The 103732-nt window shown below is 28.9% G+C and carries 85 protein-coding genes, 2 rRNA genes, 2 pseudogenes and 1 other annotated feature; of the genes and pseudogenes, 6 read left to right on the top strand and 83 right to left on the bottom strand.

What is annotated here, in order from left to right; genetic code table 11:
- Positions 1–148: 148 nt before the first annotated feature.
- From BUA19_RS11855 to BUA19_RS05380, 24 genes and pseudogenes are all read right to left on the bottom strand, one after another.
- Entirely contained in the window at positions 149–1348 is a 1200-nt protein-coding gene (locus tag BUA19_RS11855) for an HNH endonuclease (protein ID WP_072724497.1), read from the bottom strand.
- Between the two features lie 31 nt (positions 1349–1379).
- Entirely contained in the window at positions 1380–1685 is a 306-nt protein-coding gene (locus BUA19_RS05490; protein WP_072724495.1) for a YjcQ family protein, read from the bottom strand.
- Between the two features lie 135 nt (positions 1686–1820).
- Positions 1821–3179 carry a 23S rRNA (uracil(1939)-C(5))-methyltransferase RlmD gene (rlmD, locus tag BUA19_RS05485; protein ID WP_072724492.1) on the bottom strand — a complete coding sequence of 453 codons (1359 nt, stop codon included), beginning with the start codon at positions 3177–3179 and terminating at the stop codon, positions 1821–1823.
- A gap of 66 nt (positions 3180–3245) precedes the next feature.
- Positions 3246–3941 carry a hypothetical protein gene (locus tag BUA19_RS05480; RefSeq protein WP_143145378.1) on the bottom strand — a complete coding sequence of 232 codons (696 nt, stop codon included), beginning with the start codon at positions 3939–3941 and terminating at the stop codon, positions 3246–3248.
- Positions 3942–4173: 232 nt separating this feature from the next.
- Positions 4174–5754 carry a sodium-dependent transporter gene (locus tag BUA19_RS05475; RefSeq protein WP_072724490.1) on the bottom strand — a complete coding sequence of 527 codons (1581 nt, stop codon included), beginning with the start codon at positions 5752–5754 and terminating at the stop codon, positions 4174–4176.
- 211 nt (positions 5755–5965) lie between these two features.
- Complete coding sequence (locus BUA19_RS05470) at positions 5966–7972, bottom strand: methyl-accepting chemotaxis protein (protein ID WP_072724488.1); 2007 nt, start codon at positions 7970–7972, stop codon at positions 5966–5968.
- Positions 7973–7989: 17 nt separating this feature from the next.
- The gene (locus BUA19_RS05465; RefSeq protein WP_072724486.1) at positions 7990–8595 is read right to left on the bottom strand and encodes a TetR/AcrR family transcriptional regulator; all 606 of its coding nucleotides are present in this window, start codon (positions 8593–8595) and stop codon (positions 7990–7992) included.
- A 146-nt stretch (positions 8596–8741) separates the two neighbouring features.
- Positions 8742–10499 carry a pyruvate kinase gene (gene pyk / locus BUA19_RS05460; RefSeq protein WP_072724484.1) on the bottom strand — a complete coding sequence of 586 codons (1758 nt, stop codon included), beginning with the start codon at positions 10497–10499 and terminating at the stop codon, positions 8742–8744.
- Between the two features lie 40 nt (positions 10500–10539).
- On the bottom strand, positions 10540–11499 hold the full coding sequence (gene pfkA, locus BUA19_RS05455) for a 6-phosphofructokinase (RefSeq protein WP_072724483.1): 960 nt from the start codon (positions 11497–11499) through the stop codon (positions 10540–10542).
- A gap of 132 nt (positions 11500–11631) precedes the next feature.
- Positions 11632–13914, bottom strand: a pseudogene (gene dnaE / locus BUA19_RS05450) (DNA polymerase III subunit alpha); the annotation flags it as partial.
- Between the two features lie 337 nt (positions 13915–14251).
- Positions 14252–15445 (bottom strand): annotated as a pseudogene (gene dnaE, locus BUA19_RS05445) (DNA polymerase III subunit alpha); the annotation flags it as partial.
- Positions 15446–15626: 181 nt separating this feature from the next.
- The gene (bioA, locus tag BUA19_RS05440) at positions 15627–16976 is read right to left on the bottom strand and encodes an adenosylmethionine--8-amino-7-oxononanoate transaminase (RefSeq protein WP_072724479.1); all 1350 of its coding nucleotides are present in this window, start codon (positions 16974–16976) and stop codon (positions 15627–15629) included.
- A 13-nt stretch (positions 16977–16989) separates the two neighbouring features.
- Positions 16990–17670: a dethiobiotin synthase gene (gene bioD / locus BUA19_RS05435; RefSeq protein ID WP_072724477.1), complete on the bottom strand. Its 681-nt coding sequence runs from the start codon at positions 17668–17670 to the stop codon at positions 16990–16992.
- Positions 17671–17682: 12 nt separating this feature from the next.
- Positions 17683–18660 carry a biotin synthase BioB gene (bioB, locus tag BUA19_RS05430; protein ID WP_072724475.1) on the bottom strand — a complete coding sequence of 326 codons (978 nt, stop codon included), beginning with the start codon at positions 18658–18660 and terminating at the stop codon, positions 17683–17685.
- Positions 18661–18674: 14 nt separating this feature from the next.
- Positions 18675–19244: a biotin transporter BioY gene (locus tag BUA19_RS05425; RefSeq protein WP_072724473.1), complete on the bottom strand. Its 570-nt coding sequence runs from the start codon at positions 19242–19244 to the stop codon at positions 18675–18677.
- A gap of 154 nt (positions 19245–19398) precedes the next feature.
- A complete protein-coding gene (locus BUA19_RS05420; protein ID WP_072724471.1) occupies positions 19399–19665 on the bottom strand; it encodes an HPr family phosphocarrier protein in 267 nt (88 codons plus the stop codon).
- Positions 19646–20620 (bottom strand): DNA-binding protein WhiA, encoded by a 975-nt coding sequence (gene whiA, locus BUA19_RS05415; RefSeq protein WP_072724469.1) that lies wholly within the window; start codon positions 20618–20620, stop codon positions 19646–19648. The genes BUA19_RS05420 and whiA overlap by 20 nt, the downstream gene beginning before the upstream one ends.
- A 116-nt stretch (positions 20621–20736) precedes the next feature.
- The gene (locus tag BUA19_RS05410; RefSeq protein ID WP_072724468.1) at positions 20737–21159 is read right to left on the bottom strand and encodes an NUDIX hydrolase; all 423 of its coding nucleotides are present in this window, start codon (positions 21157–21159) and stop codon (positions 20737–20739) included.
- Positions 21160–21259: 100 nt separating this feature from the next.
- Entirely contained in the window at positions 21260–22357 is a 1098-nt protein-coding gene (locus tag BUA19_RS05405; RefSeq protein ID WP_072724467.1) for a gluconeogenesis factor YvcK family protein, read from the bottom strand.
- 12 nt (positions 22358–22369) lie between these two features.
- Positions 22370–23227, bottom strand: a complete 858-nt coding sequence (rapZ, locus tag BUA19_RS05400; RefSeq protein WP_072724465.1) for an RNase adapter RapZ — start codon at positions 23225–23227, stop codon at positions 22370–22372.
- 5 nt (positions 23228–23232) lie between these two features.
- Positions 23233–23955, bottom strand: a complete 723-nt coding sequence (locus BUA19_RS05395; RefSeq protein WP_072724463.1) for a PHP domain-containing protein — start codon at positions 23953–23955, stop codon at positions 23233–23235.
- A 15-nt stretch (positions 23956–23970) separates the two neighbouring features.
- Entirely contained in the window at positions 23971–24885 is a 915-nt protein-coding gene (murB, locus tag BUA19_RS05390; protein WP_072724461.1) for a UDP-N-acetylmuramate dehydrogenase, read from the bottom strand.
- A 200-nt stretch (positions 24886–25085) separates the two neighbouring features.
- On the bottom strand, positions 25086–27182 hold the full coding sequence (locus tag BUA19_RS05385) for a methyl-accepting chemotaxis protein (protein ID WP_072724459.1): 2097 nt from the start codon (positions 27180–27182) through the stop codon (positions 25086–25088).
- Positions 27183–27421: 239 nt separating this feature from the next.
- Positions 27422–28222, bottom strand: coding sequence for a formate/nitrite transporter family protein (locus tag BUA19_RS05380; protein ID WP_072724458.1), 801 nt, complete (start codon positions 28220–28222; stop codon positions 27422–27424).
- 244 nt (positions 28223–28466) lie between these two features.
- Here BUA19_RS05380 and BUA19_RS05375 point away from each other — a divergent pair, with 244 nt between their 5' ends.
- Complete coding sequence (locus BUA19_RS05375; protein ID WP_072724456.1) at positions 28467–29327, top strand: formate/nitrite transporter family protein; 861 nt, start codon at positions 28467–28469, stop codon at positions 29325–29327.
- A 58-nt stretch (positions 29328–29385) separates the two neighbouring features.
- Here the strand turns inward: BUA19_RS05375 and BUA19_RS05370 are convergent, their stop codons facing one another.
- Both BUA19_RS05370 and BUA19_RS05365 read right to left on the bottom strand, forming a co-directional pair.
- Positions 29386–30849, bottom strand: a complete 1464-nt coding sequence (locus BUA19_RS05370; protein ID WP_072724455.1) for an HlyD family efflux transporter periplasmic adaptor subunit — start codon at positions 30847–30849, stop codon at positions 29386–29388.
- Positions 30849–33071: a peptidase domain-containing ABC transporter gene (locus tag BUA19_RS05365; RefSeq protein WP_072724510.1), complete on the bottom strand. Its 2223-nt coding sequence runs from the start codon at positions 33069–33071 to the stop codon at positions 30849–30851. Before BUA19_RS05365 ends, BUA19_RS05370 begins: the two co-directional genes overlap by 1 nt.
- Before the next feature lie 209 nt (positions 33072–33280).
- On the opposite strand from BUA19_RS05365, the gene BUA19_RS05360 reads away from it, so the two are divergent.
- The 3 genes from BUA19_RS05360 to BUA19_RS05350 all read left to right on the top strand — a co-directional run bounded on the left by BUA19_RS05360 (position 33281) and on the right by BUA19_RS05350 (position 34421).
- Positions 33281–33757: a DUF5085 family protein gene (locus BUA19_RS05360; protein WP_072724453.1), complete on the top strand. Its 477-nt coding sequence runs from the start codon at positions 33281–33283 to the stop codon at positions 33755–33757.
- 72 nt (positions 33758–33829) lie between these two features.
- Positions 33830–34084, top strand: a complete 255-nt coding sequence (locus BUA19_RS05355; RefSeq protein WP_072724451.1) for a ComC/BlpC family leader-containing pheromone/bacteriocin — start codon at positions 33830–33832, stop codon at positions 34082–34084.
- A 91-nt stretch (positions 34085–34175) separates the two neighbouring features.
- The gene (locus BUA19_RS05350) at positions 34176–34421 is read left to right on the top strand and encodes a Blp family class II bacteriocin (RefSeq protein ID WP_072724449.1); all 246 of its coding nucleotides are present in this window, start codon (positions 34176–34178) and stop codon (positions 34419–34421) included.
- Positions 34422–34456: 35 nt separating this feature from the next.
- Here the strand turns inward: BUA19_RS05350 and hpdA are convergent, their stop codons facing one another.
- The 4 genes from hpdA to hpdB form a co-directional block, all read right to left on the bottom strand.
- Positions 34457–35398 carry a 4-hydroxyphenylacetate decarboxylase activase gene (hpdA, locus tag BUA19_RS05345; RefSeq protein ID WP_072724447.1) on the bottom strand — a complete coding sequence of 314 codons (942 nt, stop codon included), beginning with the start codon at positions 35396–35398 and terminating at the stop codon, positions 34457–34459.
- Positions 35399–35426: 28 nt separating this feature from the next.
- On the bottom strand, positions 35427–36704 hold the full coding sequence (locus BUA19_RS05340) for an MFS transporter (protein WP_072724445.1): 1278 nt from the start codon (positions 36702–36704) through the stop codon (positions 35427–35429).
- Between the two features lie 76 nt (positions 36705–36780).
- Positions 36781–37041, bottom strand: a complete 261-nt coding sequence (gene hpdC / locus BUA19_RS05335) for a 4-hydroxyphenylacetate decarboxylase small subunit (RefSeq protein ID WP_072724443.1) — start codon at positions 37039–37041, stop codon at positions 36781–36783.
- A gap of 5 nt (positions 37042–37046) precedes the next feature.
- Positions 37047–39770: a 4-hydroxyphenylacetate decarboxylase large subunit gene (hpdB, locus tag BUA19_RS05330; RefSeq protein WP_072724441.1), complete on the bottom strand. Its 2724-nt coding sequence runs from the start codon at positions 39768–39770 to the stop codon at positions 37047–37049.
- A gap of 133 nt (positions 39771–39903) precedes the next feature.
- On the opposite strand from hpdB, the gene BUA19_RS05325 reads away from it, so the two are divergent.
- On the top strand, positions 39904–40998 hold the full coding sequence (locus BUA19_RS05325) for a GerAB/ArcD/ProY family transporter (RefSeq protein WP_072724440.1): 1095 nt from the start codon (positions 39904–39906) through the stop codon (positions 40996–40998).
- Between the two features lie 21 nt (positions 40999–41019).
- Here the strand turns inward: BUA19_RS05325 and BUA19_RS05320 are convergent, their stop codons facing one another.
- From BUA19_RS05320 to BUA19_RS05235, 18 genes are all read right to left on the bottom strand, one after another.
- The gene (locus BUA19_RS05320) at positions 41020–41712 is read right to left on the bottom strand and encodes a hypothetical protein (RefSeq protein WP_072724437.1); all 693 of its coding nucleotides are present in this window, start codon (positions 41710–41712) and stop codon (positions 41020–41022) included.
- A gap of 74 nt (positions 41713–41786) precedes the next feature.
- Complete coding sequence (locus tag BUA19_RS05315; RefSeq protein WP_072724509.1) at positions 41787–43169, bottom strand: sensor histidine kinase; 1383 nt, start codon at positions 43167–43169, stop codon at positions 41787–41789.
- Positions 43162–43851 (bottom strand): response regulator transcription factor, encoded by a 690-nt coding sequence (locus BUA19_RS05310; protein ID WP_072724435.1) that lies wholly within the window; start codon positions 43849–43851, stop codon positions 43162–43164. The genes BUA19_RS05315 and BUA19_RS05310 overlap by 8 nt, the downstream gene beginning before the upstream one ends.
- A gap of 8 nt (positions 43852–43859) precedes the next feature.
- The gene (locus BUA19_RS05305) at positions 43860–44666 is read right to left on the bottom strand and encodes a hypothetical protein (RefSeq protein WP_072724432.1); all 807 of its coding nucleotides are present in this window, start codon (positions 44664–44666) and stop codon (positions 43860–43862) included.
- A 128-nt stretch (positions 44667–44794) separates the two neighbouring features.
- Positions 44795–46447, bottom strand: coding sequence for a biosynthetic-type acetolactate synthase large subunit (gene ilvB / locus BUA19_RS05300; RefSeq protein WP_072724507.1), 1653 nt, complete (start codon positions 46445–46447; stop codon positions 44795–44797).
- 23 nt (positions 46448–46470) lie between these two features.
- The gene (gene ilvD / locus BUA19_RS05295) at positions 46471–48126 is read right to left on the bottom strand and encodes a dihydroxy-acid dehydratase (RefSeq protein ID WP_072724429.1); all 1656 of its coding nucleotides are present in this window, start codon (positions 48124–48126) and stop codon (positions 46471–46473) included.
- Between the two features lie 10 nt (positions 48127–48136).
- The gene (gene ilvC, locus BUA19_RS05290) at positions 48137–49129 is read right to left on the bottom strand and encodes a ketol-acid reductoisomerase (protein WP_072724426.1); all 993 of its coding nucleotides are present in this window, start codon (positions 49127–49129) and stop codon (positions 48137–48139) included.
- A 14-nt stretch (positions 49130–49143) separates the two neighbouring features.
- A complete protein-coding gene (locus BUA19_RS05285) occupies positions 49144–49374 on the bottom strand; it encodes an ACT domain-containing protein (protein ID WP_084601958.1) in 231 nt (76 codons plus the stop codon).
- An 85-nt stretch (positions 49375–49459) separates the two neighbouring features.
- Positions 49460–49713, bottom strand: a binding site (T-box leader).
- A 114-nt stretch (positions 49714–49827) separates the two neighbouring features.
- Complete coding sequence (locus BUA19_RS05280; protein WP_072724424.1) at positions 49828–51210, bottom strand: MATE family efflux transporter; 1383 nt, start codon at positions 51208–51210, stop codon at positions 49828–49830.
- A gap of 34 nt (positions 51211–51244) precedes the next feature.
- Entirely contained in the window at positions 51245–51814 is a 570-nt protein-coding gene (locus tag BUA19_RS05275; RefSeq protein WP_072724422.1) for a TetR/AcrR family transcriptional regulator, read from the bottom strand.
- 132 nt (positions 51815–51946) lie between these two features.
- Complete coding sequence (locus BUA19_RS05270) at positions 51947–53305, bottom strand: MATE family efflux transporter (RefSeq protein WP_072724419.1); 1359 nt, start codon at positions 53303–53305, stop codon at positions 51947–51949.
- Positions 53306–53452: 147 nt separating this feature from the next.
- Entirely contained in the window at positions 53453–54037 is a 585-nt protein-coding gene (locus tag BUA19_RS05265) for a hypothetical protein (protein WP_072724417.1), read from the bottom strand.
- 117 nt (positions 54038–54154) lie between these two features.
- On the bottom strand, positions 54155–54745 hold the full coding sequence (locus BUA19_RS05260) for a hypothetical protein (protein ID WP_072724415.1): 591 nt from the start codon (positions 54743–54745) through the stop codon (positions 54155–54157).
- A gap of 148 nt (positions 54746–54893) precedes the next feature.
- Positions 54894–55481 carry an indolepyruvate oxidoreductase subunit beta gene (locus BUA19_RS05255; protein WP_072724413.1) on the bottom strand — a complete coding sequence of 196 codons (588 nt, stop codon included), beginning with the start codon at positions 55479–55481 and terminating at the stop codon, positions 54894–54896.
- 2 nt (positions 55482–55483) lie between these two features.
- Positions 55484–57262 (bottom strand): indolepyruvate ferredoxin oxidoreductase subunit alpha, encoded by a 1779-nt coding sequence (gene iorA, locus BUA19_RS05250; RefSeq protein WP_072724411.1) that lies wholly within the window; start codon positions 57260–57262, stop codon positions 55484–55486.
- The gene (gene hisC, locus BUA19_RS05245; RefSeq protein ID WP_072724409.1) at positions 57263–58381 is read right to left on the bottom strand and encodes a histidinol-phosphate transaminase; all 1119 of its coding nucleotides are present in this window, start codon (positions 58379–58381) and stop codon (positions 57263–57265) included.
- A gap of 57 nt (positions 58382–58438) precedes the next feature.
- Entirely contained in the window at positions 58439–60280 is a 1842-nt protein-coding gene (locus BUA19_RS05240; protein WP_072724407.1) for a hypothetical protein, read from the bottom strand.
- Positions 60281–60295: 15 nt separating this feature from the next.
- Positions 60296–61369: a trypsin-like peptidase domain-containing protein gene (locus BUA19_RS05235; protein WP_072724405.1), complete on the bottom strand. Its 1074-nt coding sequence runs from the start codon at positions 61367–61369 to the stop codon at positions 60296–60298.
- Positions 61370–61543: 174 nt separating this feature from the next.
- Between BUA19_RS05235 and BUA19_RS05230 the strand changes: the two genes are divergently transcribed.
- Entirely contained in the window at positions 61544–62218 is a 675-nt protein-coding gene (locus tag BUA19_RS05230; RefSeq protein ID WP_072724403.1) for a uracil-DNA glycosylase, read from the top strand.
- A 3-nt stretch (positions 62219–62221) separates the two neighbouring features.
- On the opposite strand, the gene BUA19_RS05225 is transcribed toward BUA19_RS05230, so the two are convergent.
- The 35 genes from BUA19_RS05225 to BUA19_RS05050 all read right to left on the bottom strand — a co-directional run.
- Complete coding sequence (locus tag BUA19_RS05225) at positions 62222–62668, bottom strand: MOSC domain-containing protein (RefSeq protein ID WP_072724503.1); 447 nt, start codon at positions 62666–62668, stop codon at positions 62222–62224.
- 19 nt (positions 62669–62687) lie between these two features.
- Positions 62688–63152 carry a cyclic pyranopterin monophosphate synthase MoaC gene (moaC, locus tag BUA19_RS05220; protein WP_072724401.1) on the bottom strand — a complete coding sequence of 155 codons (465 nt, stop codon included), beginning with the start codon at positions 63150–63152 and terminating at the stop codon, positions 62688–62690.
- Positions 63153–63154: 2 nt separating this feature from the next.
- A complete protein-coding gene (moaA, locus tag BUA19_RS05215) occupies positions 63155–64111 on the bottom strand; it encodes a GTP 3',8-cyclase MoaA (RefSeq protein WP_072724399.1) in 957 nt (318 codons plus the stop codon).
- Positions 64108–66015: a molybdopterin biosynthesis protein gene (locus BUA19_RS05210; RefSeq protein ID WP_072724398.1), complete on the bottom strand. Its 1908-nt coding sequence runs from the start codon at positions 66013–66015 to the stop codon at positions 64108–64110. Before BUA19_RS05210 ends, moaA begins: the two co-directional genes overlap by 4 nt.
- Before the next feature lie 11 nt (positions 66016–66026).
- Entirely contained in the window at positions 66027–67253 is a 1227-nt protein-coding gene (locus tag BUA19_RS05205) for a molybdopterin molybdotransferase MoeA (protein ID WP_072724397.1), read from the bottom strand.
- Positions 67240–67887 (bottom strand): ATP-binding cassette domain-containing protein, encoded by a 648-nt coding sequence (locus BUA19_RS05200; RefSeq protein WP_072724395.1) that lies wholly within the window; start codon positions 67885–67887, stop codon positions 67240–67242. The genes BUA19_RS05205 and BUA19_RS05200 overlap by 14 nt, the downstream gene beginning before the upstream one ends.
- Position 67888: 1 nt before the next feature.
- Positions 67889–68578 carry an ABC transporter permease gene (locus BUA19_RS05195; protein WP_072724393.1) on the bottom strand — a complete coding sequence of 230 codons (690 nt, stop codon included), beginning with the start codon at positions 68576–68578 and terminating at the stop codon, positions 67889–67891.
- 44 nt (positions 68579–68622) lie between these two features.
- Positions 68623–69474, bottom strand: coding sequence for a substrate-binding domain-containing protein (locus BUA19_RS05190; RefSeq protein WP_072724391.1), 852 nt, complete (start codon positions 69472–69474; stop codon positions 68623–68625).
- A 19-nt stretch (positions 69475–69493) separates the two neighbouring features.
- Entirely contained in the window at positions 69494–70258 is a 765-nt protein-coding gene (gene fdhD / locus BUA19_RS05185) for a formate dehydrogenase accessory sulfurtransferase FdhD (protein ID WP_072724389.1), read from the bottom strand.
- Positions 70251–70862, bottom strand: coding sequence for a molybdenum cofactor guanylyltransferase (gene mobA / locus BUA19_RS05180; RefSeq protein ID WP_072724388.1), 612 nt, complete (start codon positions 70860–70862; stop codon positions 70251–70253). Before mobA ends, fdhD begins: the two co-directional genes overlap by 8 nt.
- Before the next feature lie 8 nt (positions 70863–70870).
- Positions 70871–71359, bottom strand: a complete 489-nt coding sequence (locus tag BUA19_RS05175; protein WP_072724386.1) for a MogA/MoaB family molybdenum cofactor biosynthesis protein — start codon at positions 71357–71359, stop codon at positions 70871–70873.
- Entirely contained in the window at positions 71352–74054 is a 2703-nt protein-coding gene (gene fdhF, locus BUA19_RS11430; RefSeq protein WP_084601957.1) for a formate dehydrogenase subunit alpha, read from the bottom strand. Before fdhF ends, BUA19_RS05175 begins: the two co-directional genes overlap by 8 nt.
- 116 nt (positions 74055–74170) lie before the next feature.
- Positions 74171–75001, bottom strand: a complete 831-nt coding sequence (locus BUA19_RS05160) for a hypothetical protein (RefSeq protein WP_072724380.1) — start codon at positions 74999–75001, stop codon at positions 74171–74173.
- Between the two features lie 83 nt (positions 75002–75084).
- Complete coding sequence (locus tag BUA19_RS05155) at positions 75085–76200, bottom strand: GerAB/ArcD/ProY family transporter (protein ID WP_072724375.1); 1116 nt, start codon at positions 76198–76200, stop codon at positions 75085–75087.
- A 114-nt stretch (positions 76201–76314) separates the two neighbouring features.
- The gene (locus tag BUA19_RS05150) at positions 76315–77523 is read right to left on the bottom strand and encodes a cation:proton antiporter (RefSeq protein WP_072724373.1); all 1209 of its coding nucleotides are present in this window, start codon (positions 77521–77523) and stop codon (positions 76315–76317) included.
- A 165-nt stretch (positions 77524–77688) separates the two neighbouring features.
- The gene (gene hydF / locus BUA19_RS05145; protein WP_330389004.1) at positions 77689–78921 is read right to left on the bottom strand and encodes a [FeFe] hydrogenase H-cluster maturation GTPase HydF; all 1233 of its coding nucleotides are present in this window, start codon (positions 78919–78921) and stop codon (positions 77689–77691) included.
- Positions 78896–80227 carry a [FeFe] hydrogenase H-cluster radical SAM maturase HydE gene (hydE, locus tag BUA19_RS05140; protein WP_178137457.1) on the bottom strand — a complete coding sequence of 444 codons (1332 nt, stop codon included), beginning with the start codon at positions 80225–80227 and terminating at the stop codon, positions 78896–78898. Before hydE ends, hydF begins: the two co-directional genes overlap by 26 nt.
- A 9-nt stretch (positions 80228–80236) precedes the next feature.
- Entirely contained in the window at positions 80237–81610 is a 1374-nt protein-coding gene (gene hydG / locus BUA19_RS05135) for a [FeFe] hydrogenase H-cluster radical SAM maturase HydG (protein ID WP_072724371.1), read from the bottom strand.
- Between the two features lie 20 nt (positions 81611–81630).
- Positions 81631–81876: a TM1266 family iron-only hydrogenase system putative regulator gene (locus BUA19_RS05130; protein ID WP_072724370.1), complete on the bottom strand. Its 246-nt coding sequence runs from the start codon at positions 81874–81876 to the stop codon at positions 81631–81633.
- Between the two features lie 264 nt (positions 81877–82140).
- Positions 82141–83913: an NADH-dependent [FeFe] hydrogenase, group A6 gene (locus BUA19_RS05125; RefSeq protein ID WP_330389003.1), complete on the bottom strand. Its 1773-nt coding sequence runs from the start codon at positions 83911–83913 to the stop codon at positions 82141–82143.
- A 19-nt stretch (positions 83914–83932) separates the two neighbouring features.
- The gene (gene nuoF, locus BUA19_RS05120; protein WP_072724365.1) at positions 83933–85726 is read right to left on the bottom strand and encodes an NADH-quinone oxidoreductase subunit NuoF; all 1794 of its coding nucleotides are present in this window, start codon (positions 85724–85726) and stop codon (positions 83933–83935) included.
- Positions 85727–85774: 48 nt separating this feature from the next.
- The gene (gene nuoE / locus BUA19_RS05115; protein ID WP_072724363.1) at positions 85775–86251 is read right to left on the bottom strand and encodes an NADH-quinone oxidoreductase subunit NuoE; all 477 of its coding nucleotides are present in this window, start codon (positions 86249–86251) and stop codon (positions 85775–85777) included.
- A 612-nt stretch (positions 86252–86863) separates the two neighbouring features.
- The gene (locus BUA19_RS05110) at positions 86864–88888 is read right to left on the bottom strand and encodes a sensor domain-containing protein (RefSeq protein WP_072724361.1); all 2025 of its coding nucleotides are present in this window, start codon (positions 88886–88888) and stop codon (positions 86864–86866) included.
- A gap of 96 nt (positions 88889–88984) precedes the next feature.
- Entirely contained in the window at positions 88985–89908 is a 924-nt protein-coding gene (gene hprK, locus BUA19_RS05105; protein ID WP_072724359.1) for an HPr(Ser) kinase/phosphatase, read from the bottom strand.
- Complete coding sequence (gene uvrC / locus BUA19_RS05100; RefSeq protein WP_072724356.1) at positions 89908–91725, bottom strand: excinuclease ABC subunit UvrC; 1818 nt, start codon at positions 91723–91725, stop codon at positions 89908–89910. The genes hprK and uvrC overlap by 1 nt, the downstream gene beginning before the upstream one ends.
- 103 nt (positions 91726–91828) lie before the next feature.
- On the bottom strand, positions 91829–92695 hold the full coding sequence (locus BUA19_RS05095) for a DMT family transporter (RefSeq protein WP_072724354.1): 867 nt from the start codon (positions 92693–92695) through the stop codon (positions 91829–91831).
- Positions 92692–94035, bottom strand: coding sequence for an opine metallophore biosynthesis dehydrogenase (locus BUA19_RS05090; RefSeq protein ID WP_072724351.1), 1344 nt, complete (start codon positions 94033–94035; stop codon positions 92692–92694). The genes BUA19_RS05095 and BUA19_RS05090 overlap by 4 nt, the downstream gene beginning before the upstream one ends.
- Positions 94022–94822 (bottom strand): nicotianamine synthase family protein, encoded by an 801-nt coding sequence (locus BUA19_RS05085; RefSeq protein ID WP_072724349.1) that lies wholly within the window; start codon positions 94820–94822, stop codon positions 94022–94024. The genes BUA19_RS05090 and BUA19_RS05085 overlap by 14 nt, the downstream gene beginning before the upstream one ends.
- Before the next feature lie 96 nt (positions 94823–94918).
- Positions 94919–95704, bottom strand: a complete 786-nt coding sequence (locus BUA19_RS05080; protein WP_072724348.1) for an ABC transporter ATP-binding protein — start codon at positions 95702–95704, stop codon at positions 94919–94921.
- Positions 95701–96774: a FecCD family ABC transporter permease gene (locus BUA19_RS05075; protein WP_072724347.1), complete on the bottom strand. Its 1074-nt coding sequence runs from the start codon at positions 96772–96774 to the stop codon at positions 95701–95703. The genes BUA19_RS05080 and BUA19_RS05075 overlap by 4 nt, the downstream gene beginning before the upstream one ends.
- A complete protein-coding gene (locus BUA19_RS05070) occupies positions 96767–97930 on the bottom strand; it encodes an ABC transporter substrate-binding protein (RefSeq protein WP_072724346.1) in 1164 nt (387 codons plus the stop codon). The genes BUA19_RS05075 and BUA19_RS05070 overlap by 8 nt, the downstream gene beginning before the upstream one ends.
- Positions 97931–98405: 475 nt before the next feature.
- The gene (uvrA, locus tag BUA19_RS05065; RefSeq protein ID WP_072724345.1) at positions 98406–101237 is read right to left on the bottom strand and encodes an excinuclease ABC subunit UvrA; all 2832 of its coding nucleotides are present in this window, start codon (positions 101235–101237) and stop codon (positions 98406–98408) included.
- Positions 101237–103207: an excinuclease ABC subunit UvrB gene (uvrB, locus tag BUA19_RS05060; RefSeq protein ID WP_072724344.1), complete on the bottom strand. Its 1971-nt coding sequence runs from the start codon at positions 103205–103207 to the stop codon at positions 101237–101239. The genes uvrA and uvrB overlap by 1 nt, the downstream gene beginning before the upstream one ends.
- Before the next feature lie 216 nt (positions 103208–103423).
- A 5S ribosomal RNA gene (rrf, locus tag BUA19_RS05055) occupies positions 103424–103540 on the bottom strand.
- 41 nt (positions 103541–103581) lie between these two features.
- Positions 103582–103732 (bottom strand): 23S ribosomal RNA (locus BUA19_RS05050); the annotation flags it as partial.

Raw genomic sequence — 103732 nt, 5'->3', positions numbered from 1 at the left:
TTTTTATTATAACAAGTATAATATTCTTTTCTTTGAGCTAAATAAGTGATATTACCCATGTTTTACCCATTTTCAGTAATAATTTTTTAACATTTATAACAATAAAAAAAGAGCCTTTAGTTAGGCTCTAATTTATTAGTTTATACACTTATTTACTTTTATTTTTCTCAATCAAACATCTCATTTCCTCTATACTTAAAACGTTATCTTTTTCTCTATGAATCATTCTATGACAATTAGCACAAACAGGAATCAAATCAGTTTTTGGGTCAATTTTAGTTTCACTCTCTAAACTACTTAGAGGCTTTATATGATGTATCTCAATATAACCTCTACCTCTCTTTCCATAAAACTTTTCAAAATCAAAGTTACATATCTTACATTTAGTACCATGATACTCAATAGCTTTTCTCCTATTCTCAGGGTTTCGTTCATACTTTTTACCATAATAGTATTTTACTTTACCTTCTGTATTATTTTCTTCATTATATTCTTTAGTACCTGTATTATCTTCAGTTTCTTCTGAATCTAAATCTTTATATATGTTATCTGGAATAATAAAATCAACAATATATATATCTTTTTTATATTTTTCAAATCTAATCTTTGGTAAGTTAATACCCATTATATCCTGTTGGGTACTAAACAAATCATAATATTCAGGTAATGTATTTTTTATCAAATCTCTAAAATCAGCTTTCCATATAATTCTTGACCTTGGATCTTCTAAGTTATCTAATTGAAAATTAGCTAAATACTCTTTATCCTTATGTACTAACTTAATTAGTTTTTGTTCTCCCCTACCTAACGAATTATCAAAAAAACTTCTTATGTTCATGGGTACACCTGTTCCATTGTAAAGAAAAACTGATTTATCTACAGTTTTTAATAGTATATCCTCACTTAATAATTCCCATGAATTAAACACTTTATTTTGTACTCGGACTATTTTAACATTATTTTGTTGTAAAATTTTTATTGCTCTTTCATTTCCTAAATCTGTATTACGCCATCTTCCTCTTCCTACTCTAATCCATAATTTATTCTCTTGTCGTAATTTACCTTTTTTTACATTCTCAGTTTCTCTATCAAATTGACCTCTTATTACTGATGCTTGAAAAGATGCATAATCTTTTGGTAAATAATTTGTAGAAATAATTGGGGGAAATATCTTTCTTAAATTATCTTCAATATTATTAAGAGTGGTTAAATCATCATCTAATTCTGACATAAAATATAAACACACTAATAACCTTTCTTCATTATTACATTTTTCCATAATTGGATAAAGCACTTCTATGTATTCATCTTTTATACCTTTTAGATATTCAACTTCTAAAATTTTCATTTTATCTCCCTCATTCTGTTAATAATATTTATTATAATGGCAACCATTCTCTAACTTCTTTTAATCCTTTATATGTCTTTTTCCATATACTATTTTCTTCAAGATAATCTAAACCTTTCATAGTAATTTTAGCGTCCTTAATAAATATGGCATGTGCCTTGTTACCAATGCCCCCTCTAACAACTGATGAATTCTTAATAAGTCCTTCATCCTCCATCATTTCAATTATATTTGCAAACTCTTCTTTTTCAATACCATAGTCTTTCCAATGTGGTCTATTTTCCCCCTTTTGAATTTCTGTTAATATACTATAGATTATCTTTCTTGTTTTACTCATATCCAATCCCCCTTTATATTCTTTTAATTTAATTATATTCCAATCATTGTAAAATTTAAAGAAAAAGAGCCTCTTTTATGGCTCTTTGATAAGTGATTTATATTCAATTATTTGTATTATAGATATAGTCGCCTCTTATTTTTTCACTATCTGTGAAATACACTCAACATGCATTGTATGAGGAAACATATCAACTGGTTGAATTTCCTCACATTTATATCCTCTTTCATCTAAATATGCTAAATCTCTAGCAAGAGTAGACGGATTACAAGATACATAAACAACTCTCTTAGGCTCCATATTTACAATAGTTTCAAGCACCTTTTCATCACAACCTTTACGAGGTGGATCAACTACAACTACATCAGCTCTTTTTCCTTCACTATATAATTTTGGAACTACTTCTTCTGCTTTTCCAACATAAAACTCTGTATTATCTAAATTATTCATCTTAGAATTTATTTTTGCATCTTTTATTGCATCTTCTACTATTTCAATTCCATATACTTTTTTAGCTTTTTTAGCCAAAAACAACGATATAGTTCCTATTCCGCAATATATATCAAATACCACTTCATTTCCAGTAAGTTGTGCATATTCCAAAGCTCTATTATACAAAACTTCTGTTTGAATAGGATTTACTTGAAAAAACGAAAGAGAAGATATATTAAATTTAAGGTCTTCTATATAATCTTGTATTTTCCCATCTCCATATAATATTTTGTTTTCCTTTCCTAAAATAACATTAGTTTTATTTTTATTTATATTTAACACTAATGTTTTAAATCCAGGTATATTCTCTTTTAAAACATGTATTAATTCTTTGCTATGCGGAAGTTTTTTTCCGTTAGCTACAAGTACTACCATAACTTCTTTAGTTTTAAATCCTACTTTAGTAACTAAATGTCTTAATAACCCTTGATGAGTTTTTTCATTATATACACTTATTTTAAATGTATTTATATATGTTTTTATTATTTCTACTATTTTATCATTAATCTCATGTTGTATTATGCATTTTTGCGTAGGTATTATTTCATGACTTTTCTTTTTATAAAAACCAAGTACAGCTTTATTATCTACTTTCCCTATCGGGAACTGTGCTTTATTTCTATATCTAAAAGGACTATCCATTCCTATAGTATCGTGAATTTTTATATCATCTAATTTACCTATTCTCTTTATAGTTTCTCTAACTAAATTAGTCTTAAGTTCTAATTGTTTTTTATAATCAAGATGCATTACTTGACATCCACCACAATCGCCTAATTCATCAGGACATTTTTTACTTATTCTAAAAGGAGATTTTTCTATAAATTCTACTATTTTACCCTCAGCATAATTTTTCTTCGATTTTATTATATTAACCTTTATTTTATCTTGTATAAGACCTCCTTCAACAAATACCGTAAATCCTTCATATTTTCCTATTCCAACTCCGCCATGGCCAATATCTACTATATCAACAATATAATTTTTTCCTTTTTCTAACATACTCGCTCTCCTTACTTTGATATTTTCTTTAACTAATATACCAAAAAATAAAAGGGCTATAAAGCCCTACACAAATAAATCTTTACTTTTATATCCTCTATATCCTTGAATTATTGCAAATGTTAAAAGTATAAATGCAAGTATTGGCGGTACTATAACCAATGTCTTAGCTACTGAAATTGACTTTCCTGTAGCTTGTATAACTTGAGAAATTGCCTCTTGATAATTAGAAAATACATAAATTCCGTATCTTATCCATATAAAAGAAGTCATAAGTGCAACTGGAATTACTGATAAACTCATATAAAGCCCTGTTATTGATCTATTTCTCACTCCTCTTATACCTAAAAATATTGGAACAAAAAATACAGCCGGAAGAATAAATCCAAAATATTGAGGAGATAAAGCTAAGAAAAGAACTGCTGTAAACAAAAAACTTCTAAAATACTTATTAATATAATTTGAATTCCCTTGAAAATCTGCTTTTGCTGCTTTTAAATATCTTATGTATGCTTCAATTTTATCTGAATTTTCCTTTGAATTTTTGTTTTCTTTAATTTCTCTTACAAGATCTTTTCCTTTCTTGCAAAGCGAATCATAAATATTACTCAAATTTGTAGGTATATCTAAATTTTCATATTGATTTAAAATACTAGATATTTGTTCTAAATATTTTTCACGTTTAAAATCTTTAATGCTCTTTAAATTTTTTATCATATCAAGCAATTGTTTCAATGTAATTGTTAATGTTAAAGCTTTCAACTAATTCACCTCCAATAACTCGGTAAAAATTCAGAAAATAACTTCAATTCATTTTACCACATTTTATATATATTTAAAACCCCACCGTTATCGGCGGGGTGTATATTTAATTATTTATTTTTTTCATGTTTCAAAAGAGGTCTTAATGTAACAGCAATTGCTATAAATATAATAGTCCATGCTGTCCCCAAAAATCCCATTGCTGCTCCAGTCATAATATCCCTCCTCAAAATTATAAACGTATAGAAACTTTATTTTCATCAAGTTCTTTACCGTATTTATTACTTATAGATTTATATGATTGAACAAATCCAAATAACAATACTCCAACTACAACTATTCTAGCTGCATTAACCCATGGAATTAATACAGGTGTTTTAGCAACAAAGTCTGGAATTGCCTTAAAATATCCTGCTTTAATATAATCCAAAGTAGAGAAGAATAATAAAGTAATAGCAACAACCGGAGTTAAAAATCTGTGGAATATATTGAAAAACCATTCTGGTATTTGCCATATTCCTCCTTTGTTCATTTCTTCTAATGCCTTATGTCCCATCAACCAAGCTGCGGCAATAACTTCTATCACTCCTAATACTACTAGCAAATACACACCTACCCAGTTATCTACTTCTGTCAAATAAGCAAGATCTGCTGTTTTAGTCAATATTGGCTCAAGTCCAACAGGAAGACCAACTATTATATAACCAAAGAATACATACCAAGCAGCTTTACTTCTTTGAACTCCTAAATCTTCTTCCATTAACGCAACTAAGTAGTTATACATCGCTATAGCAGAAGTAAATCCTGCAAAGAATAACAATAAGAACCAAAGAGATCCAAATATTTGACCTCCAGCCATTGTTCTAAATACATTAGGAAGTGCTATAAATGCAAGACCAACACCTTGACCAACTCCATCTGGTCCCATAAATGCATAAGCTATTGGAATAACGGCAGTTCCTCCAAGTATAACTTCAGCAAATTCATTTAATGAAACTGTTGCAAGTGATGATACAACAACATCATCATCTGGTTTTAAATAAGAAGCATAATTACATATGATACCCATTCCTATAGATAACGTAAAAAATACTTGACCTGCAGCAGCAATTGCTGACTTCCAACTAAAAGAAGTAAAATCTGGGTTCCATATATAATTAAGTCCTTTAAGAGATGACCAATCTGGATTTACTGGACTCCCTATTGTTAAAGATCTTATTGCAAGAAGTATTCCAAAAGTATAAAGTACAGGCATCATAAGTTTTGCCCAAGCTTCTATACCTTTTTGAACTCCACGCATAACAGCAAATGCAAGTCCTGTTAGCGCAATTATCCAAAAAGTAAATACCATTGTCGGATTTTGAACATAATTGACAAATACTTCACCAGTAGATTTAGCTGTATCCATATACCCACCAGTAATTGATAAAAATCCATATCCCAATGTCCATCCTATAATATGATTATAGTATGAATTGACAAGTAATGTTACTCCAAATGCAATAGCTCCTGCTATCGCTCCTATTATTGCAGCATTTTTAGGTTTTGTTCCTTCCCTAGCTTGTAAATAAACCATTGGACCAAGTGTTCCATGGCCATACTTACCACCATAGCGTCCAAGATTCCATTCAATAAGCATAACAGGTATACCAATTATAATAAGTGCAGCAAAATATGGAATCATGAAAGCTCCGCCACCATTACTAGCGGCTTGATACGGGAATCTCCAAAAGTTACCAAGACCTATAGCATTCCCTGCCATGGCCAATATAAGTCCTATCTTGGATCCCCAATTTTCTCTTGAACTTGACATATAAATATCCCTCCTTTTATTTTATAAAATATGTTTTATATATATGTATATGTGTTTTTTGTAGTTTTTATACACACTACATATATTTAGTTATTATTATACTATTGCCAATTGTATTAATCAAATGATTTTTAAAATTTTTCTGAAATTTAATTTTTAACAATCAAAAAATCCCAATTTAAATAAAACTGGGATTTTTTATGAATATATATTATATTTTAAATTTACTTATTTCACTACTTAATTTAACAGCAAGTTGACTTAACATATCTGATGCGCTTGCAACTTCTTCTACAGCACTTACCTGCTGTTGCATTGATGCACTAACTTCCTGAGATCCTGCAGCTGTTTCTTCAGATACAGCTGAAATACTTTCAATTGATTTAACTATATTTTCTTTATCATTATTTATATCATTAACATATTCTCCAATCAATTTAATTTTTTGTGTAATTTTATCGATCGAATTTCTAATTATCTCAAAAGAATTATTGACATTAACTACTGCATTTGATTGTTTAGTATTACTTTCTTTAACTTCATTCATAATATCTACAGTTTTACTAGTATCATTTTGAATATCAGTAATAATATTTTTAATTTCATTTGCTGCATTACTCGAACTTTCTGCAAGTTTTCTTATTTCATCTGCAACCACAGCAAAACCTTTTCCAGCTTCTCCTGCACGTGCTGCTTCAATCGATGCATTAAGTGCTAATAAATTAGTTTGTTCAGCTATAGAACTTATTGTATCTAATATCTTAACTATATTTTCAACTTTACCATTAAGTTCAAATATTGCATTTTGAGCTTTTTGTGTACTTTCATTGTTTAATTTTGTCGTTTCTTTTAATTCTTTTACAACTTGAGCACCTCTTAAATTGACATCATTTACTTCATTAACATTATCTAACATATCATTTGTATTTTCTGAAAGCTCATTTAATTTATTTGCAAGATTAGAAGTTAATATCGCTCCCGTTTCAGCTTCACTTGCTTGTTCTAATGCTCCTTTTGATATCTCACTAATAGTTCTTGATACCTCTTCAACTGAAGCACTAGTCTGTTGTGCATTTGTTGCCAGATTTTGCGCAGATAGACTCACTTCCTCCGATACCTGCTTTACATTATTTACAAGTCTACCTATCTCATCAAGCATTTCATTAAAACCTTTTCCTATTTGTCCTATTTCATCTTTATCATCTAAATTACACCTAACTGTAAAATCTCCTTCTTTTGCTTTTTTCATATTATATAAAAGAACATTTATAGATTTTGTTAAATTTGCAGCAAATTTTACAGCTATAAAAACAGCTACCACTACTGAAACTAATCCTACAAGCAATGTATTATTAAATAAAACCTTAGTATTATCTTTTATTTCATCAGAATAAATACTTACTAAAACAACCCATCCCATTTTATTTATCTTTGTGAATAAACCAATTTTTTCTTGAATAATTCCTTTTTCATTTATCTCATATTCTACTGTTCCTTCTTTAGATTCTTGTATTTTTTTTCTAAGTTTTTCTACTTTTACAGGACTTCCTATAAGAGATTTATTTTTGTGCGTAACAATATTTAAATTTTTATCTAACAAAACAGCATAACCATTTTTCCCAACTTTAAGTCTATTTACTTTGTTTGAAAGAGAATTTAATGATATATCTATAGATAGTACCCCTACAAATTCATTTGCCCCTAAAAGATTATATACAGGAATTGAAACTGTAGTAACCATTTTCCCTGAAATTGAACTTTTATGAGGATTTGACCAAACTATACCATCTTTATCTACAGCATCTTTATACCACTGCATTTGAGTTGGATCATACTCTACAGATAATTCATTTTCGGGATACACATACATATTTTTATTATTTGTACCTAAATATATACATTCAACAGATGGATGCGCATATTTAAAACTCTCAAAACTCTTCATCATATAATCTTTAGCTGTTGGAGTACTCAATATTCTTTGAACATTTGGATCTCGAGATATTTGAATAATATTATATTCATTTTCTTCTATAAAAGTTACAATATTTTCCTTTATTTGTTTAACCATTTCAAAAGAATCTTCTTTTAATTGATTCTCTAAAATAGAAGTAGATTTTAAATATGTATTTACCCCCAAAACACCTAACGGTATACTTATTAGCAAAGTAAATGTTATAACTAACTTAAATATTAATCCTCGATTAAATTTCAGCATATCAAACAACTCCTTTCTTAAAAATTATAATTTACTAAACTAGATAATTTATTTTCTATTCCAATTAAATACGTTTCCCAAATATATTCAATATGCTTAATATCAAATTTTTTATCATATATGAGCATAGCAAAACTTCCTTTAAGAATACATATATATGAATATATGATATTATCTAAATCTTCCTCTGAAATATCTTCAATTTTAATTTCCTTACATATAATTTCTAAAATACTATTGTAAATCAATTTATCAATATTTTTGAGTTTAATCTTTATTTTTTCTCTCAATTCAAATGGAGGAAAAAATACAATAGAACTCCAAAATCCTATTCTTACAGAATTTTTATAAAAATACTCTATAAACTCTTTCAAAAATTCAAAAAGATTGCTTTTTATATCCTTATTTTTCATATTTAATAATATCTGATTAATATAAGCTTCAAATTTAATTATTTCTTCATTTAACACTGAAAAAAATATTTCTTCTTTACTTGTAAAATGACCGTATATGGAAGGTTTTTTTATTCCAACTTTATATGCAATTTCAGATAAACTTGTCCCTTCATACCCTTTTTGAGCTAAAAGCTCTAGAGTTACTATCTTTATTTTTTGTGCTGTCATTTAAAGCCCCCTCAATTATTAAACTTTAATTTTATTGGTTTAATATATATATCGTTCATCCTTCCAAATAGTTTAATTATTTTATTGCTGTTGAAATATTTTCCTCATTAAACAAAAAGAGTAAGCATCAGCTTACTCTTTTTTTATTATAATACTCTTGTATTTCCTTTATATACCACTCCACTTACAGAATCTACAGTAACAACATCTCCATCTTTTAATATTTTCGTAACATTTTTAGCTGAAACTATTACTGGTTTTTCTAAATTTAATCCAACTATAGCAGCATGACTTGTTATTCCACCTTCTTCAGTAATAACAGCTCCTGCTTTTTCAATATACTCATTCATATCAGTATCTGTTAATACAGTAACTAATACATCTCCTTCGTTAAATTTACCCTCTAATTCTTTAGCATTTCTTACAACACAAACCTTTCCTGTAACTGACTTTTTACCAACACCTATACCTTTAGTTAACATTTCACTAACAACATGAACTTTAATTAAGTTAGTTGTTCCTGCTACTCCTACTGGAACTCCAGCTGTTACTACAACTAATTCTCCAGCTTTTATATATCCAGCTTCAAGCGATGCTTTTATAGCATTATCTACAACTTCATCAGTTGATTCTCCTGCTGTAGTTAAAACAGGATATACACCCCAACTAAGCGCAAGTCTTCTCATTACTTTTTCACAATGTGTAGCTGCTATTATCGGAGCTTCTGGTCTAAATTTAGATACCATTCTAGCAGTATGTCCAGAAGATGTAGATGTAACTATTGCTGAAGCTTTTAAGTCAATTGCAGTTGTGCATGTAGCATGACTTATAGCATTTGTAACATTAACTTCATTTAATCCCTTGCTCTTTAATATTTCGTTATAGTTAAGTGACTCTTCTGTTCTTTTTGCTATTGTCGCCATTGTTTTAACAGCCTCAACTGGATATTTTCCTGCTGCTGTTTCTCCAGAAAGCATTATTGCATCTGTTCCATCGTAAATTGCATTAGCAACGTCTGTAACTTCAGCTCTAGTAGGTCTTGGATTTCTTATCATAGAATCAAGCATTTGAGTTGCAGTTATAACCGGCTTTCCTAATTGGTTACATTTTTTAATCATCATTTTTTGAGCTATAGGTATTTCTTGTGTTGGTATTTCAACACCTAAATCTCCTCTAGCTACCATAAGTCCGTCTGAAACCTCAAGAATTTCATCTATATTGTCAACACCTTCTTGATTTTCAATTTTAGATATTATTTGAATATCTGTTGCATTATTAGCTTCAAGTATTTCTCTTATAGCAAGAACATCAGAAGCTTTTCTGACAAAAGATGCAGCTATAAAATCTATTCCTTGTTCTATCCCAAATTCTATATCTTTTCTATCTTTTTCAGTAATAGCAGGAAGATTTATTTTTACACCTGGAACATTTACGCCTTTATTATTTTTAACTATTCCTGCATTTTCAACTATACAAACTATATCTTGATCTTTTATTTCTTTTACTTTAAGTCCAACAAGTCCATCATCTATAAGTATAGTGTCTCCTACTTTTACATCATCTATAAGTCCCTTATAACTTACTGTACACTTTTCTTTAGTTCCAATAACATCTTCCATTGTAATAGTAAATGTTTGTCCTTCTTCTAATAAAACTTCTGGTTCTGCAAATTTTCCAGTTCTTATTTCTGGTCCTTTTGTATCTAAAAGTATTGCTACAGATTTTTTTAATTCTTCTCTTAATTCTTTTATTGTTTTAATTCTTGCTCCATGTTCTTCATAATCACCATGAGAGAAATTAAGTCTACATACATTAAGCCCATTATTTATAAGCTCTTTTAAAACTTCTTTCTTCTCACTTGCAGGTCCTATTGTACAAACAATTTTAGTTTTTTTTCCTATCATCAATTCATCCTCCTTAAAATTTTTATGGCTTAAAATACTTTTATATAGATAATATATCAACTAACTTATATATTTCAGTATTTAATTTTCTTTCCATGGCTAAAGCCTCATGTATATCTACATCTATTATTTCATTGTTTTTTATACCTACAACTCTTGAAGATTTTCCTTCAAGTAAAAGTTCAACAGCTTTAGCTCCCATTTGACTTGCTATTATTCTGTCAAATGCACTTGGACTTCCTCCTCTTTGTATATGTCCAAGAATTGTAGCTCTAGATTCAATTCCAGTCTTTTCTTTTATCTTATCAGCTAATTTTTGAGCTCCTCCAACTCCTTCTGCAAGCATAATAATACTGTGTTTTTTTCCTCTATTTTTGCTTTGAATTAATTTTTTGCATATTTCATCTTCATTATACCCAGCTTCTGGAATTATTATAACTTCAGCCCCACCTGCAAGTCCTGCGTATAAAGCTATATCTCCACAATGTCTTCCCATAACTTCAATTATACTTACTCTTTCATGTGAAGATGACGTATCTCTTATTTTACTTATTGCATCTATTACAGTATTAAGTGCTGTATCAAATCCTATTGTATAGTCAGTATAAGCTAAATCATTATCTATAGTTCCAGGAATCCCTATAGCTGGAAATCCCATTTCACTTAATTTCTGAGCTCCTTGAAAAGAGCCATCTCCTCCTACTACAACAAGTCCATCTATCCCAAATACTTTAAGTACATTTAGAGCTTTTTCTCTTCCTTCTTCTGTTTTAAATTCTAAACATCTAGCAGATTTAAGTACTGTTCCACCTCTATGTATTATGTCTCCAACAGAAGATAAATCCATTTCAAATAAATCTCCATCTATTAATCCTCTATACCCTCTGTTTACTCCAAAAACTTTACAGCCATTGTATATTGCCGATCTTACTACAGCTCTTACTGCAGCATTCATTCCTGGAGCATCTCCACCACTAGTTAAAACAGCTATTGTCTTCATACATTTACCTCCTATTTCCCTAGGGACATTAAATGTCCCTGTATGTTATTTTTTATCCCAGTATATTTAAAAAAATATAATAAACTACTTTTTTCAACTACATTCTTCAGTAAAATATATTATAACATAATTTTAAATATTTTTTAAACTTATATTTTTGATTTTAACATTTTCTTCTCCTAGTAAATTTTGAAGCTCATCTAGCAAATTTTCATTTATCTGTACCATCAAGTTTTTTTCACCTTTAAAGGCTCTTTTACTCTTTTCACAATACAAATAAGTCAATGAGTTCCCTTTATATTTACTTAATATATTTTTTACATCAATTAAAACATTCTTATCTGATATATCTTTTATTTTTATCCAAAGAGCTCTGTCTTCTATTTTTATAATTTCTTCAAATTCATTAGCTATAATTTTTGCATTTTCATCTTCTTTTATACTAAGTTTTCCTTTCACATAAACAATAGCATCTTCTTTTATTAAATCAGAATACCTTTGTAAAACCCTAGGGAATACTATTATTTCAATACTTCCATATAGATCTTCAAGTTCTATAAAAGCCATTATATCATTTCTCTTTGTAGTTTTTATAGTCTTATTTATTATTATTCCACCAATTGTTACATCTTTATTATCATATTTAAAAAACTCTTCGTAGTTTTCTTTAACTTGTGATAATACATTAATATTTATACTACTATTTAGTTTAAGTTCTCTTTCATATTGTGACAATGGATGTCCACTTATATACATTCCTAAAACTTCCTTCTCTAAAGAAAGTTTTTCTTTTTCTTTAAATTCTGATACTTTAGGTAAAATATAAATATTTTCTTCTTCATTTGCCATATCAAATAAAGATACTTGTCCAACTAAATTTTTCTTTCTATCCATTGCTATACTTTCAAGTATTTTTTCAAATCCAGCCATAAGTTGTGCTCTGTTGGGATTTATACTATCAAATGCACCGCATTTTATAAGAGATTCTATAACCCTTTTATTTAAATCTTTAGAATCAACTCTTTTACAAAATTGAATAAAATCACTGAATTCACCATTTTGTTCTCTCTCAACTATTATATCCTTTATAACATTCACCCCTACATTTTTAACAGCTTCAAGCCCAAATCTTATGTTATTTCCTTCTACTGAAAACTTTCCAAAGCTTTTATTTATATCAGGCTTTAAGACATCAATTCCAAGAGTATTACACTCTCTTATATATTCAACCACTTTATCTGTATTGCCCATTACACTGGTAATTAAAGCCGCCATAAATTCCACTGGATAATAAGCCTTTAGGTATGCTGTTTGATAACCTAAAACTCCATAAGCTGCAGCATGAGATTTGTTAAAAGCATACTTTGCAAAATCTATCATATCATCATATATTTTATTAGCTATACTTTCATCTACTCCATTTCTCACACAACCAGGAATTTCTATATTGCCATCTTCATCTAATTTCCCATATATAAAGTACTGCCTTTCTTGCTCCATTATATCCATTTTTTTCTTACCCATGGCACGTCTAACAAGATCACTTCTTCCATAAGAATAACCTGCTAGTTCTCTAACTACCTGCATAACTTGTTCTTGATAAACTAAACACCCATAAGTTACATTAAGTATCGGCTCAAGCTTTGGATGAATATATTTTATATCCTGAGGATTATTCTTGTTTTTAATATATGCAGGAATTGAATCCATAGGTCCTGGTCTGTATAACGATATTCCAGCTATTATATCTTCAAAATTATCTGGCTTTAATTCTTTCATAAACTGCCTCATGCCAGCACTTTCTAATTGAAATACACCAAGAGTATTACCCGAACTTAAAAGTTCATACACTTTAGGATCATCATAATCTATTTTAGAAAAATCTATTTTTATACCATGATTTTTATATATCAACTCTATAGCATTCCTTATCACAGTCAACGTTCTAAGTCCTAAAAAGTCCATTTTTAAAAGACCTAATTCTTCTAAAATAGTCATTGTAAATTGAGTTGTTATTGAATTTTCATGCATATAAAGAGGTACATAACTATCTACTGATTCTTTAGATATAACAACGCCTGCTGCATGAGTTGAGGCATGTCTTGGCATCCCTTCAAGTTCTCTTGATATATCTATAATTTCTCTTACAACTTTATCTTCGTCATACATTCTCTTTAAATTTTTATTAACTTCAAGAGCTTTGTCTATTGTCATACCTAAAGCAAATGGAATTTCCTTTGCTATTTTATCTACATCAGCATAACTTACATCAAGTACTCTTCCAACATCTCTTATTGCAGCTTTTGCACCCATTGTTCCAAATGTTATAATTTGAGCAACATGATCTTCGCCGTATTTTCTTTTTACATAATCTATTACTTCTTCTCTTCTCTCATAACAGAAATCAATATCAATCCTTTATACCCTTCTCTTTCAAGAGGGAGTAGACCATATCTTTCCCCTCAGCATAACCTGTTAGGGGATGCCCCGCTTCGAACTCTTTATGAGCCCTACGTCCCTTTGGACTGGTCGTTGAACTTTCTCCTATTCGGAGCTTAGCTGCTGATTATCCAATTCAACCAATTTTTAAGCATTCACGCCTAGGCTTGTTTCATCCTTACGTTGTAGCTTGGTTGACTCTAAGGACTTCCCAGCAATTCAAGGCACTTTAACTATAATGTTTCCATTATAGACGACTGTGTATTATATTGCATAATTCTTTATATCTATTACATTATGCAATATATTTACAATCTGGCATGGATACTCTTTCTGGGTTTAAGAACCTTTCAAATATAAGACCGTATTTTATAGGATCTATATCTGTTATTTTAAGTACATAAGCAACTATAGAACCTGCTGCACTACCTCTTCCCGGTCCTACCATTATATTGTTTTCTTTAGCAAAATTTATAAAATCCCAAACAATCAAAAAATACTCAACATACCCCATATTTTCTATTACATTCAACTCATAATTAAGTCTTTCTATTATTTCATTTGATGGATTTTCAAACCTCTCTTTTAGTCCATCCATACAAAGCTTTCTCAAATAACTGCTTGGGGTAAATCCATCTGGAACTTTATATTTTGGAAGATGTATTTGATTAAAATCAAATTCTAAATTACATCTATTCGCTATCTTAACTGTATTTTCCAAAGCGTCTGGTACATAAGAAAATAAATCATACATTTCCTCTTTTGATTTTAAATAAAATTCATCAGTTTCAAATTTCATTCTATTTTCATCTTTAAATGTCTTTCCAGTTTGAATACAAAGAAGTATATCGTGTATTTTCGAATCTTCTTTACTTACATAATGAACATCATTTGTAACAACAAGAGGTATTCCTGTTTCTTCTGATAATTTAATAAGACTCAAATTAACTTCTCTTTGCTCTTTCAATCCATGATCTTGAAGTTCTAAATAAAAATTATCTTGCCCAAATATGTCATTTAACTTAAGAGCTATTTTTTTCGCCTTTTCATAATTTCTATTTAACAAACTTTGCTGAACATCTCCTCCAAGACAAGCTGAAAGAGCAATAATTCCTTCACTATGCTTTTGAAGCTCCTCAAAATCAATTCTAGGCTTATAATAAAAACCTTCTACATATGCAGTTGATACTAATTTTATTAAATTTTTATATCCAGTCATATCTTTTGCAAGAAGTACTAAATGCCCTTGATATTTATCAAAATTAGGGTCTTTATCTCTTAACGAACGTGAAGCTGTATATACCTCACATCCTATAATAGGTTTTATCCCCTCTTTTTTTGCTTTTTTATAAAATTCTATAACCCCAAACATTGAGCCATGGTCAGTTATAGCAACTGCTTTCATATTTAGTTCCTTAGCCCTTTTTATCAATTTATTTATCCTCGAAAAACCATCGAGCAAACTATACTCAGTATGAACATGAAGATGAATAAAATCTTCAACCACTTCACATTCACCTCCCTATAAAAATTTAATAATAAATACTTCTTTATTTTATCATGAATATATATACCTTGTGGATATTGTCCATTAATTGACAATATATAATTATCATATAACCTTAAATATTTAAAGACAAAAAAAATCCCGTACTTTTTTAATACGAGACTTCACTATATATTCTCTATTAATTATTTTTAAAGTATTCTATAATAGAATCTCTTGCAGTATTTACCATCAAATCCATTTCTTCTTCATTTATTACATATGGAGGCATAAAATATATAATATTTCCCAGAGGCCTTAAAAGTACTCCTTTTTTAAGTGCTATTTTATATATGTTATAGCCCACTCTTTTTCTAAAATCAAATCCTTCTTTTGTTTCTTTATTTTTTACAAGCTCTATTGCACCAATCATTCCAATTTGTCTGTACTCTCCTAAATGAGGAATATATGGTAATATATCTTCTATTTTTTCTTTCAATTTATTTGATTTATGTATATTATTTTCTAATATATTTTCTTCTTTAAATATTTTTAAAGTCTCACAAGCAACACTACATCCAAGAGCATTTCCACTATAGCTGTGACTGTGTAAAAATGCTTTCATTTTATTATAATCATCATAAAAAGCATCATAAATTTTATCACTCATAAGTGTTAAAGAAAGAGGTAAATAACCTGCTGTAAGTCCTTTAGACAGACACATTATATCTGGAGAAATATGAGCATGTTCGCAAGCAAACATTTTTCCCGTTCTTCCAAAGCCTACAGCAATTTCATCAGCAATCAAATTAATATCATATTCATCACAAAGCTTTCTAAGTTTTTTAAGATAATTAGGGGAGTAAATTTTCATTCCAGAAGCGCATTGAACTATAGGTTCAATTATTATACCGCTTATTTCTTCATGTTTTTCTATAACAACTCTCTGTATGTCTTCAAAGCATTGTGCATTACAGTTTTTTCTATCTTTATTATACTTACATCTATAACAATCAGGTCCATCTACTTTTATAGTATCTAAAAGTATGGGCTTATATATTTTATTATAAAGCTCTATATCTCCTACAGATAAAGCACCGATAGTCTCTCCATGATATGCATCTTTTATTGCTAAAAACTTTTTCTTTTTAGTTTTTCCTGTTTGCTGATGATATTGAAAACTAAGCTTTAAAGCTACTTCAATGGAAGATGATCCATTATCAGAAAAAAATACCTTTTTAAGTCTATCAGGAGTTATATTTATAATATTTTCTGCAAGTTCAATAGCTTTTTCATGTGAAAAATTAGCAAATATAACATGTTCTAATTTCTGTGATTGATTATATAATGCTTTATTTATTCTTTCATTAGAATGTCCAAATAAATTTACCCACCAAGAAGACACTGCATCTAAATATCTATTTTCATCTGTATCATAAAGAAAAACTCCCTCTCCCTTTTTTATAATTATAGGAGGAAAAGTCTCATAATCCTTCATTTGAGAACAAGGATGCCATATATATTTTAAATCTTTTTCTTGAAGTTTATTCATTTTATTCTCTCCTTTAAAACAAATCTAAAATATTATCTATATTTATATTTTTTTCATACTCATTTTTTATTGTATTTTTATTTAAATTTTCTAGTTTACTTATTTTTGAAATCACTTTAAGTTTTGTTATATTTTTTAGGATGTTAACGTTATCCTCTTCATAAAACCCACCACTATATTCATTTATTATTATTCCTTTTACATCTATCCCTTTACTTTTTGCAAATTCATATGTTAAAACAGTATGATTTATAGTTCCAACCCCTGCTCTTGCTACAATAACACAAGGTAGTTTTAAGTCTTTTACAAGATCATAAATATAATACTCATTTTCTATTAAAGGAACAATTATTCCTCCAGCACCTTCAACTACAACATAATCATATTTTTTTATTAGTTCTTTATATGTATCTAATATTTTTTCTTTTTTAATAGTTATATTTTCTATTTTAGATGCAAGATGAGGTGAAACTCCCTCTTTAAAACAATATGAGTTCATCAACTCATAACTTTCCTCTATATGGCATACATCTTTTACAAACTTTACATCAATAGGAATTGTTCCTCCACTTTGAATTGGTTTAAAATAACATGCTTTATATTCATTTTTTCTAAGCATATAAGTAATACCAGCGCTTACAAAAGTTTTTCCAACATCAGTATCAGTTCCTATTATAAATACTCCTCTTCCCAAAATATCACCTCCTTATATCTCTAACCCTTCGCATATTATCATTTCTTTATCCTTTTCTATATCACTTCCAATAGTAGTTAAATAGTTTCCAACAAGTGCTGAGTTAACTCCCGATCTAAATCCTATATTCTGCTTATCTTTAAGAGCTATTCTTCCTCCAGCGTATCTTATATATGAATCAGGAATTATATATCTATAAATAGCCATTGTTTTTAATATTTCAATAGGAGATAAAGCTTTTATATTTTCAAATGGAGTTCCTTTTATGGGGTTTAAGATATTTATTGGTATAGATTTTATATTTAACTTTTTTATCTCAAATGCCATTTTTACTCGATCTTCTATACCTTCATTCATTCCTATTATTCCTCCACAACAAACGTCAAGCCCAGCTTTTATACAATTTTTTATTGTGTTTACCCTATCTTGATAAGTATGTGTTGTACATATATTTTCATAATTATTACTACTAGTTTCTAAATTATGATGATACATACTTACTCCAACTTCTTTTAATTTTAGAGCTTGATCATAACTTATAATGCCATGGGATGCACATAAGTTTAAGTTTGTGTCTTTGCTTAATTTTCTGTAAATATCTAATATTTTTTCAAAGTCATCTCCTTCAACTCCTCTTCCACTAGTAACTAAAGAAAATCTGTGTACTCCTTTTTTCTCCATATCTAAAGCTCTTTTTAAAACCTCATCATAACTTAAAAGAGGATATTCTTTAACACCAGTATTATAGTGAGCAGATTGAGAACAATATTTACAATCTTCACTGCATCTTCCAGATTTAGCATTTATTATTGTACACAAATCGGCTTTATTACCTACAAACTCTTTTCTTATTTCATTTCCTCCATTAAGTAAAGCTTCAATACTTTCAATATCATTTTCATCTATATTTGCTATTTTAATTGCTTCTTCATAATTTAAATCTTCTCCATTTAGAACTTTATTCTTAATTGTTTCTATAAAAAACTTCATTTTGTTCATCTCCTTTATCTAACAAACTCTTTCTTAAATCCTGCTTTTCTAATAGCAGGTATTACATATAGAGATGTAACAGAAACTAATACGCTTAAAATTAAATCTGATGTTATATAAGGAGTGAACCCAGCTGCAATAGCACTTCTTATTGACATTTCTTTTTTCATATATAAATTTATTATCATATATAGATATGAAACTCCAAATAAATAGACAAAGAATAGCCCTATCAATACAGGAGTGAATATCTTTGTAAAGCTTACTTTGTCTAAATTTTCAGTTAATTTTCCAACTACATAAGAACATACTACAAATCCTATTAAATATCCAAATGTAGGTTGAAATATGTAAGTTATTCCTCCTCCATTTGCAAAAACAGGTATACCTATTAAACCTATTCCTACATATAAAAGCTGTGAATACATTCCATACTTTCCACCAAGAAAAATTCCAGAATAAGCACAGAATAAAAATTGTAGCGTAAAAGGAACTATTGGAGTTGGTATTTTTATAAAAGCTCCAATTGCTGTCAGTGCTGCAAATATAGAAATTAAAATCATATCACGAGTTTTTATTTTCATAATCAATCTCCTTTCTTTAGTAAATTTTTCTAGGACAATTGTATAGCATATTATTTTATTTGTCAACTTATTTTTATTTTAAGTTTACAATTTTTTTATAATTTTCTATTCATAAAAAAAGAATGCTCAAAATTGAGCATTCTTTTTTTAGTTATTACATTTCTAGTAACTTTTTAGTTAAAAGTTCTTCCATGGCATCCATCGCCTCTTTCTCATCTGGTCCATCTATAACCAAAACTATTTTTTCACCTTTTGACAAACCTAAAGCCATAATCCCCATTATAGATTTTCCATTAACCTTATTTTGATTTTGTTCAACATAGATTTCTGATGAAAATTTATTTGCAGTCTGAACAAATAAAGCTGCTGGTCTTGCATGAAGACCTATCTGATTTAATATTTCAAACTCTTTTTTTATCATAACTTCCTACCCTTCCTTTTTTTAAATCTTCTGCTATTTTTTCAATCTTCCTTAATCTATGATTGACACCTGATTTTCCAATAGGAGGATTCAACATCTCTCCTAATTCCTTTAAACTTAAATCCTCATATTCAATTCTAAGATGTGCAATCTCTTTTAAGTTTCTAGGGAGCGCATCCAAACCTACTGTATTTTTTATATACTCTATGTTTTTTATCTGTCTTATGGCTGCATTTACTGTTTTACTTAAGTTTGCAGTTTCACAATTTACAATCCTATTTACATTATTTCTCATTTCTTTTACTATTTTTACATTTTCTAAATGCAACAATGCCTTATGAGCTCCTATTATATTTAATAAATCAGATATTTGTTCACTTTCTTTCAAATATATAACATAATTATTTTTTCTAACTACTATCTTAGAATTGAACGACAGAGAATTTATAAGTTCTTTAAGACTAACACTAAATTCTTCATTATTAGTCACAAATTCTATGTGATAAGTCTTTTCTGGATCACTTATAGACCCTCCACCTAAAAAAGCACCTCTTATATATGCTTTTTTACAGTTATTATCATTGAATATATAATCAGGTATCTTATTATTTATAACAAAATTTTTACTATCATCTAATATACCTACTTCTTTTAAAACATCTTTTGCTCCCATATCACTAGTAATCAAAAGTATATAACTATTATTTTTTTTCAAATTTCTATTTTTCTTTACCATTATCTCTGTATGTATATTAAAACACAGTTTTAAAAGCTTAAATATTTTTCTAGCTATTGCTGGATTTTCTGTTGAAATTTTGAGATTTAATTTTTCAAATCCCATCAATTGAATTGTTCCACTCATTCTTATTATTGCTGCAAGCTCTGATATATTGCAACACCTTTTAGTAGAAATAATTCTAGCTAATTCATTTTTTGTTGTAACTGAAAACGACATAAATCTCACCTATAATTATATTCTATACATAACCTACCATTTGAATTTCCACCACAAACTCACAACTTAAGTCGTAAGTATATGTGGTGGAAAATATTAAACTTTCAACTATTAACTCAAAGCAAAGATAGCCTTTCTATTTCTTCCAATGCTACTTTTATTATCTCTTTTTCATCATCATATCTGGCTAACTCTACTACTCTATTGATATGAATAAATTTAGCATCTATAAAACCCTCTTCTCTTTGAGGAATAGTATTCATAGATTTTGATCTCATAAGATACCAAAAAACAGTTTTATGAACCGTTTTACTTTCATCCCAATTTTCCTTAAAAGTATAATGAATTTCTCCTAAATATTTTATTATTTCACCTTTTACTCCTGCTTCTTCTAATACCTCTCTTAATGCAGCTTCATCTTTTTTTTCTCCTTCCTCAACTTTTCCTTTCGGAAGAACCCAATCTCCATTATACTTTCTTAAAAGAAGTATTGCATTTCCAAATAATACTACCCCGCCGGCACTAATTTCTTCTCTCATTTATAGATTCACTCCTTAAAAAAGCATAATAATAAGAATTTCTACATAAAAACTTCAAATCCTTCTTTATATTTTTAATACAATTATATAAAAGCCTTTTTTATATTATAGAATTTATCTTTTTATTTAGTGCCAATTCGGCTATTATTCTTCCTAATTTTTCCGAATTATGTCTTATATACTTTTTCTTAATCTCCACAAGATTAGTTTGCATAACAGATATATTCATTTCATTGAGCTTTTTTATCTGTTTTTTATCTATTAAGACCTGAGTCGCACCATCTTCTTCGTATTTTTTTAAATAATTACTCGATATTTTTTCATCATTTGCTATAACTAAATCTATTATTTCATCCCTCGTATGACTTATTATTGCATTTACATGATCATATACATTATAACCATCAGTTTCTCCTGGTTGAGTCATTATATTTGATACATAAACCTTTAATGCTTTTGTTTTGATTATAGAATCTACTATATCATCTACCATTAAATTAGGTATAATACTGGTATACAAACTACCTGGCCCCATAACTATCAAATCTGCATCTTCAATGGCATTTAAAACCTCTTTTAATGGCTTTGGATTTTTAGGCTCTAAAAAAACTCTATCTATTCTACTATTTTGTTTTTTTACTTCTTTTGGTATTAATGATTCTCCTTTAATTATATTCCCATTTTTTAATTTTGCTATAAGCTTTATATCTTCTGTAGTTACTGGAAAAACCTTTCCTGTAACAGCAAATATTTCAGATATTTTCGAAACAGCTATTTCAAAATTACCGTAAACTCCATTCATAGCAGCTAAGAATAAATTACCAAAACTCTGTCCTTTTAACTGTCCTTCTGTAAATCTATACTGCATTATTTTTTCCATGGTAGGCTCCATATCAGCAAGAGCCAATATACAGTTTCTTATATCTCCTGGCGGAAGCATCCCAAGATCCTCTCTTAAAACACCAGAACCTCCTCCATCATCTGCAACAGTAACAACTGCAGTAATATTATTTGTAAATTTCTTTAAACCTCTTAAAAAAATCGATTGTCCTGTTCCCCCGCCTATTACAACTATCTTAGGTCCTCTTTTAAACTTATCCATTATTTTTTTACTTTTTATCACTTTATAATTTAAATATATTGAAATCCCTAGAGAAACACTTCCTATCATCCCCATATAAAAGCCAAAATTATTCATTTTATCCTCCAACTATCTCAATGTATGATCCCTATGTCTTTTTAAAACTCTATAATTTTTTTCTTTTAGATAGTCATAAAGTAAATTTGCTATAGTTACAGATCTATGTCTTCCACCAGTACACCCAACAGCAATAACTAAATGATTTTTCCCTTCCTCTACATATTGAGGTATCAAAAAATCTATCATATCTGATAATTTTTCAAAAAACTTTATACTTATAGGAGAATTCATTACATAAGTTCTGACAACTTCTTCTTCTCCTGTCTTTTCTCTCAATTCTTCTACATAGTATGGATTAGGTAAAAATCTAACATCAAATACTAAATCTGCATCAAGAGGTATTCCATGTTTAAATCCAAATGACATTACTGATATTGTAAGGTTGTTCTTTTTATCTCCTTCAAGATATATTCTATTTATTTCCTCTTTTAAATCTCTTGGTTTCATATTGCTAGTATTTATTATATTGTTTGCTTTTTGTTTTAGTTCATGTAAAAATTCTCTTTCTTTTTTTATCCCTTCAACTATATCTGTATTAGAAGATAGCGGATGATTTCTTCTAGTCATTTTGTATCTTTTAACTAAAACGCTATCATCACAATCTAAAAATAGTATTTCATATTCATATCCAAATTTTTTTAACATTTCTAAACTATCATTTAAATATTTAAAAAATCCTCTACCTCTTATATCTATTCCTAAAGCTATTTTTTCTATAGTACTTTTAGATTGATAACAAAGTTCTGTAAATTTTGATATAAGAGTAATTGGTAAATTATCTACACAGTAAAATCCTATATCTTCTAAAGCTTTCATAGCTTCACTTTTTCCTGCACCAGATAGACCAGTTACTATTACAAACTTCAACCACTTCATCTCCCGTCTATATTTATAATACTTTTTATATCAACTCCTGCCTTCTTAGCTCTATATATTCCATCTATGAAATTTCCTACACTTTCTGGCTCATGTGCATCAGATCCTATTGCAAATTTCACACCAATATCTTTAATTAATTTAAGTTCTTCAATCGTCAAATGTCCATGTCTAGAATTTATTTCAAGAGCTGTATTTGTTTCTTTAGCAACTTTTGCAACTTCAACTAAATCTATCATCGCTTTAGCTCCAGGGTGTGTTATTATAAATATATCATTTTTTTTCATTGCATTCACTACTGCATTAGTATTATATTTAATGGCAAATTTTTTTAATGGACCTACTAAATTAATAAAGTGATTTAAACTTCCCTTTATTAATTTAGTAGGAGTTGAACCGAAATGATAACCTGCCATTATATAGTCAAAATACTTTCTAACTTTATCATCTACATCTATATTTCCATCTTCATCCAAAATATTTGCCTCTATACCCATCAAAATATTTATATTAGGATACTTTTCTCTTAAATAATCTATTTCTTCTCTCATTTTAGGAATATCCCTGTATTTAATCCCAAAACCCATATGTTTATATCCATGGTCAGAAATTCCTATTGTTTTAAGCCCTTTAGATATAGCAACCTTCACATTGTCTTCTATACTTCCTTTGCCATGGCTATAAACAGTATGAGTATGATAGTCTGCAATTACATTCATAACAAATTCCCCTTTTTAATCTTCTCCAATAATCTTAATTTCTTCTTCTAACACTACATTAAATTTATCATATACTGTCTTTTTTATAACATCAAGAAGTTCAAGTACATCTTTAGCTGTTGCATTCCCTGCATTTACTACAAATCCACAGTGTTTTTTAGATACTTGCGCTCCATTTAAAGTAATACCTCTAAGTCCACTATCTTCTATCAATTTGCCTGCATAATAACCTTTAGGTCTTTTAAATGTGCTTCCTGCACTAGGCATGTTAAGTGGTTGTTTAGTAGTCCTTCTTAATGTTAAATCATTATACACAGATTTTATATCTTCATAATTACCCTTATTAAGAACTATCTTAACTTCTAACACTATAAATTTTTTTTCAGTTAATATACTTTTTCTATATCCAAATTTCATCTCTTCATTGTTAAGCTCAAATATATTTCCATCTAAATCTAAAAGCTTAACAGAATCAACAACATCTTTCATTTCTCCACCATAAGCTCCTGCATTCATAGCAATAGCTCCACCTAATGTTCCCGGAATTCCACTTGCAAATTCAAATCCAGAAAGAGAATGCTTTAAAATATTTTTAGCAAGTTTTGATAGTAATATTCCAGCCTGAGCTTTTATAATATTATCTTTTATTTCAAAACCACTGTAATTTTCTGCTATTTTAATTACAACTCCTCTTATCCCTCCATCTTTAACTAAAAGATTTGATCCATTTCCCATTAAAAAATAAGGAATATTTTCTTTATTTACAAACATTATTATTTTTTTTATCTGATCTTCACTCCTAGGAGTAACTAAAAAATCTGCCGGTCCTCCTATTTTAAAAGAAGTATGATTTTTCATATATTCATCTACTAATATATCTCTTTCATCTAAAATTTCACACAATCTAGCATATACATAATCCTTATTCATACAAATCCCTCCAAAATAATATAACACCTTTAAGTATATAATTAATTTAACACAAGGTCAAAAGAAAAAAAGAGATACTTTATTATATAAAGTATCTCTACAAAAATGTTCTCAAAACTATAAATTTAAGAAGGATGTAAACTAAAAAACATTTAATCTACACTATAATTATATCACATTGTATACAATTTTCAACGTCTTTACATTTTAAATTTAGAAATAATATCCCTTAATTTATTTACACTTTCTAAATTATTTGCAGTAGCATTATTGATTTCTGACAATTTTAAAACTATATCAGATGTTTTATTAAATATATCTTCTACACCAACCGCTCCTTCATTCATCGTCTTTGAAACTTCACTAATAGATATAGCTATATTTTCAATAGATTCCTTTAATTTAGCTGTTGTATTATTAAAATCCATCATAATATCATTAAAATAATTTGCATCTTGTGTATACTTTTCCGATACTTCAATTAACATTTTATAATCACTGTTAACATCATCTTCTACAAATTTAAGTATCTTCTGTGAACTATTTACTAAATTTACTACTGAAGAATTTACAATCTCAACTACACTTTGAATATCTGTAATAATACTCGAAGACTGTTCTGCAAGTTTTCTTATTTCATCAGCAACCACTGCAAATCCTTTTCCATTTTCTCCTGCCCTTGCAGCTTCTATCGCAGCATTAAGTGCTAGTAAATTAGTTTTTTGAGCTATTTGTAATATATTTTCTGAAAGCAAATTTATTTTCTCCACATCTTTTGTTTTTTCTATAGCAACATCCAATTCTTTTTTCACATCATTATATATATTATTTGCTTTTTCAGCTGAAGAAATTGCATTTTCTTTTAAATTATGTGCTCTTTTATTTACTTCAATTGATATTTTCTCTCCTTCTTGTATTTTAGATGATATTAAATTTACTTCCTTTTCAATATTCATAGTAGCTGCATCTATATCTTCTGATAAAGCAGCAGTTTGTTGCATACCAACTGAAATTTCCTCTGTTTTATTTGAAGTCTCACTAGCATTAATATTTAAATCATTTGTAGACAATTCTACTCCATTTGCATTTTTTTCTATTTTTTGCGAAGTAGTTATAAGATCACTTACAAACTCCCTTAAATTCTTTCTTAATTTATCCACTGACCTAACTGTTTCCCCTATTTCATCTTTGTATTTAAACAAATAATCATAACTTTTATCATCTTTCAAATCAAATTTAGCAGTTTTATCTATAACTTCTGTTAATTTTTGTATAGGATTTGATATTAATCTTCCCATATACAATCCTATAAATACAGTAAATATAATTCCTAAAATTATTATAATACCGAGTATAATTTTTAATTCTTCGACACTGGCAAAAACCTCATCTTTAGGTACCGCTAAACAAAGTATCCAATCATTTGACAAGCGCGCATACCCCATTACCTTGCTAATTCCATTTAATTTATATTCTTTAAATCCAAATTTATTTTTTTCCATACTTTCTACTAAATCCATTAACTTACCATTTTCTATATTTTTTAAATTAACTTTTTCTTCATGATCTTTTTTTTGCTTTATAGTAGGATGAATTAATATATCATAATTACTATCAAGCAAAGCAGCATACCCACTATTGTATACATTTATCTTTTTTATTTCTTTTTCTAATTCATCACATATTATATCTATACCTACTCCACCAATTAACACTCCATCTTTATATATTGCTTTAGTGTAAGAAACCATAGGAAGTTTAAATATATAATCTATGTAAAGTTCACTCCACTCTCCTTTTTTGCTTTCTATAGCCTCTAAATAAGGATACATCATGTCTTCGTATTCATCTTCTGCAAAATTATAATTTTCTTCAAGAGTAAATTTACCATCTCTTTCTCCATCTGTATAATATAAATTGTATCCTTTTCCAGTCAATTTAGGATTCATTGTAAAATATACACCTTGAATAAGATTTGAATTTTCTCCAAATTTAGAAAGCACCAAATTTATATATTCTTTATACTCTTTCATATAACTATCAGGATTTTCTTTTAATTTTTCTAAATCAATAGTTGAAACTACATTATTGCAAAAAACATTTATTAAGTCCTGTATTGTTTCAAAAGAATCCCCAAATTTATTTGCATAACTTTGTGACATATACACTAGTTTATCTTCTGCTTCTTTTTTTATGTACTTACTAGATTGATATGTACTTATACCACCCAATAACAAAGATACCAATAAACAACAACCTATTATTGCAGTAGTTATTTTATACCCTACCTTTTTCATAAAACAATCCTCCCAATTTCATAAAACAATCCTCCCAATAAATTTTTGTAAATTTGTTTTGTCCATTTCTGCAACTTTTTGTACTACTGGTTAATTTAACATATCCACATCTCATATTTTATCAGAATTTATCATTTTTTCAACATATTCCAACAACCGTTTTCTAAGTATAAAATCTAAATGCACAATAAAATTTCCTAAATAAACATCGAAAATTTATTGTGCATTTTTTCTATATATCAACTTATATTAACTTTTTCTTTTTCTTTAAATGGTTTTATATAACATATATAATATACCAAAGGCACTATTAAACCTCCTCCAACTATATTTCCAATAGTTACAGGAATTAGATTTTTGATAAATATTTCTCCCCAAGTTACTGATAAACCTAATAATTTTCCCATTGGTATAAAAAACATGTTTGCAATACTATGTTCATAACCAGACAATACAAATAACATTATAGGAAACCAACAAGCAAATATTTTTGAAACTATATCTTGAGCTGCTGTTGCCATCCATACTGCAAGCACAACTATTATATTGCAAAGTACAGCTCTCAAAAAAGCCACTTCAAATGTTAACCCTAATTTTCCTTTTGCTATAGCAATAGACAAATCCGCTGCTCTATCTTTTAAAAGCCCTGCTTTAAAGATAACTATAACTATTAATATTGAACCTATAAAATTCCCAATATATACAAACACCCAATTTTTCAAAAGTCCTCTTAATGTTATTTTTCCATCCATTAAAGCAAGTGTCATAAGATTATTTCCTGTAAAAAGTTCAGCCCCTGCTATTACAACAAGCATAAGTCCTACTGGAAATACAAATGCTCCCATAAACTTCATAATCCCAATATCTATATTTTTCAAACTTTGCATAACAACAATATCTCCATACGCACCAAAACTTATAAATATACCTGCAAAAATCCCCAAAAGAATAAGTCTACTTATCGAAAGATTAGCCTTAACTACACCTGAATTTACAGTAGCTTCAGCTACTTCTCGTGGTAATAAATATCTCTTTTCCACAAACTCTCCCCCTTTTATTTTTATACATCTCTCATTTATATTTTATCGCCTTTTCTATATATTTACAATTATTTTGTTTGAATTTTATCAATATTGTTAAAATATTTTTCAATTCAATATTTTACATTTTTTTATTTTTTTAAACAAAAAAATCAATAATATGTTGTTTTTTGTATACATAATGGTATAATTGTAATTGCTTATTAAAATTTTAACATAATAAGAAAGGAGTTATATTTTTATCATGAATAAGAACTACTTAACACCTGATGAAATTGCATTATCGACAATCAAAACAGGTATTAAAAAAATCAATCGTCCTTATATCAAACAATTCATACTAGGTATTTTAGCAGGAGCTTTCATCGCTTTTGCAGCTGAAGGTTCTAATGTTTCAGCTTATGGATTATGGGCAAAACCTGAAACTTACGGTCTTGGAAAAGCCATGGCAGGAGCATTATTTGGAACTGGACTTATGCTTGTTTTATTAGCCGGAGCAGATCTTTTTACAGGCAACACTCTCATAATAATGTCTGTACTTGAAAAAAAAGTCAAATTAAGTGATATGCTTAAAAACTGGTTTTTTGTTTATACTGGAAACTTTGTAGGATCAGTACTTGTAGCATATATGATAGTAAAATCAGGTCAATTACACATGGGAAATAATATGCTTGCAGGAGCTACTATAAAAATAGCATCATATAAAGTATCTCTTTCATTTACATCTGCATTTTTCTTGGGAGTTATGTGTAACTGGCTTGTATGTCTTGCTGTATGGCTAGCCTACGGAGCTAAAGACTTTGCAGGAAAAATACTAGCTATATTCTTCCCAATATGGCTATTTATAACTTCAGGATTTGAACATAGCGTTGCAAATATGTACTATATATCATCTGGAATACTAGCTAAATCAAATCCTCATTATGCTGAAGCTTCTCACCTTAATTCACAAGCTTTAAATGCTTTAAATTGGAAAACTTTTATAATCAACAACTTAGTTCCTGTAACACTTGGAAATATAGTTGGCGGAGCATTATTTGTAGGAGCAATATACTGGTTCTTATATGTCAGAAAACAAAACAACGCACAAAAAAATGTTGCTTAAAAAAGCAACTTTCAGTTTGTAAACAAACTGAAAGTTGCTTTTTTACCATTAAATCGTTTTAACTTCTCAAATCCAATTTTTCCAATATATAATGAAGTATTTTCTTTCTTTTAGTTACAATATAAACATCAGCAGTCATACCAACTTTAACTTTTTTAACATCACCCTTATATCCATATACAGGCTTATTCTCTAAAGATCCTTCTACAAAATAACTCAATCCTGAATTTTCATCAAAACTAGCATCTGATGCTATATTAGATATTTTTCCTTTCAATTCTCCATACTCCTTAAATGGAAGTGCTTTAAAATGATATTTTACTGTATCTCCAACTTTTATATTTGATATATCTTTATTTTCAACATATATCTTCACCTTAAATTCATTTTGTTTTTTAGGAATAATTGTAGCTATATCTTCTCCACCAATTACATTATCTCCTACATTTAATTCCTTTTGTATTTTTAAAATACCATCTATAGGGGCCTTTATTATACATTGTTTTTTATTTTCCTTGAGTTCATTTAACTTTAAATTTATATCTTGTATTTCCACTTCCTTTTTTTTGATAAGCTCATCTAAAGACACAATAGTATCTGTTTCTAAATAAGTAAAATTTCCTTGCTCTTTAACTTTTGCACTTCTAAATAATTTGTTTTTTTCTATAATTGTTTGACTTAACAAAAGCTTATTTTGTAATATATCATTTGATAATTTAGATATATTTTCATTTTTAAACTTTTCTAAGCTCATTTTAGCTTCTTCATAATAATTCTCTATGTCTTCAAACTCTTTTTTAGATATACTTCCACTTTCAAATAATTCTTTATATCTTTTATAATTATTTTCTGTAAAATTTACTTTTTTTTCTAATTCATCTTTTTTTATTCTATATCCTTCATACATATAATAATACTCATTATTATCTTTTTTATCAAAATAATTAACATTATCATTAATTGATTTTAATAAAAGTTCTTCATTGTCTATTTTACTTTTTAACTCAACTACTTTTTTATTTATTAATTCTTTATTGTGAGCTTCTTCTTCTACATCCATTTTATATTTTTCATACTTATAATAATAGTCCCTTTCTAATTCATTATTCAAATCAAATAAATTTTTCTTTTTAAATATACTTTCTCTAAATTTGCACAAATTATTATACTCAATCTTACTTTTTCTATATAACTCTTCAGTTTGTTCTAATTTTAAATCAATAGCCTCTGTATTTAAACTGTATAATATATCCCCTTTTTTCACAAAACTAGATTCTTTCATATTAATAGTTTTTATTTTTCCAGAAACAACATTTTTTATTGTACTTATTTTATCATTTGGTCTAACTATACCTTTCGCTTTAACAACTATATCTATTTCTCCAAAATAAGACCAAATCAATGCAGCCCCCAATAAAGCTATTAAAATATACATAAATATAATAGTAAATGGATGAGGTTTTGCCTCCAACATTTCTCTACTATCCGTTATATCATTGATATTTTGAATTACACCCTTCATCAAATATCACCCCCATCCTCAACAGTTATAGCGGCTTCTTTGCTTATATAATCGCTAGGAATCTGATCTTTCCATAATTCAAAATATCTTCCCTTTTTATTCATTAGTTCTTCATGTGAACCAGCTTCTATAATTTTTCCATCATCTAAAACATAAATTTTGTCACATCTCATAATAGTACTTAACCTATGAGCAATTATAATAGTCGTTATATCTTTACTAAATTCATACATTGTTCTTTCTATTGCTTTTTCTGTAATAGAATCAAGACTACTAGTAGCTTCATCCATTATAAGTATATCTGGTTTTCTAAGTATTGCTCTTGCAATAGCTATCCTTTGCTTTTGTCCACCCGAAAGATTAGAACCACCTTCTTCAATCATAGTATTATATCTTAACGGTTGATTATTTATAAATTCATGAATTTTAGCTTTTTTACACGCTTCTATTATTTGTTCAAATTCTAAATCATCATTTCCAAAACAAATATTATCTTTTATCGTTCCTTTAAATAAAAATATATCCTGAGATATATATGCAATTTTATCTCTCAAGCTTTCCTTACTTATGTCATTTATATTATAATCATTAATTAAAATTTCTCCTTTTTCGCACTGATAAAAATTCATCAACAATTTAACTATTGTTGATTTACCTGAACCACTTTCTCCAACTAATGCTATTTTTTGTTTAGATCCTATATTGAGATTAAAATCTTCAAGTACTAACTGTCTTGTTCCATATCTAAAATATACATTTTTAAATTGAATATCTCCTTTTAATGAAGTTGGCTTTATTTTTTTATCCTCATCTTTATTTTTCTCAAGCTCTAAATCTAAAATTTCTCCAAGCCTATCTGCTGCTACCATAGCAGTTTGGAGCTGAGGTTGTAAATTAATCAAATGTTCAATAGGATCTAAAAAATAAGCAAGAAGCGAATTAAATGCTATAAGCTGACCTACAGATAGTTCCCCTTGCATAACTTTACAAGAACCTACCCATAATAATACAACTGCAAATATAGCTTTTATTCCCCCCTTTATAGAGCCTTGAATATTATTAATCCAGCCATTTTTAAAAATACTTTTGAGAAATTTTATAAATCTTTTTTCAGTTTCTAAATTTACTTTCTTTTCCGCATTAAATGCTTTTACTGTTTCAATTCCATTCAACGATTCCATTAAATAAGATGTAAGTTTAGCACTTCTTTCCATACTCTCTCTATTTACATTTTCCAAAGGCTTATTAAATATAAATACAATTATTCCATATAAAATAAGTGGCACCAATGTCATTGCAAATAAAGTACTATTTTGATTATATAATATTAATCCTCCTGCAATAACCATTACAGTATCAATCATTATAGTTAAAGTAGCTCCCGAAATCGCTTCTCTTATTTTTGTTGCATCATTAAATCTAGATATAATTTCCCCCACTTCTCTGGTATCAAAAAAATTCATCGGAAGTTCAACAACATGATTATAATACCCGAGCATTAAAGATATATCTATTTTTTGACTTAAATACAAAAGAAGTTGGGTTCTAAAAGCATTTAATAAAACTTTAAAAATAGTCAACACTATAATTCCAATAGAAAATACATGTAAAGTTTTATTAAGACTATAAGGAAGTACATCATCTATAATAATTTTAAAATAAAAAGATCCTAATATTCCTAATAAAGTCAATACTACAGATGCAAAAAATATATTCATCATTAACTTTTTTTGTGGCTTTAATAAATATATAAACCTAGAAAATAACCCCTTAGTTTCATCCCCTTTTTTGAATTTTTCCGATGGAACCATGAGAATAAGTATACCTGTCCATATTTTATAAAAATCTTCAGGATCATACTTAACTATTCCCTTTGCAGGATCAGCTATTAATATCTCTTTTTTACTTATTTTATGAATAACCATATAATGTAAAAGTCCTCCATCGACAACTACATGAGCAATAGCAGGAAGTGGAAAATCTTTAAATATGTCTTCTTTATTATTAACTCTTACTCCTTTAGCTGTAAATCCTAAACTTTCAGCAGCCTTAATAATTCCATAAGCACTTGTTCCCCTTTTATCAGTACCCGCAATTTCTCTAATTTTAGATATAGGTATTTTTAGACCATATTGTTTTGATATTGTAGCTAAACAAGCTGCACCACAATCCTTTATATCATGCTGTTTTATACATACATATTTTTTAAACATATTAACCATCAAATACTCTATCCTCCTTATTTTCCATAATTATAGTCAATTGTAAACCATAAATTCATTAAAATTTTATATCTATTTTCGATAAAAACCAACACATTTTAACAACTATTGTTATTTTTGGTTAATTAGTCCTATTTATATTTGTAAAAAAATACCGCTATAATTAATATACGGTAATCATTTCCCCAGCATCAAAGGAGGTTTTATACATGATAAAAATAGAAACAGGTAAAAATTTCAAAATAGAAAACCTGTTATCTTTAAGAAAAAAAATGTCTCAAAAACAAGTAAACGAAGAAATTGTAAAAATCCAACAATTTCTTAAAGAAAATGGAATAAGAAAAGATGGACCATTAATAAATGCCACTTATGGTGTTGAAGTAATTAATGGAGAACAAATTTTAGATATGGAATTTTTAATACCTTTAGATAGAGAAGTTAATCTTCCAAAGGAATACAAATTTAAAAAAGTTCTTTATTTGGCTAATTCAGTTTATGCTAGACATACTGGAAATCCTGCTACGCTTCAAAATACATATGCTCAAATTAATAAATATGTAAAAGATAATAATTTACAACCATTAGCACCTTTATACAATATAAACGTTAAAGAAGCAAACAGTCCTTTGGAAATTAACGATATGATTATTGATGTTTATTTGCCTGTAAATCCTTGTATTCTATAATAAATTTGAATATGTTGTCAAATTTAATTTTGATACAACATAGATTATTATACTAAAAAAGGAGGTTTTATTATGGAAATGACTCTAAACATTAACTCTTTTAATGAACTTACTAATGATGAGTTAATGCTTGTTAATGGAGGTGAATGGAGCTGGGGAGCATTCTTTGGATCAGTATTCAAAGGAATGGAAAAAGGCTATCATGATGCCGATCCAAACGCAACTACTAAAGTACCTTACATAGGTGAAGTACCAGCTCCAATTGTCGGTGCATTAGTAGGTGGAATCCACGGTGCTATCGATTATCTAGTTTGCGGTTGGTGGTAAACCTATAACTCGAAATCATTTTAATTTATTAAATTAACAAACTGCCAGCCAATAATGGCTGGCATGTTTTTTTATGACAGGAGGTTTTATCATGACTCTAAATATTAATACTTTTAATGAACTTACATATAACGAATTAATGCTTATTAATGGCGGAGAATGGAACTGGTATGCTTTCTTTGATGCAGTAGTAGGAGGAGCTGTAAGTGGTGCTATAGCAGGTTCAGCAGTTGGAACCATGACTATTCCTTTAATAGGAGAAGTTCCCGGTGTAATCGGCGGTGCTGTAATCGGAGCTATAGGCGGTGCTCTTAAATACACAATACATCCTTCTTAAAAAAATACATCCTAGATTAATCTAGGATGTATTTTTTAAAACAAGGTATCATGCCCTATATAACAAGCTATATTGTTTTCTAAAAATAAGTTTTGTATTTCATATAATTTCTTTGAAGATGTAGGCCCTTCATTTTTATATTTGTATTCTTTTCCCAATTGTCTCCACTTCGATTCCCCTAATCTGTGAAATGGAAGTATATTTATTTCAACTAAATTATTTTCTTTCATAAACCATATAATATTCATTATATTTTCATAAGTATCATTGAAATCCCTTATTACTGGCATTCTAAGAACTAACCTTCCATTCCAATTAGAATTTGCTAACAACTCAATATTATTGAGTATTAAATCATTATAAACTCCCGTTTTTTGCTTATGCTTTTCTCTATCCATATGCTTTAAATCAATAAATGCAAAATCTATATATTTAAATACTTCTAAAAAAGTAACATTATTTACATAAGCAGTAGTTTCAATAGCAGTATGAAAATAATTTTTTTTACATTCTTTTAAAGTATTTATTAAAAATTCACTTTGAAAAAATGGCTCTCCCCCACTAAATGTAACTCCACCTTCTCTACTCCAAGAATGACTATCTCTATTTAGTATTTTTATAAGATCTGAAACTTTATATTCTTTTCCACAAACTTTCAATGCATTATAGTAACAAACACTACTACATTCAAATGTTTCACAACTTTTACATATATCCCAATTTAATTCTAATTCATTATTTTTTAAATTAAGCCCCCCATATTCACATACATCTTCACATAATTTACATCCTTTTTCAAACCTACAATTTGTCTGACTAAACATAATATGTTTTTTTAATACCCAGCTTTCTGGATTTGCACACCATTCACATCTTAAAGGACATCCATTCATAAAAATAGTAGTTCTACATCCTGGTCCATCATGTACTGAAAAACTCTGTATATCAAATATAATTCCTTTTATTTCATTATCCATAAAAATCCCCCATTTATACTTATTTATCTCATGCTTCTTTACTTTTATCAATCGATAACGGAAGTAATAATGCAACAATAGCTGATACTAAAAATGAGACTGTTGCAAACTTTAATGAATTAAAATAACTTCCAGACATATCATATAAATATGCTCCCATAAAACTTCCAAACGCAGGTCCTATTCCCATAACTATAAGAGTCGATAGTCCCCAAATCTTACCAAAAGTTTTATTTCCATAAACAGATGCAGCATATCCTGCAACTCCCCCAGGCTCAATAGCCCAATATACAGCAAATATAATACATGATACCATACTCAAAAATGCTGCTCCTTTTCCTATCATCAAAACTAAGCATGCTATAACGCCTGTTACAGGTGCAAAAATAATCATAAATTTTCTAGCCTTAGTTTCATTTTTTATTCTTCCTACTAATTTATCAGCTACAACCCCCATAAAAGGCATTGTAAATATTCCAGCTATACCTATTACCACATACAAATTTGTTGCAGTAGATAATGATAAATTGCAATCTGTTGTCCAGTATTTCACAATTTGAGTCCAAACTAAAAATTCAGCAACCATACTTGTTAAAAATGCAATAATTGCTCCCCAAATAGGAAAAGTAGAAAAAGCCTGTTTAATACTCCACTCTCTATCATTTACATTTGATTGTTTGGATTTTAATGTATCAAGTCCAAAAGGCTCAAATCCATAATTTGCTGGATTTTTCTTTGCAACAATAGTAGCAATTATCAATGCTGTAAACACAACTAACGATAAAATTCTCATTGCAAATCTCCAATCCATCGTTACAAGTACTTGCTTTGCACCAAGACTTAACACAACTTGTGCAACAGGTGCTCCCATAAATGCTATTCCCCACATAGTAGCGTACGCTTTACCAACATACCATTTTCTCACTGATACTGTTGAAGATACCCACAACATTCCTGTTCCTATACCCGCAAATATAGCATATGGTAGTAAATATGACATATAAGTTTTAGCAAAACTTGTTATTAAAAATCCTAAAGCCCCACTAATTGCTCCTAAAAAATAAGCTGGTTTTGTACCCCATTTATCTATCATCATTCCACTAAAAAACGCAGTTACTGCATAAACACTCATCATAAGCGAATAACCAAGAGTTAACTTAGAAGCACTCCATCCTAAATCTTTTGCCATTGGTCCTTGTAAAACTGAAAAAGTAGCTCTATACCCAAATAAACAAAATACAGCTAACCATGATGCAAGCACAACCATGTAACCTAAATATTTTGCTCTTTTTTCATTTTCAAACATTAAATATCAATCCTTTCAATTGTATTTAAATAAAAGGCGCAATTTAATTGCGCCTTTTAAATTTTAGGATTAAAAATTACTTAAACTTATGTCCCTTACAGGTTAAAGCACTTAAATCTCCAAAAGTCCAATCTTCTTTTTCTAATCCTATGCATATTCCAATTTCATCTTTATCAGGTTTTTTAAAATATTCACAATTCCTACATTTAGGTGCTAAATCAAATTGCGAACATACTTCTGTATCTATGTTAATCATCAAGCCTGTTATCCTACAAATTCCCTTTGCTGCATCAATAGGCGAAAAATTCAAGCAATCATTGTGTTTTAATTTTGACATATTAATCACACCCCTTCATATTCTGTTCTTGCAATAACTTCATCTTGAATAGGTTTGCCAATTTCACACCAATATTGTGTAAACCCTGCAACTCTCACCATAAGATCTCTATAATTATCAGGATTTTTCTGTGCATCTCTCAATACTTTAGAATCTACAATATTGTATTGAATGTGAAATCCTCCTTTTCTCATATAAGCACGAGTTAACTCTAATAAATGTTTAGTTCCATGTTCTCCTCTTAATGCACTTGGATGTATTTTCATATTCATTTGAGAATTTTGAGAACGTGAATGATCCCAAACAGTTGCTGATTCAAACAAAGCATATGGTCCATTTTTATCTGTTCCTGGATAAGCTGACATAGAACCATCTGCATAAGTTGTTCCTGCTAATCTTCCATCTGGTGTCGCAAGTGTTGCAGCCCCTTGTGCTCCATGAGTAGAAACAGATATTTGACAAGCATACATAGGTTTTGCATATAATGATTTTGATTTTCTAGCCATATTACAAAACCAATTCTCATATTCTTTTAAAATATTATCTACATAAGGATTGTCGTTGCCATATTTTGGAGCTGTCAAACATTTACCATATATATCATCATACTTTCCACTTGTATCTGATTTTTCTTGATCTAATAATGAGAAATTTCTAGTTTCAAGTGCATTTTTAAATCCAAAGTTATTAATTATAGCATCTTTTATTTGATCTATACTGTATTTTTTATCATCATAAACTATCTTTTTAATAGCAGCTAATGAATTAACCATAGTAATAGTTCCACAACTTTCTACATTAAATGTAGCATTATATCTATATCCCATATTTCCAATATGCTGCCCTTTATCCAAACAATCTGGTTTTAAAAATGAATTTATTACTGACATGTTTTGTTTACGCCATATATCATGCTGTATATTATTAGTCTTAGCAAGTACATCTACTGCTTTTTCATAGTATTCTTTAAATGTTTCAAATAATTCTTCATAAGTTTCAAGTTTTTTATTATGTGGTTCAAATACTTGAATTCCAGTTCTATAATCTTTTCCATTTGTAAGCACAAGCTCTAATACTTTAGGATTTGCAATAAAATGAACTCCTACACTTGTCGGTTGACCTGCTCCACCAGGGATTTCGTATTTCTTTCCATTTAATGTGAGTTCTTTCCAACAACAAGGAGAAGTTTCAAGACATCCACCTATCGCAAAAGATCTTGCTTCTTCTATTGTCATTCCTTCTGGCCCATACTGGTCAATTATAAATTCAATTCCTATCCTATTGTTCATCCAAGCAGGATATCCAGATCCTGTTTTATCACATTCCGCACATTTTAATAAAAATTTTTCAGGTAATTTTTCATCATAAAGAACTGATAGTGTAGGTTGAGGAGTTTGACATGTAATTCCCGCTTCAACTATTAACATCTCCAAATCATTTGTAGCAGATTGTCCATCTCTAGTTAATCCTCCAAGACTTAAATTATTAAATGTATTTCCCGATAAAACTCCACCAACTACTCCGGTAGATGCAAAACAATCTATACATGTTATTTTTATTCTATAAAGTTCTAAAAGTTCAAGCACTTCTTCTTTGCTTATTCTTCCAGATTCTATATCCTGTTCATACCAAGGATACAATACTTGACCAAGTCTTCCTATAGACATTCCTGATATTGCATCTTCATTAAGCACCGCAATATGCAATGTATATGAAAGTTGTAGAGCTTCTCTAAATGTTCTCGGCTTATTATGTGCAATCCACTCAAGACAATTAGCAATATCGTTGTATTCTTTTTTATCCACATCACTTTCAGCTAATTTTTCAAGTCTTCTTGCATGTTTTGCATAATTTAATATCCAATTTTGAATACCTTCTATTGAATGAATTACTGCTTCATAAAAATACAACCTATCCATTCCTATAATACCGTCACTACCAGCATTACCTGCAACTTCAGCTTTGCACTCTTTTGCCATCTCAATAAGCTTATCAAATCCATATTGCAGAGGATAATAGTAATTTATTACCTCTCTTCCCTGTGGCAAAGTAAATCCCGAATCAAACATACAAACTAAACTCTTCATTATATTTTCTTTTGTTTTATAATCCGGAACCATTTTTTCATATTTATGCCCTACATCTTCTACTGATTTTCCTATCCATTCATTTGCTACTTTAAGTAATACTGGAATTTCCTCTTTTCTCATTCCAAACTTACCAGCAATAGATACTACATTTCCAAAACTTTTTGTAACATTTCCTCCCCCTTGCCCAAATTCACTCAACTCTCCTGCACTCGCACTACCTGATTCAAGCGCCGCTTTATAAAGCTCACTTTCTTTAGCTACAAAAAAACTCTCAGAAAGCCATGGCATAGGAAATGAGCCTCTATAATTATACGTCTTTTGCATAACTAATTTTTCACCTGGAATAATATTCGGTGTTAAGTGTGAAAATGCTTCTTTTAACGCCTTAGCCCTTCTAACTATAGTAACTTCACCATCTAATTCTTTCCATTTTCTGTTGTACCAATAAGGAAACTCCATATTTGCAGTTGATAATGTATTATAAAAAATATCTCTTAACTTCTTAGCCCTAGGAGTAGGTTCTTTTTTGACCTCTCTATCTACCATCTCATCCGGTGCATGTCCTCCAGACTGATAATTTATAGATAATCCTTTCGAAGCTAAAATATCAGCTAGCTTCTTTCTTTTGCATTCATCCATATTAATTTTCCCCCTTCTTTGAATGACCTTCTTCTCTACATTTATATGATTTTAATTTTTAAAATATTATAGAATTAATTTACATTAATAAGGTTAAAATACTATTAGTTACAAATGCCGGAGGATAAATTAAATGAATAAAGAAACAATATCTGATAAGCAAGGAGTTTCTATTATGATTATGTTTATAATAGGAACTGCTTCTATAATGGCAAGAGGACTTGATGCTAAACAAGATTTATGGCTGGCTATTATTTTAGCAACAATTGCTTATATTCCAATTGCACTTATATGCTCTTATATTCTCTCCAGTTTTCCTCAAAAAAATATATTTGATATTATCGAGCTTTGTTTCGGAAAAGTAATCGGAAAAGTAATACTAATAATATATACTTGGTTTTTATTTCATACAGGAGTATTAGTTTATATGAATTTCACTAATTTTGTAAATACAGTTGCTTTACCCGAAACTCCTAAAATTATTTTAATGATAATTATTCTAATGCTATCTTCTTATATAACAAAAAAAGGTATTGAAATAATTGGAAGGTGGTCAGAAATTTTTTCAATTATACTAATTAGCTTTATATTGATTTCAAGATTATTGTTAATCAAAGAAATAAATATAGACAATTTGTACCCTATTTTAAATACTGGAACAAAAGCAATTATAGAAGGAATTTACTCTGTATTTGCTTTTCCATTCACTCAAACAGTAGTATTCACAGCCACTTTTTCAAATTTAAAAAACTCAAAATCTCCTTATAATATTTACATCAAAAGTTCATTAATAGGAGGAATAATTATATTTTTAATTTCTATATCTAATATACTAGTATTGGGAGTTAATGAAGCTGTAAATACATATTATCCTTCATATGAAAGCGCTGCAAGAATAAGTATAGGTAATATATTCCAAAGACTTGAAATAATAATAGCAACTGTATTCTCATTTGGAGCTTTTATTAAAGGAAGTATATTCTTACTCGCCTCATGCAAAGGGTTTACTAAAATATTTAATATTAATGATTACAGATTTATAGTAATACCCATTTCTCTACTTATGATTGATTTATCTTGTTTTTTACACGATGGTATAAAAGATTATTTTGAATGGATTTTAGGAGTATGGCAGTATTACGCATTTCCATTTCAAGTAATATTACCTATTATAGTATTTATTGCTATTAAAATTAGATATAAAAATTTAATAAAAAATAAAATATGAGAAGCACAATTGCTTCTCACATCACTTATTTAATTCAAATAGCATATATCCAAATTCAAAAGGATTTTTGTCTTCTCCTAAAAGAATTGTATTTTTAAATTCTACAAGCCCTTTACCTTCTTTAAATATTTTAATTTCTCTATAAGTATTTTCAGGATAATTTTCTATTCCTTTAATTACAGTTTCAGTTTTTACTATACTTTTATTTTTATCATCTTTAAACACATCTGTAATCTTCGTTTGTGCTGTATACTCTTTTCCATCTACAACAACTTTTTGATTCCATGTATTCCCTTTTTCAATAGGCAATTTTAAAACAACTTGCTCCCTAATTACAGATTGAGAATATCTTCTATTTAAGTTTTTTTGCACTTCTTTAACAGAATTTTTACCTATAATGTATTCTGTTTCCAAAATCCTATCTTTTTTAGGAAGTCCTTCTCCTTCAGATTGATCTAATATTTCTCCTTTAAAATTCAACTTTATTTCCTTATCATTGTCTATAACATTATTTAATGTTAATGTCTGTTCATATTCTAATACACCACAATAATTAAGTACAGTTCCTTCTACTGATGGAAAGTATTTCAAAAGCTCATCACTATACAACTTTTCACTTGAAGAATTATTAGATTCAGTATTTGTCTTATTACAACCAATACTAAAAACTGCAACAGACAATATTAATAAAAAATAAATTACCCTTTTAGCCATAGTATTACCCTCCTCGACAATCTTTTGTTAATTACATTTTAATATAAAGATTAATTTTAGTAGTTACAAACAGGTTACAATACAGGTAATTTAACAACCACTTTCGTACCTTTTCCCTCAACACTCTCAATAATAAATTCTCCTTTATGTAAATTCACTATTTTTTTGCAAATTGCTAATCCAATTCCACTTCCCGATTTTTTAGGTTCACCCTTATAAAATTTATCTGTTACCTTGTCTAAATCTTTTTTAGGTATTCCTATTCCATTATCTTTTATTTCTACTAAAACAAATCCACATCTGCAATCACTTTTTATTGATATTACTCCATTTTCTTGTGAAAATTTTATAGAATTATCTATAATATTTATAAATACTTGTTTTAACCTATTAATATCTCCTTTTATTAAGCATTTTCCTTTATTTATACTTAAATATACTTTAATTTTTTCTTTTTCAAACCTTTTTTTAAAATAATTATAAATTTCTAATACAAGTTTATTTATATCTATATATTCTAAATTCAAATTAATTTTATCTAATTCAAGCTTTGAAAAATCAAGAAGTTCATCTACTAAACCAGTTAATCTTTTAGATTCTTCATATATTATTTTTAAACCTTCATCAATTTCTTCTTCATCTGCATCACCTGTAATCATAACTTCACTCCATCCTTGTATTGATGTAAGAGGAGTTCTAATTTCATGTGATATAGAAGATATAAATTCATTTTTTATTAAATTACTCTTCTGTATTTCATCTAACATATAATTAAAGGTATCTGCCAATCTACCTATTTCATCATCATTTCTTTTGACAGCTTTTTTAGAAAAATCTCCACTAGCTATTATTTTAGCAATATCAGTTAGTTCCTCAATAGGCCCTATTATATCTCTAACTAAAAATGAACTAAATAAAAATGTTATAACTATCACCAAAATTCCTATTAATATTGAAATAACACATATATAAAAAAAATTTTTATCTATATCTTCCACAGAAATTACATATCTTAAAACTCCCGAAATATCATTTAAATAATAAAGAGGTACAGATATAGCCATAATCTCTTCATTCGTTACTTTATTTTTTTGTTTTATTATTTTTGTATTTCCATTTAACGCTTCTTTAATATCTTCCGCTTCTACAACCTCACTTAAATTTAATCCATATGAATCTATAATCATTCTTTTATCCAAATCAAATATTTGCATATAAAAAACTTTATCATTTGAGTTATCTTCTAATATATATCTAGCTTTTTTATCTATTTTTTCACTTATCAATATTTTGTTATAAAACGAACTTGATATTTGTGCTTTATTTATTAACTCTTGTTTAACACTTTCAAAATAATAAATTCTTACAGTCAATAAAAATATAATTTCTAGAATCAAAACAATACCTACAATAATTATTCCATTTTGTTTATATATGCGAAATTTTATACTATTCATTTTCAACACTCCATATATATCCATACCCCCTAATCGTCTTTAAGTATTTAGGATTAGAAGAATCTTCCTCTATCTTTTGTCTAATCCTTCTAATATTTACATCTACAGTTTTTATTTCTCCAAAATAACTCTCACCCCAAACTTTATCTAATATCTCATCTCTACTCATAACTTTATTGGGATTAGTCATAAAAAACTCCATAATTGCATATTCGGTTGGTGTAAGAGGTATAATTTCATTATTTTTAACTAAAGATTTTTTATTTATATCAATTTTGAACGGCTTATGCTCAATAATATTTTTAATTTCTTTATTCCTGTCAATTCTCCTAATTAAAGCTTCTATTCTCGCACCAAGTTCTTTTGGACTAAATGGCTTTACAATATAATCATCAGCTCCACACTTAAACCCCTTTACCTTATCATTTTCTTGTCCTTTCGCCGTAATCATTATTATTCCAATATCAGGATATTCCTTTCTAAGCATTTTACAAACCTCAAATCCATCTATATCTGGTAACATAACATCAAGTAACGCTATATCAATAGTTTTATCTACTTTTTTTAATGCTTCATCGCCATTTTCAAATTCTACAATTTCATAACCCAAAGCTTTTAATTTAATTTTTATAAATGTTCTTATAGATTTTTCATCTTCTAAAACTAAAATTTTGTATTTCACCAAATCACCTACTCGCTAATATTTATCAATTTATTATTATCCAAAATAAATAAATCTGTATATAAAGAATTTATCCCCATATAAAAATCAACAAATATTCCTTTTTTATTTTTTGATACATTTCCAACCTTCATTGTGCTATAATAACTGTCATTATTTATCGTATATTCATCAATTAAATTTACATTTTCATCAACATAATTTAAAACCCTTATGACTGTAGAATCATCAGATAATCTATCTAAAAATATTAATTCATTTTTTTTGTCATAATTTAAATCATCTAAAGCAAAATCTTCATAGTCAGTATCGTAAATAATCCTAAAATATCCTCCATGATAAGAATATACACTCATACTTTTACTTAAAGTATCTTTAAATGTATATCCTATAAATATCTCTGGAATATTGTCTCCTGTTATATCCTTATATTGTACTAAATCTATGCCATGGCTATGCTCCTCTATTCTATTAATTTCATACCATTCGCCTTTCTTTTTCTTTAATATAACAATTCCATATGAATTTATTTCATCATAAACACCTTCATTACTTCTATATAATAAAAGTATTTCATCGTTCCCATCTCCATCTAAATCAACTCTTCTAATTGATTTTTCATTTTTTTGACTTATAGCTAATGTAAGTCTATCTTTATCCGATAAAAACCTAGATTCTATGCTCTGTATCTCACTTACATTTTCTAAAACCCTAGGCTTTTTTATAATATTTACAGGAGATTTAATAGCTGAACAACTTGATAATATGAAAATCATAATAATTGTAGTTATAAAAACATTTAATTTTTTTAACACTATTTTCACCCTTTTTGATTTTATTATAATAAATACACAATAATATAAAGTTACAATTTGGAAACAAAAAAGCCCTACTATTATTTTTACATATTAAATGTAAAAATAATATAGGACTTTACCATTTTCTAATATTCAATCAAATTGTCTATACTTTTCCCAGGTGGCACAATTGGATAAACCCCTTCATCTTTATTTATTTTACACTCTATAAACAAAGGCTCTTTTCCCAACTCACATTTAATCAATAAATCATCAAGTTCATTCATTGAATTTACAGTATATCCCTTTATCCCATAAACTTTCGCTAAATCTGAATAATCAATTTCATAATCCAAATCCGTCTGTGAATATCTTTCATTACAAAACAACCTTTGCCACTGCCTTACCATTCCCAATGTCTGATTATTTAAAAGCAATATTGTTATAGGAATTTTATACTTTGCTACAGTTAACAACTCATTACAGTTCATCCTAAAACTCCCATCACCTGTAACTAATAAAACACTTTTATCCGTATTAGCAACTTTAGCTCCTATTGCCGCTCCTAACCCAAAACCCATAGTACCAAGTCCACCTGAAGTTATAAAAGATCTAGCTCCTTTAAAATTCCAATATTGAGCAGTCCAAATTTGATGCTGACCTACATCTGTAACAACAAATGCATCATCATTTAACTTTTCATTAAATCTATTTAATATATTCTTAGGATGAAATAAATTTTCATCTATTATTTTACTCTTTAATTTAAATTGCTTTATTTCTTCTTTCCAGTTTTCATTATCTTTATCATCCATTTTATATGTAATAACTTTTAATATTTCTTTCAAATTTCCAACTACATAATAATATGACTCTTTATTTTTATTTATTTCTGTTACATCTATATCTATATGAATAATTTTTGCATTCGGAGCAAATCCATTTGAGTTCCCTATAACTCTATCGCTAAATCTCGTCCCCACAGCAATAATTAAATCACTATTCATAACAGCTAAATTATTTTCTCTAAATCCATGCATTCCAACTAACCCCAAAGATAATTCATCATCTCTTTTTATAGTTCCAAGCCCCATTAAAGTATTTACAACTGGAATATCTCCTTTTTTAGCTAAACTTAACAATTCACTACATGCATTTGCAATTTTTACTCCCCCACCAGCATAAATAACCGGTCTTTTAGATTTATTTATAATATCTACTATTTCATCCAGATTATTTTCAACACTTATATTTTTATGAATATTACAAATATTATCCGTGCATTTTTTTCCATATGAATATTCAGATAAAAATATATCCTTTGGAATATCTACAAGTACAGGTCCGGGTCTTCCTGTTTTAGCCACTTCAAAAGCTTCTTTAATAATAATTGGAATATCATTTACATCTCTCACTAAATAATTGTGCTTTGTAATAGACATAGTAACACCTGTAATATCTATTTCTTGAAAAGAATCTTTACCTAAAAGTGATGTTGGAACCTGCCCCGTAATAACAACCAAAGGTACAGAATCCATATAAGCTGTAGCAATTCCCGTTACAGCATTTGTAGCTCCTGGACCCGAAGTCACTATACACACACCAACTTTTCCAGTGCTTCTTGCATATCCATCTGCACCATGAACCGCTCCTTGCTCATGAACTGTTCTTATGTGTTTAAAATGCCTATCATTATAAAGTGCATCATATAAAGGAATAACAGCCCCTCCTGGATATCCAAATAAAGTATCTACTCCTTGTCTTTTTAAACATTCCAATAATAAATTAGCGCCATTCATATTATCACTCTTTCTATTAAATATTAAGTACAAATAGCTCCTTTTGAAGCAGAACTTACCATTTTAGAATATTTTTTTAGGTATCCTGTATACTTATTATATTTAACTTTTAAATCATTCTTTCTTTTAACAAGTTCTTCATCTTCTACAATAAGTTCCAATATACCATTTAATATATCTATTTTTATAAAATCTCCATCTTTCACTAATGCAATAGGTCCACCTTCTGCTGCTTCAGGAGAAACATGACCAATAGCAGCACCTCTTGTTCCACCTGAAAATCTTCCATCAGTAATTAACGATACACTTTCATCAAGTCCCATTCCTACAAGTGCTGAAGTTGGAGTTAACATCTCTCTCATTCCAGGTCCTCCTTTTGGACCTTCATATCTTATAACTACGGTATCACCTCTTTTTATACTTCCATTTAATATAGCTTCAACTGCAGTTTCTTCACTATCAAATACCCTAGCTGTAGATATAGTATTCATCATTTTTTCACTTACAGCAGACTTTTTAACAACAGCTCCATCTGGTGCTAAACTTCCAAATAAAATTTTTATTCCTCCATCACTGCTATAAGGATTATGTATATCTGCAATTACTTTATTATCTAACTTTTCTTTTCCTCGTATTAATTCTCTTACTTTATTTAAACTCACAGTATTAACATCTAAATTTATTAAATCCTTCTTTGAAAGTTCATTCATAACAGCTAATATTCCACCTGCATAATAAAGATCCTCTATATGATAATTTCCTGCTGGACTTAATCTGCATAAATTAGGAGTAGTATCACTTATTGTATTTATCATATTAAGATCAATATCTATACCTGCTTCATGAGCAATAGCAATCAAATGAAGTACTGTATTTGTCGAACACCCCAATGCCATATCTACCGCTAATGCATTTTCAAAAGATTCTTTAGTCAGAATATCCCTTGGAAGTATATTCTCTTTTAAAAGTTTCATAATTTGCATTCCTGTTTTTTTAGCAAGCCTTTTTCTCTCTGAATACACAGCTGGTATCGTCGCATTACCTTCAAGCGCCATACCTAGTGCTTCCGTCATACAATTCATTGAATTTGCTGTAAACATACCTGAACATGAACCACAAGTAGGACATGCACTTTCTTCAAGACGTTTTAATTCTTCATCAGTCATACTTTTACTACATACTTTTCCAACACCCTCAAACACAGTTGTTAAATCAACTTTTTTTCCATTTAATCTTCCAGCAAGCATAGGTCCTCCACTCACAATAATACTCGGAATATTTATTCTTGCCGCTGCCATTAACATTCCTGGAACAACTTTATCACAACTAGGTATTAATACTAAAGCATCAAGACCATGAGCTTTTGCCATTATTTCTATGCTATCTGCTATAATTTCTCTACTTACTAAAGAATATTTCATACCTTCATGATTCATAGCAATTCCATCACAAACTGCAATAGATGGAAATTCAAGAGGAGTTCCCCCTTCCATTAATACTCCCCTTTTTACTGCATCTGTTATTTGTCTAAGTTCTACATGTCCTGGTACTATTTCATTAAAAGAATTAACAACTCCAACAAGTGGTCTATTTATTTCTTCATCTGTAAGCCCTGTTGCTTTTAATAATGATCTGTGTGGTGCTTTTGTTATTCCAAATTTAACATGTTCACTATTCATTTTAATCCTCCTAATCATTTATCCACGACATCATTTTTCTTAATTTTTTACCTACTTCAACAATTGGATGATTCAATTCATTATTTCTAAAAGAATTAAATACAGGTCTATTTATTTCATTTTCCATTATCCAGTCCTTAGCAAATTTTCCATTTTGAATTTCTTCAAGAATATTTTCCATTTCTTTTCTAGTATCTTCATTTATAATTCTTCTTCCAACCATATAATCTCCATATTCTGCTGTATCACTTATACTATCCCTCATTTTTTCAAATCCACCTTCATAAAGCAAATCTACAATCAATTTCATTTCATGAAGACATTCAAAATACGCAACTTCTTTTTGATATCCTGCTTTTACCAAAGTATCAAATCCCGCTTTAATAAGCTCTGTTACTCCCCCACAAAGCACAGCTTGTTCTCCAAATAAATCTGTTTCTGTTTCTTCTTTAAAAGTTGTTTCTAACACTCCTGCTCTCGTAGCTCCAATTCCACTTGCATATGCAAGAGATAATTCTTTTGCCTTTGATGTATAATCCTGATAAACTGCAAATAACGCAGGTACTCCTTTACCTTCTTTATAAACTCTCCTCACTAAGTGTCCAGGTCCTTTTGGAGCAACCATGAAAACATCTATATTTTTAGGTGGAATTATTTGATTAAAATGAATATTAAATCCATGAGCAAATGCAAGCACATCTCCTTCTTTTAAATTAGGTTTTACTTTTTCATCAAACACTCTCTTTTGCTTAGTATCAGGAATGAGCATCATAATAACATCACTCTCTCTTACTGCATCTTCTACACTCATAACACTCAGACCATCTTCTATTACTTTATCCCAAGATTTACTTCCTTCATATAGTCCAACTACCACATCTATCCCACTATCTTTTAAATTAAGTGCATGGGCATGACCTTGACTTCCATATCCTAAAATTGCTACTTTTTTATCCTTTAATATACCTAAATTTACATCCTTTTCATAATACATTTTTGCCATTTTCAATTCCCTCCCTATAATACTCTTATCTCTTTTACATCTACTAATTTTGATATCTGATTTACCATTTTATTAACTAAATAACCTTCATCTTCTAACACAATATCTAAATTAATAAAACTATCTTCAGATATCATATTAATCTCTTTTACATTAAATTCTTTTCTTCTCAAAACACTTGCAACCCTTATAAAACTATCTATCCCTTGATTTAATCTCGCATAAACTCTATTTTCCATATTCATCCCTTTCCTCTCTGTATATTTAAAATATTCTGAACATGTTTATTAAAATAAAAAAATCTTTCATCTCTATAAATATACACATATCCATAGAGACGAAAGATTACTTTCGCGGTACCACTCTATTTGCAGCAAAAACATAGCTACCTCTTTTTTTCAGGTCGACTTAACGTGAACCCTAACCATATAACGGTGGTAACCGCCTTCATTTACTCGACTAAAATCTTTCAACTCAGGAGCTCTGGAGTGATCATTATACATTCTTATTAACACCAACTCTCAGCAAACGTTGGCTCTCTGTAGTTAATAGATGAATGTTTTTGTCTCCGTCTTAGCCTTTACACATTAATTTTTTATGTTGTAAAAAATTATATTATCATAGCAAAATATTGTCAATATGTTTTTTGAAAAATATTTAATTTTTTGAATAATTTTATATTTATATAAAATTATTTTTTATTCATATCCTAATTTATCTTTTATTTTAATACTATTAATTTCTTCCTCCTTTAAGCTCTTATTTAATTTCAAAGCAAGCACACCAGTAACCATTATAGTAAAAAAATCTGCTACAACTTGACTAAAAATTACACCATATAGCCCCCAAAATTTAGGCAATATTACAATTGATGGTATTAAAAATATACCTTGCCTTGAAGCTGATAAAATAAATGACTCTTTTCCCCTTCCCAATCCTTGAAATAATGAAGCGTAAACTTGTTGAAATCCAAATAACGGAAATAATAAACATATCGTTTTTAATGTTTTAGCTCCTATATCAATAACTTCTGGATCAATAGTAAATACCGAAGTTATTTCCTTAGCAAACACTATAAAAACTACTGTAACAATAGCCGTAAATATAGTTGTAGTTTTAAGAGATATTTTTATAGCTTCAAATAAACGATCGTATTTTTTAGCTCCATAATTATATCCCGCAATAGGTTGAAATCCTTGATTATATCCAAACACAACATATATTCCTATAGAAAGTATTCTAAGACTAATCCCCATGGCAGCAACAGCAGCATCTCCATATGGCTTAGCAGCTACATTTATTAAACCTAAAGATAAACTTGCAAGAGATTGTCTTGCAAATGTAGCAGCACCAATTTTTAATATCTCACTATATATATCTTTTGAAGGTTTAAAATGCTTGATAGATATTTTTATATAACTTTTTCCTAAAATAAAATAACTAATAAGATATATAAAAGATATCATCTGAGCTAATACTGTAGCTAAAGCTGCCCCTTTTATACCCATATTAAAACTAAACATTAAAATTGGATCTAAAATAATATTTATTAAAGCTCCTAAACTTATTGCAATCATACTATATTTTGCATTACCTTCTGCTCTAATCATATTATTAAGCGTCATATTGCAAATTGTAAAAGTAGATCCAAACACTAATATTTTTGCATAATCTTTTGCATAAAACAGTATTGTATCAGTAGCTCCAAACAATACAAGAAACTGCTCAAGAAAAATCACTCCTATAATTGTGAAAATAATACTAAAAATTACACTTGTAAAAAATGTTGTAGATGTCGTTTTATCAGCTTGTTCTTTATTTTTTTCTCCTAGCAATCTTGAAATATACGAACCTGAACCCACACCAAACATCTGCCCCATTGCTGCTATTAGCATAAACATTGGGAATACTACAGAAACAGCACCAATAGCACTTGTATTATTAAGCATCCCCACAAACATAGTATCTATTATGTTATAAACTGCATTAATAAGCATAGCAATAATTCCTGGTATAGCAAGCCTTGTTAAAACACTTCCTATTTTTTCTTCTCCCATCATTTTTGCTCTTTGATCTCTCATTTTTTTACCCTCCTAATTAAATTATGTCAATAATCTATTTACCATAGGTACACTCTATAAGTTCAATAATAAATTTAATATTTTTTTCTTTTTCATCTGGATGTTCTAGCATAATTTTAAGTATGAGTATAAATATTGTTTCAGCTAATCTACTTTCCATTCCATCTTCTAATTTAAGCCCTATATCTTCTTTCACTTCTTTTATTAATCCCTCTATTTTTTTTAATAAATCTCTTTTTACATATAAAAGTTCATCTTTTTCATCATCTCTAAATACATTTTCTTTAATTAATTCTCCACCTAGTCCTTTTCTTCTCAATATCTCATTATATAATGTATCTATATATTTTCTTATCTTTTCTTTAATATCAGATTTTTCATTTATAATACTATCAAGTTTATAAAATGTCTCCTGCCAACTTTTTTTAAAAACATCTATATAAAGTTCTTTTTTATTAGGATAATAATTATATAAAGTTCCAACAGCAATACCTACTTTTTTAGCAATTAACTTCATGTCAACTTTCTTATAACCATACTCTCCAAACAAATCTATTGCACTATTAAATATTTTATTTTCTAAATCCTTTATAATCTTAGGCATTCTCTTACATCTCCTTTTTATGAATTCAAGTTCACTTAATATGAATTTAAATTCATTATAACTTTTAAAACTTAGTTAGTCAAGTAGTTTATATTTGCACAAAAAATATAGACCTGACATAATGTCAAAAGTCTATATTTGCGCTACTATATTATTAACCCATTTTTTAGATGCAACTCTCAAAAATCCGATAATTCCCTTAACTATTTCTTCACAGTATACCAAAAATACAATTACATATATAGGATATTTAAGAAATGCTCCTAAAAATGCAAGTGGAACCCCAATAAGCCAAACAGACCCCATTTCCAAATATAGTGAAAATTTGTTGTCTCCTCCACTTCTTAATATACCTACTATTAATATTACATTATAAGTTTTTAAACTCATAAATATAGAAAGTATAATTAATATTTTAGCTACATCTTTATATAAATCTGTTGAAATATTAAATACAGATAATATTAACGGAATTAATAAATATAATATTAACCCTACTAATCCTCCAGTTGCAAATCCTAATATTGAAAACTTCTTAGAATATTCAACTGCAGTATCTTCATTATTTGCTCCTATTTCATTTCCAAGCATAACTGCACAAGCATTTGCAAGTCCCATTGAAACTACCATAAAAAAGTTTTGAATTGTATTTGAAATTTGAGTTGCTGCAATTGCTCTAGTCCCAACTTTAGCATATGCTATAGAATACATTACCATTCCAAGAGCCCAAAATGCATCATTTAATATTACAGGTGTTGATTTTTTTAATACAGTTTTTATAAAATTAATTGATACGCTCTTAAAATCATCTATACTAACCTTTAAAGGATGATCTTTTTTATATACATATACTAAAATAATTGCCATTTCTATAGTTCTTGATATAAGAGTAGCAAGAGCAGCTCCTACTACACCCATTTGATGAAATCCAAAATTTCCAAATATCAACATATAATTAAGCGATGCATTTATAAATATACAAATAGCACTTACAATCATAGGAAGCACAGCTCTGTTAATGCTCCTACAGCTAAAACCATATGCAAAGCTTATAGCTGTAATAGGATAACTTATACATACTATTTTTAAATATCTTCTTGCAAAATCAACTACTTCCTTATCCCTTGTAAAAATATTTATTATAATATCTGAACCAAATAATACTAAAGTTAAAAATATTAAACTCAATATTAATCCTGACGTAATTGATATTGAAAGAGTTTTTCTTATATTATCTATATCTTTTTTGCCCCAAAACTGAGAAATAAACATAGAAGCTCCACTGTTAATTCCAAATATTATGATAACATACAAGAAAAATACTTGATTCGCAATTCCAACTGATGCAATTTGATTTTCTCCAAGTTTTCCTATCATAACTGTATCTATCATATTAAGTGATGATGTTATTAAATTTTGAAGAGCAATAGGGATTGCCAGTAAAAGCATATTTTTATAAAATTTATTATCCTTAAAAATACTATTAATCATATCTCATCTTCCCCTATATTTTAATACCAATATATTTATTCAATAACCAAAAATAAATTGTCTATACATAATTAAGATAATTTTATCATAAATAGCTTCATTTTCTCAAACTCTCTGTAGTTAATAAATATAACTTTATTAACTACTTTAATCTGTATCTGTAAAGCACATAACCCACAGTTTTCTCGTAGTAATATTTACTATTATATACGTCCTATCCCAGGCTATACCAAAGAAATAATCATTCCACACTCCTGGTGTGAAATAAAGATATAAATCTGAATTTATATTCTCACAAATAACATTATACAATCTTTTAGAAAGCTCTATAGACTCTTCTTCTGTTTCTATAAATTTCCTAGCACCTCCAACTTCAAAATGATGTATAAAAGTGTCTTTTATATCTTTCTCATTTGTTTTTATTTCATAATAACATTCATTTATATGTTCATAATCAACATATTTATTTTCAAAAAAATTCACTAAAGGCTCTGTATGAAATAAAGCTTGTACAAATATATTATCGAATTTCTCTTTTCTCAATATTTTTATAAAATTTTCTCCAAATTCAAAACATTTAATTCTAACTTGATCTTCATTTTGATATACCTTTTCAACTAGTTCTTCTTTAATTTTTAATATAGGATGATTGTCAATTGATACTAGTTTAAAGTCAACACTATTTAAACTCTCTATTAATCTTTTTCTCTTAATATTTGAATTCTCTATCATATATTCAACTCCTTTGTATATTCAGTTTAATACATCTCTATTTAAAAAAGGAGTCTATAAATAAATTTGTGTAAACTTCAAATTTATTTATAAAACTCCATTTTCATATTAATTACTTTAATCTGTATCTGTAAAGCACATAACCCACAGTTTTCTCGTAGTAATATTTACTATTATATACGTCCTATCCCATGATACTCCAAAGAAATAATCATTCCATAACTCTTGTGTATAATACAAATATACCTCTGAATTTGTATTTTCACTAATAACTTTATAAAACCTTTCTGAAAGTTCCACGGCCTCTTTTCCCATTAGATTTAAAGCTTTCATAGCACCTCCAAGTTCAAACTGATCTATAAAAATATCTTTTATATCTTTCTCATCTGTTTTTATTTCATAATAACGGTCATTTATAATACACTCATAATCAACATATTTATCTTCAAAAAAATTCACTAAAGGCTCTGTATAAAATAAAGCTTGTACAAATATATTATCAAATTTCTCTTTTCTCAATATTTCTATAAAATTTTCTCCAAATTCAAAACACTTAACTCTAAAATCATTTTCATCTTGATATACCTTTTCAACTATTTCTTTTTTAATTTTTAGTATAGGATGATTGTCAGTTGATACTAGTTTAAAGTCAACTCTATTTAAACTCTCTATTAATCTTTTTCTCTTAATATTTGAATTCTCTATCATATATTCAACTCCTACTCATTATTAGATTTTCACAACACTTTTATAATTATATACAAAACCAATGTCTAAATTTGTAAAAAAAAGCATAAAATTTAATTTTTATGATAAAACACAATAAAAGTCTGGATTTCTCCAGACTTAATTATCATTAAATATGTAAATATAACTCCATTCCTTTTTCAATTGCTTTTATATTTAAATCTACAAATTTTTCTTTTACATTTTCCCTTACAGCTTTATTCCAATCTATATCATTTAATCCCAGTGCTTTTATAAGACAACCAAGCATTATTATATTTTGAGCTTTTATGTTCCCAAGTTTAACAGCTTCATCAGCTGCATTTACAACAGTTATATTATCAAATCTTTCTTTTAACTTTTCAATTACTTTTTCCGGATATTTTTCTTTTCCCGAAAGAACAGTAGCTGACGGTATTTTATAGTCATTTACTACTATTTTCCCATCTGATTTTAAATACTCAAGCCATCTTAATACTTCTACTTTTTCAAAAGCTACAATAACATCAGCTTGACCTTTTCCTATTATAGGAGAGTATACTTTTTCTCCATATCTAACCTGAGTTGTAACACTCCCTCCTCTTTGAGCCATACCGTGAACCTCTGACATTTTAACATCATATCCTGCATCTATTAATCCACTTGATAATACCTTAGAAGCTAATATTATTCCTTGTCCTCCAACTCCTACTAATAGAATATTTTTTACTTTGTTCATTATTATTCACCTACCCTTTCTATAGCATCAAATGGACAAATTTGAGAACATACGCTGCAACCGACACACATAGTCGGATCTATTTTCACTGTATCTTCAAGTGATATAGCAGGACATCCTGATTTTAAACACATTTTACACTTTTTACATTTTTGCTCATTCACTTTAAATGGTTTTATATTAATATCAAATTGTTCTTTATCTTCTTTACTTAATTTTTTAAGTACACAAGGCCATTTAGTAACTATTACAAATGGTTCATTTGACTTAAGTGCTTCATTTACAGCATCTTCTGTTTCTTCTAAATTAAGAGGATTTACCACCCTTACATTATTCACGCCTATTGCTTTACATAGATTTGGAATATCTATTGCAATAGTTTTTTCTCCCATCAAAGTATACCCTGTTCCCGGATTTTCCTGATGTCCAGTCATTCCAGTTATTCTATTATCGAGTATAACTGTAACTGAATTTCCTTTATTGTATACCACATCAATTAAACTAGAAATTCCTGTATGAAAAAATGTAGAATCTCCTATCACACTTACTACTTTCTTATCTTCATTATTTATATTAAATACCTTTTGAGCGCCATGGCCTGAACTAATAGAAGCCCCCATACAAATACAAGTATCCATGGCATTTAATGGTTCAGAAGATCCTAATGTATAACATCCAATATCTCCAGTAATCATTATATTTTTCTTTTTAGATAATACATAAAATAATCCTCTGTGAGGACATCCTGCACATAAAGTAGGAGGTCTTGATATAATATCATCTTTTAAAATTTCTACACTACTTGCAACTTCGCTTTCCATACCCAATAATGAACTCGCTATTATATCCGGATTGAGTTCTCCTATTCTAGGTATTTTTTCTTTTCCTATACAACTAATTCCCCTTGATTTTAATTGTTCTTCTATATACGGTTCTAATTCTTCTATTACATATAAAATTTCTACCTGACTTGCAAACTCTTCTATTTTTTTAAATGGAAGAGGATGAGTAAATCCAAGTTTTAAATACGAAGCACTTTTCCCAAATACTTCTTTAGCATATTGATAAGAAATACCAGAAGTTATAATTCCTATTTTCTTGTCATTCCACTCAATTTTATTTAAATGAGTATTATTACTAAACTCTTCAAGCTTTTTTAATTTATCCTCAACTACCACATGAAGTTTTCTAGCATTACCAGGAGTCGCAACGAATTTTGATATATTTTTAGAATAAGGCTTAATACCAACATCTTGTCTATCATTAAATTCCACAAGAGTTTTGGAATGACATATTCTTGTACTAACCCTAAAAAGAACTGCTGTATCAAATTTTTCAGATATTTCAAGAGCATCCTTTATAAAATCCTTGGCCTCTTGAGAATCACTTGGTTCAATCATCGCTATTTTTGCAAATTTAGCATAATATCTATTATCTTGCTCATTTTGAGATGAGTGCATTCCAGGATCATCTGCTGAAACTAAAACAAGACCTCCATTAACTCCTGTATATCCATACGTCATAATAGGATCTGCTGCAACATTTACTCCTACATGCTTCATTGCAGCAAGAGATCTCGCACCAGCAATAGAAGAACCTATAGCTACTTCTAAAGCTACTTTCTCATTTGGTGCCCACTCACAATAAACATCATCCTTATATAAAACCATATTTTCAAGTATTTCAGTAGAAGGTGTTCCTGGATATGCACAAGCTACAACTCCTCCTGCTTCATAAAATCCTCTCGCAATAGCTTCATTTCCCGTCATAAGTTTTTTCATCTAAACTCTCCCCCTTTTTTTATTTTCTCTTAACACTTCATCTAATCTATTTATAAATTTTTGAGTTTGCTCAAGTGTTCCTGTACTAACTCTTAACCAATTGTCCCAATTCCATAAATATCCTGGTCTTATTATTATTCCTTTTTCAAGTAATTTTTGAAATACTATCCTCGAATCTATCCCTACATTTACAAATACAAAATTTGCATTTGACTTAATATATTCTAATTTATTTTCTTCAAAATATCTTTCCATAATTTCCATAGACTTATAATTAAGCTCTACTGTCTTTTTTACATGGTCAATATCATGAATTGCTGCAACAGCAGCTACTTGTGCAAGTCTATTTACGTGAAAAACAAGTTTTACCTTATTCATCGCTTCACAAATTTCCTTAGAAGTCAACAAATATCCTACCCTTACAGCTGCAATTCCAGAAATCTTTGAAAACGTTCTCAAGATAATCGTGTTAGATCTTTCTTTTAATATGCTTAATGTATCTGGATAATCTTTATTTTTAACTGCATAATCATAATATGCTTCATCAAACACTACAACAACATCATCTGGAACATTATTTACAAGATACTCAATATCATATTTAGTCATTATATTACCAGTTGGATTATTCGGATTACATACAAATATCAACTTTGTTTTATCATTTATTTTTTTTATAAAAGTTTCAAAATCATGTTTATAATTTTTAAGATTTATTTGATGTACTATCCCCCCCATAAACATTACTTCACTAGCATATTTACCAAAAGTTGGATTTGCCATTATAGCTTCATCTCTAGGATTTATAAAAGTCTGTGCAATCATCTTTAAGAGTTCTTCCCCACCATTACCTACTACAATATTTTCAGAAGTTAAATTGTGTTTTTTAGCAAGTTCTTCTTTTAATTTAGTACAATTAGCATCTGGATAAATATTAATATTATGTAATTCTTTTTTAATTGCTTCAATTGCTTTTTTAGATGGACCAAGCGGATTTTCATTCGATGCAAGTTTTTCAATATCTTCTATGTCTAATTCTCTTTTTAATTCTTCTACGGGTTTACCTGGAATATACGGTTTTATAAAAGCCACTTCATTTTTAAATAAATTTCTCCCCATATTCTCAACCCCCTTTATTTTTAAGAGGTAGTTTTCCAACTACCTCTTTTTAACTTTTTACTCATCGAATTCTTCAAGACTATGCTCTTTCCACTGTATATTCACATTAGTATAATTCACTTTATTAATAAATGTATTTTCCCAAATATTTTTTACATTAAGCATATTTTTAGATGTAGTATTTGCCACAGGTAATGTTATTGTCTGTATATAAGTATCCTCTCCTATTTTTATTATATATTCATACTCATTCTTTAATTCTTCTAAATTATATATTTTGTTTTGATTTTCATTTACAAAAGTTTTTATTTTATCTAAATTGTATTCTTTTTCAATATAATAAATTGAAGCTCCTTTATAGTTTCCAGATTTAATTTTAACATTTGCAAGCCCCATATTTACTTCATTATCATCTAAAAATCTCTCTACTCTATTTTTAATAATTTCGTCAATTTCATCAGTATTAAGCGATGCAGACATATCTAAACACATATTACTTGTAACTTCACAAGCACTTATATATTCATCATTACTTATATCCCCTCTATATGCCGAATCATCAAACCTACTATAATAAAAATCATCATAAAAATAATCTCTATCACTAGAAACATTCCAGCTTTTTGTTATTTTTGTTTTAAAATCATATTTTTTCATTTTTAACTCTTTTAAATCATTTAAATTCATTATTGACTTTGCTGTAATAATTTTTCCTAAATATTTACTAAAACATTCTTTATCTAATTTAAAAGAATTAATCATATTTTCAAAACTCTTTCTCTTTTTATCGTCTTTATACTGTTCTTCCGTCATTCTTGCAGATACTAAATATTTATATCCATTTCCTACAACATATAAATTATGTACAATATACGGCTTTTTAGTAACTGTTTTATATCTAATAACTACATGATAAGCATCCATATCTCCTTGTTTTTTTGGTTCAGATTTTAATATATCATAAACATCAGTATTATAATTATCTTTAATCAATTCAATTTCCTCTTTTGCCCATTTAGAAGCATTTTCATTTGCTTCAGCTGAACTAATTAAACTAACAGCAACTCCTTCAGATACTTTTAATTCATCATCTACATCTTCTTCACTTTTTTTCTCTTCATTTAACTCTTCATCACTGTATACTGGAGAAAATTTTTGATATCGAGAGTTAGGCGTTCCCTCTATTTTCCAATAAGGACTCATTACTATCTTCCATCCATAACTCGTATTTTTATATTCTCTAGCAGTACTAACTGAATCTGAAAGTTCCTTAATATATGGATTATTTTCTTCAAAAGAAAGTTTAAAAGACGATACTAATTTTTCAAACATTTCTTCATGACCCTTGTAAAACTCTCCATCCATAGTTATTTCTAAATTGTATATATAATTGTTAGCTATATAAATTCTATTTTCAATATATTCTCCTAATTCTTCTGCCGCTTCATCTACCATAAAGTAATCATAAGCTTTATCTGCTTTTATTATACGTATATATCTTTGTCCCCAATCATCTCTTTCAATATCCACAACAAACTCTTTTTCTCCAAATTTCCAGAAAAAATCATCTCTCGAAGCATTTTGTATTTTGTACAACATTTCTTCTAAAGTTAAATTATCTTTGTTTTTATTGATCTCTAACTCCACAGATGCTTTATAACTATTTGTTGACATCCTAAAATTATTTGCTTGTTCAGATTTATAAATTATGGCATCATCCGGCAAATGCATAGACCATTTATATATCCTACTTCCAACTTCATTTTTCATTTTATCTTCTTTACTTGAAAAAACTTCATATAAATCAATTTTTCCATCATCATCAACAGCATATACTACCGGAGTAGCCAACCCTGTAACTAAACATGCAGAAACTAAAAAAGAAAACAATTTTTTCATAACATTACTCCTTCCCTATTTTCCATTTTCTCTATTTGGATATTCTTTTAATGTAACTGTAATATTTATCTTTTTACCGCCTCTATTAAATGTCAATTTCACATTATCTCCAGGTAAATAATTCTTTAACACTTCATTATATTGGGCAATAGATGTAATAGCTTTTCCATCTATTGATTCTAAAATATCTCCTTCTTTTACTTGATTTAAGCTTACTACTGCATTTTTTTGAACAGTTATTACTTTTAAACCTTGCTTACTTGGTATTCCAAGAACTGCTGCCCAGTTTTCTTCAAATTCAATTCCTGTAAAACATCTTTTTATTCTACCAAACTTATTGTAATGATTTAAAAAATAATTAATATCACTTACCGGAATTGAAAAATTCATCCCTTGAAAAAACATAGTTCCCAATGTATTTATACCAACTAATTCTCCTTTCATATTAACAAGAGGCCCTCCACTATTTCCTGGATTAATAGATGCATCTGTTTGCAAATAAGTATAAGAACGATCTACCGGTCTATTAAGTCCACTTATTATTCCCTTACTTGCACTATTTCTATATCCAAAAGATAAAGGAGTTCCTATTGCAACAACTTCATCTCCAACCTTTATTTCATTTTCATTTGCTAATTTTATAGGTTTTAAATCTGTTCTATTGATTTTTAATAACCCTAAGTCCATTTCCTTATCTGCATACAAAAGCTCTGCTTTATACACATTTCCATCATATGTAACTACATAAATTTCATCTAAACCGTCTATTACATGGTTATTAGTTAATATCCTTCCTTCACTAGTTATTATTACACCTGAACCATGCTGTAAATTACTAGGAAACTTCGAATACATATTCTCTCTTTCTCTAAGTTTTTTGTTTTTACCTATAATAGCAACTACCGATTGATTTACTCCATCAATTACTTGCGATACTTTGTTTCTTTCCTTCTCTAATTCTTGTTGTAACTTTTGAATTTGCTTTAACAATTCCTTTGTATTTTCCTGTTTACTCTCTTGTGCAAATCCCAACATTGTCATTGAAAACACCATAATAATACTCAAAATAAAACTTGAAATTTTTTTCATAAAATACCTCCTTATGTATTATTTAACTAAACAATTATAATTTTACCATATTTTTTCAAAGGAATATATATATTAGTTTAAATTATTCAATTCTTCAATATCCTTATTTAAGAATTCTCATCAATTATTTCAAAAAAAAATTAAATTATGTTATAATTCTTTAGGGTGATTTATATGAAAATATTAAAAAATGATTGGCAATATCTATTGGAAGATGAATTTAAAAAAGACTATTATTTAAAACTGAGAAAATTTTTAATAAATGAATATAGAACAAAAATTATATATCCAAATATGTACGATATTTTTAACGCTTTACACTATACAGAATATAAGAATGTAAAAGTAGTAATATTAGGACAAGATCCATACCATGGCCCTAATCAAGCACACGGTTTGAGTTTTTCTGTAAAACCAAATGTAGCTATTCCTCCTTCTCTCATGAATATATACAGAGAACTTCATTATGATTTAGGCTGTTATATTCCTAATAATGGTTATTTAAAAAAATGGGCGGACCAAGGAGTTATGCTTCTCAATACAGTATTAACAGTTAGAGCAGGACAACCAAACTCTCATAAAAATATAGGATGGGAATATTTCACTGATAAAGTGATTAGTTTACTAAACGATAGAGATGACCCTATTGTATTTATACTTTGGGGAAAAAACGCTCAATCTAAATTAAATATAATAAAAAACCCAAAACACTACATAATAAAATCCCCTCATCCAAGCCCATTTTCTGCACACAGAGGTTTCTTTAATAGCAAACCGTTTTCTAAAACTAATAATTTTCTAATCTCAATAGGAAAAACACCTATAGATTGGCAAATTGAAAATTTATAAAATTTACTCCTCTATAACTTCTATACTATCTCCTGGTCTTACTATACCTCCTTTAATAACTCTCGTAAATATTCCTTCTTTTGGCATTATACAATCTCCAACTTGTTTTCTTATTTCACACCCCTCATAACACTTTTTCCCTATCTGAGTAACCTCTTGAATAGTTTCTCCTATTTTAATTTTTGTTCCAACAGGAATTTCATAAAGTACTATTCCTTGTGTTGTAATATTTTCAGCAAATTTACCTGTACAAAGTCCTTCTATCCCTAAAGCCTTCATTTTATCCATACTTTCTTTCCCAAGTAAACTTACTTGTCTATGCCACTTCCCTGCATGAGCATCTCCAACTAAACCGTAATCTTCCTTAAATTCACCTTCAGGTATAGGCTTTTTAATAACCCCTTTTTTCTCGCTTATATTAATAGCCACAACTTTTCCAACCTTATTCATTTCTATTCCTCCCCACAATTTATTTTCTCTTGTAATCCGACTTACCACCAGTTTTTTCGATAAGTCTAATGTTATCTATTACCATATCTTTATCTACTGCTTTACACATATCATAAATAGTCAAAGCTGCCATGGCTACCGCTGTTAATGCTTCCATTTCAACTCCTGTTTTTCCAACAGTAGAAACCACAGCTTCTATTTCTATTTCATCTTCTAATACATTAAATTTTATATCTGCACCGGTTAAAAATATGTTATGACACATAGGAATTAGGTCAAATGTTTTTTTCGCTGCCATTATTCCTCCTATTTGAGCTACTGATAAAACATCTCCCTTTTTTACGAGTCCTTCCTTAATCAAATCAATAGTTTCTTTTTTCATTTTTATATTTCCCTTAGCTACTGCCACTCTTTTAGTATCTTTTTTTTCTCCTACATTTACCATATGTGCTCTTTTACTTTCATTAAAATGACTAAATTCCATATTTATCCTCCTATAGCCACCATATTTCTTTTTATATGTTCTCCATCTTCTAAATGATGTGATTTCGGTTTCTTGTTTATAGCATTTATGATTATTTCTTTTAAGTTTTCTCCTTTTCTTAAAGGAGTTTTTAAATCTATTTCTTCATCTGAATGAAGACATAATTTAAGTTTTCCATCACATGTAATCCTTACCCTATTACAATTTTCACAGAATTTACATGATATAGGATTTATAAGTCCTACTTTCCCCTTTGAATTTGGAATTTTATAATAATCTGCAGGAGAACTCAAATCATTCTTTTTAACTTCTTTTAAATCGTTTATTTTTTCTAACACTTTACTGCTTGGTATAAATTTATCAATTGACCAATCTTTAGCTTCACCTATAGGCATAAGCTCTATAAATCTAACATCTATTTCTTCATTTTTAGTTAAATTTACAAAATCACAAATCTCATCCTCATTAAATCCTCCAATTAAAACAGTATTTATTTTAACAGGAGTAAGTCCTACTTTTTTAGCTTCACATATCCCTTCTATTACATCTTTTAAATTTCCACCCCTTGTTATTTCTCTATATTTTTGAACGTTTAATGTATCAACACTTATATTTACTCTGTTCAATCCCGCCATTTTTAAATCTTTTGCATATTTCTTTAATAAAGTTCCATTTGTAGTCAATGCAAAATCTCTTACTTTATCCATTTTTCCTATTTTCTCTATTAAATTAATAATACCTCTCCTAACTAAAGGTTCTCCTCCTGTTATTCTTATTTTATCTATTCCCAATTCTACAAACACTTTTGTTATTTCTTCTATTTCTTCCAATCTTAAAATTTCAGAATGATCTATTTTCTTAATACCTTTTTTCGGCATACAGTATTTACACCTCAAATTGCATAAATCTGTAACCGATATCCTGAGGTAATTTATTTTTCTTTTATATAAATCTATCACTCTAAACCACCTACAATTATAACATCTCCAGTACCTTCAAACTCATATCCTCCAAGTTTAGTTACTCTATCTTTAAATTCTTTGCTTTTAATTACATTTATAAAATTAATTATTTTTTCATCTTCCATATACTCAAAAGGTACTAAAAAGTCATAACATTCATATCCTACCGGTATAAAATCTAAATTCATGGCCTTAGCTGCTGACATTATTCCAAGTCCTGTATCAGAAGAATTACTTTTAATACTTACGGCTACTGCCATATGTGTTGTCATTTCTCTTTCATATCCTTTTATATTACTAGATTCTATATTTAATTTATTCAAATTATAATCGAGAAGTATCCTAGTTCCTGCTCCCCTTTGCCTATTTACAAAATACACATCATCTCTTGTTAAATCAGAAAAGCCTTTTATATTTTTAGGATTTCCTTTTTTAATCATAAATCCTTGAAGCCTTTTTACTCCTTTTATCAATGCCATTTTTCTTCCTTTAAAGTATTTTTTTATATAACTTATATTGTATTCTCCTGTACTTTCATCTAAAAGATGTATAGGAGATACATGACATTCTCCTCTTCTCATTGCCATAATTCCACCCATACTTCCCACATGTCCAGATGATAGAGGCATTATATCCGAAATTATATCCATTATCAAATCATGACTCCCAATAGAAACTAAAGTATCTTTTATTCTATCTTCGTCTTTTAAAAGTTTTACTTCCACCCAATCTCCTGCTTCTATTCCTTCACTACTTTGAGGTACTTCAACTACTCCATCAGCTTTTACAAGACTCATTGTAACTCCAGCTCCACGAGTTAAAGGTGTCGCTATTAACTTGTCTTTTACGTATCCTAAATTTACTCTTACAAATTCCTTGTTTTTTAAAGTTGAAACTATTCTTTTTGATAGTACTGCTTTTCTGATTTCTTCTTTTTTTTCTTCAAATTTACTGTACTTTAATATTAATGGCTTTACAAACAATTCAAATACAATATAAGATGAAACTGGATATCCAGGTATTCCTATAACTGGCTTTTCATTAACTATACCTAGTATCGTAGGTTTTCCCGGCTTTATTGCAACTCCATGAACTAATACTTTTCCTATTTCTTTTATTATATTAACAGTATAATCTTCACTTCCAGCAGAAGAACCTGCATTAATAAGCACTATATCATTTTCATCTACGGCTTTTAAAATAGTATTTTTAAGTAATTCATAATCATCTTTTATAGGAGAAATTCTATTAGGTTCTCCACCATACTCTAAAACCAGCCCTTCAAACACTCTAGAATTTGAATCTATTATTTTTCCTTCTTTTAAATCTTCAAATTTTTCTACTATCTCAGACCCCGTAGGTATAATTCCTATTTTAGGTTTTTTATAAACTTTTAATTTTTCTACTCCTCCAGCGATTAAAGCTCCTAAATCTAATGGTCTTATTTTTTTATTTGAAGGTATTATCATTTCTCCTGCTACTATATCTTCTCCTATTTCTCTTATGTGCTGCCATGGATAAGCTGGATTTAGTATTTTAACTTTTCCTTCTTCCATTTCTATTACATCTTCTATCATAATCACTGCATTATACGGTTCTTTTATTAAATTTCCTGTATTTATATAGACAAAATCCTTTCCCTCAGCTAATATTTTAGGATTAACTTCATTTGCTCCATAAGTATTCTCTGCAACTACTGCAATTCCATCCATTGCTGCACTATTATAATGAGGAGAAGAATTTTTAGCAAATACAGCTTCGTATGTAACCCTATTTAAACTATTTAAAACATCTATTTCTTCATAACTTACAAGCTTGTCCCCTATTTCTCTAAAAAATATTTCTTTTGCTTTATCTACATCTGTATTTGATATATATATATTTCTATCTGCATTTTTCATATTTACGCCCCCTATATAAAATATACATCTACCTCTTGTCCCTTATACAATCCTTCTTCTTCAGATTTTATTATCACGTATCCACAAGATTTCGATAAAAGAGTTATAAGTCCAGATTTTCCAAAGTTAGGTACTGCATACAATTTTCCATCTATTTCATTTAAATTCACCATTTGATAAGTTTCTTTTCCAGGTGATGAATGAACATTACAATACATTATGGCTTTTGTTTTATTAATCCCATCTTTCATTCCTGTAATTTCTTTAACTAAATATTCAACAAATGTCTTGAATACTATTATTGAAGATACTGGATGTCCTGGAAGCCCAAATATTACTTTACCTTTTCCTTCTCCTATTAATGTAGGTTTTCCAGGTTTTATAGAAACTCCATGAACTAATACTCCTTTTCCATCAAATGAATTTATAACATCGTAAGTAAAGTCACGAGTTCCAACAGAACTTCCCCCAGATATCAAAACAATATTTGAAATATTCAACGCTTTGTCTACTTCTTCTCTTAATAATTTATAATCATCTTTTACTATCACTCTATTTACTATTTCTCCACCTAATTTTTTTATTAAAGAATATAGTGCGTATCCATTTATATCTCTTATCTTTCCAAGTTTTAGTTTTTCATCTAAGTCTATTATTTCATCACCCGTTGAAATAATATAAAATTTAATTTTTTTATATACATTAACAGTTTTTACCCCTAAACTTGCCAAAACCCCTATATCCTGAGGTGTTATTTTTTTTCCTTTTTTTAATATTATTTCTCCTTTTTTTATATCATCACCTTTATATACTATGTTTTCACCATAAGATAGTGGTCTATGTATTGCAATTGTTGTATCATCTAATTTTTCAACATGCTCTATCATAACTACACTATCTGCTCCATCTGGAATCATTCCTCCAGTTGGAACATAAATAGCTTGACCTGATTTTATTTTAATATCTGCACTCTCCCCCATATTGACTTCTCCAATTAAATTCAAAAAACTGGGAAGAGAGTCACTACAGCCATGGCTATCACTGCTTTTTATTGCATAACCATCAACAGTCGATCTACTAAACTCTGGAACATTAATATCTGATATTATATCTTCTCCAAGTATTCTATCTAAACAATCTAAAATACTTACTTCTTCTAACCCAATACATAAATTATTAAAATTTTCCTTTAGTATTTTTTTAACTTCATCAACTGATACAACATTAAAAAAATCCATCTACTTTCCCTACCTTTCCCCTTTCAATCCAAACTATTTCATCACATAATCTCTTTGCTTGCTTAAAATCATGAGTTATTATAACAACTGTAGCGTTGTTTATTTTATTGTGATTCACAATTTCCCTTTCCATAACAATAGTACTATTAACATCTATATTTGATGTTGGTTCATCTAAAAGTAACAGCTTCGGATTAAACACTAAAGCCCTACCTAATGATACCTTTTGAGATTCTCCACCTGATAACAGATGAGCTTTTTTATCTTTTAAATCAAAAATATCTAATATCTTTAGTATATTTTCGACTTTTAATCTCCTTTCCCATTTAGAAACCCCTCTTATTTTCAAAGGATATTCAATATTTTCATATACACTCCTTCTAAATAAACTAATTTTTTGAAAAACAATGGTCATCTCTTTATATATTTTTTTATTTATACTTTTTCCATCATATAATATAGTCCCTTCAAAATCACTATCCATACCAGCTATTATATTTAAAAGAGTACTTTTACCTGCACCATTTGGTCCTACTATTCCAGTTATTATCCCTTTTTTTATTTTGAGATTATCTATATCCAACACTAATTTATCATTATAGTATTTTTTGAGATTACTTATCTGAACATCCATATTAATCCTCCACATTGTATTTATAAATAATACTATTTATACCAAATGATATAAGTAAAAGAACTATCCCTAAAGCTATTGCCATGGAATAATTCCCCATAGAATTAAACATAGCAATAGATGTAGTAATAACTCTCGTATGACCTTTTATATTTCCTCCAACAATCATAACTGCCCCAACTTCAGATATTGCTCTTGAAAAAGTTGTAACTACATTTATAAACAAATCAACTTTTAACTCTCTTATTACAAGCGCTATAACTTGAATTTTACTAGCTCCAAGCGTTATTCCTATCTTTTCAATATGTTTTCCTCTATTTTTTGATAAATTATAAGTAAGCCCTAAAATAAGAGGAATTACAAGCAAAGTTTGAGCAATTATCATTGCTGATGGTGTATACAAAAGATTTAAAAAACCAAGTGGGCCTCTCCTAGAAAAAACAATAGCTACTAAAAGGCCCACCACTACTGAAGGTGTACTCATTAATGTATATAATATCCTTGAAAAAAAACTTTTTCCTTTAAAATTAGTTATCCCTAAAAAAATTCCAATAGGTATACAGAAAAAAGAAGATATTATTGTTGATATAGAAGATACAAATAAAGATAAAAATATTATCCTATAAATCTCTTCATCAAATGAAATCAAAAGTTTTACAGCTTCCTCAACCCCTCCTAATATATAATCCATCTACTCCCTCCCTGACATTACATATATTGTGCTCATATTATTACTTAACTTGCATTTGGAACAAATAATGCTTGTCCAAACTTATCTTTACCATACTCTGCTATCATTTGTTGAGCTTTTTGACCTAAAATCCATTCTATAAATTTTTTTGCACCATCTGCATTTATATTTTTATTTTTATCAGGGTTAACAAGAATAACTCCATATTGATTAAATAACTCATCATTTTTTTCAACTAATATTTCAAGATTTAAATTATCTTTCATAGATAAGTATGTAGCTCTATCAGTCAAAGTATATCCTTGCATCTCATCAGTCATTTTTAAAACATCTCCCATACCTTTTCCTGCTTCTATATAAAAATCTCCTTCAGGTGTTATTCCTGCTTTTTTCCAAAGTTTAAGCTCTTTTTTATTAGTTCCTGAGTCATCTCCTCTTGATATAAACTTAACTTTATTTTCATTTATTGCCTTTAATGCACCTATTATGTCATTTGGATAATTCTCTTTTAATTTAACTTTATCATCTTTCGGTCCAACAAGTACAAAATCATTGTACATCACATCATGTCTTTCAATTCCATCTCCATTTTTTACAAATTCCAGTTCCTTATCCTTTGCATGTACCAAAAGTACATCTGCTTCTCCATCTACTCCCATTTGAAGTGCCTTACCCGTACCAACAGCAATAACTTTAGCTTCTATTCCTGTATCTTTCTTAAACTCTGGAAGTAAATAATCTAAAAGTCCACTATCTCGTGTACTTGTTGTAGTGGCAAGTATTATACTAGATTTTTGATTAGATGTATTATTATTTTGATTATTCGTGCTAGAACAGCCTACTAATAATGTAAATACTAAAACTAACGATGTTAAAATTGATAATAATTTTTTCATATTTAATCCCCCTTGTATTTTAGTTAGAATAAATATTCATTTTTTCTCCCCTTGCAAATCCTATTAATGTTATATTCAACTCCCTTGCAATATCTATTGCAAGACTAGTAGGAGCTGACCTTGAAACTATCACTGGAATTTTTATCTTTGCTATTTTTATAACTATTTCTGATGATATCCTTCCACTTGTAAGAATTATTTTATCATGTAAATCTATATCCTCAATTAAACACATACCTACTATCTTATCAAGTGCATTATGCCTTCCTATATCTTCTTCAAACAATATTATTCTATCACTATTACAAAGAGCACAACTATGAACCCCTCCTGTTTGCCTAAAAACCTCTGATTTCACATTGAAATCTTTAATTAAGTTTATTATCTCATTAGGATTGATAAAAATTTTGCTATCTATTTTTTTACTTTTAAATGCATCTACTACATTGTAAAACAAAGATCCTTTTCCACAACCACTTGTTATAATTCTCTTTCCGTAAAGTTTGTCTAATATCAAACTTTTATCCTTTGTATATACGTACCCATATCCCTTTTCTTTATCAACTACTATCTTATGTATATCTTCTTTAGAATTTATAATTCCTTCAGAAGCTAAAAATCCCACAGCCAAATAATCCAAAGATTTAGGAGAACAAAGTAGCGTTACAAATTCCTTTTCATTCAAAAATATAGTAAATGGATATTCAACAACTACTATATCTTCTTCTCTATTCATATTTCCATTTTTGTATTTAATTATCTCAATACTCTTTACATCATCCATTCAATTCATTCCCTATCAACTTTAGATAATTAATTAAATCTTCTTTTGTATTTAGATTAAAAAACATATCCCAATTAGGACTAAATTTTCTTGCACATCTCTCCTCAATATAAAAAGTATTTAATTTTTTGAGGAGAGAAAATACAGACCTTTTGCCTTCTAATAAATGATTTTCTACATCATTTATTATATCTCTACTATAAAAAGCATTAAAAGGTTCCACCCAATCACTTGATTTTGTTACACATGCACTTACATTTTTATCTTTTATTTTATATTTCATATATTTTACATAATTAATATTTATAATTGGCATATCACAAGCTACAAAATAAACGTATTTACTTGAACTTTCTTTAAGTCCAATGTGAATTCCACTTAAAGGCCCTTTTTGTTTTATTTCGTCAGAAACTACCTTCTGTGAAAATTCTAAATAATATTCTGGCTTATTTGTAACTATTATTATCTCTTCAAATTCCCATTTTAATTGATTTATTATATTATCTATTAATCTTATTTTACCTATCTCCAAAAATTGTTTATCAAATTTCATTCTACTGCTTTTTCCACCAGCAAGTATTACTGCACTTCCAAATTCTTTCATAAATTCCCCTATCTTGCACACTCAGATGCTTTTCCTGTAAGCACCTCAAGTCCATGATGAACACTATCTATTATATATTCCAAAGATTCTCTTACAGCTTTAGGACTTCCAGGTAAATTTATAATTAATGTTTTATTTCGTATTCCACTAATACCTCGAGATAACATTGCTCTTTTAGTAATAGATAGACTATAATACCTCATGGCTTCAGATATTCCTAATGCAAGCCTATTTACTGCTTTTAATGTAGCTTCCGGAGTTACATCTCTCTCACTAAATCCTGTTCCTCCAGTTGTAAGTATTAAATCTACCCCTAAATCATCACTCATATATATCATTTCATTCAAAAGAGCATCTTCATCATCAGGAAGCACCAAGTATTTCTCCACAGCATACCCCCTTTTAGTTACTATTTCTTCTATTATCTTTCCACTTTCATCATTTCTCTCTCCAGCATATCCTTTATCACTCGCCGTAATTATTCCTACCCTAAACATAGACTTCCTCCAAAACTTTTTCACTAATTTTTTCAAGCCTCACTGCACATACCTTAAGTTCAGGTATTTTACATATATCATCGAGTTCTGTATTAGTTAAATAATTTGCTGCACCATCAGCAAAATGAAATGGCATAAATACTACATCTTCTTCTACAATATCAGTTATTTTAGCAGTCGTAGTTATTTCTCCACGTCTTGAATAAAGCTTAACTTTTTCACCATCTTTTACACCTAATTTATTTGCAGTAGATGGATTTATTTCTACATAAGAATAACCAGCTTTTTTGTTCAACCCTTCAACTCTCCCAGTCATAGTTCTCGTATGATAATGATATAGTATTCTTCCTGTTGTCATTATCAAAGGATAATCACAATCTGAAACCTCTGCACTTTTTACATAATCAACCGGCATAAATAATCCCTTTCCTCTAGCACAACTCCTCTTGTGAAGATACTTGGTTCCAAGATGATCTTTAGTCGGACAAGGCCACTGAATACCTACTTTATCTATCCTTTCATAACTTATTCCACCATATTGTGGAGTAACCGAAGCTATTTCATCCATTATGTCAGATGGTGATAAATACTTCTTTTTATATCCTAATTTATTCATTATTTCCATCAATATCTTCCAATCAGGTTTTGAATCCCCTATTGGATTTATAGCTTTTCTAACTCTTTGCACTCTTCTTTCTGTATTCGTAAATGTTCCATCTTTTTCTGCAAACGAAGAAGCTGGAAGCACAACATCTGCAAGCTCAGCTGTTTCCGTTAAGAAAATATCTTGAACTACCAAAAATTCTAAATTTTCAAGTCCTTTTTTAACATGATTTATATCGGGATCTGAAAGCATCGGATTTTCTCCCATTATATACATAAATTTAATATCACCAGTTTCAGCACCATGCATAATTTCAGGTATTGTAAGACCTACCTTATCAGATAACTTTACACTCCAAGCTTTTTCAAACTTTTTAATGACATTAGAATCTACTACCTTTTGATATCCAGGAAAAGTTCCTGGAAGTCCACCCATATCACAAGCTCCTTGAACATTATTTTGTCCTCTTAGTGGATTTACTCCACCTGATTCTATTCCTATATTTCCACAAAGTAGTGCTAAATTAGACACAGACATAACTCCATGAGTTCCTGTTTTGTGTTGTGTTATACCCATGGCATAAAATATCCCAGCCTTAGGAGCTTGCGCATAAATTCTCGCAGCTTTTTTAATATCTTCAGCTTTAACCCCACAAATATCCGCACATCTTTCAGGAGTATAATCTTTCACAATATCTTTTAAAGCTTCATAGTTTTCTGTTCTTTCCCTAATATATTCTCTATCTTCAAGACCTTCTTCTATAATTACATTCATCATAGCATTTAAAAGTGCTATATTAGTTCCTGGTTTTATTTGAAGAAAAACATCAGCATCTTTAACTAAATCGATTTTTCTCGGATCTGCTACTATAATTTTTGCTCCTCTTTTCTTTGCCTGTCTCATTTGAGCAGCAATTACAGGATGATTTTCCGTTGTATTAGATCCAGTTACAAATATAACATCTGCATTTAAAACTTCATCTATACTGTTAGTCATCGCTCCACTTCCAAGTGTTGTTGCAAGTCCTGCAACCGTAGATGAATGTCAGAGTCGAGCACAGTGATCTACGTTATTAGTACCTATTACTGCTCTAAATAACTTTTGAAATAAATAATTTTCTTCATTTGTACATCTTGCAGAAGTAAGTCCAGCAAAAGAATCAGCTCCATATTTAGTTTTAATATAATTTACTTTTGTAGCTATAATATCGTAAGCCTCTTTCCAAGAAACTTCTTCAAATTTTCCATTTCTCTTAACTAATGGTTTTTTTAATCTATCAGAATGATTTATAAATCTATATCCAAATTTACCTTTAACGCACAAAAGCCCCTTATTAGAAGGTCCATTTGCAGGTTCTACCCCTACAACATTATCATCTTTTACAAGTAAATCCATTTGACAGCCTACTCCACAATAAGAACATGTAGTTCTAACTTTTCTAACTTCCCAAGCTCTAAATTTTTCATTTGATTTTGGCATAAGTGCCCCTACTGGACATACTGATACACAATTGCCACAAGATACACAATCAGAATTCTCAATCCCTTTATTAAACGGAGTAGAAATACGAGTTTCAAACCCTCTTTCACTAATAGATATAGCATTACTACATTGAAGTTCTGAACAAACTCTTACACATTTTCCACACATGATACACTTATTTTGATCAAAATAATAAAAAGGGTTACTATCATCTATGTCAAATTTTTTCTCTTTACAATCAAAATTTACTTCCTTTACTTCATATTCATAACAGTAATTTTGCAACTTACAATTTCCTGCTTTTTCACATGTCAGACAATCCATTGGATGATTGGATAATATAAGCCTTAAAATCTCTTTTCTAGCTTCTATTACCTTTTCACTGTGAGTATAAATTTCCATTCCATCAGTTACCGGAGTAGAACACGCTGTAAGAAGATTTTTAGCACCTACAACTTCTACAACACACATTCTACAAGCTGCATCAGGAACTAATCTGTCATCATGACAAAATGTAGGAATATTAATACCTATACTCTCACAAGCCTTAAGTATTGTGTAGTCTTTAGGAACGCAAATATTTTTCCCATTAATCCTTATACCGACCATACATTTTCTCCCCCTTATTTTTATACCCCTTTACCTAAACTTTACTTTACTGTAATTATAACACATTTAATTCATACAAATAAAGCTGTCTAAAATTTTTAGACAGCTTAACATGATTATTTAACTAAATAAGTTGAATACTGAGCCTCTTTTGTATTCCACTTATCATTTTCAAATTTTAAAATTGATTCAACATGAGAAATTGTATCTGCATTACTAGTACCTACTATTCTTTGATATCCTCTCAATTCAAATGTTCCATCTCCATTATAATCAATAGGCTCTAACTGTGAAAATGGATATATCCAAGGTTCTACTTTTTGCAATAACTTCCCTTCTTTATCGTAAATACCTTGTTCTATATACATATCTTTACTAGCACTTACATCTAGTAATACCTTCTTATTTAAATCTTTAAATTCAATTTCTGCCTTATATCCATCTATATATTTCCCATTTATATCAATACCTGCATTTTCTTTATCTGTAAATATCACAGATGGCTTATTATCTTTAAAAGTAGCTATCATATGATCTACTATTCCACCACTTCCTCCTGTAGATGCACTTACCATTACATCTTTTACTTTATCTCCAGTAAAATCTCCTATAAACAACATTTCTTCATCTTGATATCCACCAAAATCTTTGTATGTTGCTTTTGAATATTCCTTAGTTTTTCCATCTTGAACTACAACAGTTAACGTATCGCAAAATATATCGCTAACTGTTTTTGTTCCAACTAATATAACATTATCTTTAATGTTATCTCCTGTTACATCTTCTAACTTGTAATCTACGACATATGCCTTATCACCCATTTTAGTAAATTTATCTCCTATTTTAAATTCATCATTTTGTGCATTTACATTTGCACACCCCATTGCTCCTAAAGCCAAAACTCCTGTTAATAACAAAACACTTGTCTTTTTTATCAATGCTTTCATATTATCTACCTCCTATATTTATTTCGTTTCTATATTTATTGTACAAAATTAAATATTTTAAGTGGTTACAAAAAAGTTACAAATTACAAAGTATTTCGATTGACATTTTCCGATAATTTATTTTTTATTTCCGATACAATCCATATAACAATAGGAAAAAATACTTGAAACAAAAAAGTAAAATAAAACCATACATCTACTTGAAATTTATAATAGTGCATTACACTTTCATATTGAAAAAAAGATAAATTAATTGCAAGTAAAGTGATAGGCGTTACAATAAATCTATAATCTGTAATCTCAAATAATTTAGCTATTCCTTTACATGTACACATCAACAATATACATATTTTTACAAAACCACCTAAAATAAATACAGTAGCTACAATCACTTCTATACTCTGTATCATATATCCAATATTTATCCTTCTAACAGTCTCGTAAATAGAATAATATTTAATCTCCGCTCCACTAATTCCAATAACCAATATGCTCATCAATGAAGATAAAAATAAAATTATTCCTCCCAATGATAAACCCATAGTATAAATTTTGTATGGTGAGTATTTTCTTTTTGTAAAATTAGAAAAAACCATAGAAAAAGCTACTATTTGACCAAATGGAAAAGAAAAAGAATTTAATGCACCTTTCAAAATAGGATCAATTCCATTATAGAATATCGGTTGAATATTATTTATATCCATTTCAGGAATTAATAGTATTATAGATACAAATAAAAAAATTATAGGAACTTTTAAAAAAAACTCACTGTATCTTCCCAAAACTTCAATTCCACATTTTGCTCCCCACCCAGATAACCCTATAATAAACATTATAGGTATAATCATAGGAGTTTTATCAAAACTTACAACAAATATAAAATTTATAAAATTGCCGTAATTAACTGCAACATCAGCAGCCCAATAAAATGTAAAACAGACAAATAAAAATATTAAAGCCCTTCCTAAAAATTTTCCAAAACAACATTCAATAATATCAAATAAATTTTTATTTGGAAAAATATAATGTAATCGTGCATATATAACAGCCATGGGTATAGCCATAAAAATTCCTAAAATAATAGCTAACCACAAATCTTGTTTAGCATTTAACCCCATTATAAATACCGAAGATGAACCAATTATAAACCAAACTATTGTGGCTATTCCCTGCTTATCAGATACAACCTCTTTGTTCATTATAATTCCTCCAAATTTCACACAATTATAATAATTATAGTTTAACCTAATACATCATAAATAAACCACTTAAAATACAAATAGCAGATGCATTTTTTGCACCTGCTATTTGTTTCATTCAGTTAATCTATTTGTATTTATCGAATCTAACAATACTGGACTTTCATTTGATTTTTTTATAGCAATTTTAGTCGCAATAGGTCCTATTATTTCTGTAATTATCGTTGTCGCCATGAGTATTGTTATTACAATATTTCCTAAATAAGTTCCTGGAAATTCTCTACTTACAGTAATTGCAAGCCCAACAGCCACTCCAACCTGCGATAAAAGTCCAAGTCCTATATATCTTTTTACTACACTAGGTGCTTTTGAAATACTAGCTCCAATTGATGCTCCTCCTACTTTTCCCAATATTCTAAACAACAAATACATAACTCCTAAAAGCCCTATTTGGGGAATAAGTGAAATATCAAGTCGTGAACCTGCTAGTATAAAAAAAGCTGCTGTTATAGGTGGGGACCATTTTTCCAATGAATTAAATGCTTTATTTGCTTTACTTAATACATTTGTAACCATAATACCAGATGCCATGGCACAAAGAAGAGGTGATAAACCAAAATGCAATGATATTCCTGCTAATAATATAATATTAGCTATAATAAAAGTTAAAACTTCAGATTCATTTTTAGATTTATTTAATAAATAAGATAAAACAATTCCAATTAATGCTCCTACTAATATAGACAATACTATTTCCTTAATCGGATGTATTAAAACTTTAGCTATAGTTAATGATTCATGATTTATAAAAACTTTTGCTATAGAAGAAGCTATAGCATATATCATCAAAGATATTGCATCATCTACAGCAACAACCCCAAGCAAAGTACTAGTTAAAGGCCCTCTAGCTTTATACTCTTTAAGAACCATAACTGTAGCAGCTGGCGCTGTAGCAGATGATATTGCAGCTAATATAAGTGCTGTTTGTATATTCTGACCAAGAACTAGCATTATACCCGTAACTAATACAAATGCCCCAAGTGCTTCACATGTCGCAATTATAAATATGTTTTTACCTAACTTTTTCATTTCTTCTACTTTAAATTCACTACCTATATTAAAAGCAATTATCCCCAATGCAATATCATTTACAAAAGATAATTCTTCTATAACTATTTCATTTACAATGTTAAATCCAGAAATACCTATTATAAGTCCGGCTATTATATATCCTCCAACAGAAGGCATCTTAAATTTATTCATTACCTTCCCCAATAAAACCCCAAAAATAAGTGCTAATCCTAAACTAATAAAATCACCCATATCACCCACTCCTTTAGCATTTTAAATTATGATTTTTATCAATTTTCTTAATATTGATAAAGGAAAACGTTTTTAATAAATTCTCACTAGTTATATTATTCTAATACTTTTATTTAAATTTGTCAAAACATTTTATTAGAGTGCTCAAAAGAGCACTCTAACTCATTATCCTTTATACAATTCTTTTGCAATCGGGAATGGATCAAGGGCTCTTTCTAAAACTCCAGTAATATGTCCTATTAATACTCCATAGTTTACTATAGGTGTTTTATTTTCCCTTGCCTGCATAACTCTAAACTGCATTTCTTTTGCATTTAACATACATCCACCACAGTGAACTATTAATTTATACTTTTTCATCTCCTCTGGTTCTGGATACGCAACACCAGATGTCCAAGTGTAATTTAATTTAACTTTTGAAATTCCTTCAAGCCATCTAGGTATTTTATCTCTTCCTATATCCCCTTCTTGTCTATGATGAGTACATCCTTCACAAATTAAAACATGATCTCCTTCTTTTAAATTCTCTATTTCTTTAACTCCAAGAACTAATTCTTCAATATCTGCTTTATATCTTGCATACAATATAGAAAATGAAGTCATAGGTATATCTTTTGGAGTTATCTTATCTACAACCTCAAACGCCTGTGAATCTGTGATAACAATTTTTGGTTTTCTACTAAGTCCTTTAAGAGTTTGTTCAAGCTCAGTTTCCCTTGTAACTATCGCAATGCCGCCATGGTCTATTACATCTCTTATTGTTTGCTGTTGAGGAAGAATTAACCTTCCCTTAGGAGCTGCTTTATCTATAGGAGTAACCAAAACTACATAATCATTAGGCTCTATTAAATCTCCTACAATTTTCTTTTCAGCATCAGTATTTGGTGCATATTTTATAATTAAATTTTTAAGATCTTCTATTCCATCTCTTGTCTTAGAACTCACTTTAACAAATTCTATATCAAGTTCTTTTTCTATATTTTTAATTTCCTTTTCATTTAAATCTTTCTCATCTGATTTATTTATCACTCCAACTACTGGTATTTTTTTATCTTTTATCCTCTTTAAAGTTTCTATATCAAAAGGTGTTATTCCTTCAATTGAACTTATAACTAAAACCGCAAGCTCTGTTTTATTTAAAACTTGAAGAGTCTTTTTTACTCTAAGTTCTCCTAAAGCACCTTCATCATCTATTCCTGCTGTATCTATTAAAACAACAGGTCCTATAGGAAGAATCTCCATAGCCTTATAAACAGGATCAGTAGTTGTTCCTGCAACATTTGAAACAAGAGCTATATCTTGATTAGTTAAAGCATTTATAAGACTTGATTTTCCTGCATTTCTTCTTCCAAATATAGCTATATGAAGTCTGTTACTTCTCGGCGTTTGTTGCATCATTATACACCTCCATGTCTATTTTTAAGTAAGATGGAAATTTTCTTTTCGCTCTCGTTACAGCATCGTAAGCCGATTTTAAATCAACCATATTTTTATCAGAATATATCTGATAATTATACCTGTATTTCGGCGGAGTATTTATAAGCATTATAGTATTTGCTCCAGCCATCAATGCATCAGCTTGAAGATTTGGATCAACAGATGCTAACGCTGTAGTTGCCGGTATAAATACCCTTTTACAAACAATTCTAGTTACTGCAACTGCTTTTAACGTTAAATCTACACTACCTGTTGGATATTTTTCAAAAGGAGTTCCTTTTGCTGGTATAAAAGGACCTATTCCAATCATATTTATTCCCATATCTTTAAAATACAATATATCTCTTGCAATATCTTCTTCTCTTTGTCCCGGAAGTCCTACAATACATCCTGATCCGTTTAAATATCCAAGTTCTTTTAACCATTTTGAACACTCTTTTCTATGATTAATATCATCATCAGGATGAATAAATTTAAAAATTTCTTCATTAGTGGTTTCTATTTTAAGTAAATAGTTATTAGCTCCAAGTTTTTTAAAATATTCATATTCTTCTCTTGGTCGTTCTCCTAAACTCAAAGTAATCTTCATCCCAGTCTCTTTTTTTATTCTAGTTATTAAATTCCCTATCTTCTCTTTAGTCCACCACATATCCTCCCCAGATTGAAGTATCACTGTTTTTATTCCTATATCATGAAGCGAATGAACAACTTCCATTATTTCATCTTCACTCATTCTATATCGTTGAAGATCTTTAAGACTTCTCCTAACTCCACAGTATTTGCAGTCCTTTTTACAATAATTAGAAAACTCAATAGCTCCTCTTATATCCACAACATCTCCAACTATTTTTTTTCTCATCTCATCTGCTGTTTTAAACAGAGCATCCATTTCCGCTTTTCTATTAGTTTTAAGCAATATTACTATATCTTCATATAAAAGCTCTTTTCCTTCTTCTACTTTTTTTAATATATCTAAAAACTCATCTCTTATTATTGTATTTTTAAGTTTATCTATAAGACCTGTCAACCTCTCAGGCTTTTCCGGATATATCCCTCTTATTATTATGTTATTTTCAATTAAGTACTTTTCACTTATATCTCTATCTTCTTTTTTCACTTTAATGGCAATAGCACAAACCGAACCGTACTCAGCAGGAGCTGGAACCAAATAAGTTTCAATACCTCTATCTTTTAATATTTTATCTCCCCTAAGCATATGATTTGTAGAAGCAGCCATTATCAAGTAATGTTTTATGTCCTTATCCATATTCTCCTCCTAGAAGTAAAGATCTTTTTCTCCTTCTTCTATTCTCTTAAGTCTTTTTATAGTTTCTTGTTTTATTTTTTCATCATCTATTTTTTCAATCTCAACTTTTAACATCTTTTCTCCCATTATTTTAGTTTCCTCAGATGCTACATTTACCAAATTTTCTTTAAATGTCAATATAGCATTTGGATGGCAAAATTCATGAATGTGTGCATCTTTAGCAAGTTCCATAAATGCCTCTCCAGTTCTTTTATTTCTATAACAAGCTGTACAAAAACTTGGAAGATGTCCTTGTTTACAAACTACTCTAAGTATCTCATCAAGAGTTCTTTCATCGCTTGTTACAAATTGATTAGCAGATTTATCATCTTCCTCATATCCACCCGGATTTGTTTTAGAGCCCGCAGACATTTGAGATACTCCAAGCTCTATAAGTTCATCTCTTAAAGATGCACTTTCTCTAGTCGACAATATTATTCCAGTATATGGAACCGAAAGTCTATATACCGCAACTACCTTTTTAAGATCCTTATCTGAAAGAGGATACGGAGTATCTTTAAGTGCTGAACCTATAGCTGGTCTAAGTCTTGGAATAGATATAGTATGTGGTCCTACACTGTACTTTTCATCCAAATAATTAGAATGAATTAAAGTTGCAAGTACATCAAATTTATAATCATAAAGTCCAAGCAAAACTCCTATTCCCACATCATCAATACCAGCTTCAAATGCTCTTTCTATTGCAGTTAATCTATAATCATAATCTGCTTTTGCCCCACTTACATGCATTTTTTTATAAGTAGGCCTATGATAAGTTTCTTGAAATATTTGATATGTTCCTATTCCAACTTTCTTAAGTTTTTTAAAGTCCTCTACAGATAAAGGAGCACAATTCACATTTATTCTTCTTATATCTACATTTTTATATATAGCTTCAACTGATTCTACTATATGATTTATATTAGTAACTCTTGGATCTTCTCCACAAACAAGTAATATTCTTTTATGTCCTTGATTTTCTATTACCTTAGCTTCTTCAACAACTTCATTTGGACATAGAGTTTTTCTGTGAAGTTCTTTATTAGCCACCCTAAACCCACAATAAAGACAATTGTTTGTACATTCATTACTCGTATAAAGTGGTGCAAATAAAACTATTCTATTTCCATATATTTTTTCTTTTACGTATTTAGCAGCTTCAAACATTTTATCTAAAATTTCATCATCTTCCACCTGAAGTAAAGCTGCAGATTCATCTATATTAAGCCCAAAGCAATCTTTAGATTTTTCTATTATATTTAAAATCTCTTCTCTTGATAAATTTTTAGCCTCATCGAGAGTTTTATTTATTTTTTCTTCATTTATAATATCGAAAGTACTCATATATATCTCCCCTTAAAAATTTATTTTTGAGTTAATGCACTTTTAACACTAACCCCTTTTAATCTTCCTAATCTTCCTGTAAGCGAACCTATATCATCTGTCGTTCCATCTACAATTATCGAAATAACACTTAAATTTTTTTCCTTATAAGGTATACCCATTCTTCCAACAATAATATCTCCATGTAAGCTCAGTAACTTATTTACATTTTCAACGCTATCTCTATCTTCAACAATAATTCCAATAACGCCAATTCTCTTATTCATACACATCATTCCTTCCACACAAAAACAAAACTTTCCTTAAAAGATAAGGAAAGTTTATAAAACACAATATCACCTTCTTACCTTTTACTCAGATAAAAATCCTCGTAATTAGAATTAAATACTCTATCCTCTCAATGAATAAAATTCATTGATCAGATTACATTACTAGTCTATTTTTAATTTTAATATAATATGATAAAAATAAATATAATTTTCTGAATTTTCTAAGAGAGGTCAAGAATAATTCTTGACCTCTTTACTTAACTATTTGCAACAACTACATTCTGATTCTAATGGATATACTTCTTTTTTACAGTAATGAGTATGAAGTAATTCATGAGCTTTATGTCCATTTGGCTCACCTAAAAACTCCTTATACAGCTTTTGAATAGATTTATTTTTATGAGATTTTCTAACAGTCATAAGCTTGTCTTCCTCATATAAAGCTTTCGCTCTTTCTACTCTTACATCTATCTCTTCTCTTACCTTAGCTGGAACTTGAGGTTGTCCACCACCAGTTACACAACCACCTGAACATCCCATAACTTCAATAAAATGATAATCAGCTTTTCCTTCTTTAACTAAATCTAAAAGTTTTGAAGCTGCTCCTGTTCCATGAACTACAGCCACTTTTATAGTTTTATCTCCTATTTTAATCTCTGCTTCTTTTAAATTATCTATACCCCTAACAGCGTTATATTCTATTTCTTCTAAATCTTCTCCTGTTAATATATCTGCTACAGTTCTAATTGCAGCTTCCATAACTCCACCAGTAGCTCCAAATATAACCCCTGCTCCTGAATAATCTCCAAAGAACTCATCAAAAGTACCATCTTCTAATTTATTAAACTCTATTCTAGCTTCTTTGATCATCTTTCCAAGCTCTCTAGTTGTTAAAACTGCATCTACATCTTTTAATCCATTTACTTTCAATTCTTCTCTAGCCGACTCTGTTTTCTTAGAAGTACATGGCATTACAGATACTACAAATATATCTTTAGGATCTATATTATTAATTTCAGCATAGTAAGATTTAAGTATTGCTCCCATCATCTGATGTGGCGATTTACATGTTGATAAATTTTCTAAAAGTTCAGGATAATAAAATTCACAATATCTTATCCAACCTGGTGAGCATGAAGTTATCATCGGAAGTTTTCCACCGTTTTGTATTCTATTTAAAAGTTCATGTCCTTCTTCCATTATAGTTAAATCAGCTGCAAAATTAGTATCAAATACCTTATCAAATCCAAGCCTTTTTAAAGCTGTTACCATTTTTCCCGTAACTCTTGTTCCTATAGGGTTTCCAAATTCCTCTCCCAGAGCAGCTCTTACTGCTGGAGCAGTTTGAACTATCACGTGTTTATTAGGATCTTCTATAGCATCCCATACCCTTTCTATATCTGTCTTTTCTCTAAGCGCTGCAACTGGACATACATTTATACATTGACCACAGTATATACACGGTGCATCTGCCATACTTTTATCAAAAGCCGGAGCAACTTCAGTATCAAATCCTCTATTAGTAAATGATAATACTCCTATTCCTTGTACTTTTGAACATACAGCAACACATCTTCCACAAAGAATACATTTATTTGGATCTCTTACTATAGAGTGAGATAAATCATCTATAGTTTTTTTCTTTATTTCTCCTTCAAATTCTACATTTTTAACATTTAAGTTTTCAGCTAGCGTTTGAAGTTCACAATTTCCATTTCTAAAACAAGCTAAACAATCTCTATGATGATTAGAAAGTATAAGTTCAAGATTAGCTTTTCTAGCTTCTCTTACCTTCTTAGTATTAGTTCTTACTACCATCCCCTCACTTACAGGATGAACACATGAAGCTTGAAGATTTCTAGCTCCTTCAATTTCAACCAAACACATTCTACAAGCTCCAATTTCATTTATATCTTTTAAATAGCAAAGTGTCGGTATATCTATTCCTATTTCTCTTGCAGCTTCAAGTATTGTATAATCTTTAGGAACCTCAACTTTTACATTATCTATAGTTAAAGTAACTTTTTCCACCATAAGCACCTCTCTTTTATGATTATTTTTTAGATATTGCTCCAAATGGACATTTAGCAACACACGCTCCACATTTTATACAAACATCAGTATCTATCACATGAGCTTCTTTGACATTTCCACTTATAGCATTTACCGGACATGCTTTTGCACATAATGTACATCCTTTACATTTATCTTCATCTATTACATATTGAAGTAGTGCTTGACATACTCCTGCTGGACATCTCTTCTCGTTTACATGTGCTTCATATTCATGTCTAAAATATTTTAATGTTGATAACACTGGATTTGGTGCTGTTTGTCCTAATCCACAAAGCGCAGAACTTTTAATATTTTCAGCAAGTTTTTCAAGTCTTTCTATATCTTCCTTTTCACCTTTACCTTCTGTTATTCTCTCAAGTATTTCTAACATTCTCTTTGTTCCTATTCTACATGGAGGACATTTACCACATGATTCTTCAACTGTAAACTCTAAGAAAAATTTAGCTATATCAACCATACAGTTATCTTCATCCATTACAATCATACCACCTGATCCCATCATAGATCCAAGTGCTGTCAATGAATCATAATCTATTGGAGTATCTAAATAATCCTCTGTTATACATCCACCAGACGGTCCTCCTGTTTGAACTGCTTTAAATTTCTTTCCGTTTGGTATACCTCCACCTATTTCAAATATTATCTCTCTTAAAGTTGTTCCCATTGGTATTTCCACAAGACCTGTGTTTTCTACTTTTCCACCAAGTGCAAAAACTTTTGTTCCTTTAGACTTTTCTGTTCCTATATTTGCAAACCACTCAGCTCCATTTAAAATTATTTTTGGTATATTTGCATAAGTTTCGACATTATTAAGTAATGTAGGCTTATTCCATATACCTTTTTGAGCAGGGAATGGCGGTCTTGGTCTTGGCATTCCTCTTTTTCCTTCTATAGAATTTATAAGGGCTGTTTCTTCTCCACAAACAAACGCTCCAGCTCCAAGTCTTATTTCAACATCAAATTCAAAGTCAGTTCCAAATATATTTTTTCCAAGATATCCTCTCTCTTTTGCTTGATCTATTGCTATTTGAAGTCTATTAACTGCAACTGGATATTCAGCTCTTACATATACATATCCCTTATTCGCTCCTACAGCATATCCTGCAATTGCCATGGCTTCAATTACAGCATGAGGATCTCCCTCAAGAATTGACCTGTCCATAAACGCTCCAGGATCTCCCTCATCAGCATTACATGCAACATATTTTTGATCACCTTGAGCTTTATAAGTAAATTCCCATTTTAGTCCTGTAGGGAATCCTCCTCCTCCTCGACCACGAAGCCCTGATCTTTTAACTGTATCTATAACTTCTTCTCTGCTCATAGATTTTAAAACTTTTTCCAAAGCTTTATATCCATCATTCTCCAAATAATCCTCTATATCTTCTGCACCTATAGCTCCACAGTTTTTTAGTGCAATTCTCATTTGTTTTTTATAAAAAGGCACTTCTTCAAAAGGTTTTATTTCTCCTTCTTCAGTTAAAGCTTCTTTATATAAAAGTTCTTTTACTATATTTCCACCTATTATATGATCATTTACTATTTTTTCTACATCTTCAATTTTTACATGTGCATAAAAAGCCCCCTCTGGGTATACTATAACTATAGGACCTGCTGCACAAAGACCAAAACATCCTGTTTTTATAACTTTAACATCTTCTCTTATTCCTTTTTCCTCAAGTAACTTTTCCATTTTTTCTAATATCTTAAGAGAACTAGATGAAGTACAACCAGTACCCCCACAAACTAAAACCTGGTTCTTATATGCCATTATAGTACCTCCTTAATTATTGTTCTTTCTAATATAATTTAAAAATTTTTATTTATACTTAGCAAGTATTCCATCTATATCATCGACAACAAGTTTTCCATAAACATCTTCATTAACAGTTAAAACTGGCGCAAGCCCACAAGCTCCTATACATCTTGTAGCAACCAATGTAAATTTACCATCTTCAGTAGTTTTTCCAACTTCTACATTGAGCTTTTCAGATATTTTATCTATTAAATCTTGAGCTCCTTTAACATAACATGCTGTCCCAAGACATACACCTATAACATATTCTCCTTTTGGCTGAAGTGAAAATTGAGAATAAAACGTTGCAACTCCATATATCTCAGCAAGAGGAATATTAAGCTCCTCAGATATTTTCTTTTGAATCTCAATAGATACACACCCAAATATTTTTTGAGCTTCAGTAAGTACAGGCATTAAAGCTCCAGGTTTTCCTTTATATTTGTCTATAACCTGGTCTAACTTTTCAAAATTTTCTTTAGTGAAGACATCTCTCGCCATTTTAAACCTCCCCATTTTTATTCTTAATAATTAAGTCAATTTTTTAACATACTTTGTCAAAAATAAAATAAGGATTTTGAGATTGTTAAATCCTTATTTTTTTAACATTAATAATTTTATTATAGCACACTTTTCAATTTTTCCGCAATTATTTTATTTCATGAAATTTTATCAATTTAATATTTTTTTGAATTTTTTGTGTATTTAATTCTCCCTCTTTTAAAACGCCATAAATATTGAAATGTCTATATTCTTTGCATATAGCCGTTTATAAAATTCATTTTCAAATATATTTTCATTTTTATATAGCGTGTTATTTTATTTTATTCGTATATATTATTTTGTTGAATAACTAAAATAAGTATATGACATTTTAATAAATACACATCTCATTCAAAAATCTTTTTTTGAATATTTATACCTAAAATATTAAGTCATTTTTTGTATTTTATTGTTGTTTTTTCGCTCCATTTAACCATTTCCAAGTTGTTGAAAACGTATTTATCGTTACTTTTTTAACAATATCTTTCTATTTATACTTATTATTTGCATAAATATACTTTATTTATTTTTTATTACAAAAAAACTATGTAAAATTATATTTACATAGTTTCAATATTGATTTTCAATTAATTTTCTTATACTATTTTCATCTACAGGAGGACTAAACAAATACCCTTGAACCATTTCACAACCATGTTCTTTTAAAAACTCAAACTGATCTTTAGTTTCTACCCCTTCTGCTATAACTTCAATATTCAAATTTTTAGCCATGGCTATAATTGCACTGACAATAGCTGTAGAATTTGAATCTATATATATATCCTTTATAAAAGAACTATCTATTTTCAACTTACTTATACACAAATTTTTAAGTTGAGCAAGAGATGAATATCCCGTTCCAAAATCATCCATAGATATGTTAACTTTTAAATCTTTAATTTTATTTAAAACATCTCTTATATAATCAATATTTTCCATAGATATACTTTCCGTAATCTCTAAATCTAAATATTTAGGGTCAATGCCAGTTTCCTTAATTATTTTCAAAATGCTTCTTGCAAAATTTCCTTCTTTTAACTGATTTACAGATACATTAACAGAAATAAATACATCAATCCCTAAATCATGAAATTTTTTAGCGTGAATACATGCATTTTTCAAAACCCAGTTTCCAATTTTAGTAATAAGACCACTACTTTCAGCTATAGGTATAAATTTACTCGGAGGAATAATCCCAAGCTTTATATGTTTCCATCTAAGAAGTGCTTCCATTCCAACTATTTTTTCTGTATTTACATCAAATATAGGCTGATAATTTATAAAAAACTCATTTTTATCTAATGCATATCTTAAATTATTTTCTAATATAAATTCTTCCTGAATTTTATCATTTAAATTAGAACAGTAAAACTTAAATTTGTTTTTCCCACTATCTTTTGCATTATACATAGCAATATCTGCATTCCTAATTAAAATACCACTCTCAACTCCATCATTTGGATATATAGAAATACCTATACTTGCTGATATATAAATCTTGTACTCCCCTATAAGATAAGGATTTTTAAAAATACTCATAATTCTCTGTACTGCTAAAGCTACATTTTCTATATTTACAATATCCTTAATTAATAGTGTAAATTCATCGCCACCCAATCTTGAAATTATATCATTCTTACGCACACATTTTTTTAATCTCAAAGCAACTTCTTTAAGAAGTTTATCTCCAACACAATGCCCTAAACTATCATTTATTTTTTTAAATCCATCAAGATCCATAAATAACACTGCTAACATTTTATTATTTTTTTTAGCTTTATTTATCTCTATATCTAACGTTTCCATAAAATACGATCTATTGTACAATCCCGTTAAACAATCTCTAAAAGCAAGATAATTTATTTTTTCTTCTTTTAATTTATTCTCAGTAATATCAGTGATTATCCCTGCAAAATGAGTAATATTATCTTTTTCATAATTTACAGAAAAAAAATTTACCAAGCTTACAGTAATTTCTCCATTTTTTTTAGTATTTACAATCTCTCCTCTCCATTTTCCTTCTTTTCTAAGATCACTCCACATATTTATATAAAAATCATTTACATTTTTCCCTATTAACTCATCTTTACTATATCCTGTTATTAAAGAAAAAGAAGAATTAATCCATTTTATATATCCATTAATGTCAGTTATCAATATACCCTCTGTACTATTCTCAAATACCTTTTCAAATAATATTAATTTTTTCTTATTTATTTCACTTTGAGTGATATCTTTTACAATTGAATATAAAAACTTCTTCCCATCAATATTAATACATCCACTATAAACTTCTACATTTCTTATTTCACCAGTTGATAATTTGTGAGGAAAGAAAAAATGACTTTTCTTTTTCATCTTAGCATCTTCTATATGTTTAAATACATCCTCACAAGGTAGTACATTTAAATCTGTTATTTTCAATTTAGTAAATTCTTCTTTAGTGTATTTATAAAATGAACATGCAGCTTGATTTGCATCTACAATTTGACCATCTTCAGTATACATAACAAATATCGGCAAATAATTTTCATATATACTTTCACAAAACTCTTTGCTTTCTTTCAATTTATCTTTTATCTCTATAGCTCTCACCCTCTTTGTACATCTTGTCTTATATTATAATTATTAAAAATTTATTAAATTGTGCAAAAAAAAACGTGATATTATTTTCAATATCACGCTCAAAATTTATCTATCATCACCTAATCTCTGCATTAATTTACTATTAAATTCTTGAGCTGCATTGTAACCCATAGCCTTTTGTCTATAATTTCTAGCAGCAACTTCTATAATCATAGCCATATTTCTTCCAGGCTTTACAGGTATTGTTATCTTCTCTACAGGTATCCCTAGAATATCCATATATTCTTCATCTATTCCTAATCTATCATAATATTTTCCATCTTCCCAAGGTTCGAGGTGAATTACCATATCTATATATTTTTTAGGTTTTATAGCACCTACTCCAAATAAACTTTTAATATCGAGTATTCCTACACCCCTTATTTCCATAAGATACCTTATAAGTTCTGGAGCTTGCCCAATTAAAACATCTTCATCTATTTTTCTAATTTCAACAGCATCATCAGCTACTAATCTATGTCCTCTTTTTACAAGCTCTAAAGCAGTTTCCGATTTGCCAACTCCACTTTCTCCCATTATAAGCGTTCCTATACCATATACATCTACTAACACTCCGTGTATTGTGGTAGAAGGAGCAAGCTTTGCATCTAAATAATTAGAAAGTTTATTTATAAATCTAGTTGTATTCATCTTTGTAGATAAAAATATTTTTTTGTGCTTTTTAGCACATTCAACTGCATCATCATTAGGTTTAAGTCCTCTTGTTAAAACCAATGCAGGTATGTCATAAGAAAAAAGTTTATTTAGTCTTTCCCATCTTGTTTTTTCATCTAAATACTGAAAATATTGATATTCTCCCATTCCTACAATTTGTATTCTATCATGAGAGAAATAGTCAAAAAAACCAGCATATTGAAGTCCAGGTCTATTTACATCTGAAGATGTCACATAATAATCTACATCTTCAGGCATATAAACTATATCCAATTTTAAATCTTCTATTATTTGTCTTACAGATACTTTATCCATTACATCCCCTTCTTTCTAAAATAATTATATACGCTTTGAGCTGCTTTTTTATTCATACTTTCTACTTTTTCAAGTTCATGTATTGACGCATTTTTTATATTATCTATTGTCTTAAAATGAAAAAGCAAATTCATTTTTCTCTTTTTTCCTATATTAGGTATATCATCTAATACAGACTCTTTCATCCTTTTCTCTCTAAGTGATTTGTGATAACTTATAGCAAATCTATGAGCTTCTTCTTGAATAGCTGCAATAAATTTATATACATTTGAATATTTATCAAGTTCTATTTTTTTCTCTAAAGAAATAAGCCCTTTTGTTCTATGTTTATCATCTTTATACATACCCCACAGAGGAATATTTAAATTGTTTTTTCTAAGAACTTTATCTACAACTCTTACTTGTCCTAGCCCTCCATCTAAAAGCATCAAATCAGGATAATTGTTATTCTTAATCCTTCTTGTTATTATTTCCTCCATAGAAGCATAATCATTAGGTCCAATTACAGTTTTTATTTTAAATCTTCTATATTCTTTTATATCTTTTTTGCCATTAGTAAAAACAACCATGCTTCCAACCGAGTCCACTCCTTGTATATTCGATATGTCAAAAGCTTCTATTCTAATGGGTTTTTTATCCAAATTCAAAATTCCTTTTAATTCCTCTAAAACTCCATTAGTTTTCTCAAATCTTATCTTTTTTAAATTTGTAAATTTCTCTAAATACTCCATGGCATTTTTTCTGACCATCTCAATAAGTTCTTTTTTTTCTCCCTTTTTGGGAATTTTAATATTTACTCTTTTATTTTTATTATTACTTAACCAGTCCTTTATTATTTCTATATCATCTATTTCTTCTTCTATTATCAATTCTTTTGGAATAAAATTTTGATTTGAATAAAATTGTTTTATAAATGAAGATAGTATTTCACTTTTATCAGCATCCATAATATTTTCAATAATGTAATGTTCCCTTCCAACTATTTTCCCATTTCTTACAAAAAACACTTGAACACAAGCTTCATTATTAGATTTTGCCATGGCTATTACATCTTGATCTGATGTATTACTAGTTGAAACTATTTTTTGATTTTCAATCATTTTTTCAATACTCATTATTTTATCTCTATATTTTGCTGCTTTTTCAAACTCCAAACATTCAGATGCTTCATTCATTTTTTCTTGCAGTTCATTTTTTAAATTTTCAATTTTTCCTGATAGAATCATTATTATTTCATCTATCATTATTTTATATTCATTTTTATCTACATTACCCGTACATGGGCCTACACATTTATTTATATAAAAACTAAGACATGGTCGTTGTTTTCTAGCTATAACTCTTTGTATATCTAAACTACAAGTTCTTATAGGATAAATACTGTGTATAATATCTAGAGTATCATTTAAAGCAGATATATCAGTATATGGTCCAAAATATCTCGCTCCATCTTTTTTTATTTTTCTAACTTTTAACACTCTAGGATAATCCTCATTTAATGTTATTTTTATATACGGATACGTTTTATCATCTCTTAAAAGCACATTATACTTTGGTTTATATTCTTTTATAAGATTACATTCAAGTATTAATGCTTCAACCTCTGAATCCGTAATTATATACTCAAATTCAGCTATATTTTTAACCATAGATTTTACTTTTAATGAATGATTTTTTGATGATTGAAAATATTGTCTGACTCTGTTTTTTAAAGATACAGCCTTACCTACATAAATTACATTTTTATATTTATCTTTCATCATATAAACTCCAGATAAGTCTGGTAACTTCTTTAATTGTTCTTTTATATCAAACATTTTTACAACTCCTTAAAATTTATTATAATTAATTTTTAAGAATTTTTAAATAAAAACACAAAAATAGTTCTATATCGTTTAAAATACAGAACTATTTTAAAATTCATGATATTTTACAACTATTACATTTTTGTTTATTTTCATTTTTCCAAGATAAAGCTATACATGCGCTAATAATAATAGTTCCACCTAGTATAGTTAGATAATCAGGAATTTCTGTCCAAAATAAAAATCCCCACATAGCATTAAATACAATTCCAATATAACGAGTTACAGCTACAACAGCAGCATTTTCATGAGTAAACGCCTTTGTTAAACATATCTGTCCAAGTAAAGAAACAACACCTATACATGTAAGATAAAAAAGTTCAAGTGGATTTGGTATTACAAATTTATTCCATCCAAGAGGAATAGATACTAAAGCCGCTGTTGCTAAAAAATAAAATACAATCTCATAAGTATGATGCTTTTTACTCAAATGTCTTATAGTAATTGATGCACCAGCAGCGAATACAGCACTAAGAATCCCGTACAATGAATATATAGAATAAGTAGAATAATTAAACGGTCTAATAATTAATATAGCACCTAAAAAAACAATTGGAAGCAAATACATAGTCTTTTTAGACATTTTCTCCTTTAGAAAAATAAAAGATAATATAATCACAAAAAAAGGCGACAAATGAGCTAATATACTTGCATCTGCTAATGGTATTTTTGAAATAGTATAAAAATATGCAATCAAATAAAGAGCACCAAGAACCCCTCTTAATACTAATAAAGGTATTCCATCTGTAGAAAACGATACTTTATTTTTTCTCATTATTAAATATAATATAAAAGTTCCTATAATGCTTCTAAAAAATACAACTTCAATCGAAGGAATAGATAAACTAACAGCTTTTACAAGAGCATTCATAACACTGAAAACAAGCGAAGATAAAATCGCAAGAATTACACCATTTTTCATTTTTTTCTCTCCATTTCATTAAATATATCATCTACTTCATCACATATTTTATCAATAAATATATCCTTGTTAAAAGAATGCTTACCTTCTCTATTTATATATTCATTTAACTTCTTCTCAAATATTTTTATTAGCTCTAAAGTTTGAGGCATATCGATATTTATTTTTTTTGCTAAATTATATATAAGTTTAAGCTTTTTATAATCTTCAAAAGGTATTCTTGGAATAATTAACTTTCCATTCTCATCTTTATAAACTTGTTTATAAGGAACTGCTGAAAAATCAAAATATTTTCCATTTTCATCGGGTATAGAAAATGGATCAATAAGAATAGCTGAATATCTTATATATAAAAGATATTGTTGTTTTATTTCATCTAATTCCATAAAATTTTCAATATCTTCACGAGAGATAGTAATTTCATGAACTGGATAATTATCATCATTTAAAAATTTTAAAAGATTAATAGGTTTTGCATTAAAATATTGAATAAATTTAGAAATTTCTTTCCATAGCAAAAGCATAGTTCTTATTGAATGCTGAGTAATTGGCCCTTCTGGATATATTTTATACATATATTTTTTAGATTTTCTACTGGTTAAAATCTCATTTAATGAAAATTCATTTATAAAAAAAGGAGGATGAACATAAGTTGTAATATTCTTACTTTCTGCTTCAATAGTATTACTTACAATTGTGCATTGTACTCCAAAACTTTCAATAAAATTTTTAACATCAAAAATAATTTTACTTTTATTTTTACTTGAAGATATATATATTCGTTTTTTTAATGCTTTTGTAAAAGCACATGTTGCCCTTAAATTACTAGATTCAAACTTTGTAGCCGCATAATAGTTAGAAAAACTGATAACATCAATTTTATCTTTTATTTTTAATTGACTATTAACCAAAAGATTCGAGCCAATACTTGGAGATATCAAAATAATAGTTTTTATTTGTTTTAATTTATTTACATTTAAATCATTAATTACATCTTTATAACTATCACTCGGTGTACACATAATTATTGTATCCCAAATATCATCTATATTATTATACCCTTCATAAAAATATTTTAATTTAACCTTTCCACAAATATTAGATAATTTTTCACCTTGTGCCTTTGATTTTATAATATAATTATTTTGTTTTAATTCTTCTTTAAATCTAGTTAAGTGAAAACTTTTTCTACTAACCAAACCTATATTATTACACCATCCATTTGAAATATTAACAGCAACATTTATTGCAACTGGACCTGCACCTACTATTAACACATTCCCAAAACATGAAGTACAAGATAACTCTTTATTAATAATCGAAGTATTAACCGCACTCATAATACGATCTCTCCAAAATAATAGTATCATATATATTTTTATCTTCATCTATTTTTATTTGAATCCAATCTTTAGATAAATTTTTTTCAAACGGATAATTAAAAATCGATTTTAAACCATTTCCATATCTTAAAATTATTTTAGCATTAGTATTTATATTTTCTTTTAAATCAGCTAAAACTTCCTTTTTATTCTTAACAAGAGAAGCTACAATAATATGAGTAGCCACTTTAACAAAATCAAGCTCTCTTAAACTTTTACTAGAAAATTTTATAATAGAATCAAGCTTTAAAGATTCAGTAACATTTTTTGCAAGACTTATAGCTTCATTGTCTATATCCACACACATTACCTGAGCTCCTATTTCTTTAGCAATAGTAATTGCTGAAACCGGAAATGCACCAGAACCAACAAAAATAACTTTAGATTTATTATTTATACCTAAATTTTTAAATTCATATCTAACAGAATCTGATAACATCATTATATAATTACTTCTATTTAATTCATCATTATCTATACAACTCGATTGATATTTCTCTATATAGCATAGTGCATTTGATGCCGTTTCTCTTAACTTTTCACAATAATATTTTATTTGATAATCATCCTTCCACAAATTCCATCGTTTTAAATTTTCTTCGCAATTCATAAACTCACAAAGATAATCTAATTTATCACTTAAAAAATCAAAACACTCATAACAATCTTTCGAATAGTTTATAAGCTCTTTTATTTCATATTCCAATAATTTTAAAGAAAGCAATAACTTGTATTTATCTTTCACCTAATTATCTCCCCTTTTGTACTAATATATATTTGATTTTAAATTTAAGTAAAAATATATAGTTACTTATCCCTATATATTTTTACTTAATTCAAATCAGCAAACAATACTAGATCTTATTGGTATTATAGGTCTTATTGGTGTTACTGTAGTATACCCCCCATTACTAACACTAACATCAACTTCAACTTTATAAACCTCTTGTAGTAAATTAGGATCTAATACATCTTTTGGCAGTCCTTTTTTGACTATTTTTCCATCATGAAGTAAAAGTATATTATCACTATATCTTGCAACTAAAGCAAGATCATGGAGAACAACAAGCGTTATTGCCCCTGTTTGTTTAGTATACTGCTGAGCTATATCTAAAACTTGAAGCTGATGACGAAGATCTAATGCACTAGTAGGTTCATCAAGTAATAATACCTTTGGTTTTGAAACTAATGCTTGAGCCATTGTTACAAGCTGACGCTGTCCTCCACTAAGTTTACAAAATGGAAAGTAACTAAGTGATAACAATCCAAGGTCTTTTAACATTTGAGTTACAGCATCTATATGATGCTTCTCAACTTTCCAAGTAAGATCTTTTACTCTTCCTAAAAGCACCATCTCAAATACAGATAGCTCAGTTGTTGTCGTAGACATCTGAGGAACATAAGCAATACTATTTTTAGATAAAGAATTACCATGAGAATCTGTTAAAACAACATCTCCCCTCGACTTAATAAGTCTTGCTATAGACTTAATTAATGTTGTTTTGCCAGTTCCATTAGGACCTATTATAGATGTTAGCTCTCCGCCTTTAAGTACAGCTGAAATATCTTTTAATACTGTTTTATTTTGAAAACTAACACCTATATTAGATATTTTCATATTAATCATTTAACTTCACTCCTCTTTAAAATTAAGTAAAGTAAAAACGGTACACCAACTAAAGATGTAACTATACCAATCGGAACTATCGCTCCAGGAATTACCACCTTAGCAATAATCGAAGCCACAAGCATCAAAAGAACTCCAAACAAAGCTGAAAGTGGAGCTAAATAACGCTGGTCTTCGCCAACTAACATACGTCCAAAATGAGGAGCAACTAAACCAATAAAACCTATAGTTCCAATAAATGCAACTGCTCCAGCTGTAAGTAATGCACTAATAATAAAAACTCTCAAACGCAATTTATCTGTATTTATACCAAGACTTCTTGCTCTTTCTTCCCCTGCACAAAGAGCAGTAAGTCTCCAAGCATAACGAGTTAATAATATTGCACACACTAAAAAAACTCCTCCACTTATAAAAACACCCGTCCAAGTAGATTTTAATAAACTCCCAAACATCCAAAATACAATCTGTTGAGCAACTTCTGGCGTAGCTCTAAATTGCACAAGAGATTGAAGAGCTTGAAAGAAAAAGTTAACAACAATACCGAACAAAACCATAGTTTTAGCATCCATTCCTTTAGCTTTTCCTAATATATATATTGCTAAAGTCGCACAAAGAGACATAATAAAAGCAGACAAAGGCACGCTCAACCAAGATATTCCTTTAATAGGAAAACCAGTCAAAAATGATATTGCAGCACCAAATCCAGCAGCTGAAGATATACCTAAAGTATATGGACTAGCAAGTGGATTAGCCAAAATTGTTTGCATCTGTGTACCCGCAAGACCTAATCCAGCTCCAACACACAAGCATGTAGCAGTCATGGGAAGTCTTACCGACCAAACAATAGCAGAATTCATAGTATCTCCTTTAGGTCCTAACTTTAAAGCGTTAATCACATCACCTATTTTTAACCAAGCAGGTCCTACCATTAAATCAACTAACAATAGAGTAATTAAACTTGTTAGTACAATGAAAAATATTATTTGACGTTTCCTGTTGATTTGCCTATATATATTTTCACCTTTAACGAAATTAGAATTTAAATCTATAGATGTATTTGAATTATTCATTATTACCACCTAATTTTGTCATAAAATTGCCAATAGGTTCAACAGGAAGATATTTTTCATAAAATTTCTTATGATTCTCTAAAGGGTTAATGTCTTTAAAAACTTCTGGATGCAATGCCTTTGCTATGTATTGTAAGTATACATAATCATAAAGACTTCTTAATCCAGCATGATCCATACTATAAACTTCTCTGTTTTTAACAGCATTTAACTTATCCCAACCTTGTCTTTGAATATAAGCCTCAAGCTTTTCTTGAGTACTACTATCTTCAACATCAAATCCCATTAAAACACAATCTTTATCTTTTTTAGCCCAATTTAAACCTGCAAAGAAAATTACATCTGGATTTGATGATAATATGTATTCAGGACTTAAAGGACCATAACTTTCTACTTTTCCTTCAGCTATATTTTTTCCTCCACCTAATTTAACAAGATTACCCCACATATAATTACCATAACTATTTCCATATACATTTGGTCCTTTATTCGCAAGTTCAAAATATACAGATTTAACTGATTGCTTTGATTTTGCCACACGATTTTTAACATCTTCTACAGCTGATTTATATTCATCTGCTAATTGTTTAGCACGTTCTTCGTTTCCCATTACTTTTCCAATAATTAATGTACTTTTAATATGTTTTTCAAGAGTTTGTGCATTATAGTCAACAACAACAACAGGGATTCCTGCTTGTTCAAGTTTTTCAACATTTGCACCTAATGTTTCATATTGAAACGGTGCTAAAATAGCCACATCTGGACGAGTAGCAAGAAGTTTTTCCATACTAAATTTACCACTATAAATAGAACCTGTATCTACTATATCATTAAGACGAGGCACTTCTTTTGAATATTTCAACCATTGAGAATAAAAAAAATCACTCCATTCACCTTTTGACATAGCAACAACTTTATCAAAAGAATCAATACCATTTATCGCTAAAAAGTTTTCAAAATAAAAACCAAGAAATACTCTTTCAGCAGGTTTATCTAAAACAACTTCTCTACCTAAAATATCATTAAACTTAATTTGTGCTTTTTTATCACCATTTGCTGTAGTTATTGCTGTTTCTGTTTTTTGAGTACTACACCCTACTATTAACATTGAAAATACTGCTACAATCAAAAATAATAATAAATTCTTTCTCTTCATATGTATACCTCCCTTTGTAAATTTAAAATGTCTTTTTTAAATTAATACTTCATCACACAATGATATTACTTTTTAAATCTGTAAATCATTCTCCCCTTTTAATGAATAGACATCATTATGAATATGTCTATCATTAATTAATAATAATCATTATCATTTAGTTTCCATTTGTATTATAACACTGGCAATATATGGTGTCAATAGAACCTGTAAAATTTTTAAATATAAATTACATAATTTAATAGTTACCCTTTTTAAAGTTTATGATATAATAATAGTAATCAAATTTTTAAGGAGTGTGAGTGTTGACATGTCCCATGCTGACAGGTCGGTTCCGACCCGAGTCAAAGATGTTTCTGCTTGCTTGGGTATTTTACTTCTAATGTATTTTATATCTAATTTATTTATAGGACTACTTTAAAGATAATTAAAAAGAGCCTAAATTTAGGCTCTTTCTTCTTTTACTATTTTAAAGTCAAAAATATCTTTTTAAAAACATTCCTGTATATGATTTTTCATTTTGTGATACTTCTTTAGGAGTTCCCTCAGCAACTATTTGTCCACCTTTATCTCCACCTTCTGGACCTAAATCTATTATATAATCTGCTGTTTTTATGACATCTAAATTGTGCTCTATAACTACAACTGAATTTCCTGCATCTACAAGCTTTTGAAGCACTTTTATAAGTTTATCTACATCTGCAATATGAAGACCAGTCGTTGGTTCATCTAATATATAAAGTGTTTTACCTGTAGATCTTTTACTTAACTCAGTAGCAAGCTTAATTCTTTGAGCTTCTCCACCTGATAACTGAGTTGATGGCTGTCCAAGTTTTATATATGAAAGCCCTACATCTATAAGCGTTTGAAGTTTTCTCTTTATTTTTGGTATATTTTCAAAAAACTCAACAGCTTCTTCTACATTCATATTAAGTACATCAGATATAGTTTTTCCCTTGTATTTAACTTGAAGAGTTTCTCTATTATATCTTTCTCCTTTACACACTTCACATTGTACATATACATCTGGTAAAAAGTGCATTTCTATTTTTATAATTCCATCTCCCTTACAAGCTTCACATCTTCCCCCTTTTACATTAAAACTAAATCTTCCCTTTTTATATCCTCTAGCTTTCGCTTCAGGTGTTTGAGAAAATACTTCTCTTATCATATCAAATACTCCAGTATATGTAGCAGGATTTGATCTCGGTGTTCTTCCTATAGGTGATTGATCTATATTTATTACTTTATCTATATTTTCTACTCCTAATATTTCTTTGTGTAATCCCGGTTTTACTCTAAGTCCTTGAGTCTTTGAAGCTACACCTTTATATAATATCTCATTTATAAGTGAACTTTTGCCTGATCCTGAAACTCCTGTTATACATGTAAATACTCCAAGTGGTATTTTTACATCTATGTTTTTCAAGTTGTTTTCTTTTGCTTTTTTTATTTCTATATATTTTCCATTAGGTTTCCTAACTTCATTTGGAATAACTATTTTTTCTTTTCCACTCAGATATTTTCCCGTTATAGATTTTTCACATTTCTTTATTTCATCTATTGTTCCTTGTGCAACTATTTCTCCTCCATATATTCCAGCTCCTGGTCCTATATCAACTATATAATCCGCTGCATACATAGTATCTTCATCATGCTCTACTACTATAAGAGTATTACCTATATCAGTTAAATGCCTTAAAGTTTTAATTAATCTTTCATTATCCCTTTGATGAAGTCCAATACTTGGTTCATCTAATACATAAAGCACTCCAACTAATGCCGACCCTATTTGAGTTGCAAGCCTAATTCTCTGTGATTCTCCCCCTGATAAAGTTCCCGCTTTTCTTGATAAATTAAGATATTCAAGGCCTACATCTTTTAAAAATTTTGCTCTTTTCTTTATCTCTTTTAGTATTTCTAAGGCAATCAATTTTTGTTTTTCACTTAATTGAATATTTTCTATAAAATCTAACAACTCATTTATAGACATATTAGTAATCTCACTTATATTTTTATCATTTATAAGAACTGACAAACTCTCTTTTTTAAGTCTTGCTCCTTTACATACAGGACATGGACTTTCAATCATAAATTCTTCTATTTTTTCTCTTATATACTCTGAATTTGTTTCTTTATACCTTCTTTCTAAATTGTTTATAACTCCTTCAAATGGTGCTTGATATGTCCTATATCCCCCAAATTTAGATTCATAATCAAATTTTACAAGTATATTGTTATTCCCATATAAAAGCTCATTTGTAAATTCATCTGGTAATTCTTTAAATGGAATATCTAACGATACATTAAATTCATTAGCTAAGCTTTCAACCATTTTATAATAATAAGTATCTTCACTACCAGCTCCCCCAACCGAAAACCAAGGAGCAATTGCTCCATCTTTTATAGATAAATCTTTATTTGGTATAACTAAATCTTTATCAACTTTTTTCATATCTCCAAGTCCATTACAATTTTTACATGCTCCAAAAGGACTATTAAATGAAAACATTCTTGGAGATAATTCATCTACTCCTATGCCATGGTCAGGACATGTAAATTTAGTTGAAAAAAGTATCTCTCTATCACTTATTATATCTATAATCACAAGTCCATCTGAAAGTTTAATAGCAGTTTCAATAGAATCACTCAATCTACTTTCTATACCTTTTTTTATTATTATTCTATCTACTATAACCTCTATATCGTGTTTCTTATTTTTTTCTAACTCTATTTCGTCTGTAACTTCATATTGTTCTTTATCAACTCTTATTCTTACAAATCCTTCTTTTTTAATATTTTCTATGACTTTTTCATGCCTTCCTTTTTTTCCTCTAACAACAGGTGATAATATCTGTATTTTAGTTCTTTCAGAAAGCTCCATAACCTTATCTACTATTTCTTGAACTGTCATTTGACTTATTTTTTTACCACATACAGGACAGTGCGGCTCTCCAATTCTAGCAAATAAAAGCCTTAAATAATCATATATTTCTGTAACAGTTCCAACAGTCGATCTAGGATTTTTCGATGTTGTCTTTTGATCTATAGATATTGCAGGAGATAATCCTTCTATATATTCAACATTTGGCTTTTCTATTTGTCCTAGAAATTGTCTAGCATAAGCTGATAAACTTTCAACATACCTCCTCTGTCCTTCTGCATATATAGTATCAAATGCCAAAGAAGACTTACCAGAACCAGAAATCCCTGTAAACACTATAAATTTATTTCTCGGAATCTCTATATTAATATTTTTTAAATTATGCTCTTTTGCTCCTTTTATTACTATCTTTTCATTTTCCATCAATACCCAATCCTTTCTTTAAGCTCATTTATCTTATCGCGAAGTTGTGCCGCTCTTTCAAATTGAAGATTTTTAGCAGCTTCCATCATTTCGTGATTTAATTTTTCTATAGTTTCTTTTATTCCATTTACATCTAGCTCTTTTTTTGTTTCATATTCTACTTCTTCATCAGCAATCATTGTAGCCTCAATCAAACTCCTTATCTCTTTTTTTATAGTTTGAGGTACTATATCGTGTTCTTCATTGTACCTTATTTGTATATTTCTTCTTCTATTTGTCTCACTTATTGCTTTTTCCATAGAATTGGTTATTTTATCTGCATACATTATAACTTTTCCATTTTTATTTCTCGCAGCTCTCCCTATTGTCTGTATCAAAGAAGTTTCTGACCTTAAAAATCCCTCTTTATCTGCATCAAGTATAGCAACAAGAGATACTTCAGGAATATCAAGTCCTTCCCTTAAAAGATTTATCCCAACTAATACGTCAAATTCCCCTATCCTTAAATCCCTTATAATTTCTACTCTTTTTAAAGTATCTATATCCGAATGTAAATACTTCACTTTAATCCCTGCATTCCTTAAATAATCAGTTAAATCTTCCGCCATTTTTTTAGTAAGTGTCGTAACTAAAACTCTCTCCTTGCTTTCAACTCTCTTATTTATCTCTCCTAAAAGATTATCTATCTGTCCATCAATTGGCCTTACATCTATTTGAGGATCTAAAAGGCCTGTCGGCCTTATAATCTGCTCTGCAAATTCACTTGAATTTTGAATTTCATAAGACCCAGGAGTAGCTGATACAAACAATACCTGATTTATATTCTCCTCAAACTCTTCAAAACTCAATGGTCTATTATCATATGCTGAAGGTAGCCTAAAACCATTTTCAATAAGAGAAGTTTTTCTAGACCTATCTCCTCCATACATTCCTCTTATTTGAGGTACTGTAACATGAGATTCATCTATTATTATCAAATAATCATCTGGAAAAAAATCCATAAGAGTATACGGCTTTTCTCCCTCTTTTCTCTCCGTTAAATACCTTGAATAATTTTCTATTCCTTGACAAAATCCAATTTCTCTAAGCATTTCTATATCATATCTTGTTCTCTGTTCAATTCTTTGCGCTTCTAACAATTTATCATTTTCCTTAAAGTATTTTATTCTTTCATTAAGTTCTTTTTCTATTTCAACTATTGCTTTTTCAAGTTTTTCTTTGCTAGTTGCATAATGAGATGCAGGAAATATAACTACATGATTTCTAACCCCTATTATTTCTCCTGTTAGATAATTAATCTCTGTTATTCTATCTATTTCATCTCCAAAAAATTCAACTCTTACTCCTATTTCATCTGAATTTGCAGGTATTATTTCAAGTATATCCCCTCTCACTCTAAACGTTCCCCTTACAAAATTTACATCATTTCTTTCATATTGTATTTCAACTAATCTCTTTATAACTTCATCCCTATCCTTTTGTATCCCAGGCCTTAAAGATAGCATAAGCTCTTTATATTCTTTCGGATCTCCAAGTCCATATATACAAGATACAGATGATACTACTATTACATCTCTTCTTTCAAGTACAGCAGAAGTTGCTGAATGTCTCAATTTATCTATTTCTTCATTTACTAAAGCATCTTTTTCTATATATGTGTCCGTTTGAGCTACATATGCCTCTGGTTGATAATAATCATAATAACTTACAAAATATTCAACAGCATTATTAGGAAAAAATTCTTTAAATTCACTATATAGCTGTGCAGCTAGTGTTTTATTATGAGCTATAATCAATGTGGGTTTTTGTACTTTTTGTATAACATTTGCCATTGTAAATGTTTTTCCCGATCCTGTAACTCCTAAAAGCGTTACATATTTTTTTTTATTATTTATCGCACTGACAATTTTATCTATAGCCTGCGGTTGATCACCTGTAGGCTTAAATTTCGACTCTAATTTAAATTCCATGTAATCGCCTCTTCCTACAACTAATTATTTTTATAATTCAATACTAATATACCTACAATATCCCAACTTTAATCATTTAATAAATTATAACAAAAAAAGACCTCTATTTAAAATAGAAGTCTTTTAGGGGGGAGATTGAGTTAAATTTAATTTTTAGCTGTGTATTAATATTATAACCAATATTTAATATTATATACATAAATCATTACAAAATAAATGTGGCTACGTCCTACTCTCCCAGGAGGTCTCCCTCCAAGTACCATCGGCGCTGAGGAGCTTAACTTCTGTGTTCGGAATGGGAACAGGTGTATCCTCCTCGCTATTGTAACCACATAATCTTTATTTTTTCATACTTTCAAAACTGCACAGATTTATTGGTCAAGTCCTCGACCTATTAGTATCCATCAGCTGAACTCATTACTGAGCTTACACCTTGGACCTATCTACCAGGTAGTCTTCCTGGGGTCTTACCCTTGCGGTGGGAAATCTTATCTTGAGGGTGGCTTCGCGCTTAGATGCTTTCAG

The organism is Tepidibacter thalassicus DSM 15285 (assembly GCF_900129915.1).
Classification (GTDB): Bacteria; Bacillota; Clostridia; order Peptostreptococcales; family Peptostreptococcaceae; genus Tepidibacter; species Tepidibacter thalassicus.
This window is presented reverse-complemented; position numbering and strand designations above follow the sequence as displayed.

Coding starts and splice junctions, on each gene's coding strand:
- BUA19_RS11855 (WP_072724497.1), bottom strand. CDS start 1,348: ATGAAAATTTTAGAAGTTGAATATCTAAAAGGTATAAAAGATGAATAC.
- BUA19_RS05490 (WP_072724495.1), bottom strand. CDS start 1,685: ATGAGTAAAACAAGAAAGATAATCTATAGTATATTAACAGAAATTCAA.
- rlmD (WP_072724492.1), bottom strand. CDS start 3,179: ATGTTAGAAAAAGGAAAAAATTATATTGTTGATATAGTAGATATTGGC.
- BUA19_RS05475 (WP_072724490.1), bottom strand. CDS start 5,754: ATGTCAAGTTCAAGAGAAAATTGGGGATCCAAGATAGGACTTATATTG.
- BUA19_RS05470 (WP_072724488.1), bottom strand. CDS start 7,972: ATGCTGAAATTTAATCGAGGATTAATATTTAAGTTAGTTATAACATTT.
- BUA19_RS05465 (WP_072724486.1), bottom strand. CDS start 8,595: ATGACAGCACAAAAAATAAAGATAGTAACTCTAGAGCTTTTAGCTCAA.
- pyk (WP_072724484.1), bottom strand. CDS start 10,499: ATGATAGGAAAAAAAACTAAAATTGTTTGTACAATAGGACCTGCAAGT.
- pfkA (WP_072724483.1), bottom strand. CDS start 11,499: ATGAAGACAATAGCTGTTTTAACTAGTGGTGGAGATGCTCCAGGAATG.
- bioA (WP_072724479.1), bottom strand. CDS start 16,976: ATGAATAAACTTCAAGAAAAAGATTTAAAATATATATGGCATCCTTGT.
- bioB (WP_072724475.1), bottom strand. CDS start 18,660: ATGAAGTTTTTTATAGAAACAATTAAGAATAAAGTTCTAAATGGAGAA.
- BUA19_RS05425 (WP_072724473.1), bottom strand. CDS start 19,244: ATGAAAATAAAAACTCGTGATATGATTTTAATTTCTATATTTGCAGCA.
- BUA19_RS05420 (WP_072724471.1), bottom strand. CDS start 19,665: ATGATAAAAAAAGAGTTTGAAATATTAAATCAGATAGGTCTTCATGCA.
- whiA (WP_072724469.1), bottom strand. CDS start 20,620: ATGTCGTTTTCAGTTACAACAAAAAATGAATTAGCTAGAATTATTTCT.
- BUA19_RS05410 (WP_072724468.1), bottom strand. CDS start 21,159: ATGAGAGAAGAAATTAGTGCCGGCGGGGTAGTATTATTTGGAAATGCA.
- BUA19_RS05405 (WP_072724467.1), bottom strand. CDS start 22,357: ATGAATAATTTTGGCTTTTATATGGGGATGATAGGAAGTGTTTCTCTA.
- BUA19_RS05395 (WP_072724463.1), bottom strand. CDS start 23,955: ATGAATGTAATTGCAGACTATCATACTCATACTGTTTATAGCCATGGC.
- murB (WP_072724461.1), bottom strand. CDS start 24,885: ATGAATAAGGATTATGTATATGCTAGATTGTGTGAAATTTTAGATGAA.
- BUA19_RS05385 (WP_072724459.1), bottom strand. CDS start 27,182: ATGAAAAAGGTAGGGTATAAAATAACTACTGCAATAATAGGTTGTTGT.
- BUA19_RS05375 (WP_072724456.1), top strand. CDS start 28,467: ATGAATAAGAACTACTTAACACCTGATGAAATTGCATTATCGACAATC.
- BUA19_RS05370 (WP_072724455.1), bottom strand. CDS start 30,849: ATGAAGGGTGTAATTCAAAATATCAATGATATAACGGATAGTAGAGAA.
- BUA19_RS05365 (WP_072724510.1), bottom strand. CDS start 33,071: ATGGTTAATATGTTTAAAAAATATGTATGTATAAAACAGCATGATATA.
- BUA19_RS05360 (WP_072724453.1), top strand. CDS start 33,281: ATGATAAAAATAGAAACAGGTAAAAATTTCAAAATAGAAAACCTGTTA.
- BUA19_RS05355 (WP_072724451.1), top strand. CDS start 33,830: ATGGAAATGACTCTAAACATTAACTCTTTTAATGAACTTACTAATGAT.
- BUA19_RS05350 (WP_072724449.1), top strand. CDS start 34,176: ATGACTCTAAATATTAATACTTTTAATGAACTTACATATAACGAATTA.
- hpdA (WP_072724447.1), bottom strand. CDS start 35,398: ATGGATAATGAAATAAAAGGAATTATATTTGATATACAGAGTTTTTCA.
- BUA19_RS05340 (WP_072724445.1), bottom strand. CDS start 36,704: ATGTTTGAAAATGAAAAAAGAGCAAAATATTTAGGTTACATGGTTGTG.
- hpdC (WP_072724443.1), bottom strand. CDS start 37,041: ATGTCAAAATTAAAACACAATGATTGCTTGAATTTTTCGCCTATTGAT.
- hpdB (WP_072724441.1), bottom strand. CDS start 39,770: ATGGATGAATGCAAAAGAAAGAAGCTAGCTGATATTTTAGCTTCGAAA.
- BUA19_RS05325 (WP_072724440.1), top strand. CDS start 39,904: ATGAATAAAGAAACAATATCTGATAAGCAAGGAGTTTCTATTATGATT.
- BUA19_RS05320 (WP_072724437.1), bottom strand. CDS start 41,712: ATGGCTAAAAGGGTAATTTATTTTTTATTAATATTGTCTGTTGCAGTT.
- BUA19_RS05315 (WP_072724509.1), bottom strand. CDS start 43,169: ATGAATAGTATAAAATTTCGCATATATAAACAAAATGGAATAATTATT.
- ilvB (WP_072724507.1), bottom strand. CDS start 46,447: ATGAATGGCGCTAATTTATTATTGGAATGTTTAAAAAGACAAGGAGTA.
- ilvD (WP_072724429.1), bottom strand. CDS start 48,126: ATGAATAGTGAACATGTTAAATTTGGAATAACAAAAGCACCACACAGA.
- ilvC (WP_072724426.1), bottom strand. CDS start 49,129: ATGGCAAAAATGTATTATGAAAAGGATGTAAATTTAGGTATATTAAAG.
- BUA19_RS05285 (WP_084601958.1), bottom strand. CDS start 49,374: ATGAATATGGAAAATAGAGTTTATGCGAGATTAAATCAAGGGATAGAT.
- BUA19_RS05280 (WP_072724424.1), bottom strand. CDS start 51,210: ATGAGAGATCAAAGAGCAAAAATGATGGGAGAAGAAAAAATAGGAAGT.
- BUA19_RS05275 (WP_072724422.1), bottom strand. CDS start 51,814: ATGCCTAAGATTATAAAGGATTTAGAAAATAAAATATTTAATAGTGCA.
- BUA19_RS05270 (WP_072724419.1), bottom strand. CDS start 53,305: ATGATTAATAGTATTTTTAAGGATAATAAATTTTATAAAAATATGCTT.
- BUA19_RS05265 (WP_072724417.1), bottom strand. CDS start 54,037: ATGATAGAGAATTCAAATATTAAGAGAAAAAGATTAATAGAGAGTTTA.
- BUA19_RS05260 (WP_072724415.1), bottom strand. CDS start 54,745: ATGATAGAGAATTCAAATATTAAGAGAAAAAGATTAATAGAGAGTTTA.
- BUA19_RS05255 (WP_072724413.1), bottom strand. CDS start 55,481: ATGAACAAAGTAAAAAATATTCTATTAGTAGGAGTTGGAGGACAAGGA.
- iorA (WP_072724411.1), bottom strand. CDS start 57,262: ATGAAAAAACTTATGACGGGAAATGAAGCTATTGCGAGAGGATTTTAT.
- hisC (WP_072724409.1), bottom strand. CDS start 58,381: ATGGGGAGAAATTTATTTAAAAATGAAGTGGCTTTTATAAAACCGTAT.
- BUA19_RS05240 (WP_072724407.1), bottom strand. CDS start 60,280: ATGAAAAAATTGTTTTCTTTTTTAGTTTCTGCATGTTTAGTTACAGGG.
- BUA19_RS05235 (WP_072724405.1), bottom strand. CDS start 61,369: ATGAAAAAAATTTCAAGTTTTATTTTGAGTATTATTATGGTGTTTTCA.
- BUA19_RS05230 (WP_072724403.1), top strand. CDS start 61,544: ATGAAAATATTAAAAAATGATTGGCAATATCTATTGGAAGATGAATTT.
- BUA19_RS05225 (WP_072724503.1), bottom strand. CDS start 62,668: ATGAATAAGGTTGGAAAAGTTGTGGCTATTAATATAAGCGAGAAAAAA.
- moaC (WP_072724401.1), bottom strand. CDS start 63,152: ATGGAATTTAGTCATTTTAATGAAAGTAAAAGAGCACATATGGTAAAT.
- BUA19_RS05210 (WP_072724398.1), bottom strand. CDS start 66,015: ATGAAAAATGCAGATAGAAATATATATATATCAAATACAGATGTAGAT.
- BUA19_RS05205 (WP_072724397.1), bottom strand. CDS start 67,253: ATGGATTTTTTTAATGTTGTATCAGTTGATGAAGTTAAAAAAATACTA.
- BUA19_RS05200 (WP_072724395.1), bottom strand. CDS start 67,887: ATGGATGTTCAGATAAGTAATCTCAAAAAATACTATAATGATAAATTA.
- BUA19_RS05195 (WP_072724393.1), bottom strand. CDS start 68,578: ATGGATTATATATTAGGAGGGGTTGAGGAAGCTGTAAAACTTTTGATT.
- BUA19_RS05190 (WP_072724391.1), bottom strand. CDS start 69,474: ATGAAAAAATTATTATCAATTTTAACATCGTTAGTTTTAGTATTTACA.
- fdhD (WP_072724389.1), bottom strand. CDS start 70,258: ATGGATGATGTAAAGAGTATTGAGATAATTAAATACAAAAATGGAAAT.
- mobA (WP_072724388.1), bottom strand. CDS start 70,862: ATGAAAGAATTTGGAAGTGCAGTAATACTTGCTGGTGGAAAAAGCAGT.
- BUA19_RS05175 (WP_072724386.1), bottom strand. CDS start 71,359: ATGTTTAGGGTAGGAATAATTACGGCGAGTGATAAAGGATATGCTGGA.
- BUA19_RS05160 (WP_072724380.1), bottom strand. CDS start 75,001: ATGAAAGCATTGATAAAAAAGACAAGTGTTTTGTTATTAACAGGAGTT.
- BUA19_RS05155 (WP_072724375.1), bottom strand. CDS start 76,200: ATGAACAAAGAGGTTGTATCTGATAAGCAGGGAATAGCCACAATAGTT.
- BUA19_RS05150 (WP_072724373.1), bottom strand. CDS start 77,523: ATGGGTGATTTTATTAGTTTAGGATTAGCACTTATTTTTGGGGTTTTA.
- hydF (WP_330389004.1), bottom strand. CDS start 78,921: ATGATGCAACAAACGCCGAGAAGTAACAGACTTCATATAGCTATATTT.
- hydE (WP_178137457.1), bottom strand. CDS start 80,227: ATGGATAAGGACATAAAACATTACTTGATAATGGCTGCTTCTACAAAT.
- hydG (WP_072724371.1), bottom strand. CDS start 81,610: ATGAGTACTTTCGATATTATAAATGAAGAAAAAATAAATAAAACTCTC.
- BUA19_RS05130 (WP_072724370.1), bottom strand. CDS start 81,876: ATGAATAAGAGAATTGGCGTTATTGGAATTATTGTTGAAGATAGAGAT.
- BUA19_RS05125 (WP_330389003.1), bottom strand. CDS start 83,913: ATGGTGGAAAAAGTTACTTTAACTATAGATAATGTAAAAGTTGAGGTT.
- nuoF (WP_072724365.1), bottom strand. CDS start 85,726: ATGGCATATAAGAACCAGGTTTTAGTTTGTGGGGGTACTGGTTGTACT.
- nuoE (WP_072724363.1), bottom strand. CDS start 86,251: ATGGCGAGAGATGTCTTCACTAAAGAAAATTTTGAAAAGTTAGACCAG.
- hprK (WP_072724359.1), bottom strand. CDS start 89,908: ATGGATAAAGTATCTGTAAGACAAATAATAGAAGATTTAAAATTGGAT.
- uvrC (WP_072724356.1), bottom strand. CDS start 91,725: ATGTTTGATATAAAAGAACAATTAAAGAAGTTACCAGACTTATCTGGA.
- BUA19_RS05095 (WP_072724354.1), bottom strand. CDS start 92,695: ATGAAAAATGGTGTAATTCTTGCGATTTTATCTTCGCTTGTTTTCAGT.
- BUA19_RS05090 (WP_072724351.1), bottom strand. CDS start 94,035: ATGAGTGCGGTTAATACTTCGATTATTAATAAAGAGTTATCTTGTACT.
- BUA19_RS05080 (WP_072724348.1), bottom strand. CDS start 95,704: ATGATTAATATGAAAATATCTAATATAGGTGTTAGTTTTCAAAATAAA.
- BUA19_RS05075 (WP_072724347.1), bottom strand. CDS start 96,774: ATGAATAATTCAAATACATCTATAGATTTAAATTCTAATTTCGTTAAA.
- BUA19_RS05070 (WP_072724346.1), bottom strand. CDS start 97,930: ATGAAGAGAAAGAATTTATTATTATTTTTGATTGTAGCAGTATTTTCA.
- uvrA (WP_072724345.1), bottom strand. CDS start 101,237: ATGGAAAATGAAAAGATAGTAATAAAAGGAGCAAAAGAGCATAATTTA.
- uvrB (WP_072724344.1), bottom strand. CDS start 103,207: ATGGAATTTAAATTAGAGTCGAAATTTAAGCCTACAGGTGATCAACCG.